The sequence below is a fragment of the Viridibacillus sp. NPDC096237 genome (genome assembly GCF_050278625.1).
In the GTDB taxonomy this organism is placed as follows: domain Bacteria; phylum Bacillota; class Bacilli; order Bacillales_A; family Planococcaceae; genus Viridibacillus.
Genome location: NZ_JBNNTI010000003.1, coordinates 36,145 through 151,487, shown reverse-complemented (window position 1 = coordinate 151,487; position 115,343 = coordinate 36,145). Strand labels below are relative to the sequence as shown.

At 36.2% G+C, this 115,343-nt stretch carries 108 protein-coding genes, 5 pseudogenes and 1 other annotated feature; of the genes and pseudogenes, 36 read left to right on the top strand and 77 right to left on the bottom strand.

What is annotated here, in order from left to right:
- Positions 1 to 91: 91 nt before the first annotated feature.
- The 8 genes from sigB to acpS form a co-directional block, all read right to left on the bottom strand.
- Entirely contained in the window at positions 92 to 886 is a 795-nt protein-coding gene (gene sigB / locus ACQKMD_RS04535; protein WP_427749861.1) for an RNA polymerase sigma factor SigB, read from the bottom strand.
- Positions 864 to 1,334, bottom strand: a complete 471-nt coding sequence (rsbW, locus tag ACQKMD_RS04530; protein ID WP_427749859.1) for an anti-sigma B factor RsbW — start codon at positions 1,332 to 1,334, stop codon at positions 864 to 866. Before rsbW ends, sigB begins: the two co-directional genes overlap by 23 nt.
- A complete protein-coding gene (locus tag ACQKMD_RS04525; protein ID WP_427749858.1) occupies positions 1,321 to 1,662 on the bottom strand; it encodes an STAS domain-containing protein in 342 nt (113 codons plus the stop codon). Before ACQKMD_RS04525 ends, rsbW begins: the two co-directional genes overlap by 14 nt.
- 247 nt (positions 1,663 to 1,909) lie before the next feature.
- Positions 1,910 to 2,260: a type II toxin-antitoxin system PemK/MazF family toxin gene (locus ACQKMD_RS04520; protein WP_038185900.1), complete on the bottom strand. Its 351-nt coding sequence runs from the start codon at positions 2,258 to 2,260 to the stop codon at positions 1,910 to 1,912.
- Between the two features lie 4 nt (positions 2,261 to 2,264).
- Positions 2,265 to 2,546 (bottom strand): transcriptional regulator, encoded by a 282-nt coding sequence (locus ACQKMD_RS04515; protein WP_427749857.1) that lies wholly within the window; start codon positions 2,544 to 2,546, stop codon positions 2,265 to 2,267.
- A 178-nt stretch (positions 2,547 to 2,724) separates the two neighbouring features.
- Positions 2,725 to 3,843, bottom strand: coding sequence for an alanine racemase (gene alr / locus ACQKMD_RS04510; RefSeq protein ID WP_427749855.1), 1,119 nt, complete (start codon positions 3,841 to 3,843; stop codon positions 2,725 to 2,727).
- A gap of 70 nt (positions 3,844 to 3,913) precedes the next feature.
- Entirely contained in the window at positions 3,914 to 5,080 is a 1,167-nt protein-coding gene (locus ACQKMD_RS04505) for a LolA family protein (RefSeq protein WP_427749853.1), read from the bottom strand.
- 57 nt (positions 5,081 to 5,137) lie between these two features.
- Entirely contained in the window at positions 5,138 to 5,491 is a 354-nt protein-coding gene (acpS, locus tag ACQKMD_RS04500) for a holo-ACP synthase (RefSeq protein WP_427749851.1), read from the bottom strand.
- A 67-nt stretch (positions 5,492 to 5,558) separates the two neighbouring features.
- Here acpS and ACQKMD_RS04495 point away from each other — a divergent pair, with 67 nt between their 5' ends.
- Positions 5,559 to 6,173 carry a rhomboid family intramembrane serine protease gene (locus ACQKMD_RS04495; RefSeq protein WP_427749849.1) on the top strand — a complete coding sequence of 205 codons (615 nt, stop codon included), beginning with the start codon at positions 5,559 to 5,561 and terminating at the stop codon, positions 6,171 to 6,173.
- A gap of 36 nt (positions 6,174 to 6,209) precedes the next feature.
- On the opposite strand, the gene ACQKMD_RS04490 is transcribed toward ACQKMD_RS04495, so the two are convergent.
- From ACQKMD_RS04490 to ACQKMD_RS04460, 7 genes are all read right to left on the bottom strand, one after another.
- Complete coding sequence (locus ACQKMD_RS04490; RefSeq protein WP_427749848.1) at positions 6,210 to 7,781, bottom strand: PH domain-containing protein; 1,572 nt, start codon at positions 7,779 to 7,781, stop codon at positions 6,210 to 6,212.
- Complete coding sequence (locus ACQKMD_RS04485; RefSeq protein ID WP_427749846.1) at positions 7,774 to 8,253, bottom strand: PH domain-containing protein; 480 nt, start codon at positions 8,251 to 8,253, stop codon at positions 7,774 to 7,776. Before ACQKMD_RS04485 ends, ACQKMD_RS04490 begins: the two co-directional genes overlap by 8 nt.
- 199 nt (positions 8,254 to 8,452) lie before the next feature.
- Positions 8,453 to 10,009 (bottom strand): DEAD/DEAH box helicase, encoded by a 1,557-nt coding sequence (locus ACQKMD_RS04480; RefSeq protein WP_427749844.1) that lies wholly within the window; start codon positions 10,007 to 10,009, stop codon positions 8,453 to 8,455.
- 346 nt (positions 10,010 to 10,355) lie between these two features.
- Positions 10,356 to 11,045 carry an alpha/beta hydrolase gene (locus tag ACQKMD_RS04475; RefSeq protein WP_427749875.1) on the bottom strand — a complete coding sequence of 230 codons (690 nt, stop codon included), beginning with the start codon at positions 11,043 to 11,045 and terminating at the stop codon, positions 10,356 to 10,358.
- Between the two features lie 94 nt (positions 11,046 to 11,139).
- A complete protein-coding gene (locus ACQKMD_RS04470; RefSeq protein ID WP_427749843.1) occupies positions 11,140 to 12,507 on the bottom strand; it encodes a UDP-N-acetylmuramoyl-tripeptide--D-alanyl-D-alanine ligase in 1,368 nt (455 codons plus the stop codon).
- A gap of 20 nt (positions 12,508 to 12,527) precedes the next feature.
- The gene (locus ACQKMD_RS04465) at positions 12,528 to 13,598 is read right to left on the bottom strand and encodes a D-alanine--D-alanine ligase (RefSeq protein ID WP_427749842.1); all 1,071 of its coding nucleotides are present in this window, start codon (positions 13,596 to 13,598) and stop codon (positions 12,528 to 12,530) included.
- A gap of 211 nt (positions 13,599 to 13,809) precedes the next feature.
- On the bottom strand, positions 13,810 to 14,568 hold the full coding sequence (locus ACQKMD_RS04460) for a hypothetical protein (protein WP_427749840.1): 759 nt from the start codon (positions 14,566 to 14,568) through the stop codon (positions 13,810 to 13,812).
- 153 nt (positions 14,569 to 14,721) lie between these two features.
- Here ACQKMD_RS04460 and ACQKMD_RS04455 point away from each other — a divergent pair, with 153 nt between their 5' ends.
- Entirely contained in the window at positions 14,722 to 15,921 is a 1,200-nt protein-coding gene (locus ACQKMD_RS04455; protein ID WP_427749838.1) for an FtsW/RodA/SpoVE family cell cycle protein, read from the top strand.
- Positions 15,922 to 16,016: 95 nt separating this feature from the next.
- On the opposite strand, the gene ACQKMD_RS04450 is transcribed toward ACQKMD_RS04455, so the two are convergent.
- On the bottom strand, positions 16,017 to 16,154 hold the full coding sequence (locus ACQKMD_RS04450) for an Lmo0850 family protein (protein WP_164491933.1): 138 nt from the start codon (positions 16,152 to 16,154) through the stop codon (positions 16,017 to 16,019).
- Between the two features lie 332 nt (positions 16,155 to 16,486).
- Here ACQKMD_RS04450 and ACQKMD_RS04445 point away from each other — a divergent pair, with 332 nt between their 5' ends.
- From ACQKMD_RS04445 to ACQKMD_RS04435, 3 genes and pseudogenes are all read left to right on the top strand, one after another.
- Positions 16,487 to 16,795 (top strand): metal-sensing transcriptional repressor, encoded by a 309-nt coding sequence (locus ACQKMD_RS04445; RefSeq protein ID WP_427749837.1) that lies wholly within the window; start codon positions 16,487 to 16,489, stop codon positions 16,793 to 16,795.
- A 70-nt stretch (positions 16,796 to 16,865) separates the two neighbouring features.
- Positions 16,866 to 17,036 (top strand): annotated as a pseudogene (locus ACQKMD_RS04440) (heavy-metal-associated domain-containing protein); the annotation flags it as partial.
- A gap of 414 nt (positions 17,037 to 17,450) precedes the next feature.
- Entirely contained in the window at positions 17,451 to 18,614 is a 1,164-nt protein-coding gene (locus ACQKMD_RS04435; protein ID WP_427749835.1) for an MFS transporter, read from the top strand.
- 20 nt (positions 18,615 to 18,634) lie between these two features.
- Here the strand turns inward: ACQKMD_RS04435 and ACQKMD_RS04430 are convergent, their stop codons facing one another.
- Entirely contained in the window at positions 18,635 to 19,939 is a 1,305-nt protein-coding gene (locus tag ACQKMD_RS04430; protein WP_427749833.1) for an MFS transporter, read from the bottom strand.
- A 132-nt stretch (positions 19,940 to 20,071) separates the two neighbouring features.
- On the opposite strand from ACQKMD_RS04430, the gene ACQKMD_RS04425 reads away from it, so the two are divergent.
- The gene (locus tag ACQKMD_RS04425; protein ID WP_427749831.1) at positions 20,072 to 21,325 is read left to right on the top strand and encodes a helix-turn-helix domain-containing protein; all 1,254 of its coding nucleotides are present in this window, start codon (positions 20,072 to 20,074) and stop codon (positions 21,323 to 21,325) included.
- Between the two features lie 48 nt (positions 21,326 to 21,373).
- On the opposite strand, the gene ACQKMD_RS04420 is transcribed toward ACQKMD_RS04425, so the two are convergent.
- The 3 genes from ACQKMD_RS04420 to ACQKMD_RS04410 all read right to left on the bottom strand — a co-directional run bounded on the left by ACQKMD_RS04420 (position 21,374) and on the right by ACQKMD_RS04410 (position 26,466).
- Positions 21,374 to 22,945: a GNAT family N-acetyltransferase gene (locus ACQKMD_RS04420; protein WP_427749829.1), complete on the bottom strand. Its 1,572-nt coding sequence runs from the start codon at positions 22,943 to 22,945 to the stop codon at positions 21,374 to 21,376.
- Between the two features lie 154 nt (positions 22,946 to 23,099).
- A complete protein-coding gene (locus ACQKMD_RS04415) occupies positions 23,100 to 24,095 on the bottom strand; it encodes a DUF4097 family beta strand repeat-containing protein (protein ID WP_427749827.1) in 996 nt (331 codons plus the stop codon).
- A gap of 979 nt (positions 24,096 to 25,074) precedes the next feature.
- A complete protein-coding gene (locus ACQKMD_RS04410; RefSeq protein ID WP_427749825.1) occupies positions 25,075 to 26,466 on the bottom strand; it encodes an L-cystine transporter in 1,392 nt (463 codons plus the stop codon).
- A gap of 176 nt (positions 26,467 to 26,642) precedes the next feature.
- Here ACQKMD_RS04410 and cls point away from each other — a divergent pair, with 176 nt between their 5' ends.
- A complete protein-coding gene (cls, locus tag ACQKMD_RS04405; RefSeq protein WP_427749824.1) occupies positions 26,643 to 28,097 on the top strand; it encodes a cardiolipin synthase in 1,455 nt (484 codons plus the stop codon).
- 54 nt (positions 28,098 to 28,151) lie between these two features.
- Here cls and ACQKMD_RS04400 read toward each other — a convergent pair whose 3' ends face one another.
- The 4 genes from ACQKMD_RS04400 to ACQKMD_RS04385 all read right to left on the bottom strand — a co-directional run bounded on the left by ACQKMD_RS04400 (position 28,152) and on the right by ACQKMD_RS04385 (position 31,020).
- Positions 28,152 to 28,910, bottom strand: a complete 759-nt coding sequence (locus ACQKMD_RS04400) for a M15 family metallopeptidase (protein ID WP_427749822.1) — start codon at positions 28,908 to 28,910, stop codon at positions 28,152 to 28,154.
- Between the two features lie 169 nt (positions 28,911 to 29,079).
- The gene (locus tag ACQKMD_RS04395; protein WP_427749821.1) at positions 29,080 to 29,325 is read right to left on the bottom strand and encodes a hypothetical protein; all 246 of its coding nucleotides are present in this window, start codon (positions 29,323 to 29,325) and stop codon (positions 29,080 to 29,082) included.
- Between the two features lie 52 nt (positions 29,326 to 29,377).
- Positions 29,378 to 30,142 carry a membrane protein insertase YidC gene (gene yidC / locus ACQKMD_RS04390; protein WP_427749819.1) on the bottom strand — a complete coding sequence of 255 codons (765 nt, stop codon included), beginning with the start codon at positions 30,140 to 30,142 and terminating at the stop codon, positions 29,378 to 29,380.
- Positions 30,143 to 30,234: 92 nt separating this feature from the next.
- Positions 30,235 to 31,020, bottom strand: coding sequence for a helix-turn-helix transcriptional regulator (locus tag ACQKMD_RS04385; protein ID WP_427749817.1), 786 nt, complete (start codon positions 31,018 to 31,020; stop codon positions 30,235 to 30,237).
- Between the two features lie 425 nt (positions 31,021 to 31,445).
- Between ACQKMD_RS04385 and ACQKMD_RS04380 the strand changes: the two genes are divergently transcribed.
- Positions 31,446 to 32,096 (top strand): LytTR family DNA-binding domain-containing protein, encoded by a 651-nt coding sequence (locus ACQKMD_RS04380; RefSeq protein ID WP_427749816.1) that lies wholly within the window; start codon positions 31,446 to 31,448, stop codon positions 32,094 to 32,096.
- A 227-nt stretch (positions 32,097 to 32,323) separates the two neighbouring features.
- Positions 32,324 to 33,844, top strand: coding sequence for an acetyl-CoA hydrolase/transferase family protein (locus ACQKMD_RS04375; protein ID WP_427749815.1), 1,521 nt, complete (start codon positions 32,324 to 32,326; stop codon positions 33,842 to 33,844).
- Between the two features lie 142 nt (positions 33,845 to 33,986).
- On the opposite strand, the gene ACQKMD_RS04370 is transcribed toward ACQKMD_RS04375, so the two are convergent.
- Positions 33,987 to 34,307, bottom strand: coding sequence for a hypothetical protein (locus ACQKMD_RS04370; protein ID WP_427749813.1), 321 nt, complete (start codon positions 34,305 to 34,307; stop codon positions 33,987 to 33,989).
- A gap of 99 nt (positions 34,308 to 34,406) precedes the next feature.
- Positions 34,407 to 34,856 (bottom strand): GNAT family N-acetyltransferase, encoded by a 450-nt coding sequence (locus ACQKMD_RS04365; RefSeq protein WP_427749811.1) that lies wholly within the window; start codon positions 34,854 to 34,856, stop codon positions 34,407 to 34,409.
- Positions 34,857 to 35,372: 516 nt separating this feature from the next.
- Here ACQKMD_RS04365 and ACQKMD_RS04360 point away from each other — a divergent pair.
- A pseudogene (locus tag ACQKMD_RS04360) lies at positions 35,373 to 35,708 on the top strand (transposase); the annotation flags it as partial.
- A gap of 137 nt (positions 35,709 to 35,845) precedes the next feature.
- Here ACQKMD_RS04360 and ACQKMD_RS04355 read toward each other — a convergent pair.
- From ACQKMD_RS04355 to ACQKMD_RS04325, 7 genes are all read right to left on the bottom strand, one after another.
- On the bottom strand, positions 35,846 to 36,304 hold the full coding sequence (locus ACQKMD_RS04355; RefSeq protein ID WP_427749809.1) for a DUF4064 domain-containing protein: 459 nt from the start codon (positions 36,302 to 36,304) through the stop codon (positions 35,846 to 35,848).
- Positions 36,305 to 36,439: 135 nt separating this feature from the next.
- Positions 36,440 to 36,721 carry a GNAT family N-acetyltransferase gene (locus tag ACQKMD_RS04350; protein ID WP_427749808.1) on the bottom strand — a complete coding sequence of 94 codons (282 nt, stop codon included), beginning with the start codon at positions 36,719 to 36,721 and terminating at the stop codon, positions 36,440 to 36,442.
- A gap of 35 nt (positions 36,722 to 36,756) precedes the next feature.
- Positions 36,757 to 37,731, bottom strand: a complete 975-nt coding sequence (locus ACQKMD_RS04345) for a ring-cleaving dioxygenase (protein ID WP_427749806.1) — start codon at positions 37,729 to 37,731, stop codon at positions 36,757 to 36,759.
- A gap of 187 nt (positions 37,732 to 37,918) precedes the next feature.
- Positions 37,919 to 38,851 carry a DUF1002 domain-containing protein gene (locus tag ACQKMD_RS04340; protein ID WP_427749804.1) on the bottom strand — a complete coding sequence of 311 codons (933 nt, stop codon included), beginning with the start codon at positions 38,849 to 38,851 and terminating at the stop codon, positions 37,919 to 37,921.
- A 273-nt stretch (positions 38,852 to 39,124) separates the two neighbouring features.
- Positions 39,125 to 39,985, bottom strand: a complete 861-nt coding sequence (locus tag ACQKMD_RS04335) for a CvfB family protein (RefSeq protein ID WP_427749802.1) — start codon at positions 39,983 to 39,985, stop codon at positions 39,125 to 39,127.
- Between the two features lie 26 nt (positions 39,986 to 40,011).
- Positions 40,012 to 40,431 (bottom strand): transcriptional regulator MntR, encoded by a 420-nt coding sequence (mntR, locus tag ACQKMD_RS04330; protein ID WP_427749800.1) that lies wholly within the window; start codon positions 40,429 to 40,431, stop codon positions 40,012 to 40,014.
- A 106-nt stretch (positions 40,432 to 40,537) separates the two neighbouring features.
- On the bottom strand, positions 40,538 to 40,846 hold the full coding sequence (locus ACQKMD_RS04325; RefSeq protein WP_427749798.1) for a late competence development ComFB family protein: 309 nt from the start codon (positions 40,844 to 40,846) through the stop codon (positions 40,538 to 40,540).
- Between the two features lie 96 nt (positions 40,847 to 40,942).
- Here ACQKMD_RS04325 and ACQKMD_RS04320 point away from each other — a divergent pair, with 96 nt between their 5' ends.
- On the top strand, positions 40,943 to 41,098 hold the full coding sequence (locus tag ACQKMD_RS04320; protein ID WP_427749796.1) for a lmo0937 family membrane protein: 156 nt from the start codon (positions 40,943 to 40,945) through the stop codon (positions 41,096 to 41,098).
- Between the two features lie 42 nt (positions 41,099 to 41,140).
- Here ACQKMD_RS04320 and ACQKMD_RS04315 read toward each other — a convergent pair whose 3' ends face one another.
- Genes ACQKMD_RS04315 through ACQKMD_RS04305 form a run of 3 tightly spaced genes read right to left on the bottom strand, consistent with a single transcriptional unit; the run spans position 41,141 to position 44,740 of the window.
- On the bottom strand, positions 41,141 to 42,250 hold the full coding sequence (locus tag ACQKMD_RS04315) for a GNAT family N-acetyltransferase (protein ID WP_427749795.1): 1,110 nt from the start codon (positions 42,248 to 42,250) through the stop codon (positions 41,141 to 41,143).
- A 29-nt stretch (positions 42,251 to 42,279) separates the two neighbouring features.
- Positions 42,280 to 44,388, bottom strand: coding sequence for a heavy metal translocating P-type ATPase (locus tag ACQKMD_RS04310; RefSeq protein ID WP_427749793.1), 2,109 nt, complete (start codon positions 44,386 to 44,388; stop codon positions 42,280 to 42,282).
- Positions 44,375 to 44,740, bottom strand: coding sequence for an ArsR/SmtB family transcription factor (locus ACQKMD_RS04305; RefSeq protein WP_427749791.1), 366 nt, complete (start codon positions 44,738 to 44,740; stop codon positions 44,375 to 44,377). The genes ACQKMD_RS04310 and ACQKMD_RS04305 overlap by 14 nt, the downstream gene beginning before the upstream one ends.
- Positions 44,741 to 44,905: 165 nt before the next feature.
- Between ACQKMD_RS04305 and ACQKMD_RS04300 the strand changes: the two genes are divergently transcribed.
- Complete coding sequence (locus ACQKMD_RS04300; protein WP_427749789.1) at positions 44,906 to 45,886, top strand: P1 family peptidase; 981 nt, start codon at positions 44,906 to 44,908, stop codon at positions 45,884 to 45,886.
- A 43-nt stretch (positions 45,887 to 45,929) separates the two neighbouring features.
- Here ACQKMD_RS04300 and crcB read toward each other — a convergent pair whose 3' ends face one another.
- The 6 genes from crcB to ACQKMD_RS04270 all read right to left on the bottom strand — a co-directional run bounded on the left by crcB (position 45,930) and on the right by ACQKMD_RS04270 (position 51,309).
- Complete coding sequence (gene crcB / locus ACQKMD_RS04295; RefSeq protein ID WP_427749787.1) at positions 45,930 to 46,280, bottom strand: fluoride efflux transporter CrcB; 351 nt, start codon at positions 46,278 to 46,280, stop codon at positions 45,930 to 45,932.
- On the bottom strand, positions 46,277 to 46,648 hold the full coding sequence (locus tag ACQKMD_RS04290) for a fluoride efflux transporter FluC (RefSeq protein ID WP_427749785.1): 372 nt from the start codon (positions 46,646 to 46,648) through the stop codon (positions 46,277 to 46,279). The genes crcB and ACQKMD_RS04290 overlap by 4 nt, the downstream gene beginning before the upstream one ends.
- A gap of 20 nt (positions 46,649 to 46,668) precedes the next feature.
- Complete coding sequence (locus ACQKMD_RS04285; protein WP_427749783.1) at positions 46,669 to 49,044, bottom strand: penicillin acylase family protein; 2,376 nt, start codon at positions 49,042 to 49,044, stop codon at positions 46,669 to 46,671.
- Positions 49,045 to 49,159: 115 nt separating this feature from the next.
- On the bottom strand, positions 49,160 to 49,912 hold the full coding sequence (locus ACQKMD_RS04280; RefSeq protein ID WP_427749781.1) for an exodeoxyribonuclease III: 753 nt from the start codon (positions 49,910 to 49,912) through the stop codon (positions 49,160 to 49,162).
- Positions 49,913 to 50,002: 90 nt separating this feature from the next.
- Positions 50,003 to 50,926 (bottom strand): UDP-N-acetylmuramate dehydrogenase, encoded by a 924-nt coding sequence (gene murB, locus ACQKMD_RS04275; protein ID WP_427749873.1) that lies wholly within the window; start codon positions 50,924 to 50,926, stop codon positions 50,003 to 50,005.
- 77 nt (positions 50,927 to 51,003) lie between these two features.
- Complete coding sequence (locus ACQKMD_RS04270) at positions 51,004 to 51,309, bottom strand: winged helix-turn-helix transcriptional regulator (RefSeq protein WP_427749779.1); 306 nt, start codon at positions 51,307 to 51,309, stop codon at positions 51,004 to 51,006.
- A 148-nt stretch (positions 51,310 to 51,457) separates the two neighbouring features.
- On the opposite strand from ACQKMD_RS04270, the gene ACQKMD_RS04265 reads away from it, so the two are divergent.
- The 3 genes from ACQKMD_RS04265 to ACQKMD_RS04255 all read left to right on the top strand — a co-directional run bounded on the left by ACQKMD_RS04265 (position 51,458) and on the right by ACQKMD_RS04255 (position 53,622).
- Entirely contained in the window at positions 51,458 to 52,321 is an 864-nt protein-coding gene (locus ACQKMD_RS04265; RefSeq protein WP_427749777.1) for a VOC family protein, read from the top strand.
- 115 nt (positions 52,322 to 52,436) lie between these two features.
- Positions 52,437 to 52,961 (top strand): YceI family protein, encoded by a 525-nt coding sequence (locus tag ACQKMD_RS04260; protein WP_427749775.1) that lies wholly within the window; start codon positions 52,437 to 52,439, stop codon positions 52,959 to 52,961.
- A gap of 247 nt (positions 52,962 to 53,208) precedes the next feature.
- Positions 53,209 to 53,622, top strand: coding sequence for a DUF2500 domain-containing protein (locus ACQKMD_RS04255; protein WP_427749773.1), 414 nt, complete (start codon positions 53,209 to 53,211; stop codon positions 53,620 to 53,622).
- 38 nt (positions 53,623 to 53,660) lie between these two features.
- Here the strand turns inward: ACQKMD_RS04255 and ACQKMD_RS04250 are convergent, their stop codons facing one another.
- Positions 53,661 to 54,302, bottom strand: coding sequence for an FMN-dependent NADH-azoreductase (locus tag ACQKMD_RS04250; protein WP_427749772.1), 642 nt, complete (start codon positions 54,300 to 54,302; stop codon positions 53,661 to 53,663).
- Positions 54,303 to 54,427: 125 nt separating this feature from the next.
- Positions 54,428 to 55,135 (bottom strand): DsbA family oxidoreductase, encoded by a 708-nt coding sequence (locus ACQKMD_RS04245; protein ID WP_427749770.1) that lies wholly within the window; start codon positions 55,133 to 55,135, stop codon positions 54,428 to 54,430.
- Between the two features lie 118 nt (positions 55,136 to 55,253).
- On the opposite strand from ACQKMD_RS04245, the gene ACQKMD_RS04240 reads away from it, so the two are divergent.
- Positions 55,254 to 56,633, top strand: a complete 1,380-nt coding sequence (locus tag ACQKMD_RS04240) for an FAD-dependent oxidoreductase (protein WP_427749768.1) — start codon at positions 55,254 to 55,256, stop codon at positions 56,631 to 56,633.
- 99 nt (positions 56,634 to 56,732) lie between these two features.
- Here the strand turns inward: ACQKMD_RS04240 and ACQKMD_RS04235 are convergent, their stop codons facing one another.
- Positions 56,733 to 57,659 carry a manganese-dependent inorganic pyrophosphatase gene (locus ACQKMD_RS04235; protein WP_427749767.1) on the bottom strand — a complete coding sequence of 309 codons (927 nt, stop codon included), beginning with the start codon at positions 57,657 to 57,659 and terminating at the stop codon, positions 56,733 to 56,735.
- A gap of 313 nt (positions 57,660 to 57,972) precedes the next feature.
- On the opposite strand from ACQKMD_RS04235, the gene ACQKMD_RS04230 reads away from it, so the two are divergent.
- Positions 57,973 to 58,779: an N-acetyltransferase family protein gene (locus ACQKMD_RS04230; RefSeq protein ID WP_427749765.1), complete on the top strand. Its 807-nt coding sequence runs from the start codon at positions 57,973 to 57,975 to the stop codon at positions 58,777 to 58,779.
- A 41-nt stretch (positions 58,780 to 58,820) separates the two neighbouring features.
- Here ACQKMD_RS04230 and menC read toward each other — a convergent pair whose 3' ends face one another.
- From menC to ACQKMD_RS04185, 9 genes are all read right to left on the bottom strand, one after another.
- Positions 58,821 to 59,927 carry an o-succinylbenzoate synthase gene (gene menC, locus ACQKMD_RS04225; protein ID WP_427749763.1) on the bottom strand — a complete coding sequence of 369 codons (1,107 nt, stop codon included), beginning with the start codon at positions 59,925 to 59,927 and terminating at the stop codon, positions 58,821 to 58,823.
- A gap of 67 nt (positions 59,928 to 59,994) precedes the next feature.
- Positions 59,995 to 61,140, bottom strand: a complete 1,146-nt coding sequence (locus ACQKMD_RS04220; RefSeq protein WP_427749871.1) for a M20 peptidase aminoacylase family protein — start codon at positions 61,138 to 61,140, stop codon at positions 59,995 to 59,997.
- A 683-nt stretch (positions 61,141 to 61,823) separates the two neighbouring features.
- On the bottom strand, positions 61,824 to 63,119 hold the full coding sequence (locus tag ACQKMD_RS04215; protein WP_427749761.1) for an acetyl-CoA hydrolase/transferase family protein: 1,296 nt from the start codon (positions 63,117 to 63,119) through the stop codon (positions 61,824 to 61,826).
- A gap of 358 nt (positions 63,120 to 63,477) precedes the next feature.
- The gene (gene glpK, locus ACQKMD_RS04210) at positions 63,478 to 64,971 is read right to left on the bottom strand and encodes a glycerol kinase GlpK (protein ID WP_427749759.1); all 1,494 of its coding nucleotides are present in this window, start codon (positions 64,969 to 64,971) and stop codon (positions 63,478 to 63,480) included.
- Between the two features lie 22 nt (positions 64,972 to 64,993).
- Complete coding sequence (locus ACQKMD_RS04205) at positions 64,994 to 65,791, bottom strand: MIP/aquaporin family protein (protein ID WP_427749757.1); 798 nt, start codon at positions 65,789 to 65,791, stop codon at positions 64,994 to 64,996.
- Positions 65,792 to 66,074: 283 nt separating this feature from the next.
- Entirely contained in the window at positions 66,075 to 66,614 is a 540-nt protein-coding gene (locus ACQKMD_RS04200; protein ID WP_427749755.1) for an adenylate kinase, read from the bottom strand.
- Between the two features lie 20 nt (positions 66,615 to 66,634).
- The gene (locus ACQKMD_RS04195) at positions 66,635 to 66,841 is read right to left on the bottom strand and encodes a DUF6054 family protein (protein WP_427749754.1); all 207 of its coding nucleotides are present in this window, start codon (positions 66,839 to 66,841) and stop codon (positions 66,635 to 66,637) included.
- 11 nt (positions 66,842 to 66,852) lie between these two features.
- The gene (locus tag ACQKMD_RS04190) at positions 66,853 to 66,981 is read right to left on the bottom strand and encodes a hypothetical protein (protein WP_427749752.1); all 129 of its coding nucleotides are present in this window, start codon (positions 66,979 to 66,981) and stop codon (positions 66,853 to 66,855) included.
- 339 nt (positions 66,982 to 67,320) lie between these two features.
- Entirely contained in the window at positions 67,321 to 68,538 is a 1,218-nt protein-coding gene (locus ACQKMD_RS04185; RefSeq protein WP_427749750.1) for an MFS transporter, read from the bottom strand.
- 210 nt (positions 68,539 to 68,748) lie between these two features.
- On the opposite strand from ACQKMD_RS04185, the gene thrC reads away from it, so the two are divergent.
- The 4 genes from thrC (at position 68,749) to ACQKMD_RS04165 (ending at position 72,057) form a co-directional block, all read left to right on the top strand.
- Positions 68,749 to 69,801: a threonine synthase gene (gene thrC, locus ACQKMD_RS04180; protein WP_427749748.1), complete on the top strand. Its 1,053-nt coding sequence runs from the start codon at positions 68,749 to 68,751 to the stop codon at positions 69,799 to 69,801.
- Positions 69,798 to 70,697 (top strand): homoserine kinase, encoded by a 900-nt coding sequence (thrB, locus tag ACQKMD_RS04175; protein WP_427749747.1) that lies wholly within the window; start codon positions 69,798 to 69,800, stop codon positions 70,695 to 70,697. The genes thrC and thrB overlap by 4 nt, the downstream gene beginning before the upstream one ends.
- A gap of 241 nt (positions 70,698 to 70,938) precedes the next feature.
- The gene (locus tag ACQKMD_RS04170; RefSeq protein ID WP_427749745.1) at positions 70,939 to 71,352 is read left to right on the top strand and encodes an Rrf2 family transcriptional regulator; all 414 of its coding nucleotides are present in this window, start codon (positions 70,939 to 70,941) and stop codon (positions 71,350 to 71,352) included.
- Positions 71,353 to 71,421: 69 nt separating this feature from the next.
- A complete protein-coding gene (locus tag ACQKMD_RS04165; protein WP_427749743.1) occupies positions 71,422 to 72,057 on the top strand; it encodes an NAD(P)-dependent oxidoreductase in 636 nt (211 codons plus the stop codon).
- A gap of 300 nt (positions 72,058 to 72,357) precedes the next feature.
- Here ACQKMD_RS04165 and zupT read toward each other — a convergent pair whose 3' ends face one another.
- Positions 72,358 to 73,167 (bottom strand): zinc transporter ZupT, encoded by an 810-nt coding sequence (gene zupT, locus ACQKMD_RS04160; RefSeq protein WP_427749741.1) that lies wholly within the window; start codon positions 73,165 to 73,167, stop codon positions 72,358 to 72,360.
- 269 nt (positions 73,168 to 73,436) lie between these two features.
- Here zupT and ACQKMD_RS04155 point away from each other — a divergent pair.
- A pseudogene (locus ACQKMD_RS04155) lies at positions 73,437 to 74,625 on the top strand (MFS transporter).
- A 232-nt stretch (positions 74,626 to 74,857) separates the two neighbouring features.
- A complete protein-coding gene (locus ACQKMD_RS04150; RefSeq protein WP_427749739.1) occupies positions 74,858 to 75,343 on the top strand; it encodes a hypothetical protein in 486 nt (161 codons plus the stop codon).
- Between the two features lie 141 nt (positions 75,344 to 75,484).
- Here the strand turns inward: ACQKMD_RS04150 and ACQKMD_RS04145 are convergent, their stop codons facing one another.
- The 7 genes from ACQKMD_RS04145 to ACQKMD_RS04115 form a co-directional block, all read right to left on the bottom strand.
- Positions 75,485 to 76,111 carry a phosphatase PAP2 family protein gene (locus ACQKMD_RS04145; protein WP_427749738.1) on the bottom strand — a complete coding sequence of 209 codons (627 nt, stop codon included), beginning with the start codon at positions 76,109 to 76,111 and terminating at the stop codon, positions 75,485 to 75,487.
- Between the two features lie 145 nt (positions 76,112 to 76,256).
- A complete protein-coding gene (locus tag ACQKMD_RS04140; protein ID WP_427749736.1) occupies positions 76,257 to 76,565 on the bottom strand; it encodes an antibiotic biosynthesis monooxygenase family protein in 309 nt (102 codons plus the stop codon).
- A 1-nt stretch (position 76,566) separates the two neighbouring features.
- Entirely contained in the window at positions 76,567 to 77,547 is a 981-nt protein-coding gene (locus ACQKMD_RS04135; RefSeq protein WP_427749734.1) for a siderophore ABC transporter substrate-binding protein, read from the bottom strand.
- 19 nt (positions 77,548 to 77,566) lie between these two features.
- On the bottom strand, positions 77,567 to 78,328 hold the full coding sequence (locus tag ACQKMD_RS04130; protein WP_427749732.1) for an ABC transporter ATP-binding protein: 762 nt from the start codon (positions 78,326 to 78,328) through the stop codon (positions 77,567 to 77,569).
- Positions 78,325 to 79,275, bottom strand: coding sequence for an iron chelate uptake ABC transporter family permease subunit (locus tag ACQKMD_RS04125; protein WP_427749729.1), 951 nt, complete (start codon positions 79,273 to 79,275; stop codon positions 78,325 to 78,327). The genes ACQKMD_RS04130 and ACQKMD_RS04125 overlap by 4 nt, the downstream gene beginning before the upstream one ends.
- A complete protein-coding gene (locus ACQKMD_RS04120) occupies positions 79,268 to 80,218 on the bottom strand; it encodes an ABC transporter permease (RefSeq protein ID WP_427749727.1) in 951 nt (316 codons plus the stop codon). The genes ACQKMD_RS04125 and ACQKMD_RS04120 overlap by 8 nt, the downstream gene beginning before the upstream one ends.
- Positions 80,219 to 80,588: 370 nt before the next feature.
- Positions 80,589 to 82,076 (bottom strand): peptide MFS transporter, encoded by a 1,488-nt coding sequence (locus tag ACQKMD_RS04115; protein WP_427749725.1) that lies wholly within the window; start codon positions 82,074 to 82,076, stop codon positions 80,589 to 80,591.
- 227 nt (positions 82,077 to 82,303) lie between these two features.
- On the opposite strand from ACQKMD_RS04115, the gene ACQKMD_RS04110 reads away from it, so the two are divergent.
- Positions 82,304 to 84,022 (top strand): ABC transporter ATP-binding protein, encoded by a 1,719-nt coding sequence (locus ACQKMD_RS04110; RefSeq protein WP_427749723.1) that lies wholly within the window; start codon positions 82,304 to 82,306, stop codon positions 84,020 to 84,022.
- A 43-nt stretch (positions 84,023 to 84,065) separates the two neighbouring features.
- Here ACQKMD_RS04110 and hflX read toward each other — a convergent pair whose 3' ends face one another.
- From hflX to ACQKMD_RS04090, 4 genes are all read right to left on the bottom strand, one after another.
- Positions 84,066 to 85,331, bottom strand: coding sequence for a GTPase HflX (gene hflX, locus ACQKMD_RS04105; RefSeq protein ID WP_427749721.1), 1,266 nt, complete (start codon positions 85,329 to 85,331; stop codon positions 84,066 to 84,068).
- 241 nt (positions 85,332 to 85,572) lie between these two features.
- Entirely contained in the window at positions 85,573 to 86,265 is a 693-nt protein-coding gene (locus ACQKMD_RS04100; RefSeq protein ID WP_427749719.1) for a VOC family protein, read from the bottom strand.
- Between the two features lie 77 nt (positions 86,266 to 86,342).
- Positions 86,343 to 87,830 (bottom strand): sodium/proline symporter PutP, encoded by a 1,488-nt coding sequence (gene putP / locus ACQKMD_RS04095; RefSeq protein WP_427749718.1) that lies wholly within the window; start codon positions 87,828 to 87,830, stop codon positions 86,343 to 86,345.
- A gap of 166 nt (positions 87,831 to 87,996) precedes the next feature.
- Entirely contained in the window at positions 87,997 to 89,628 is a 1,632-nt protein-coding gene (locus ACQKMD_RS04090) for an AMP-binding protein (RefSeq protein WP_427749716.1), read from the bottom strand.
- A 635-nt stretch (positions 89,629 to 90,263) separates the two neighbouring features.
- On the opposite strand from ACQKMD_RS04090, the gene nhaC reads away from it, so the two are divergent.
- The 3 genes from nhaC to ACQKMD_RS04075 all read left to right on the top strand — a co-directional run bounded on the left by nhaC (position 90,264) and on the right by ACQKMD_RS04075 (position 93,746).
- Positions 90,264 to 91,649 carry a Na+/H+ antiporter NhaC gene (nhaC, locus tag ACQKMD_RS04085; protein ID WP_427749714.1) on the top strand — a complete coding sequence of 462 codons (1,386 nt, stop codon included), beginning with the start codon at positions 90,264 to 90,266 and terminating at the stop codon, positions 91,647 to 91,649.
- An 84-nt stretch (positions 91,650 to 91,733) separates the two neighbouring features.
- Positions 91,734 to 92,894, top strand: coding sequence for a class I SAM-dependent methyltransferase (locus ACQKMD_RS04080; RefSeq protein ID WP_427749712.1), 1,161 nt, complete (start codon positions 91,734 to 91,736; stop codon positions 92,892 to 92,894).
- Positions 92,895 to 93,395: 501 nt separating this feature from the next.
- Complete coding sequence (locus ACQKMD_RS04075) at positions 93,396 to 93,746, top strand: hypothetical protein (protein ID WP_427749711.1); 351 nt, start codon at positions 93,396 to 93,398, stop codon at positions 93,744 to 93,746.
- Positions 93,747 to 93,805: 59 nt separating this feature from the next.
- On the opposite strand, the pseudogene ACQKMD_RS04070 reads toward ACQKMD_RS04075, so the two are convergent.
- Both ACQKMD_RS04070 and ACQKMD_RS04065 read right to left on the bottom strand, forming a co-directional pair.
- A pseudogene (locus ACQKMD_RS04070) lies at positions 93,806 to 93,915 on the bottom strand (IS3 family transposase); the annotation flags it as partial.
- 34 nt (positions 93,916 to 93,949) lie between these two features.
- Positions 93,950 to 94,092: pseudogene (locus ACQKMD_RS04065) on the bottom strand (IS3 family transposase); the annotation flags it as partial.
- 269 nt (positions 94,093 to 94,361) lie between these two features.
- Here ACQKMD_RS04065 and efeO point away from each other — a divergent pair.
- The 3 genes from efeO to ACQKMD_RS04050 are packed head-to-tail and all read left to right on the top strand — an operon-like array spanning position 94,362 to position 98,224.
- Positions 94,362 to 95,228 (top strand): iron uptake system protein EfeO, encoded by an 867-nt coding sequence (gene efeO, locus ACQKMD_RS04060; RefSeq protein ID WP_427749709.1) that lies wholly within the window; start codon positions 94,362 to 94,364, stop codon positions 95,226 to 95,228.
- A gap of 7 nt (positions 95,229 to 95,235) precedes the next feature.
- Positions 95,236 to 96,513 (top strand): iron uptake transporter deferrochelatase/peroxidase subunit, encoded by a 1,278-nt coding sequence (efeB, locus tag ACQKMD_RS04055; protein ID WP_427749707.1) that lies wholly within the window; start codon positions 95,236 to 95,238, stop codon positions 96,511 to 96,513.
- Positions 96,488 to 98,224, top strand: a complete 1,737-nt coding sequence (locus ACQKMD_RS04050; protein WP_427749706.1) for an FTR1 family iron permease — start codon at positions 96,488 to 96,490, stop codon at positions 98,222 to 98,224. Before efeB ends, ACQKMD_RS04050 begins: the two co-directional genes overlap by 26 nt.
- Before the next feature lie 49 nt (positions 98,225 to 98,273).
- On the opposite strand, the gene ACQKMD_RS04045 is transcribed toward ACQKMD_RS04050, so the two are convergent.
- Positions 98,274 to 99,611 carry an ABC transporter permease gene (locus ACQKMD_RS04045; RefSeq protein ID WP_427749704.1) on the bottom strand — a complete coding sequence of 446 codons (1,338 nt, stop codon included), beginning with the start codon at positions 99,609 to 99,611 and terminating at the stop codon, positions 98,274 to 98,276.
- A 1-nt stretch (position 99,612) separates the two neighbouring features.
- Complete coding sequence (locus tag ACQKMD_RS04040) at positions 99,613 to 100,299, bottom strand: ABC transporter ATP-binding protein (RefSeq protein ID WP_427749703.1); 687 nt, start codon at positions 100,297 to 100,299, stop codon at positions 99,613 to 99,615.
- A 220-nt stretch (positions 100,300 to 100,519) separates the two neighbouring features.
- On the opposite strand from ACQKMD_RS04040, the gene ACQKMD_RS04035 reads away from it, so the two are divergent.
- Positions 100,520 to 101,017, top strand: a complete 498-nt coding sequence (locus ACQKMD_RS04035) for a sigma-70 family RNA polymerase sigma factor (RefSeq protein ID WP_427749701.1) — start codon at positions 100,520 to 100,522, stop codon at positions 101,015 to 101,017.
- Positions 101,014 to 101,904 (top strand): DUF3298 domain-containing protein, encoded by an 891-nt coding sequence (locus ACQKMD_RS04030; protein ID WP_427749699.1) that lies wholly within the window; start codon positions 101,014 to 101,016, stop codon positions 101,902 to 101,904. The genes ACQKMD_RS04035 and ACQKMD_RS04030 overlap by 4 nt, the downstream gene beginning before the upstream one ends.
- 64 nt (positions 101,905 to 101,968) lie before the next feature.
- On the opposite strand, the gene fumC is transcribed toward ACQKMD_RS04030, so the two are convergent.
- The 4 genes from fumC to ACQKMD_RS04010 form a co-directional block, all read right to left on the bottom strand.
- Positions 101,969 to 103,351 carry a class II fumarate hydratase gene (gene fumC / locus ACQKMD_RS04025; RefSeq protein WP_427749698.1) on the bottom strand — a complete coding sequence of 461 codons (1,383 nt, stop codon included), beginning with the start codon at positions 103,349 to 103,351 and terminating at the stop codon, positions 101,969 to 101,971.
- A 144-nt stretch (positions 103,352 to 103,495) separates the two neighbouring features.
- A complete protein-coding gene (locus tag ACQKMD_RS04020) occupies positions 103,496 to 104,014 on the bottom strand; it encodes a PCYCGC motif-containing (lipo)protein (protein ID WP_427749697.1) in 519 nt (172 codons plus the stop codon).
- A 172-nt stretch (positions 104,015 to 104,186) separates the two neighbouring features.
- Positions 104,187 to 105,743, bottom strand: a complete 1,557-nt coding sequence (locus ACQKMD_RS04015; RefSeq protein WP_427749695.1) for an SPFH domain-containing protein — start codon at positions 105,741 to 105,743, stop codon at positions 104,187 to 104,189.
- Positions 105,744 to 105,761: 18 nt separating this feature from the next.
- On the bottom strand, positions 105,762 to 106,295 hold the full coding sequence (locus ACQKMD_RS04010) for a hypothetical protein (RefSeq protein WP_427749869.1): 534 nt from the start codon (positions 106,293 to 106,295) through the stop codon (positions 105,762 to 105,764).
- A 240-nt stretch (positions 106,296 to 106,535) separates the two neighbouring features.
- On the opposite strand from ACQKMD_RS04010, the gene ACQKMD_RS04005 reads away from it, so the two are divergent.
- The 3 genes from ACQKMD_RS04005 to ACQKMD_RS03995 all read left to right on the top strand — a co-directional run bounded on the left by ACQKMD_RS04005 (position 106,536) and on the right by ACQKMD_RS03995 (position 110,428).
- Positions 106,536 to 107,156: a DUF47 domain-containing protein gene (locus ACQKMD_RS04005; RefSeq protein ID WP_427749693.1), complete on the top strand. Its 621-nt coding sequence runs from the start codon at positions 106,536 to 106,538 to the stop codon at positions 107,154 to 107,156.
- A 14-nt stretch (positions 107,157 to 107,170) separates the two neighbouring features.
- Positions 107,171 to 108,169 carry an inorganic phosphate transporter gene (locus ACQKMD_RS04000; protein WP_427749691.1) on the top strand — a complete coding sequence of 333 codons (999 nt, stop codon included), beginning with the start codon at positions 107,171 to 107,173 and terminating at the stop codon, positions 108,167 to 108,169.
- 141 nt (positions 108,170 to 108,310) lie between these two features.
- The gene (locus ACQKMD_RS03995; RefSeq protein ID WP_427749689.1) at positions 108,311 to 110,428 is read left to right on the top strand and encodes an MMPL family transporter; all 2,118 of its coding nucleotides are present in this window, start codon (positions 108,311 to 108,313) and stop codon (positions 110,426 to 110,428) included.
- A 446-nt stretch (positions 110,429 to 110,874) separates the two neighbouring features.
- On the opposite strand, the gene ACQKMD_RS03990 is transcribed toward ACQKMD_RS03995, so the two are convergent.
- From ACQKMD_RS03990 to ACQKMD_RS03980, 3 genes are all read right to left on the bottom strand, one after another.
- Positions 110,875 to 111,480: an alpha/beta hydrolase gene (locus ACQKMD_RS03990; protein WP_427749687.1), complete on the bottom strand. Its 606-nt coding sequence runs from the start codon at positions 111,478 to 111,480 to the stop codon at positions 110,875 to 110,877.
- Positions 111,481 to 112,125: 645 nt separating this feature from the next.
- Positions 112,126 to 112,593 carry a hypothetical protein gene (locus tag ACQKMD_RS03985; RefSeq protein WP_427749685.1) on the bottom strand — a complete coding sequence of 156 codons (468 nt, stop codon included), beginning with the start codon at positions 112,591 to 112,593 and terminating at the stop codon, positions 112,126 to 112,128.
- Between the two features lie 46 nt (positions 112,594 to 112,639).
- Complete coding sequence (locus tag ACQKMD_RS03980; protein WP_427749683.1) at positions 112,640 to 113,179, bottom strand: histidine phosphatase family protein; 540 nt, start codon at positions 113,177 to 113,179, stop codon at positions 112,640 to 112,642.
- An 81-nt stretch (positions 113,180 to 113,260) separates the two neighbouring features.
- Positions 113,261 to 113,460 (top strand) — a binding site (T-box leader).
- Between the two features lie 40 nt (positions 113,461 to 113,500).
- Between ACQKMD_RS03980 and proS the strand changes: the two genes are divergently transcribed.
- On the top strand, positions 113,501 to 114,931 hold the full coding sequence (gene proS, locus ACQKMD_RS03975) for a proline--tRNA ligase (protein WP_427749681.1): 1,431 nt from the start codon (positions 113,501 to 113,503) through the stop codon (positions 114,929 to 114,931).
- Positions 114,932 to 115,343 lie beyond the last annotated feature (412 nt).

Below are 115,343 nucleotides of genomic sequence, written 5' to 3'. Positions count from 1 at the left end.
CGCTTTAATAAGGTGTCCATTCTTCCAGCTGTAATTTATTTTTACTTCTAGTAAGTCATAGATATAAATTCTTAACCTACTTATAAAACCATTATTCTATTTTAATACGAATACCACTGGCGGCACCAATTGCCTCTTGTAGTTTTTTAATCGCTTTCCTCTGCAATCTAGAAACATGCATTTGAGAAATACCGAGACTTTCTCCTGCTTCTTTCTGACTTAATTGTTCCATATATGTAAGCTGGATAATGCGTTTTTCTTTTTCTGTTAAAGCTGTCATAGCTTCAGCAACAATCATGCGGCGGTTTGTTTTTTCATAACCTTCATCTTCATTTCCAACAATATCGAAAAGCGTCATAGAACTACCATCTGAATCGGACTCCATTGTATAATCCATCGATAAGGCTTGGTAACTTTGCCCCATTTCCATTGCTTCTAACACTTCTTCTTCCTCAACTCCAATGTACTCTGCAATTTCATTTACATGCGGGGAACGTTGGAATTCTGTCGTCAGTTGCTCTACTACAGACTTGATACGCGGCCCAAGTTCTTTTATACGTCTTGGCACATGGACATCCCATGATTCATCACGTAAAAAGCGCTTAATCTCTCCGATTATTGTAGGAACTGCAAATGCTTCAAAATTACGACCAAAAGATACATCAAACCTCCTTATAGCACCAAGTAGTCCAAGCATACCTACTTGGACAATATCATCGTGATAGGAACCACCTTTTGAATACTTTCTTGCAAGTGACTCAACTAAATATTTATATTGTACAACTAAATTCGTTTGCGCTTCATCATCTTCGTATTTCTGGTAGTTATTAATCCATTCTAAAATTTGCTCTTTTGAAGTTGACTTAGTAGGTGATTTTTTCCACATGGTCCGTCACCTGCTCTCTGGCGACATATTTTGTCATTAAAACAGTAACGCCATTGTCGTTAAGCACTTTTACCTCATCCATTAGAGTTTCAATTAAATATAGACCCAAACCACCTTCTCGAATAAATCGAACATCTTCATCTTCTTGATATGGCCCAACTCTTCTTTTCACATCCTCAAAATCGAAGCTATAACCATAATCCGCGACCATAATTTCAATTTTATCTTTATATAACGCACACCCTACTATAACTTCGCCTTCCGCATCAACTTCATAAGCATGTTGAATAGCGTTAGTAATTGCTTCACTTGAAGCAATTTTCAAATCTTCAATATCATCATAAGAAAAGCCAATCCGATTTGCTAAACCTGAAATGGTTAATCTTATAACCCCTACATATTGAGGCTTTGCTGGTACTCTCATTTCAAAGTAATCAAATACCTTCATGGTTAGTAGTCTCCTTCCCCTCGTCTTCAATATTCATTATGTCACTTAGACCAGTTATATTAAATAAGCGACGTAAACGTGGCGACAGCCTTCTTAATTTCATATCTCCGCCGGCACTTATAACGTTTTTATAAAAAGCAACAATAACACCCAATCCTGTACTATCCATATACACTACATCACGAAAGTCTAATTCAATTTGGACACTTTCAGTTAATTTAATGTTAGTTAGTTGCTCACGAAGCTTAGGTGCAGTGAAAGCATCTATTTCTCCACTAACATAAGCAATACTTTTTTGTACATCTACAGTTTCTAGTTTGAAATCCATATAAAATCTCCTTCCATCTACTAATCTAGCTCGATTACTCATATATTACCCTATTATAATAGCTTTAAACCTTAGTGTTTATTTTTTGAAATACCAGACACTAAACGTCCTAAATAGTAATTTTATCATCATTATTTTTTTAATATATACAGTTACCTACGTTTTCAACAGAGTTATAATAACAAATCTCCAAATAAAAAAGCACCAAAGTGAATTTCACTTCAGTGCGTAACATTTATGTATACCTTTAAAATTTCAAAAGTCCCAAGCTAATTTCTAACGCTTCTTCTACTTTTTCCATTAAGGGATCATCAAGTTGTGTTATTTTATCAGTCAATCGTGATTTATCTATCGTACGCAATTGTTCAAGTAAGATAACTGAATCTCTTTCGAACCCATACTGCTTAGCATCAATTTCGACATGAGTTGGTAGTTTGGCCTTTTGAATTTGCGCAGTAATAGCTGCAATAATTACTGTTGGGCTAAAACGATTTCCTATGTCATTTTGAATTACCAGAACGGGTCTTGTACCACCTTGCTCAGACCCGATAACTGGTGATAAATCTGCAAAAAAAACGTCACCACGTTTTACGATCAAGTTTTCATCCTCCGCTTACGAGACGCTCCACCATATGTTCGGCTTCATACTCTAAATGTAGACATTCACTACATATGGATAAGTTAATTTGTGACATCTCTATATAACCTTTAACCATTGCTTCTCGTATTTGATTTTGTTTGTATTCTCTTTTGTATCTCTTTGTTGGTGTATAAACGAATTCATCGCATTCTGTCGTAATTTGTCTATAAGCTTGTTCAATATCCTCAGCTATCTTATGCTTAGGGAGCTCTAAGATAACTTCACTTATTCTCTTCTTATTCACGGCCAGCACCTCCGACAAAACATTCCATCTTTTTCAATTCAACTTTCAACTTATCCCTATCTTAACATTGAAATTAATTGTTGAATAGACAAGAAAGGTAAGAATTTGACATTGTGGGTGGAATTGTTTTTATTTGTCGGCTGCAATCATTGTTATTAAAGACTTAAAGTTGTTGAAATCATTTATAAATTCTTGGAATTCTTGATGTTAACATACACGGTATTTCATATACAATTGTCTGAAGTCTATCTGACCATTCTTTTATCTGAATTTCCTCTTGCTGTTGTTGACCAATTAAAACGACCTTTTCTCCAACCGGCATTTCATATGGTAGCTTGATCATACATTGATCCATACAGATACGTCCAATAATCGGAACGCGATTCCCTTGGATTAATACTTCTTGACCAGTAAGCCCTCTTAAAAGACCGTCCGCATAGCCAATCGGCATTGTACCAATCCACGCTTCTTCCGTTGCTACATATTTGCCACCATAACTCACTGTATCACCTTGTTCAATTTTTTTCACATGAACAAGTTCGCTTTCAAGTGACATAGCAGGTTTCAAAGAAAATGATAGATGCTTTTCCACATACGGTGATGGTGCTAGTCCATACATAGAAACACCAAATCTTACGGCATTGAATTGTGCATTTTCTTTATTTAATGTTGCAGCCGTATTGGCAGCATGTACAAGTCGTGGTTTCTCACGTAAACTCGTTACATATGAATTAAACTTTGCTAGTTGCTCGTTGTATTGCCTAGCATCTTCTTCATCTGCCGTTGCAAAATGAGTGAAAATACCATCGATTAAAAAGTGCTCATTTGCTTCTATGGCATTATAAAGTGCTGTTAACTCAGTCTGTTTTCTAACACCAATCCGCCCCATACCACTATCAACTTTAATATGTAGCTTCAAAGGTTTTTCAAAGTTCTTTGCTTGTTTCGCAACTTCATTTACCCAATCTAACGAAAATACCGTTAGAGATATATCGTATTGTGCTGCAAAACTTGCAAAACATACCGGTGTTGCTCCTAAAATTAAAATTGGGGCTTCCTTTATAAACTCTCGTAAATGAAGTGCTTCTTCAGGAGTTGCTACAGCTAGCATAGAAGCCCCCACTTGCAACGCTGCACTTGCTATTTGTAAATCACCATGACCGTATGCATTCGCTTTAACAACTGCAATAATTTCTGTCGTGGTATGTAAGTGTTTTCGCAGTTGTTTGATGTTATATTCAATGTTTTCTAATTTAATGACTGCCTTAGTAGGACGGAAATTTTGATGCTGATACATAGATGACCCCTCATTAAAAATGGATTTTTTTCTATTATCCGCCCTGAAAAAGGTTAGGTCAAATGTTTCATCATTTTACTTCGCCATTTACCATAGATGATGCAACTTCCACCATCTCTTCACGAGTTAAAGAATTTGTCGCTATAAAGAAAGATACCCCATTTTTCTCCCAGCTAATCGAATTATCTGTAATTGCTCCAATAGTAAATCCTAAATCAGCAGGATCTCCTGGTGCAAACACTGGAATAGAGAGTGGGTTTGTATCTGCAGACTGTTCAATCACAGTGAATGGCTTGTCACCCTCGTATGTCAAAATTCTTCTTTCACCATCTGCACTTGCAATTGTTGTATCATCCTTCAGTTTGACATCCCATTTAAGAACTGGATAATGCGTTTGGAATGTAGGATTTTCATTATCTGCCCCTGCTTGTGCATCGCCTGTTACACTTTTAGTTTCTTCTTTACCTTCTCCTGTTGCATTCTCAGATGTTTTTCCAGAATCATCTTTCGCATTTTCTTTTTCAGTTGTACTTCCTTCAGTTTTATCACCTGATGCATTTTCTTTTGATGCAGTTTCATCAGTTGCCCCTTTGTCTTTCGCGCCTTTTTTAGAGAAATCTTCTACTGCATAGTCTGTACCTTTTCTTGACGTCCCAAGCGAAATTTTCTTAAATGAAATAACAATTTGCTCTTCTTTCGCTTCATTTAATACCGAAACCTTAGTTGGAAGCAAAGTCTTTTTATCGATGAAAATTTGTTGAGTAGGCAACATTTTCGAATGATTGTTACGCGTCTTAACTTCAAAGACATAAGCCTTGTCTGATTCGGTCATTTTGGCATTCTCATCAGCTTTTAAATCTTCCGCAAGTGCACCAATTAAATAAGCCTGACTATTTTGTTTTGGCCAATCACTTTGGAATTTATACGTCTTTTTCATTGAAGGAGTGACAACAAATACACCATCCTCATTACGTATAATCATTTGTGAATCTTTTTCCCCTTGTTGTGCAACGGCTACACGATAAAAATCAGGTTTTGTATGCCATACATTAACATCATAAGTACGGGGTTCTGCACCTGATTTAATTTCCATTTGAGCAGTTAAATCATACCCTTTTGTTTCTGTCCATTTATTACTCGTTTTTTTCAAAACTGCTTCCTTCGAATTTGAACCACAAGCTCCCAAAACCAGCGCTACAATCATAAGTAAAGTAAACACTATAAAACGTTTTCGCAATTTCCCATCCCTTCTCAATTCTATCCGTTAAGATATCTTATGAAACAAGCCAAGTGTTTATGCTAGAAGGATAACTTGAGCTGCAGCATATTCTTTTGAGTGGGTTATACTTACATAACCATCTACAGTTTTTCCTTTAAAGTATAGTATTGGTTGACCCATCGAATTCGGCAAAACCTCGATGTCTAGAAAGCCACAACTCTTACCAATACCCGTTCCATTTGCTTTTGAGTAAGCCTCCTTAGCAGAAAATCTCCCAGCTAAGAACTCCATTTGGCGACGTGCTTTTAATGTATCAAAAATAGCGAGCTCCTTATTTGTTAAAATACGTTGTCTAAATTTTTCACTGAGATCATTGGATCGTTTTACACGTTTGATTTCGACGATATCTAATCCGATTCCTTTTATCATATAAGGTTCTCCTTTCATTCATTAGCTAAAACAATGTATAATAATTATACAAAATTGAGGTGAATAGATGTTTATTCGTAGAGAAAATTTTTCACAGTACATAAAATACTACCCCGTCGTTTCTTTATTAATTGCTCTGAATACGCTAATTTATGTGATGAGCATTTTCCCAATCATAGGTGATAACTTATTTATCTTAGGTACCGGTGCAAACTTTTTAATTGCCGACGGGGAATATTGGCGACTAGTGACACCAATCTTCCTCCATGCAGGTTTTCCACACTTACTATTTAATATGTTTTCGCTTTATTTATTTGGTCCTGAGCTTGAAAAGATTGCAGGGAAGATGAGATTCTTCACCATTTTTTTCATCGCTGGACTTTTAGGCAATGTTGCTACTTATTTATTACAACCACTAAACTATAACAGCGTTGGTGCTAGTGGCGCTATATTTGGTATTTTCGGTGCGTTTGCTGCCCTAGTCTATTATACGAGAAATACCCTACCACAATTAAAGCAAACAATTATGCCGATTATTATCATCAGTTTAATAATGACATTCCTACAATCAAACGTTAATGCAACTGCTCATATTGCCGGTCTGTTAACTGGTTTCGTTATCGGCCTAATAGACTTCCATCCACGCAGAATTTTAAATTGGCGGATTAAAAAGAAAAGATAAGAAAAGCTGTTGAGTTTCGTACTCAACAGCTTTTTCTTATAGTTCATTTACCTGCTTTTCATCATGAGTAGATTTCACATTCGGTTTGTACCACTCCATTAATCTGTCCATATCTGTTTTTTCAAAATGGGCAACTGTGGTTGCAAAACCCGCTGAACCCGATATAATAGTCGCACCAATTGATGCAATACCTTTTCTTTTTCTGAAATACGTTTGCTTTAAACTCATTTGCTGTATACGCTTTTTCTCCATAAAGACAGTTACTTTACTAAATGTACGGTAAACAATTGTAAATTGGTTTCCTTCTACCGCATAACCCGCAGTCTTATGTTGCCAAATACCATTCAAAATTGCTAACGGTACTATGAAGAATGACAATAAACCAAATGGGAAGAAGAAATAACTCACAAGCGCTACGATAAGCAAACTCCATAAGATTTCGATACGATAATAATACGGACGTGCCCTTTTAGGCGAATTCTTTAACGTTGGTTGCCAATTGATATCCGGAAATAATTGTTGTAAAGGCCCCATGGCATGAAGTTTCTTTACAAGCGGCATAAGGACAATTTTCCTCTCATCATCCTGTGTCGATCCCCCAGCACTCTCAACAACAACTGTCGCGTAGCCAAACATTTGACGTAATGGGTTTTCCACAATTTTAATACCTTGAATGCGATTAATAGGTATCGTAATTCGTTTTTTTTCTATCAATCCTCGAGTAATGATCAACTTGTCATTTTCACGTTCAACTATAAAATCATAATAATTGAACAATGTTAGAATGAGCGATAGCCCCCAGGCGATAAGTAATACAAGAAAGATTCCTAGTACTACAAGTAATATACCTATTTTTACAAACGCACGAAACTCATCATACAAATAATCGTAAGGAATAATGTTACCAAATTGCGATGCAAAGGCTGCTACCCCTGAAAATACGACACCGACACCACCTGATGTTGTTGCTAAGATAAGTAAATCTTTGATGGACATACGATGCACTATCTCTTTATGTACAACTTCTTCCTCAGGAAGCTGCTCGTACTGATTTAAAACAGGCACAACCTCTGACACATTTTCCTGATCAACTTCATATTGTGCCGCTACTTGTTTTCCTTGTCGCTTCTCTTTTTTAGCTCGTTTCATCTCAAGCTCAATCGTATCAGCTGCTTTTCGCGTAATGGCAGTTAACTCTGCTTCCGCTTTCCCATTATTGCTACCAGCTGTTTCTACGCTAACTTTGACAAGACCAAACGGTCGATGGAAAATTCCCTCTTTATAATTTAAACTTTGAATACGTTCAAAAGGAATGTAACGTTTCTTTTTAACGAAAAGTCCATACTCTACCCGCAGTTCACCTTCTTCAAACCAGTAAACAAAACGTCTCCATTTCACAATCCCACCAATTAGATTTAATATTAATAAGAATGCAACAATCGCTAATGGCACGAGATCTTCCCAGAATTCTTCATTATTAGGATTTAAATTAATCTTTAAACCATTACTAACGAAAATAAGAACAAACGGGAATATTAAATCTTTTAGTCCTTTAATGAAATTAATAATAGCTGAAATTGGGTGTAATCTAGATTTCGTATCAGACATCATCTTCCGCCACCCTTGCTAATTCAGATATGCGTGCTCGTAAATCATCTGCTTCAGCCATAACGAGGGCCGGAATCGTATGCGTAGTTGCTGCTGTTGAAATTTTCATTTCAGCTAATCCATAACGCTTTAATATCGGACCTTGCGAAGTATCAACATGCTGTACACGTACCATCGGCACTAATGTCCTAACAACAATAAACAATCCATGTTGCACTTCGATTTCTTGTTCACGTACTTCGTAACGCCAATGATCCCAACGTATTTTAGGAAATAAGAAAATAAATAAAAATGCAAAAACAAACGGCACTACTGCGCAAATTATGTATATCCACCAATACCATTCAAAAAACCACGTTAATACACCACCGCCCACCGCTACTAATGAAACAATTAGTGATTGAATAATACCGTAAACGCGCCAAACGGATAACCCTTTTCTCGATATTTGGTATTTCGGTTCTATACTCATTTTGTCCACCTCTTTTCTTTTATATCTCTTTTACGTTTGAATAATAGGAAATGTTTCATTTATTTTCAGTCTACAAAGAGACAGTTAAACCGTCCATTTGTTAAGTTCTAATCCTTTTTATCAGCAATATCTCTCTGCTAATATCAAAGTAAACAAAAAAGCTACCCCACCGAAATGGGATAGCTTTATTAGATAAATTTTAGTCTTCGCTACGTTTGCGTGGTGCACGAGAGCGACCACCTTGGCTAGCGCCGCCTTCACGACGACCGCCACCTTCACGACGACTACGATCTCCACCACGTTCTCCACGGCTTCCACCGCGTCCTCCGCGATCTCCACCTCGGTTGCTGCCGCCACCACTTGAGCGACCACCACGGTAACCGCCGCCACTTGAGCGACCACCACGACTACTACCGCCTGAACGTCCACCACGTTGTGGTAATGGGCGTTCTTCAGTGATTTTGATTGGCGTATCATCCGGCTCTTTAGTCATTGATTTAATAGCAGCTGCTACTAAATCAACAGCTTCGTGTTTAGCTAACAAATCTTCTGCCATTGAACGGTAATCACTTAAGTGATTTTTTTCAACTAGTTCAGTTAATTGTTCTACTGCAAGAGCTTGTTGGCCAACTAAAGCTTCATCCGCTGTTGGTGGACGAAGAGCAGTCATACGTTTCTTAGTTGTTTCTTCAACGATGCGTAAGTAACCCATTTCACGTGGCGTTACAAATGTAATTGCCATACCTGATTTACCAGCACGACCTGTACGTCCAATACGGTGAACGTAAGATTCTGGATCTTGTGGGATATCGAAGTTATAAACGTGAGTTACACCTGAAATATCAAGACCACGAGCTGCTACGTCAGTTGCAACTAATACATCAATTTTATTTTCTTTGAATTGACGTAATACTGAAATACGTTTTGCTTGGCTTAAATCACCATGAATACCTTCAGCAAGGTAACCGCGAATGCTTAAAGCGTGAGCTAATTCATCAACACGGCGTTTAGTACGACCAAATACGATCGCTAATTCTGGTTGGTGAACATTTAATAGACGAGAAAGGATATCGAATTTTTCGCGTTCTTGAGACTTAACGAAAAATTGCTCAATGTTTTCTACTGTCATTTCTTTAGATTTGATTTTAACCACTTCAGGGTCTTTCATGAATTTCTCAGCAATTTTACGAATTGGTCCAGGCATAGTAGCTGAGAACAGTAATGTTTGGCGTTCAGCTGGAACGCTTTCTAAAATTGTATTGATATCTTCAATGAATCCCATGTTTAACATTTCATCAGCTTCGTCTAACACAAGTGTTTGAACGTTATCTAATTTCAATGTACGACGGTTGATATGGTCAAGAATACGACCAGGAGTACCAACAATAATTTGTGGTTTATTTTTAAGAGCACGGATTTGGCGACCAATGTCCTGTCCACCGTATACTGATAAAATTCGTGCACGTGTGTCATAACCAATTTTATGAAGTTCTTCAGAAACTTGGATTGCTAATTCACGAGTTGGGGCAATAATTAAGCCTTGGATTGCAGGATTATTGATATCAATTTTCTCGATAAGCGGAATACCAAACGCTGCAGTTTTACCAGTACCAGTTTGTGCTTGGCCGATAATGTCGCGTCCTTCTTTCGCAAATGAAATTGTACCTTCTTGGATTGGGGTTGCTTCTTCAAAGCCCATACGTTGTAGGGATTTTTGGATAGAAGCGCTTACGTTTAATTCTGAAAAATTTGTCAAAGTTTCATTCTCCTTTTTGCTCATGCATTTGACAAATGGTTACATTTTCAGATGAAAATAGGGCAAATCGAGCCTTGTGAGAGGAACGTTTCCGTCTCTTAATATATCTCTGTTTTAGTTCCAGAGGAATTTTATATATATAAAGTAAAGCCCGGTCTTTGCCGAGCGGTTCAATTCTCGGGGAATTCTAACCCAAAAAAGAATAAACCGTAATGTTCAAAAAAAAGCACTCTCCATCATCTCGGAGAGTCTTCACACAAAATGTATCCATTGCTTTCAATAGTCTAACACGAGTAACCATACTATGCAATCAATATCCATCAGTCAAAATTATCAGTTTCTTTTTTCACTCTAACAAAAAGCTCAGTACAGATTGAAACCATCCATCCCTATCATCACTATAGCAAATATGATGTTTACCATTTGGTGAAAGTATTAATTGCTTTTTCGTCGATCCTAATCGGTCATATAAAAATTGAGCGGTTATCGCTGGCACTATTCCATCCACTTCTCCTTGAACTAAACAAATGGGTACTTTAATTTTCTCATAATAAGGTTCCACTTTTTTTACCAAACGAAGAAATTCTAACGTCGATGACATAGGTACATTACTAATTTTACTGTCATAGCGATGGAATAGCTCATTTTGCTCGAGTTCCCCATGAAACAAATCATTGGTCAATTCTTTTATATCTTTTAGCAATTGACGGACACTGATATATTTTGCTGCAGCGCTTAGTAATACCAATTTTTCCACTTCATAACGTAATGCTAGATAAAGGGCTATTAGTCCACCCATTGAAAATCCTACAACAATGACTGCATCTACTTCTTTAGCTAATTTTTTATAAGCAAGTTCAGCATCCATTAGCCAATGTTCAGCTTTATAATTATCTAAATGCAATTCTTCACCATGTCCTGAAAGAGTCGGCACTAGAACAATCCAATCTGTTTTCTGCTTTAAAAAATCCACAAACGGTTTTAATTCTTGTGGTCCACCTGTAAAACCATGAATACAAAGCACGCCTGTTGTCATCATGTCACCCTCCGCTCATAGTGTACCCATTATTTTATTGAAAAAAAGCATCAAAAAGGAACTCAACCTTTTTAGATGCTTTTTCAAAAAATTACTATTTAAATGCTTTTAATACATTTTCAAGCGCCATTCCACGTGAACCTTTTAATAAGATGATAGAATTTGCACCCGCATTCTCGCGAAGGTGTTGAATAATTGTTTCATATTCTTCTGCAGTCCATAATAGACGATCTGCCGGTAAAATTTTTTGCAACTTATTGTATAACCACTTCATACGTGGTCCAAATAAACATACTTGGTGGATGCTCTCTGCATCAATTACCTCTGCAATTTCCTCATGGAACTGTTGCTCTAGCTCACCTAGCTCTAACATGTCTCCAAGCACTACCCATTTGTCTAAACGCATATCTGTCGTTTGTAAAAATTGCAGCGCTGCCTTCACAGATGTTGGCGCTGCGTTGTAAGCATCATTAATAAATAAGATTTCTTGTGCTCCGTTTACTAATTGCATACGCATATTAGTTAATGAAACTTCTTTTAAGGCTTCGCGGATTTGTTTGGCTGATAGCCCTACTTCACGCGCAATCAAGATCGCTACCAATGTATTTTTCACTTGGTGACTTCCTAAAACCGAGATGAAGAAATCTTCATTCAACAAGCCCTCAACAATAAACGCACTACCGTTTTCAGTTGTCTTAATGTTTGTCGCAGTTATATCTGCTGAGCCCTCAAGTCCAAATGATATGGCTTGTAAATCTTTTTGTTCCGAAACAAGTGGCATAAGTAATGGCTCATCACCGTCATAGAACAACTTACCACCAGGTTGTAAACCTTCAACGATTTCAAATTTTGCTTTTGCAATCCCCGCTCTTGAACCGAGATCTTGCATATGCGCTTCTCCAATATTCGTAATGGCTGTAAAATGCGGTTTAGCTAGTTTAGTCAAAAATTCAATTTCGCCAAAGCCACTCATCCCCATCTCGAGAACAGCAAAATCTGTATCTTCATCAAGAGATAAAATTGTTAATGGTAAACCTAACTCATTATTAAAGTTTCCCTCTGTTTTTTGCACTTTGTAGTAAGGAGATAATACTCCCGCTACTAAGTCTTTTGTAGAAGTCTTCCCATTAGACCCCGTAATACCTATAAACGTAGCACTGTGTTCTTGTCGATAAGCTGATGCCATTTGTTGAAGCGCCTCTTCTGCATCATCTACAAAAAGTAATGGCAGACCTACAGGCGGATTAGGTTCATCCTTTAGCCAAAATGACGCGGCAGCACCGTTTTCAAATGCTTGCTCTACATAACGGTGACCATTTGTTTTTTCCCCACGGAAAGGTATAAAAAGATCTCCCGCTTGCAATGTACGTGTATTGATAGAGATTCCTGTGACTACAACGTTTTCAAATAATTGTTGATCGCTATTTAACCAGTTTGCAATTTGCTTTAATGTTTTTCTCATTATCTCATCACACTCGAGTCTTATTGATATTGAAGCTGTTGTTTTTCATCATGTCTTTCAATTGCCAAATCAATCAATTTTTCAATTAAATTTGAATAAGTAACACCTGTATTTTGCCATAAAATTGGATACATGCTGACAGGCGTAAATCCTGGCATCGTGTTTACTTCGTTAATAACAATGTCGTCTTCAGCTGTTACAAAGAAATCTGCTCGGACAAGACCTGAACAATCTAATACTTTAAATGCACGAATCGCCATATCTGTCATACGCTCTACAACATCTGTTGATACTGGAGCAGGAATAATTAGACCTGTATTATTATCCTTATATTTTGAATCGTAATCATAAAAATCTGTTACTGGTTTGATTTCACCAGGTACAGATACTTTTGGTGAATCATTTCCTAGTACACCCATTTCTACTTCACGTGCAACGATCCCAGTTTCAACAATAATTTTACGGTCATATTTTAACGCAAGATCGATTGCATTAATAAGTTCTTCACGGTTAGATGCTTTGCTAATCCCAACACTTGAACCCAAGTTTGCAGGTTTAACGAACATCGGCCAAGTTAACTCTTCTTCCATTTTAGCAATTAATGCATCTTGATTTTTGCTCCATTCTTTACGGATGAAGTATACATAAGAAACTTGTTTTAATCCAGCATGTTCGAACAGTTGCTTCATGACCACTTTATCCATACCTGCAGAAGAAGCCAATACGCCATTGCCGACATATGGTAAGTTCAATACTTCTAATAACCCTTGCACTGTGCCATCTTCTCCGTTTGTACCATGTAGTAATGGGAAAATTACATCAAATTCTTTTTCGTCTTTATCTAATAAGAAGCTTGATACATCATTTGGAATGCTGTCTTGTGTACCTTTGCCTAATTGTAATTGTTCAACTGACTCTGCTGGCTCTGTTAGCTGTTCTCCTTTTCTCCATTCGCCTTCGCGTGTAATGAAAATAGGGAATACATCAAATTTATCAAAGTTTAACGCTTGAGTGACTGCTCTTGCTGTTGATAAAGAAACATCATGCTCTGCGGATTTACCACCATATAATAAGCCTAATTTTTTTTTCATTTATAAATGTCCTCCAGTTTGTTGTACTTTTAGTTTATCATGAACCGAAAAGATTCATGAAATGATTTCATTATAAAGAGTCGAAGGTCCTTCATTTTTTTCTTACTTAAAATATCTTTACTTATAATAGCACTCTAGAAAATTTATGCATGCAAATATGAAAAAATTCTCCACAGAATTAGCCGTGGAGAACCTTATAAGCAGTTGGCACTCAATGAACTTCCATTATTTGCTCTGCTTTTTTCTTTAATATTGTATTTAACTCATCCCAAATTTCATCTGGGAAAGTTAAATCAGAAATATTGCGCAGTTCTAAGACATATGCAAGGTCCGGCTTTTCAATTCTGTACATTGAAAATAACACGCCATCCTTCACTTCTTCACGAAAGCCCTCAAACATTTCTTTCTTAAAGGTCGGAATACTGTCTTTCGCTTTTCTTCTCCAAAATGTCGCAGGCTTTTCTTTTTCTTGAATAATGGCATTAAACAAATTAGCTAATAATTCTTCGACATCTTGTAAATCCCTAAAGTAAATTTTAGACATCTTCTCATCTTCATTGGCCAAATATACGTATTTATTTTGTAATTGATGATAAAATGGCGTTCGGACAGGTTCCTTTTTATGACCAATATATAACAGCTCCGCCTGTTCTTGTGGCGACAAAAGATTTAATCGTTTTTCGTCAGAGAAATCAATCCAGCAAAGCTCTTTTTTTGAATCTGAGGCTTTCTTAATAAACTTGCGGATACTTCTTTCTTCTACGAATTCTAATTGTGTATGCATATTAAATGAACCGTCTTCGTATTCATTTTTCAAGAGTAAAATATTTTGAAGCGGACCGACTGAAGAAACGAATTCTTGAAACGTTAAACCACTAAAAATGACAAATTGATTAATCTCATTCATATGTACATATAAGTGATGCAAAAAATCATCAGCAGCTCGCATTTTTTTTGCCAAGTCGATCACCTCATTCCTATTTCCAATTCTCATTATAAGATGAATTATCATAATTTGAAACATTTGTGATTCGATTTCGTCACATCTTTATAATGAAGCGTGATACAATTATTTACGCTATAATGAAAAGAGAAATGAAACTAAATAATTTAGGTGACGTAAATGAATACAAATAAAAAATTTTCTGATCGTTTTGATTGGACGCTCGCTTTTATATTGCTCTTATTTTGCATTATCAGTGTAACAGCTATTGCTTCAGCTCAAACTTCTGGTCAATATGCAGCAAACTATGTAAATAAGCAATTATTTTGGTATTTTATCTGCACATGTATTATGAGTGCGATGATGTATTTTGAACCCGACCAGTACAAGAAAATGTCTTGGTATTTATATGGAGCTGGCATTCTCCTATTAGCTCTATTATTAATTGCCCCTGATGGAGTAGGTCAAATTGCCGAACGACGAAATAATGCAAAAAGTTGGTTCCATTTACCTATAGGTGATATTCAACCTTCCGAATTTATGAAAACTTTTTTCATACTCGCACTCGCCCGAATGATCAGTAAGCATCACGAAAAATACTCTATGAGATCTTTGAAAACAGATTTCATGTTATTAGGTAAAATTTTCGGCGTATTATTAATTCCATTAGCATTTATTATGCAACAGCCTGATTTAGGTTCAGCACTCGTTTTCTTTGCTATTACTGCAGCAATTGTAATCGTAGCAGGGATTTCTTGGAAAATCATTTTACCTATAGTAGGTAGCGCCGCAGCTTTAGGGGCTGGTTTATTGTGGATGGCCCTTTACATGCAAGACTTCCTACAGCACAAATTAGGTTTCAGCCCTTATCAATTTGCTCGAATCTATTCTTGGTTAGACCCTTATTCCTATGCATCTAGTGATGGCTATCACTTAATTTCAGCCTTAAATGCCATTGGCTCAGGTGAAATTTTCGGAAAAGGCTTCCAAGGTCGTGAAGTATATGTTCCTGACAACCATACAGACTTTGTCTTTAGTGTAATCGGTGAAGAGTACGGCTTTATAGGAGCAAGCGTCGTTATTTGTTTATTCTTTTTCCTAATCTTCCATCTGACAAAGTTAACTTTGCAAATGAAAGACCCATTCTTTACATATGTTTGTGCTGGGATTATCGCGATGATAACATTCCATGTCTTAGAAAACATCGGTATGACAATTCAATTACTACCTATAACAGGTATTCCATTACCATTCATCAGTTACGGTGGTAGCTCAATGATGGGAAATGCACTGGCATTAGGCCTAGTATTCAGTATGAAGTTCCATCACCGTACGTATATGTTCGGCAACCATGATGAAGATGACGATGACGAATTTTAATAATAATAGAAAAAGCCCAGAGAATAATTAATTTCTCTGGGCTTTCTCTTTACAAATAAAAAAACTTCGACATCTTATAGTCGAAGCGGAGCATTTTAGTTTTGTGTTTGTGGTGATTGTTTTGGTGGTGCTATTGCTTTAAGTAATTCCAAGCGCGATTTTGTAGTCGTTGCTTTAACGCCAAGCTTTGATAAGTTAGAAACAATTTTAGTCAAATCTACTTCTCTTCCCATACTTTCCACCTCTTCTTTTCTTTATATTTAAGACGTAGTGTCCTACAAAAGGTTTCAACTACATAATACCCAGTAGTTAAGTATTTCATGCTTATTATTATAACATTTTTTCACCATCTGATACGTTTCAATATTGTTACATATATTAAGCGGAAGTAAATCATACTACACGATAAGCCTTATTGACAATGGTGTTTTCAAAATATTTATGCTATTCATTACTCTTTAGTATCCTTTAACAGTAATGTTTAAACCAAATATTTTAAAACATTACTTTTGAATACCCCCCTATAGTATGGTAATATAAATTCATCAAACGTAGGAGGAACAAAATGACGAAAGAATGTCACGATAACTCTTGTCGTAAAAGTCACCACCCAGAGCAAGTAAAAAAAGATTTAATCACTCGATTAAATCGCGCCGAAGGTCAAATCCGCGGTATTAAAGGCATGGTCGAAAAAGATATTTACTGTGATGATGTCATCACACAACTATCCGCAACACAATCCGCTTTAAATAGCGTCGCAAAAGTTCTCCTAGACGGACACTTAAAAGGTTGTGTAAAGGACAGACTAGCTGAAGGCGATGACGAAGTATTAGACGAGCTAGTAACAACTATACAAAAACTAATGAGAAAATAAGGAGTGTTCGAAATGGCAGAAACAATTCAATTAAAAGTAGAAGGTATGTCTTGCGGTAAACTGTGTAAACGCTATAGAAACTGGCGTTAGTATACTTGCAGGTGTAGATACCGTATCAGTAAACCTCCAACAAAGCACAGTAGATGTAGCATATAACAATTCAAAATTGAATAAAACAGACATTTCGCAAGCAATTGAAGAAGCTGGATATACCGTAAAAGGTTTAGCCGATCCTTCATAACAGAAAACTTATATAACCCAAGTATATAAAATAACAAAAGACATTCAGGATATGAGCATACTGAATGCCTTTTATGTGTTTAAAAAGCATCAAGACAGTCTGAAACAACTGCAGCCTAGCAGTTGTTTTTTTATGTTCATGGAGAATTTTTTTATTGATACACCAACCAGTTGTCACAAATTCTTTAGTTCTAACACATTATGATAAAAAGGAAATCACAGCTGCCCAAAATCATCATCGTACAGAGGTTATCAGAATAAACTCTTTATACTTTCTCAAGAAAAACTGAGACTTAGTATAATGAGTATTCGATTTTATGCAATCAAACGCTCCTTTATTTTTCTCTGATAGTTGTGTCTATATTTATACAGCGTTAAAATGAACATACTTATGTTTATAGAAAGTAGGGATTATATGAAAAAATCCATCCTATTATTAATGTCCGTACAGTTCTTTGTTTATTTAGGATTTGGTTTAATCATTCCTATTTTGCCTGAAGTTGTTATTCAACAAGGCTTTAACAAAATGCATGTAGGTGGATTATTAACAGTCTATTCTTTAGCAAGCTTTTTTACAGCACCTCTTTGGGGTATGTTATCAGATAAAATGGGTCGAAAAAAATTAATTTTAGTTGGCCTTCTTGGCTTCTGCACAAGTTTCTTATTAATTTCACTCTTTATCGATTCTCTTACAATGCTCTATATTTCGCGCATTGTTGGTGGCCTATTCTCTGGAGCACTTTATACTGCTGTTACAGGTTTTATAGGTGATATGTCTACAGAGGAAAATCGCAATAAGTACATGGGCTTCATGGGGATGTCAATCGGTTTAGGCTTTATCTTTGGTCCAGCAATTGGCGGATTACTTAGTCATTATAGCTTAAGCCTGCCATTTACAGCTTCAGCCATTTTAATCTTCCTATTATTCATTTATGCAAGTATTGTGTTGGTAGAGCCTGAACGTCTTGGCGAAGCTAATAAACGTGCGATTGTTCCAAAAGGGGCTTCTACTCTTTTCAAATATCGCGTGCGGTACTTATTCCTATTTTCATTCGTTGTAACATTTTTACTTGCTGGAGTTGAGTCAACTCTACAATTATTCCAAATGGATAAAATCAACATTACTCCAGCACAACTTGGATCACTATTCTTATTCAGCGGATTCGTTGATTTCCTAGTCCAAGGCGGCCTTGTTCGTCGTATTAAAGATGGTTCTGAAGCTAAATGGTTAATGATCGCTCAAATCATCACAGCAGGTGGTTTACTACTGTTCCCATTCACAACAAGCCTTGCTTTCGCAGGTTTTGCGCTATGTGTCTTCACAGCAGGTAACGCTCTAGCGAGAACATTAACGGTCTCGTTAACTTCTAAAGAATCTGGCGGTAAATACGGGACAGCAGCTGGCTTAACATATTCATTGGATAATATGGGACGTATTATTGGCCCTCTATTCTTCACTTGGGTATTCACAATGCAAGCAAACTCAACATACTTTATTTCAGCTTCACTAGCGATAGTAAGTATTCTAATCATCCTACTATTCAAGTCAACTAAAAAAACATTACGTGTTTCAGAATAAAAGCGAAAATCCAGCAACCATTATGGTTGCTGGATTTTTTCTGTCAATTTCATAGACTTTGTTTCTTTTGCTAACTCCGGATATGCTTCTTTTAATACGGATGATCTTAGCATATAAAGCGTAATAACAATAAGAATACTACTTGAACCGAGTAAGATCCACTGTGCCGGGAATTTATCAAATAATAACCCAAACAGTAGCGTTCCAATTGGCATCATCGCCATCGCCATTGTTTCTAGAATACCGAACACTCTGCCACGGTATTCTTCCTCTACTTCCGTTTGCATCATGACTCCAATGGGTGTATTCGTAAACACTCCAAATACTGAAAAGCTTATAAAAATAGCTATATAGAAAATAACTATCAAAATATACGAAAATTCTATCCAAAGCGGAATGGTCATTAAACCTAATGATATGGCCATTAACAATACAAATCGTTTTGAAAATAATAAAGGATACTTTACTTGCTTTCTTGTCGCAAAATAAATAGAAGCTATAAGCATCCCAACTGCACCTGATGCCTCAATAATTCCGATATGTCGTGAATTCACATGTAATAATTCAACTAACACATAAGTTCCACCCACGTTCAAAGCCGAGAAGAAGAAGTTAATCCATAGCGCTACCCATATAATAATTGAGACGACACGTTTTGTTTTTAAATATCTAAATCCTTCTTTAAAACTTTGCAAAAAGCTCTCTTTATCTTCTTCACCTTTATCTTCTTTTTTTGTATACAATTTAAAATCCATTGTTGCTTCGAGTAAAAAAGCTGTAGCGTATGCAGCCATATGAATCATTAAGAATACTTCTATCGAAACAAAACCATACATCATCCCACCTAGTGCAGGACCACCAATTGCCGCTACAGACAATGAAGCTTGGTTAAATGAGGTAGCCTTTTGCAAACGTTCTCCATCGACTAAATTTGCAATAGAAGAAGAAAACGTAATGCCGGTAAATGTTGATGTAATTGAATAAATTGCTGTTGTAATATAGATTGCTGTTACTGACATCCCGAATATAGATGCATACGTAAGGAGTCCACCCATTGTTAATACGGTACATGCTTGAGCGATTAATATGATGTGTTTCTTCGAATATTTATCTGCCATCATACCTGCAACTGGTGCTAACAAAGTCCTTGGAATAATGGAACAAATCATATTCACCGCAAAAGAAGTCGCTGATCCCGTCATCGCCAAAATGTATAAACTAATACCAAACGCTAATACATTGGAACCCAATGTAGAAATCATTTTACTAATCGTAAAAGTCCATAAATGATAAGTCGCTTTCTTTAACTTTAAAGCTTCTTCCACTTGCCATCTCCACCTTTTGTTTAATTCAATTGAAATGTTTAATTTAATTAAACAAATAATAACATACACTTGACTTCCATTGCAAGCTGAAGTTTAATATAATTAAACAAACTAAAGTAGTGAGGTGTCTGTATGGAGACTCTTGGAACGCGTATACGCAAAATCCGCAAAGAGCGAAAGCTAACATTAGCAGAACTAGCAGGCGACCGCTTAACAAAAGGTATGCTTAGTCTAATTGAAAATGATAAAGCCAATCCTTCTATGGATAGCTTGGCATATATTGTAGAACAGCTCGGAATTGAAGTAAGTGAATTATTAGAGGAAGTGAGCGCATCAGAATTACGTGAGTTACTTGAGAAAGTTAAAAGCATTAAGGTCACTAAACTGTTAGAAACAATTGATCCACAACTGGAAAGATTACAAATGATAGAGCCTTATATAGACCGATTACCAGTTAGTTACGAAGCAGGACAACTCTTAGTGTTATACGCTGAAGCTAAATACGATGTAGAGAAGACACATTGGGAAGAACCATTAAATCGAGCTATTAACACCTTCAAAAAGATGAACTTAATGAACGATTGGCTACGCGCCTATATATTAAAATCATCTACTGAATTCATTAATCATAATTATGAAGAATCGTTAAATATTCTACTAGCAGCTAAAAAAGAAATGGAATTGAATCACTATGTAATAGATGAACTACCAAATCTTGATTTACTTTATATGATAGCTGTTGAATACTTTGCTATCGGGATGGATGAAGAAGGTTTTGGAGTCATGAACGAAGCAATCAAACTATCGAAGGAAGCACGTATCTTCTATCGCATCGATGATCTTTATCGATTAGCCGCGTTCAAAGAAATGATGAATGATAACGAACAAGACGTACAATATTATTTGAAAAAGCTCTCTCAATATGCTGACTTTACAGACGATGTCACAGCAAAGGGTTTTATCCTCTTCGCGAAAGCCCATTACTATAACAGTTTTTTAAAAGACTATGAAAAAGGTAATGAATTTGCTGAGCAATTCTACGAATTTGACGCAGGCGAAGCAACTAAAACAATGGCCTTTTACTATATTGAAAAAGGTAAATCATTATTCGGGATGAAGCGTTACACAGAAGCACTTGAAGCATTTGAAGCATTTGAACTAATCGATGGGTTTCCTAATTACTTTCATCACCCGTATGATCTATCTATTCAAAATGAATTATATGCTTATAAAGCTTTATGCTATGAGCAACAAGGTCAATTAGCAAAAGCTTTAGAAGAAGCAAAAATTGGCGTTGATTTAGTCGAGTATTTTATAGATACACCTTATAAACAATTTATTTATGACACATATGAAAAGCTAAAAAAGAAAGCAGATGGGCGTTAGCACCATCTGCTTTTTAGCGTTCTAGTTATAACAGCTCAACAAGCCCATTCAACATTTAATTTTTCTGTATTCCTTATATTTACTATACCATTTCTTAAAACGTTCCCACGCTTCATCAAAGTCCGGTTGGATAATTGAAATTTGTACCCATCCACGCTCTTTTAAATAAGCACTTTCATAGTGTAAATGGAAACCATTCATTGCTGCAGCGTCAGCCATATTTGTTAAAGATTCATCTGCCTTTAACGTGACGATCATTGGGTAGCCTTCAGTTGTTAAGAAAGTGAAGTCACCATCAGTAGCTGCCTGTTGTAATTTTTCATATCGTGCTTGCAATAAATCGTAGCGATTTCCTTCAGTATAAGCTAGTAGCGCGTTGTTAAAACTTTCCATCAACTGCGCTGGATAGGTAAATGGAATATGATGATTAGAATAATTGCCTAAATCAATATACGATGGAAGTTGCTCACTTTTTGCAATAACATGATTTGAAAATACTACGGCTATACCACTCATAGTGCCAACTGCCTTACCACTAACCGCTGTTGCTAAAAATACCTTCTCCATTGAAAAACGATATGTTCCAAAAGAACTTACACAATCCATACAAAGTTTCACATTATATGTCTCGCATAAATTTTGTACCATCTCTAGATTATTTAACATTCCAGTAGATGTTTCACCATGAGCGATTAACAGCCACTCAAAATCAGACTGTTTTAAAATAAGTTCTAATTCTGTTTCGTTAAAAGATTGGCCCCAATCATAACGTAACCAATCATGGTCTAATTGCCATCGCTCTGCTTGCTGTTGCAAGCGCTCACCAAAGGCACCATTCGTGACAATTAACCCTCTTCCTGGGAGTTTGGTAAGCTGAGCAATCATTGCTTCATTCGCCAATGTACCGCTTCCTAACAGCAAATGAGCATAACTTGCTCCACTTAATACTTCTAGTTTACTACGTACCTGTTCGATTGTTCTAGAAAAGGAATAGGAACGATGGGATACTGGCGTCTTTAGTAAAGGCGCTTGAATATCCTCTGTTAGTTGAACTGGTCCTGGATAAAAGGAGTAACGTCGTTGCTTAAAACGACCTGCTAACGATTTTTCATAGCGCTCCGTCGTTAACACCATCGGAATGAATTTTGCATCATCTGCCCCAACCGGCTCTGAAAATGCCTCAAACCCCATTTGCATATACAATTTTTCTTCGCGTACAGTTCCGGAGATTACTGCAGCGCCATAGCCATTTTCGTAAGCATAATCAATTAACGCTCGAGTTAGCATAAAAAATACACGACCGTTACGATGCTCCTTTTTAACAGCTAATAATCGCACCTCACAAAGCCTACCTAATAACGCATCTGCAGGTAATAACTTCTCCACCTTACCAATCTTTTTATCCAAAGAGAAAGGTCGATGATCACGAAAAGCAACCATACCAACGAGCTCTTCATCCTTCAACACAACTAAGTACATATTTTCGTGATGAAAAGCATCAACTCGTCGCCCACTAGGGTCTGGCTCATGCTGAGGAATTTCTTCTACAAATGTTTCGTAGTTAAGCTTGGCGATTTCATCAAATTCATGTTCTGTTTGCGCAATTTTACACCAATACATAGAAAAGCCCCTTTAACGTTTTACTATAATAACGAAATGTTTAAATAGAAGTTTCCATATTAATACTATTAGTAACAAAACAGGAATATTTTCTACTACTTTCATTTTATAGCTAAATGGCTACGAAAAAAAGGAGGTAAATTCCCTTTTTGTATTATTGTGCGATTAATTCAAAATCTCCTGAGTTTGTTCGAGATTTAACAACCGGATTTCCGTTACCGATTTCGCCCACAATTCGATGATCTTTTTTCTCTTTAAAAGTCACATCAGAATGTATAACTGTTCCATCACCTGAATCACTTATAAAATCTATCCCTAAATTATCTGCCTTGTTTTTCAATATTACCGCTGTATCTCCACTTTTGGTATTAAGGGTTATATTGTCTTTCACTGAATCTAATAACAATTCTATATCACCTGAACTAGTTTTCGCTGTAATTTCTCCAGCTATATAATCCGCTGCTATATCACCTGATGTTGCATCCATTACTATGTTCTTTGCTTTAAAATGCTGAGAGGAGATATCTCCACTTGAAGTTAATCTTGCTTCACCATCTACAGTAATGCTTTGACTGGTAACATCCCCAGAAGCTGCATCCATAACAATGTTCTTCATTTGCATATCTCGGATACTTATATCTCCACTTGAAGTAGTTAATTCTACGTCACCATCTACAACAATATTTTTCCCAGCTATATCACCTGAAGATGATCGAATAGCTAACTCTTTCGTAGAAACATCTACATACGCTACATCACCAGACGAAGTATTCACAGTTATTTTCTCATACATAGCTTTCGGTAATGCTACTTTCAAGCTAACTGAACCTCTGTAAAAATTAATAAATGAGATTGATTTTTTAAATTTTGCTTCAGCTACGATAGAGCGATCACTTTTCTTTACATCTAAAGATATTTTCCTCGCTAAACTAGGTTTTGCCTTTCCCGATATAGTGAAAACTGCCTTATCCCCTTTGCCTTCAACGACTTCAATATCAATCGATGAACTTAACACCTTAATTGCATCTATATCCGTTACCTCTATCTCCTTCTCAATAGACGCACCTTTCATCTTCATTCCAGTAAAATAATAAAAGCCACAAACTATAATTATTGCTACTAAAAATATACCAACCAATACTTTTCTCACTTCAGCACCTCTTTCCTTATATTTACTATACCAAAATGTAAGATATGCCATATCAGACCAGAGACGTATTTAAAAAAGACGCTAGATGTAAAAAAATCTGCTCTAAGTTATACTAGAGCAAGCCAGATTGAAGATAAAAAGCAGTTGTTTAAGCTATTCCAACTGCCTTTAAAATTTTCCTCAATAAATCTTTAGTATTATCAAGAGTAGTACACTACGAGTACCCATTTTTTCACTTTAAAGGATTGGATTTATTTTGGAGATATCCTTCTTTCATTGTAGTTGTGTATTTTAAAATCTCTTCTTCCCGACAGATATACCAATCATAAAAGTTGTCATAAACATATTCGTATTTTGAAAATATCCCTCTTTCGTTTTCGGACATGTAAAAGGAAGGCAATCTCAGCATCCAATTCTAAATGTTCTTGTGGATCAAGTTATTCAATTGTAATTATCTTTAATTGGCCGCGTTCATGATTTTGGTTTCTCCTCATCGTTTTCCATCACCTCAAGATTATTCTTACTTTAATTATTAAAATGAATGAGTTATAGAAAAGTAGAAGGTAGCATTTTATTGTTTGGAGAAGCGTCGCTCGACTCCTGCGGGAATAGCGAGACAGACGAGACCCTGCAGGAGCGTAGCGACGAAGCGGCTCGACTCTCGCCCGCGGTAAGCTTCGGAAAACCTGTTCTATCCTGTATCAAAACGAATGAGTCAATAGAAAAGTAGAAGGTAGCATTTTATTGTTTGGAGAAGCGTCTGCTCGACTCCTGCGGGAATAGCGAGACAGACGAGACCCTGCAGGAGCGTAGCGACGAAGCGGCTCGGCGCTCGCCCGCGGAAAGCGAGCGGTAAGCTTCGGAAAACCTGTTCTATCCTATATATAAATAAAAAGACTGTAGAAAACTCGTTTTTTCAGAGTTTGTCTACAGTCTGACCTGCTCTAAGTTAGACTAGAGCAGATTTTCAATAAGCACATTAAATTTCAGTTAATTCTTGTGGTGCTTCAGTGTCATAGATATCATTATCTAATTCACCTGTCACACGTGCAGTTACGACACCTGCAGTCATTGAACCATTTACATTTAACGCTGTACGTCCCATGTCAATTAAAGGTTCAACAGAAATTAAAACACCTGCAAGAGCTACCGGTAAATTCATCGCTGATAATACAAGGATTGCCGCGAATGTTGCTCCACCGCCAACACCTGCCACACCGAAAGAGCTAATTGCTACTACAGCAATCAACGTGAAAATAAATGATGGTTCTAATGGGTTAATTCCAACACTTGGCGCAATCATAACAGCAAGCATAGCTGGATATATACCTGCACACCCATTTTGACCAATTGATAAACCAAATGAACCAGAGAAATTTGCTACTCCTTCTGAAACACCTAAACGATTTGTTTGTGTTTGAATATTAAGTGGTAATGCACCTGCACTAGAACGTGAAGTGAAGGCAAATAATAAAGTTGGTGCCACTTTTTTCAAATAAGTGATTGGGTTCAAACCTGATGCAGTCACAATTAATAAGTGAACGATGAACATGAAGATTAATGCTACATATGAGGCAACAACGAATTTACCCATATTGTAGATTGCACTAAAATCTGATGTTGCAACTGTTGACGCCATAATTGCCAAAATACCGAATGGTGTTAAACGTAAAATGATTTTCACAACACCCATAACTAAAGCATAGATTGCATCAATTCCTACTTTTATTGTATCAGCTGTCTTTTCGTCTTTACGTTTAACTGCTAAATAAGCAAACCCTAGGAATGCTGCGAAAATAACAACTGCAATTGTTGAAGTAGAACGAGCACCTGTTAAATCTAAAAATGGATTAGCTGGGAGCAAATCAATAATTTGTTGTGGTAATGTTTTTTCACCAATATCTGCTGATTTTGCAGCAATATCTTCACCACGTTGCATCTCTGCTTCACCTTGGACGATTTGTGATGCATCCAATTGAAAGCCTACAGCAGAAGCAATACCCACCGCAGCGGCGACTGCCGTTGTACCAACTAAGATAAATAAAATAAGTGTAGCCATCTTCCCAAAGTTTTTACCGATAATGACTTTCGTAAACGCTGAAAGTATAGAGATAAATACTAATGGCATTACAACCATTTGAAGTAATTTTACATATCCCGATCCAATGATGCTAAACCATCCAACTGAATCTACTAATACTTGTGCATCAACGCCATACGCAAAGTGCAAGATTAACCCGTATATAATTCCTAAACCTAGACCAGCAAATACCCTTTTTGAAAAAGATATATGTTTGCGGTGCATAACAATTAATAAACCAATGAGCAGTAAAAGTACTACAACATTAAGTGATGTCAATAAAATACTCATAGTAAATCCTCCTAGTAAAGAAAAGCATAAATGATAATTATATAGAATACCATAAACCATTAATCCCTATTGGTCAAGTAGGCTTTAAGGAAACTTTAGAAAATCACTACCTTCTTCTTTCTTATAGACATATACGATATACTAAAGGAAAGAAATAATGGAAGAAGGTGTAACGTTTGATTGTAACTTTTTTTTCATTTATAGTGCCCCTCACCTTATCGTTGAACATCTTATTAGCAATCCCCATTATATTTTTAGAACGACGTGAACCTTCCTCGACATGGGCTTGGATATTAGTCCTATTCTTCTTCCCAGTTGGCGGATTCATATTATATTTATTATTAGGTCGTAAATTACGTAAAAAGCATCTTTTCCGATGGGAAGGTCGCAAGAAAATTGGGATTGAAAAACTAATTGATTATCAGATGGAAGCTATTGAAGATGGGACATTCGAATATCGTTTAGATGATGCAGCACACTATAAAGACCTCATCTATATGCATCTAAGTACAAATCACGCTGTTTTAACACAAGATAACGCAGTGAAAATCTATTCTGATGGTGCTGAGAAATTCAAATCTCTACTAAAGGATATTGAAGCAGCGAAAGACCATATCCATATTCAATACTATATTTTCAAGATGGATAACTTGGGAACTCATATCTTAAATGGGTTGATTAAAAAAGCGAAGCAAGGGATACAAGTAAGGGTATTGTATGATGAAATGGGTTCAAGGGGTGTTCACAAGAGACACTTCAAGCAATTAATAGAGGCTGGCGGTGAGGTAGAGGTATTTTTCCCTTCAATTTTGCCCCTCATTAATCCTCGTTTGAATTATCGAAACCACCGCAAACTTGTTATCGTAGACGGTCGAACAGGATATATTGGTGGATTCAATGTTGGCGACGAATATCTTGGGTTAAACAAAAAATTTGGCTACTGGCGTGACACACATTTACGTATTGAAGGAAGCTCTGTACATCCACTTCAAACTCGCTTCATTTTAGACTGGAATCAAGCATCTGATAACCAGGATATTGAATACTCTGATCGATACTTCCCTACTTTTTCTCGTAAAGGTGAAGTTGGTTTGCAAATAGTTTCTAGTGGCCCTGATTCAGAATGGGAACAAATTAAAATCGGTTATTTAAAATTAATAGGAATGGCAACAAAATACGTTTATATTCAAACACCTTATTTTATTCCAGATGATAGTTTTATGGATGCGGTGAGAATTGCATGCTTATCTGGGATTGATGTACGTATTATGATACCTAACAAACCTGATCATATGTTTGTTTACTGGGCAACTTATTCTTATATTGGTCAGCTAATTAAAGCAGGAGCTAAAATCTTTATATATGAAAATGGTTTCTTGCATACGAAGATGATTGTCATTGATGATGAAGCTTCTACAGTTGGCACTGCTAATATCGATTTCCGTAGCTTCAAATTGAATTTCGAAGTAAATGCATTTATATATGATCGGGAAACTTCCCATCAATTAGCAGAGCTTTTTGAGCAAGATATGCAGTTATGCACAGAATTGACTCCTGAAAAATATGCTAACCGTTCTCGTATTATTAAAATGAAAGAATCAATATCTCGTTTACTATCACCTATTTTATAAACACAAAAGCCTTCTGAATGGATGTTCAGAAGGCTTTCCTATTTATATAGCAATTTACTTTCCTATTTCTAAGTATTCTTCTAATGTACTTTTATTGCTATAGATATCTTTAGCAATATCTATTCCTACGTAACGGAAATGCCATGCTTCATGCATATAACCTGTAACATTTTCTTTTCCTTCCGGATAGCGCATTATAAATCCAAACTTATGGGCATTTTTTGCAAGCCATTTCCCTGCTTCAGTTGCACCAAAACCTTCGTCTGCAAAAAGTTGTTCATTTCCTACTTCACCAATATCAAAAGCTAATCCTGTTTGATGTTCAGAATAACCAGGACGGGCACTATACCTATCGGCTGCTTCTTTGCCACCTTTTCTATTTACATAATTAGCATATAACTCAACTTGACGGTCATAAGAACGATAAGTACTAAATGCATTAAAAGTATAGCCCTCTAGTAAAGCTGCAGCATATAATTTTTCATAAGCTGCACGTGCTTCAGGATCTTCACCTGGAGCAAAGTCGGCAGGTAATGGATACTTTTTACTCGCAATTAATATATCATTTATATAAGTTGCTTTTTTAGGGAGCTCTTGACCTACAATATAGCCTCCAGCGTCACGTACTTCTTCTTGTTCATTCTTTTTTGAATCTTGCGTTTCTATATCTTCATGAAATGTTTCAGTTGTTTTTGATGATTGTTCCTCTTTATTTTCAGTATCTTTATTCCCACATCCTGACATTATTAACGCAAAAACCGCAAATGAAGCCATCATCTTAAATGGAAATTCGATATGATTTTTTTTACTCATGTTTATTTGATACCTGTCCTTCTTTTATGTATTTTATACCATCTTAACTTGAACCTTTAGAATCATCAACTTCCAAATAGCTTTTATATAGACGTTCTCTATATGGAAATGTTTCATCTAACAATAAAAACGATATCTAGCAACCGCAAGATATCGTTTCATAATAAGGTTACATGAAGTTAACTACTAATATCGCTAAAGTAGCAATCCCGAAGAAAATAGACATTCCTCGCATCCATTTAGCCTCTTTTTCAAAACCTTTTTCTTTAAAATCTTTTGCTCTAAAAGCATTCGTTACCGTGAACATTAATGTGATGAATAGTATAGCTACATTAAAGTTCTGTTTAATGATGAAATATAGCGCCAGTAAACTCGTAATAACAACTAATACACCCGTAATATTTTTTATTTTCAAAGTATTTTCCTCCAAAAAAATCGGGACACTATCTGCCCCGATCATTGTATTACTATTTTGCTGCCTTTTCCGGATGTTCTGAATAGAACTTACGACCAAGATATGTTTGGAATATTAAAATCGCACCGCTGACAGACCAGTAAAGTGGTAATGCTGCCATACTAGAGAATGAGATGAACATGATCATAATCGGCGAAATATACATCATCAATTTCATTTGTGATTTTTGCTGCTCTGGTACAGTCCATAACGATACTTGTGCTTGAACGAAGTAAATCGCACCAGCAACCAATGTCATAATAATATCTGGTTTACCTAGGCTAAACCATAAGAATTGATGAGCTTGAACCTCAGTTGAGTAAAGGATTGCATAATAAAGACCCATGATAATTGGCATTTGTATCACAACTGGTAAACAACCCATATTCAATGGATTGACTCCATGTTTACGATATAGACCCATCATTTCTTGTTGCAATGCCATTTGTTCTTCTTTTGTTTTTGCTGCTTTTAATTTCTTTTGGATATCATCCATTTCAGGTTTTAGCTTATCCATTTTCGTCTTCATACCTTGTTGATGCTTATAGTTTTTAAGCATAAACGGCATTAAGACAAGGCGAATAAGAACCGTAATTAAGATAATCGCTAATCCGTAACTATCTGTAAATAACGTATTTCCAAAGAAATTTAAAACAAATTCCATTGGCTTTACGAACAAACTATAAAAAAAGCCTTCTTGGTTTTTCACTGAATCACAACCAGCTAGCACAAACGGCACTAAACCAAGCATTGAGAGTAACCCAATTTTCTTCTTCAATTTTCTCACCTACAATTTCTCAAACTATAGTGAAGTATACCTTAAATATATAGTACATTTCAAATTAAAGAAGAAGTAAACTATCAATATTTTCAAATGTTTCGGTCTGGTAGTTGGAAACGAAAGTACTCATGATTTGGTTGGTCTCTAAAATGCTTAGGTGTCAACCCTACATACTTTTTGAAAATACGTGTATAGTAACTCTGGTTACAGAAGTGGAATTGCTCTGAAATATCTGAAATACTTTTATTTGTATGCCTTAAATAATACTGCGATTCCTCTACACGCCTCACGTTCAAATACTCTACTAATGTAATTCCCACATGCTCCTTGAAGATACGTGACAGATGACTTGTACTGATCGTAAAGTACTGTGCAATATCTTCTACAGATAAGTCTGTCTCTACCTCATCATCAATAAACATAATGACTTTATTGACGGTTTGATGCTTGTAAGAAGGCTGCTTTCTTTCAGAAATCACATAAATATAGAATTCTATTAAATCATCCGCAAACTGTAAAAATTCTGCGTCATTCATACGTTGATCAATCATCTCAACGCAAGCGGCGTTAAAGGCAAATGCCTTTTTAGATGGTGCCTGGTTCTCAATAAGTTTTCTCGTAACAACTGATGAAAGTACAACAAAATAATGCCTGATTGCCCTAAAAAAATGCTTCCCAGAACGCTCAGATAAAATATCAATTAGAAGACGCAAAGATTCCTTTGAAGCTTCAGCCTCTAATTGATAAATCTCTCTTAACAGTTGGGATTCAATTTCAAAAAATTTTTCAATACCTTCATAGCGGTTCATCGTTTCAATCTCTTGGAAATACCTCTTTGAAATAGCTTCTGAAATAGAATATTGGTGTTGTAGCATATACTCCCCATCTTTCTACAATATGCGCATGTTTTATATTAGACTTTAACTAACTATATAACGAAATTGGTAATATGAAAATAGTTTTATACCTTTCTAAGCAAAATTTGTAAAAAAATATATTATAGGACGTTATTCTCACTAATTTTACAGGTGATATATATATATTATACAATATTTATCCATTAATATTAATTAAAGGGGCTGGAATTTATTTTTATTGCAAAGCATGCTACAATTCCTTACAAAACTCTTTTGGCAAAACTATAGTATGAAAGAAGCAACGCATGTATCTTTTGCTTCATCCTGATTCCACTAAATAATTTTTTATTATTCCAATGATTCTCTTTACTTAAATTCGTCTTTAAACTATAGTAAAATGTTAGAAAAGTACTTAAGAATGGAAAGAAACGAGGTAAGGATTTATGGATCCACGATCTATCGAGGAATTGATACAAATTATTAAGGAATTTTTCCCTGATAACACTTCAATCGTTATTTCAGATACTGAAGAATACTTATATTATCAGCCAAGTAAAAAAGTTGATTTAAAAATCAAACCGGGTGATCTAATCCCTGAAGGCTCAGCAACACACCAAGCTCTTCGTTACGGACAAAAAATCAATTCATTTATCGAACCTGAAGTATTCGGTGTTCCTTACTATGGAATGAGTATTCCGTTAATGGAAGAAGGGGAAACCAAAGGGGCTATCACAGCTATTTTCCCACAAAAGCCATCTCCTTTCCTTACAAACTACATTACAATTAAAATCGATGACTGTTGGTACCCTGTCAAACATAAAGAAGTTATCTATTTAGAAACTCAACTTCGCAAAACTTTTGTGAAAACAATGTATAAAGAAGGCTATCATCGTTTGAATTTAAGTGATTTAGAGCTTTTCTTATCTCCGGACTCTTTCATCCGTTGCCATCGTTCATACATTGTTAATATCGATTTTATTGAAGAAATCCAACCGGATTCTCATTCAACCTTCTTATTGATTATGAAGGATGGAACAAGAATTCCTGTCAGTCAACGTTACGCAAGCTATTTCCGTCGTTCACTGGGATTCTAAGTAAACATAAGAAAAAGCTGTCTTTTAAGACAGCTTTTTTCTCGTTTACACGTTTTTTTTCTCTTTTGAGCTATTTTTAAGCCTTTTCATGCTTTTTTCGAGCAAATGTGACAATTCGATGATAATATAAAAAATAGGTATAATCTTCATACAGGCTAATTTAAAAGAATAGTAATTTTTTGTAATAATGATAGAAAAGTATTCATTAAGCAGAGAGGATGATAGTAATGACAGTAAAAATCGAAGATAGACTTCGTCATGCAGAACTTTCGAAAAAGGTAATTACAGCTGAGGAGGCTGCATCTTTAATTCAAGATGGTATGGCACTTGGTCTAAGTGGCTTTACACGCTCAGGGGATGCGAAAGCAGTACCAATGGCTTTAGTAGAGCGTTCTAAAAACGAAAAGTTCAAAGTTGATGTATATACAGGTGCATCTCTAGGCTCTGATATCGATACGATCATGTCTGATGCAGGCATTATTGGCAAACGTGTACCTTTCCAATCTGATAGCGCTATGCGTGGTCACATTAACAATGGCGACATGTACTATATTGACCAACATTTATCTATTACTGCTGAATACTTACGCCAAGGAGCTATGAAAGGCGTAGACGTAGCTATTATCGAAGCAGTAGCCATCACTGAAGACGGCATGTTAATTCCAACAACTTCTGTTGGTAACTCACCAATCTTCATCAAAACTGCCGATAAAGTTATTATCGAGTTAAACCTTTCTTCTTATCCAGCTCTTGAAGGTATGCACGATATCTATATTCCAGATAACCAAGGTGAACGTGGTCCAATTCCATTGTTAAACGCTTCTGATCGTATTGGTACTATCGGTATTCCTTTAGATTTAGATAAAGTTGCTGGTATTGTCATTACAAATCAAGAAGACTCTGAATCTGCAATCGTTCCACCAGATGCTGAAACAGATCAAATTGCTTCTCATTTACTTGGTTTCTTACGTAACGAGATCAAAGAGGGTCGTTTAACTGAAGAACTTGCTCCAATGCAATCTGGTGTTGGCTCAGTTGCAAACGCTGTACTTCACGGTATGTTAGATTCTGAATTCAAAGATTTAGAAGTTTACTCTGAAGTTTTACAAGATGCTGTATTCGACTTAATCGATGCTGGTAAAGTTAAGTTTGCTAGTGGTTGCTCTACAACACTTTCTCAAGAGAAAATGGAATCTGTTTATCACAATTTAGAAAAATACAAAGAAAAAGTATTGTTACGCCCACAGGAAATCTCTAACCATCCAGAACTAATCCGTCGTATGGGATTAATCGCGATTAATACTGCTCTTGAGCTTGATATCTATGGAAACGTAAACTCTACTCACGTAAGCGGTACTAAAATGATGAATGGTATTGGTGGATCAGGAGACTTTACACGTAATTCTCGTGTATCTATCTTCGTTACTAAATCATACGCTAAAGGCGGCAAAATCTCTTCAGTAGTACCATTTGTATCTCACGTTGATCATACAGAGCATGACGTAGATGTGATAGTAACTGAACAAGGTTATGCTGATTTACGTGGACTTGCTCCTCGTGAACGTGCTGCACTTATTATCGAAAACTGTGCTCACCCTAAATTCAAGGATGCTTTAAATGCATATGTAGAAGAAGCTAATGCACGTGGTGGACAAACTCCACACGTATTAGAAAAGGCTTTTGAGTTCCATACAAACCTTGCTAAATACGGTCAAATGCTAACTCCAGAACCTGAAGAAGTAAAATAATTCAGTTCTAAAATAGCTTAATTATAAGAGGTTGTTCAAATTTTTGATATTTCAAAGGTTTGAACTCCTCTTTTTTGTATTCGTTAATACTAAAAAAATTGAGCCAACCGTAAATTTATTACAGTTGGCTTTTATTTTATTATTATTTCTTATCTTCTGCAGGCTGTTCTGGGTCATCAAATGAATTATCTTGTCCATCATCCTGAATTTCAGCGTTGTAATATCGAACACTTGTTAGCGCACCTTCATCTACCATTCTAGAATCACCCTCATCATAAGGGTTTGGGTGTCCTGCTTCAGTTAAATCAGAATAATTGTGTTTTTGCGCTTCAATAAATGAATTAACTTTAACCTTCGTATTATTAAATGCAACTACAGCTTTATCACGGTTTTCTTTTTTGCGGAAATATGCATATGCACCTGCTGCGATACCAGCGATTACTAAAGATTTACCTTTTGCCATTGAACATCATTCCTTCCAATATTTTGTTCCATCATACTATGTTATTTACCTTATATCCAAATAACTAAACATGACATTTTATTTCACTTTGTAAAAATACTATTTTTTTCGCTTGCACACCATATCAATATGAGGTAAACATTCCATAATATATTCCTCAGAAACAGCTTCAAATCCAAATGCACCATAGAATTTTTGCAAATAGGCTTGAGCTTCTATAAAAATGTCTGCTTCAGGCCAATTACGTTCTAAAATTACCATTACTCTTTTAATAAGTTCCTGTGCTAGTCCTGTTCCTCTGGCTTCTGGTAAAACGATTACTCGACCAAATGAAGCCATTTCGAATTTTTCACCTGGAGGGACAACACGTGCATAAGCAATTAGTTTTCCATCCTGCTCATACGTTACATGTACACAATTTTGATCATGGTTATCCAGATCTGCATAATAAGCCTTCTGCTCAACTACAAATACATTTATACGTAATTGTAGTATGTGATAAAGATCTGTCGTTGTTAACTCTTCAAATGTCTGTTCTTCCCATGCCATTATCTATCACTCCTTAGTATTCATTATTTCACATTTTCTATACCTTTTCGACTCAATTACTGCTAAGTAAATAAATAAATAGGACAATTTTGAAATATATTCAAGAAAAGTACACATAGAAGCTTTTCGCCTTAGGGTTATCATTTATTTTGTTTTTTTGATAATTGCCATTGTTAAGTAGATTGTACATTTCATTTGCGAAAACGGAGTGCACTGAAAAAATCCATAAAATGAATTTTAGCCATGGCTTTTTCTTCGATGCCGTTAATTTCCGTTCCGGCGGACGCTTTCCTGGGGACGACCTTGAGCCTCCTCGTCGCTAACGCTCCTGCGGGGTCTCAAGATGTTACTATCCATGATTTCCAAACACTCTAAGCCCTTATATCGTTACTATTGAGGAAAAGATAATTTACAGTATGCACAAACAGAAGAGATTCAACTGCTATCAAAATTAAATCTTGTGATAACAAATGGAATCGATTCGAAAAGCGCGAACGAATAAAAAAGACGTAGGTAAAAAATCAAACACAAATTTATTACTTTGACACAGAGAAATGTAAGGTTTGTCCATTACAAGATGGCTGTAATAAAGACGGTACCAAAAGCAAAACATATTCAGTTTCCATAAAATCAACAGAACATGAAGAGCAAGCAGCTTTTCAAGCAACGGAAAAATTCAAAGACCTAGCGAAAAAGCGCTATAAAATTAAAGCGAAGAATAGTGAGTTAAAAAATTAGCATGGCTACAATACTGCAAAATCGGCGGGTTTATTTAACCTGGAAGTCCAAGGAGCTACAACAATATTTGCGGTGAATTTGAAACGTATTTTGAAGCTATTAAATGAAGAATAAGGGAAATATCAAAAAAACACCGGCACTTTCTATTCAAAATCGAACAAAAAGTGCCGGTGTTTACTATTGAAGAACATTACATTTTAAAATGGAAGTTTTTTCAGTGCCCTCAGTTTTTTACTAAGAGCTCTTTTGTTTTATTCGTTTACATAAAAAGTGTCTATTTCCTCAACTTTTGGTTTCCTTACAAAACTCATAATCGCTGCAATATAAAATAGAATTGCAGTTAATGAGACAATTCCAGCGAATACCCCTGCTAATATAAAGAAAGTACCAGCTATATTTTGTTTATCACTTTTTCTAATAAATACAACACCTAAAATGCCAAATACAAGTGATGCTACTAATAAAACAACAACTAACCATCCAAATGCATTTATGTAAGTTGGCAAATTTTCTATGAAAGGCGTTACCGATTCTATCTCTTCCGCAGTTAAATTTGAATCATTCTGAATTTGTGACAACATCTCATCTTGGAATGTTGTCTCATTCGCAAATGTTGAGACACCGAATATCATTACTGCAAGTATAATAATTACAAGTACGTTAATAACAGAACCTATAATACCTAAAGCCATTTCTCCCGTTCTCTTCATCTAATCACCTCTCATTTATCATTTCTATTTACTATACGTACAACCTTTAATTTGGTTTCACTTTTATTAAAAACAACCCACTAAATATTCAGTGAGCTGCCTCTCTAAACCTGCTGTTTAATTGTATAAAAGAAATTATACTTTAATGTCATCATATGCATTTGATTTTTCAAAAGCGGCTACTACATACGTGCAAACAGCTTCAATCTTGAAATCTTTTTCTCTAGCATAATCAGCTGCACGATCTAATAGTTTTTTTGCAACACCTTGTCCACGTAATTTTTCGGATACAAATGTATGGTCAACAACCATAATATCCCCTAATTTTGTCCAACTAATTTCCGCTAATAATTCATTTTTTTCTTTGTACTCAAAAGCGAATTCTTCGTTGCCACGATTATTTAATTGAAATTCCATATACACACCCCTTTTTTAATTTAGTGTAGCACAATTTATTCTGACAGTGTTAATGGTCGCAATTTCGCTTCAATTTTGTCACGTTGAGGCTCTAAGAATGGTGGTAATGCTAATTGTTCTCCTAAAGTTTCAAGTGGTTCATCTGATGTAAAACCCGGTTCATCTGTCGCTAGTTCGAATAATATACCGTTTGGTTCACGGAAATAAATCGACCGGAAATAAAAGCGATCTACTTTTCCTGAAGTATAGAAGCCATGTTGACGCAAATGCTCTTCCCAAAGATTATATTCCTCAAAAGAATTTACTCGGAATGCGACATGATGTACGCTTCCTCTGCCTGGGCGTTCTCTAGGAAGATCTGGACGTTCTTCAATGTGCACTTCAGCACCAGCACCACCTTCACCTGTTGTATAAACAATGATATCTGGCATATTGGGTATTACTGAAGGATATGTCCCCGCTTTTTCAAATCCCAAAACTTTCGATAATACAGTTTCAGTAGGCTTTGCTAAATGGACGGTTAATGTTACAGGACCTAATCCAACTATCGCATACTCTGTTGGTATATCTGTTTCTGTCCATTCTTCTCCGTAAGGTACCCCTTCTCCATCATCTACAACAAGCATTAAGCGTGAGCCTTCAAAATCACGAAATGTTAGTGTTTGGCGTCCGAAGCGCTCCATAACCTCATCATGCTCTATTTCTAATTCTTTAAAGCGATTTCCCCAATATTGTAGTGCTTCATTAGATTTTATTCGGAAAGCTGTGTTGTTAATACTTGAAACTCCCGGGTAGGTGCGACCAGCTATGGGAATATCGAAAAACGTCATATCTGATCCTGGTGTACCAACTGCATCCGCGTAAAATAGATGATATGAAGATGTATCGTCTTGATTCACAGTTTTTTTCACAAGACGCATTCCTAAAATTTTTGTAAAGAAATGATAGTTTTTTTCCGCATTAGCAGTAATTGCCGAAACATGATGGATTCCTGCCAAATGTAATGACATATTAAACGCCTCCTAATATATAAAAAACCGCTTTGAATATATCTCGAATTCAAGATAATTTGTTAAACACATAATATCACTCTAATATTTCTATTGCAATTACAATGCTCAACCGATTTTTCACAATAAAAAAGACTACTCCATACCTATAGTGTGGAGTAGTCTCTTGAAATGGTATTTTAAGCTATTAGCTAAAAAGGCCACTAATACCGTCTATTATTTTTTGGAAAAAGTTTTTAACACTTGCCCAAAAGCCCGAATCGCTTTTAATATCTTCTGAAATGCTACCTAGTTTATCTTTTAACGTACTACTTAAGTCTTCTAATTGACTGCCCCATTTACTAAAATCGATATCTAATTTACTGATTTTATTCATTAAATTAATTAGCAGTTGGCGGTCTTTATCGCTCAAATTAATCTCTAATTTGCTAAGTTGTTCGTTTACAATTTTTTCAACATCTTCTTTTGTTGCGGGTTTTTGTTCTGCAATTTGCTTTTTGATTTCAGTTAATAGTTGGCTTACTTTTTCATCGTCAACGCCTGCTTTTTGTGCTAAATCTGTTGCGACAGAAAGTTCTTCATTCGCTACATCAGTACGTTCTGTGTCTAGCTTTTCACCAGTTGTTACTTCATATGCTTTATAAATACCTACAAGTGCAGAGTGTCCTGTAACTGCTTTAGGAGCTGCTACTTCTACTACAGCGTCCTCAATACCAGCTGTTAACATAGCATTTGCATACATATCTGATGTTACTTGTGTAATATTTTGTGGTGTTACAATATTAATGACTAATCCGACTCCAGCATCTTTACGCGTAATCTTCGCTGAAGAATACATACGAGAACGTGCATCACCATCTGAAATATACTTTACTAAATCAGCACCTGTTACTGTAATCTCTTCTACTTCTGCTTCACTTGCTACATTTAGACTTTTCTTCACGCTTTCTTTTTCTGTATCTGATAAATTGCCACCGTAAACAACGATTGGCACACCTAATTTTTCATTAATAGCTTTTGTTGCTGAAGTATCAGTTGTGCTTGCAAAGCTAATCGGGGGTGCTACAACTGAAGTTGTTAAAAACATTGCCGTTAAGATGGCTAAAAATTTCTTTTTCATTTCTATTTCCTCCTTCATTTAAAAGTGTTTCATATACGTTTGTAGAGTAGACTATTTCATACAGATGCGTTCTTAAGCAACGAATAGTATGACTTCTATCAAACTGATTGTATTAAGAAAAACTAACTAAATAACTGAATCAAAAAAATTTGTTGATAGCAATTGCTACATACTATGATTTTACTTATTTTCTCACCACTATGTATTATTACGAAAAAAAGGAGCAAAAAGTTTCTGAAAGTATGGAAACTTTCTACTTTTGCTCCATCAATTTTATTCTTTAATTTCAGTCCAACCATCTACTTGTGTAATTCGTCCGGCTTTCATTAATGTTCCTAAAGCGCGTTTAAACGAAGCTTTACTCATATGGAACATCTCTTTGATTTCCTCAGGAGACGATTTATCTCCAAAAGGCATTTTGCCGCCAATTTCTTGTAAGTAAGCAAAGATTTTCTCAGCGTCATCCGATAGACGTTCGTATTTACGTGGTAACATTGAAGCGTTAATAGTACCGTCTTCCTTCACTTCAATTACACGTACTGAGATATCTGCACCAAGGCGAGGCTCTGCATTACGTTCTGATTCGTGTACAAAAATACGATAAGGTGTATCTACACCAATAAGGAATGTTCCAACTGGTAGTAAACGGTATGGACGAGCGATGATATTTTGGTTGAAAAGTTCAGGTTCTGCATCTTCATACATTTCCAATACTTTTTCCTCTGTAGCAAGGCGTCCGAATAAACCTCCATCACGGTCTGTACGCAACGTGATAAATAAATGATTGCCCGGCTCTGGCCATAGTGGCTTAAGCTTTGGTAAATCCTCCGCTGGTACTAATACCTCTCTAGAAGTACCGATATCAACATAAGCACCGTCACGATCTTTCACATGTAATACGCGTGCCCAGCCGTATTCATCTTTATTAATATGAGGTATAGCTGTTGTAGCGGATAGATTTCCTCTACGGTCAGCAAATAAAAATACCTCAATTTTACTATTTAGTTCTAAAGGCTCCGTTACTTCCGAAATATTAAGTGGAATATCAACAAAATCATTGGTTAGAATATACTTTGATTCTTGTTTTTCTTTCACAAATAATTTAACGATATCGCCTGATTGTAATTCTGCCATACATCTAGCTCCCTTCATATGACATATCATTCACTTTGTTGAGTTTTTAACTCCTCAAGCTTTTGAATAAATGTAGGATTTTCTTCCATCACTTGTATAAGATCTGCTATGCGGTCTATAGAATTCCAACTTAAATGATGCTCAATTCCTTCAACATCATTGTAAATTCGTTCTTCATCTACACCAATTAGTCTTAAAAAATTCTCTAGTAGATCATGTCGTTCTACTAAACGCTTGCCTAGTTTGGAGCCTTTAGGGGTCAACATGAGGCCTCTATAACGTTCGTACACTAAGTAACCATCTTTATCAAGCTTCTGAACCATTTTGGTAACAGAGGAAGGAAGAACTGACAATGCTTCAGCGATATCCGATACGCGCGCATAACCCTTTTGATCAATTAATAAGTATATTTGTTCGATGTGGTCTTCCATACTCGGTGTCGGCATCTCATGTCCCTCTCTTTCCATATCCTACTGTATAGTTTACTACAAGCACTAATAAAACGTAACCTAAAACGGTAAATGAGCGTACCTATTACAGGGAATTGTTCTTTTAATGTGTCGATTTCTGACTAACAATGTGAATCGCATGTATGATTTGTTTATTAATTTTCTCGATGCTCTCGGGTGTCTTTAAAATAGTGTAGGCTCTTTCACGAGCTTCTTTTGTTGTCACAAAATGATTATCTAAATGATTTAACGTAATAGCACAAATATCTAATTCACATTTTTGGCAGCGACAAAATGTTGGATAGTCAGGACCATGAATAGTGAAAGTCACAAGTCCTCGCACGATTTCCTCTGTTACGTTCAACAATTTCACTTCTTCAGTAACTATCGAGGTTTTCATTTGTTCCGTCATATTCTCTCTCCTTCAAGTACTTCCGACAATTCCCTTATGTTTAATTTTTTCGAAAAAGGGAATTATTTATACATAACAACAAAAGGGGTGTTCCTAATGGGGAAACTGCTATGGTGGATTATCTGTATTTTAATCGCATTCTGGTTACTTGGCTTACTTTTTAAAATTGGTGGCGGTCTCATCCACATTATTTTAGTCATTGCGGGTATTATGTTCTTCGTTCAGCTACTGGCAGGAAAGAAATCATTATAACATTCGAATGCCAATGCGTAAACGCATTGGCATTCGATTTTTTTATTGTGTTTTGGCATATATACAAGTATCTCTCAATACTTTTCCGTTAGCAGAAAGTGAATCATTTTTAAAGATTCCCTCTAATTCGTATTGTGCTCGTTCAGCAACAGCTCTACTACGAATATTCTCAACATCGCAACGAATTTCTATACGCGCAGCATGTAACTCTTCAAAAGCAAATTGTGTAATACGTTCAACTGCCTCTGTCATATAGCCTTGACCTTCATGACGTGCATCTAACCAATAGCCAATTTCAAACTTTGGAATATCCCAATCGATTTTGTGTAAACCAGAGCTACCTATAAATTCTCCTGTCGCCTTTAAAAATATATGCAATCTCAAGTCTTTTCTCGCCAAAAAATCTGCAATAGCTTGTCGAATATTCTCTCTTGTCTCTTCAGATTTAGGTAATGTCTGAGCCCAAGGCATGTATTGTTTCAATGACGTTGCTGATTCAATAATCGAATCCCAAACTGCTTCAGCATCTTCCATAAGCGGCATACGTATAATCAATCTTTCAGAATTAAACGTATTAGGGAAATCCCAGTTTTTTTCAAAACGAACTTCCTCTTTTACTTTTTCATCGTCCCAACTAACAGGCGTTGTTTTGCCTTCTAAAAAATCTTCACGGGTGATGCCATATGTGACAGCATCATAGTATGCATACTCTTTTGGTACAAACCAAGCTTGTCTTAAATGTGCCTCCTTTAAGAAACCAGCACGCTCAAAGGTTTTGCGCATTGGGAAGTTATCCTGTCGTGTATGCCCTTCAAGACGAATCTTCTTCTCATGCAAACTGAATACATAATTTGAGACCAGCCTTAATGCAGCAGTACCATGCCCTAACCCACGCCATTTTTCCGCAATACGTAGATCAAAAAGAGGTATTTCATCTTGCAGATCATAAATCTTCACCAAACCTACCTTTTCGCCTTCATCGCTTTCTAACCAGAACGTCTTCACCTCTTCTGACTCGTAGCCACCCTCATCAATCGCCTTTTCAACTAGTTCACGACCTGGATGAGAATTGACGTGATATGGCCACGTATTCATCGTCATAAAATGTATTAACTGTTCCTGTTCTTCCATTGTCCACTCTATTAGTTTCACATTACTCGACCTCCGATTACGCGATACAGTTATTTCTGCATGCGCATTAAACGTAACGAATTTAATACTACTAGTAGGGTTGCACCCATATCTGCAAAGATAGCAATCCAGAGTGTCAACCATCCTGGAATAATTAGAAGTAATGCTATCAATTTTAGCCCTAATGCAAACATAATATTTTCTTTAACAATTCGCAACGTTTTTCGACTAAGTCTTATCGTATATGGTAATTTTTCTAGGTCATCTGCCATTAATGCCACATCCGCTGTCTCTAATGCTGTATCCGTACCAGCACCTCCCATCGCAATGCCAACTGTTGCATTCGCTAAAGCAGGTGCATCGTTAATACCATCTCCAACCATAGCAACCGAACCATACTGAGACTGTAGTTCTTTCATAGCCTGTAGTTTGTCTTCTGGTAATAACCCAGCACGTATATCAGTTAACTGAAGTTCCTGCGCTATAGCTCGAGCTGTTGGCTCAGCATCACCAGTTAGCATAACAGTATGTGCAATACCATTGTCACGAAGTTTTTGAATGACACTTACACTATTACTTCGAACTTTATCTGCAATTGCTATAGAACCAAGGAAAGTTTCTCCTGACATTACGGCAATAACAGATTTCCCTTCTTTTTGAAAGTTGCTAATAGTAGATTGCATAGCTTTAGGAATACTTACTATTTCTTGAATCCATGTTAAACTCCCTACAGAAATACGAGCACCATCTATTTCAGCATATGCACCCTTACCTGTCACCGATTGAAATTGTTCAGCAATAGCTGGTAGTACCTTATGTTTTTTTGCATATTGTAAAATTGCACGAGCTAATGGATGCTGAGATGACTGTTCCACTGCAGCTACTAAACGAATCAAAGTTTCTTCCGTAATATGATCCGCTACTAATACATTTGTTACTTCAGGTACGCCATTTGTTAATGTACCTGTTTTATCAAATGCAATTGCTTTTATACGCCCAAGTTGTTCTAGATGAACTCCACCTTTAATGAGAACTCCTTGTCTTGCTGCGTTTCCAATTGCTGTGACAATTGCCACTGGGGTTGAAATAACAAGTGCACATGGGCAGCCGACTACTAATACAGCTAATCCTTGATATATCCAGTGATTCCAATCGCCCAAAAATAGTGGTGTTATAAATGCCACTAATAAAGCGATTAAAATAATTAGTGGTGTGTAATATTTTGCAAACTGATCTACAAACTTTTGGGCAGGAGCTTTTTCTGCCTGGGCTTCTTCTACTAAATGAATGATTTTCGCAATCGTTGTATCTTTTACATGTTTCGTAACTAAGATTTCCAACGCGCCCTCTTCATTTAATGTTCCCGCAAATACTTCGTCGCCTATTTCTTTCCTTACTGGAATTGATTCACCCGTAATTGGAGCTTGATTTACACTTGAAATACCACTTTGCACTTTACCGTCCATTGCAATCTTTTGCCCCGGTTTTACAATTAATATATCACCAATTAGAATATCCTCTGTTGCAAGTTCTACTAATTGATCTCCTCTACGTACCATCGCAGTTGCTGGTGCAATATCCATCAAACTACTGATTGACTGTCTTGCCTTATTCATCGAATATGCTTCTAACGCTTCGCTAACAGCAAATAAAAAGACAACAACTGCCCCTTCTTGCCATTCGCCTATTATTGCTGCTCCAATAATGGCAATCGTCATTAACGTTTTCATATCAAATTCTAATCGAAGTAAATTTTTAAATCCTGTTTTGAAAATATCATATCCGCCAATGACTATGGCTAATAAAAACAAAGTTATCGCTGGTAAATAATCATCACCTTTAAACGATGCCACTAAATAACCTGCTAAAACGAATATTAAAGAAATACCCGCTAAGATATTTTCTTTCTTCTTAAAAAATGGAGTATTTTTTTCAATCCTTCTATCATCTGCATGATTAACTTTTATGCCATCAAAGGCACCTGCTTCTTCAAGTTGTTCAATTGATGCTTCTCCTATAACTGTGAGCTTTGCTGCTCCAAAATTTAATTGCACTCCATCTACTGTAGAGATATTTTGAATGTTCTTTTCAAATTTCTTTGCACAACTCGCACAAGATAAATTCTGCAATCTATACTCTTGCTGCTCAGTTTTTTTCAATGCAATCCCCTTCTTTCAAATGTTCATAGGCAATTTTCACAAGTAGTTCAACATGATTATCTGCAAGTTCATAATAAATGAGTTTCCCCTTACGATGCGATTTTGCTAAAGCATTATCGCGTAAATACCTTAAATGATGCGATGCTGTTGCCGTTGAGGAACCTATAATCGCTGCTACATCACAGACACACAATGCTTTTTCAATTGTTAATGCATATAAAATCTTTAAGCGCGTTTCATCTGAAAATGCTTTAAAGAATTGAGCTAACTTTTGCAATTCGGGAATTTGACTTTGTACTCGCTCTACCGCTTCATCATGTACTTTAGTTACTTCACACATATCTTTTTGCATTCTGCACCTCCTCATTCAAACATCCATTTGATTGTTGATATCAGTATACATTTTTTATATATTTTATTCAAATGGTCGTTTGATTGTTCAGGACAATTTTCTCCATTGTTTATATTTTGAATTTTCAATATAATTAATTAAAAAGATAATTAGGAGAGATTAGTTATGAATAAAGGGAGATGGAATGCTATAACAGACGTCCCAAATGTACGAGTTGGGCATGTAACATTACACAAAAAGTTAGATGAGGAAGACACAATTTGTACGGGTGTAACAGCGATCTTATCCCATAACCAAAATCCATTTGAACAAAAAGTACCTGCTGCAAGCTTTGTATTGAATGGCTTTGGTAAAACAGCCGGTCTTATACAAATAGAAGAATTAGGGGTACTAGAATCGCCTATTATGCTAACAAACACATTTAGTGTCGGAGCAGTTTTAGAAGGTACTTTGCAGTATATGTTGCAAGAAAATCCGTCAATTGGAGATTCTACTAGCTCACTTAATATTGTTGTTGGTGAATGTAACGATAGTCATTTAAATAGCATGCGTTTAATGGCCGTTAGACCCGAGCATGCACAAAATGCAATCCAAAATGCTGAGGGTGGACCTGTTCAACAAGGAGCAGTGGGTGCTGGTAAAGGTATGATTTGTTACAACGTCAAAGGAGGAATTGGTTCCTCTTCTAGAATTGTGGATAACGAAGATCGAGCTTATACAGTTGGAGTATTATCTTTAACAAACTTTGGCAATGCCCATGAATGCAAATTTGCGAACTGGCAACAAAAACAAATCGACAAGCCAGATGGTTCAGTCATTATCGTTGTCGCTACCGATGCACCAGTTGATGCACGTCAACTAAAGCGTTTGGCTAAACGCGCTTCCATTGGCTTAGGTAGAACAGGAACACATATCCATAATGGTAGTGGTGATATTATTATCGGCTTTTCAAATGCCTATACAATCCCACACACTTCAAATTCCTTAACTGCAGAACATTCAATATTACGTGATGATACAGACGTAATGAATAACCTTTTCCAAGCGGTTATTGAAGCGACTGAAGAATCTATATACCAGTCTATACTACATGCTGAAACGACAACTGGACGGAAAGGTCGCATGATTAGCAAAGGGCAATTATAAAAAAAAAAGAAGCCTGGCATTATTGCCAAGCTTCCTTTTCGTATTAAGCTAATATTTGCCAACCGAGCGTTACTAAAACAATACCTACAAATAATGTGAGGACTGGATACAATAACACCGCACGATAATCACGTTCTTCTATTAATTTTATAACATCAAAAGCAAATGTAGAAAATGTAGTGAATGCTCCTAAAAAGCCAATTGTGAAGAATGAGGTAAGCGTCGCTTGCTCCGACCCTAAATGTAAAGCCATCCCTATCAATAGTGAACCAACACTATTTACAAGAAATGTAGAGATAAAAAAGGGTTGTTCCTTTCGCTTCATCCACTCAATCACACCATAACGAGCTACGGCACCGAGGCCACCACCTATAGCAACTAAAAACCAGGTCATAATCGTTCACCTGCTTTTACTTTCGGTACTGTGCATAAGTAGCCAAAAGAAGCTAACGCTACGCAGACGCCTGTCATCATAATTGCGTATACTATGGCTAATAACGTACTAGTCTGCATAAGTGCAAGCCAACTAGCAGAAAAAGTGGAGAATGTCGTAAATGCCCCTAACATACCTGTTGTTAAAAAAAGTCGTAATGAATTGGCTGGTTTATAACGAACAAATAGCCCGTTTAATACTCCTAATATAGCACTCCCTATTCCATTAACAACCCACAACACCCATTCTGACGGTACTGTTATTGTCACACCATAGCGAAGCATTACTCCTATCATACCGCCAATAGCGACTGATATTATTTCTACCATTTACAAAACACCTTCTATAGTTATTGAGCCTTTAATAATAATTTCTTACCATTAGGCACATCACTTGTAATAATGGTTTCATGATACTTACCATTCGCCCAATCGTCAACTTGATCGTTATACCACTCAGACTTCATATGTCCACTTTGTCCAGGTCCAACAATATGGTATCCCTTCGATAAGTCACTTAAATCTGCAACAAAGCGCCAAGATGCACCATGATATACATTACCTTTCCCATCATTTGCCGCTGCTTGTACGGTAAACTTAGAGCCACCGGTAGGTACTGGCTTTGGATTTAGTAATTTCGCCAGAATTGGTGAAGCAGCTGATAACGGATGGTTAAATGTTAACTGATGATAATCTCCCCATTGCCACTTCTCGGCATTTTTTCCGTATTTATCTTCAATATCTTTTATAGTCTTTTTAAAAGAATTGTACATAAGCTGGTCAATGCCACCTGCTTTAGTCACCCATGCACCTTGTTTTCCTGCAAAGGCTTGGCGCATAATTTCATCCGTAATATTATATTTTCCAGGCATCATTGCATACACATCTTCTGGTAAATTATCTTCAAACAATTCCTTCTGAACTTTAACTATCCACAAGTTGAAAACTAGCGGAGCACCAGATTCTTTTGAATCGACTTGATTCCAGTCCTCCATCATTTTCAAAATGTCCTTATATTCATTTCTACTATCCGATCGTTTTACTGAGCCTAACATATCTTTCAAAAACTCACCTGCATATAAGTCCTTCTGATCCATTTGCAAGTTTTGCATATCTTTTACTGTCAGCTTGTTATTGCTCTCTAGTACTTCATATATTCGTTCATAACGATATGGCTGTGCCCAGAAATCAGTAATATGATATGGATATTCTTCACCGACTACTTCGTTATTTGCTGTCGCAATAAAGCCTTCCTCAGGATTTACGACTTTTGGCAATTTATCGTAATCGATATAGCCCTTCCAGTCATACTCTTTTGAATCCCCGGGCACTGGTAGCTGACCGTCACCTTTTTTACGAATTGGAATACGACCATTTGCTTTATAAGCTATCGTTCCGTCCTCTGAAGCAAAAACAAAGTTTTGCGCAGGTGCTTGGAAATCTTCTAAAGCTGTTTCAAACTGCTCCCAATTTTCTGCACGGTTAATATTTAGTATCGCTTGTAATTCCAATGTTGGTTCTAAAGCAGTCCATTGCATAGAAAATACCGAAGTCGGCTTTTCTTTATTAAATGCTAAATCTGAAATAATCGGACCATGTCTCGTTTCTACCACTTCAAAGTCTACAGTTTTTCCACCTTTGATTTTAATAGGTTCACCTCGTACTGTAGCCTTCTCCCACTTACCTTCATATTTATATTCAGTTGCATTACTTGGATTTGGTGTTTCGATATATAAATCCTGTACATCAGGGCTTACATTCGTTACACCCCAAGCTACTTTTTCGTTATGCCCTAAAATAATCCCAGGTATTCCTGCAAAAATAACTCCGCTCACATTCTGAGTAGGGCTCACCAAATGCATTTGATACCAAATAGATGGCGTACTTAAACCTAAATGTGGATCATCCGCTAGTAAAGGCTTGCCTGACTCTGTTTTACTGCCCGATACAACCCAGTTATTACTGCCATTAAATTCATGCGGCAATAGCGACGCATCGAATTGTCCTGCAACTTTTACAGGCGTTTTTTTATTTGCTGCAATAATCGATTTCGCATTGTCTGGATACTTAATGAATAACTCTTTTGCCTCTTCATCTGGTAAATTGTTTAATGCCCAGTGTCTAAACGCTAACATATCCCAATTTCCACCTAAATCATAGGCCATGTATTTACCAATCGTTAATGAATCAACGGGTGTCCAAGGCTCAGGTTCATAGCCAAGCAAACGAAATTCATACGATAAAGTACCCTCTTTCTTTGCTTGTTCCATAAATGCGTTTACACCTTCAGCATACCAAGCTAAAACTTGCTTAGCCTCTTGTGAATAGCCCGCTTCAGACTTTTCAGCAGCTGAGTGCAAACTAAATGTACGGAAGAATTTATCCGTATCTACTGCAGATTTACCAACGACCTCTGCCAGTCTACCGCTTGCCTGTCTTCTCGCTAAATCCATTTGAAATAGTCGATCCTGAGCTTGAATAAAACCTTGCGCTCGATATAAATCTGCATCTGTTTTAGCTGTGAGATGGGGAACACCTTTGTCATCACGTACAACTTTCACATTTTCATCCAATACTGCTACTTGCATTTCACCATCTATTTTCGGTTTAGATTTACCTATGTAACCATTAACAAAAATAAGTGCTCCACATGCAATAAGTATTAAAACCCCTATAGTCCAGCTCAGCCATTTCCATAATCGACCCCGCTTTTTCTCATTGGTCATAATTTCGCCCCCCTTACCCCTACTATATTCAGCTCCCGAAGTAATTTTTCCTCTTATATAAAATAAAAAAACCATGCTTTTTCGACAAAAAGCGTGGTTCTTCTATTAAAACAAATCATATTAATGTTAATACTATTGGACAATGGTCACTTCCTAGAATACTAGCATGTACTTCTGCACCTTCAATTCTATCTTGTAAACGATCTGAAACAATGAAGTAATCGATCCGCCATCCAATATTCCGTTCTCTTACTTTATTCATATAAGACCACCATGTATAAGTATCGGTTTGTATTGGAAATAAATAACGATAAGTGTCTGTAAATCCAGAACCTAACAACCTTGTCATTCTGCCACGCTCTTCTGCTGTAAAACCTGAATTACCGATATTCGACTTAGCATTTTTTATATCTATTTCTTCATGTGCAACATTCAAATCACCGCAGTAAATAACAGGCTTTACTTCGTCTAAGGATAATAAGTACGCTCTCAACTCATCCTCCCATTCAATTCGATAATCAAGACGGGCTAAGTCACGTTTTGAGTTTGGTGTATACACATTTACTAAATAAAAATTTTCATATTCTAATGTAATGATACGGCCTTCTTCTTGCGTCGATTGGTCACCTATACCATATTTAACGGACAATGGGGTATGTTTTGTAAATATAGCTGTTCCAGAATAACCTTTGCGCTCTGCGTAATTCCAATATTGTTCATAGCCTGGTAAATCTAATTCAACTTGTCCAGCTTGGCATTTTGATTCTTGAATACTGAAAAAATCTGCATCTATTTCATTAAAATATTCTAAAAAACCCTTTTTCAAGCATGCTCGAATTCCATTAACATTCCAAGATATAAATTTCATAGTATACACCCTTTTAAATATAAATACGCCTTCCGCATGAATTACGAAAGGCGTTCTCTGTAGTTTTTAGTTTCATAAAGTTTGTACTAATTAGTTTTTAGAAGGTTCTTCTCCAACAATTTTCACTTCTAATTCTAACTCAATATCAAATTTTTCTTTAACAGTAGCTTGCACCATTTTAATTGTGTTGATGTAATCGGTAGCTGTAGCGCCACCTTTATTTACGATAAAGCCAGCATGTTTTGTGGAAACCTCTGCACCACCTACACCTTTACCTTGCAGCTCGCTGTCTTGAATCAATTTACCAGCAAAGTAACCTGGAGGGCGTTTGAAAACACTTCCTGCTGAAGGGTATTCAAGCGGTTGTTTCGATTCACGTAAAAATGTTAACTCAGCAATTTTCGCATCAATTTCTTGTTGATTACCTTGTTTTAATTCAAACTCAGAAGATAATACGTAGTAGCCTTTTTTAGAGATAATACTTTTACGGTAGCTTAGATCAAGTTGTTCTTTGTTTAGAACTAATTTTTCGCCAGTTGGTGTTAGTACAGTTGAATGTAAAATAACATCATTTATCTCCCCGCCGTATGCACCTGCATTCATAGCCATTGCGCCACCAATAGATCCTGGAATACCACATGAGAATTCTAGACCTGTTAAAGTTGCCTCTGCCGCTGCTATTGATACGTCTTTAATCAAAGCACCCGCTTGTGCATAAACAGTTGTACCTTTAATACGGATTTCGTCCAATCTCGAAAAATTCAGGACAATTCCTCTAACTCCTCCATCACGTACAACCATATTCGAGCCATTCCCTAATAGCAAAATCGGGATATTGTTGTTATTTGCATATTTCACAATTGCTATTACTTCTTCTTCAGTAGAAGGCATGACAAAAACATCAGCTCTACCGCCTAGCTTTGTCATCGTGTATTGATCTAGTGGTTCATCTATTTTAACGTTTTCAGGATTTACTATAGTAGATAATTTTGCTGCCCATTGTTGTTTCATTATTAAAAGACCTTTCCTTTCTAAACTTCTATTCCTTCATAGTATGAATAGACAACGGCATTTTTACAAGTGATATTCACTTAAAGCCATTTTTTAGACCAATTTTCGATCTCACTGATTGCCGCTTTTAAACCTTGGCCTTTTTCTGTCAAAGTATATTCTACGCGAACGGGCACTTCAGTATACACATGGCGCTCAACAAGACCTTCTTTTTCAAGCTCTTTTAAACGCTCAGATAACAGTCGACCGCTTATTGGCATCGATGATTCAATTTCATTAAAGCGCTGCGGTCCATCTAATAATTGATATAAGATCAAGCCCATCCAGCGTTTACCTATCAAATCCATAGATTTTGCTAAACGAGGGCATAATGCTGATTCTTTCATTTTTTTCACCTCTATATATGTTATTGTAACGGGATTATTTTAAAAAGTAAACTTAGGGTAACTTATTTACTTGATGTAACTAAATTATTATTTTATAGTTATTTACGAAAAGTAAGTGTATAAAAATTAATTGCGAGGAGGAACTTCTTTGACTTTCAAATTAGATCCCAAAATGACATTAGGATATGTACATTTACGTGTACAATCTCTCGAAAAACAAAAAGCATTTTATCAAATGTTAGGGTTCCACATTATTCAGGAAACAGCGACTGAAGTTATATTTGGTGCTGGTAGTACTGAACCAATTCTTATATTAACTACATCTCAGGATGTTGTTCCTAGACCATCACGTACTACAGGTCTTTTTCACTTCGCTATATTAGTACCGACCAGAGAGGATCTAGCTCATATGATAGGAAATTTATTAGAAGTTGGTGCCCCAATTTCTGGAGCAGGTGACCATCTATACTCTGAAGCATTCTATCTAAGTGATCCAGAAGGCAACGGTATTGAAATATACCGCGATTTACCTAGAAGTGAGTGGGCCATTGAACCAAACGGTCAAGTGAACACAGCTACAGAACCAATTGATTTCCAAGGAATTATGGCTTTGTACAATCCAGAGCGTGCATGGACGGGATTCCCTAAAGGTACAATTTTAGGCCATATGCATATAAATGTTACTAGCTTAAATGATTCAACAAGCCACTTCTATTTAAAAGCTCTAGGCTTAGACTTAATGACCAACTTTATGGATTCAGCATTCTTTATGTCCGCTGGTGGTTATCATCACCACATAGCGACAAATATATGGCAAGGTATAGGCGCTCCACTTCCACCACAAAATGCTACTGGATTAATGGGCTACTCACTTAAGTTGTCTTCAAAAGATGAATTAAAAAAATTGAAAGAAAGCTTGCAAACTTACAATGTTTCATTCTCTGAAATTGAGGGGAAAATAATTATAAAAGATTTAAATAATAGTGACATGATTTTCTATACACAAACATAAAATTCATGTGTAACACAAATGCAAATTATCTTTAATTCAAAACTCTTTATTTCGAGATAATATTATATTATGATAAATATACTAAATAACAAACACTTTTTAGGAGGATTTTAAAATGACAAAATATAATGTAGACCAAGCTCACTCTAATTTAGGCTTCCAAGTAAAACACATGATGATTTCAAAAGTTAAAGGTAACTTCGGTTCTTTCACTGCAGATATTGATGCTAATCCAGAAGATTTAACTGGTGCATCAATTAAATTTGAAATTGATGTAGCGAGTATAAATTCAAACAATGCAGATCGTGATACCCACTTAAAGTCATCTGAGTTCTTTGATGTTGAACAATTCCCTAAAATGACTTTCGTAGCAACAAACATTAAATCTACTAGTAATGGCGAATACGAAATTACTGGAGATTTCACTATTAAAGGTGTAACAAAATCTGTAACTTTTGAAGCTGAATACGGAGGTAAAGGTACAAACCCATGGGGTCAAGAAGTTGTAGGTTTTGAAGCTGAAACAAAAATTAACCGCAAAGACTTCGGTTTAACTTGGAATGCAGCACTTGAAACTGGTGGCGTACTAGTTGGCGATGATATCAATATTAATATCGAACTTGAAGCTAACCCTGCCTAAGTCAGTAAAAAACTTGTATTTAGCCTAACCATCCTAACCAGTCACACTTCTGTGACTGTTTTTTTTGTTATATAATCACTCAAAACATATGTAGGAACATTTCTATTGGAACAACCCTATAATTTTCCCAACCAGATTCCCTTTAAGTTGCTCATCCAACTTTTAAAATCACTTAAACTGTAAATTTGAAACTATTTTAATCACATTTCCGTAAATGGTAATATATATAATATAGGGGGTGCTTTTTATGGAAACTGGAGTATATGAAGGAGACTCATTTTTTTCTACAGGTGGCTTTTTTGTTGGGGCTGGATTTGGCGGTATATTTATTTCGATTATTTTTATTATAGTTTTTTTGGGTATCATTTTTACAATTGTTAAAGGTATATCTCAGTGGTCTAAAAATAATGCTTCTCCTATTTTAACTGTGCCCGCAGAGGTTGTTACAAAGCGTTCGAAAACGTCTGGTGGCAGTGGAGATACTTCCCCTAGCACTAGGTATTATACGACCTTCGAGGTACAAAGTGGCGACCGAATTGAGTTGCCTGTAAGCGGAAGTGAATACGGTATGCTCGTTGAAGGAGACTTTGGTTTACTAACATTTCAAGGGACTCGATATAAAGGTTTTGAACGTAATGGAAAAGAGGGAAGCACCATTTAATGGGCCTCCCTCTTTCTTTATGAATAGCCCAACTAAAATTAAGCGTGAACAACTGTTAATGATTTTGCTGCTACTTTAACGCGCTCCATACCTTCAGCAATAATTGCTTCTGCTTTGTCTGGCATTGCATTATGACCTTCGATAATAACTTCTTCTACTGACATACCGAATACGCCACCGAAAACGTTACGCATATAGTTTACAGCCATTTCCATTGGTGCTGTTTCTGGAGTTGAATAAATACCACCACGAGCGCTTAAAAGAATAGCTTTTTTCTCTGGCATTAAGTTAATCATGTTACCTTCTGCATCATATTTGAAAGCAAAACCTGCTTGGTATACGTAATCAACGAAAGTTTGTAATTTTGCTGGGATTGTTAAGTTCCATAATGGGAATGCAAATACTACTACGTCAGCAGCAGTTAAAGCGTCCATTGCTTTTTGTTTTGCAGCTAAAAGACGGCCTTCTAAATCTGTAAGCTCTTCACCGTTTTGTACTTTACCAAACGCATTAAATAAATCTTGACCGAAGTATGGTAGATCCTCAGCAAATACATCAAATGTAGTCACGTTTAGATCTTGGGCTCCTTTTACCTCTTCCATAAATACTTCATACATTTTACTAGAAACGCCTTCAGTAGAAGGACGGTTATTTGCTTTAACAACTAATACATTTGTCAATTTAATCTCTCACTCTCTTAATTAAAATTATTACCCTACAAAATATCTCAAATTCGAGATAATTTTATTTTATAAAAAGACAGATACACTGTCAATGCATCTGCTCTCAGACTTTTGACTGAAGATTAAAGTTCGCACTGGCCATCTTCACAAATGCCTGTACCTTTAGCTCCAACCACTTTAAGCGTAGGTTGAATCCCTTCTTCAACTGCAACTTTACGAATAGTTTCTTCGAATAATTCTTGTGGTTGCGCACCTGAAATCGCATATTTACGATTTAATACAAAGAATGGGACACCTCTAACACCTAATTGAGAAGCCTCTTGAATATCTGCCAATACCTCTGAAGCATACTCATCTGAATTTACTACATCTAGTACTCTCTCACGATTTAAACCAACTTCTACTGCCAACCCTACTAATACTTCAGTTGAGCCAATTTGTTTTCCTTCAATAAAGTGTGCAAGTAGCAAACGCTCAGTCATTTCAGCAGCCTTACCTTCTGCTTCGGCATATTTTGCTAAACGATGTGATTTAAAAGTATTTGCAGGTTTCATATGATCGAAATCATAATCTAATCCCACTTCTTTTGCACGGCTAGCAACACTAACTGTTTGGGCTTTTGCCGCTTCAATTGAAGAACCGAATTTTTTTGCTAAAGCTTCATACATTGATTCATCCGAAATAGCCGGGGTATTTGGATCTAATTGATAGCTTTTAAATATTATTTCTGTTTGTTCACTGAATCCTGTATCTTGCAAAGCTTTTTCTAATTGTCTTTTACCAATATAACAAAATGGACATACATAGTCTGACCAAATTTCAATTTTCATCAATGCTCACCTCTTGGAGACATTGTATATGTGAACATCTGAAACAGCAATTTATCTGCTTATACATAATTTCTCAATTACTCCACATGCTAAAAAAAACTGTACTTGGAGGCATTTTATGGAATCTTCAATTTGGCTAGATAAACAAACACCTTTTGCAAGACCTTCACTTGAACAATCAATTGAAACTGATATCTGTATTATTGGTGGTGGTATTTCTGGCATACTTGCAGCTTACTTACTCTCAAAGGTTGGAAGGAAGGTTACTTTATTAGAAGGCAATACTTTATTTTCAGGTGCTACCGGTCATTCCACTGGTAAGGTAACTGCACAACAAGGTCTATTATATAGCCAACTCATTACTAAGTTTGGTGTTGAAGCGGCACAGCAATATTATGAGCTTAGCCAACAAGCTGTGGAATTATCATTCAATTTAGCAGAATCCGATTGTGTCCACCATGCCGATTCCTTCTTATATACAGAAAAAGCTGAAGGTAGAAAGGACTTAGAAAATGAATGGGAGGCTTATCAGACACTTGGTATTCCAGGAGAATGGAATGCCGATTGCGAAATTCCGTATGACATTGTCGCCTCCCTAAAGATGCCAAAACAAGCGCAAATTGATCCTGTACGCTTTGGACGATCTATCGCAGAAAAAGCATTGCAAGCCGGAGCTGAGATTTATGAACAGTCTCGCGTACAAAAGGTTAATATATTAAAACCATGTGTAGAGTTAAAAAATGGCCATACAGTTTGTTATAAAGAGCTAATTTTATGCTCCCATTATCCTCTAGAGGCTATTATTGGTATGCAAATTTTCAAACTTGAAGTAACTCGTTCTTATATCGTGACTTTTGAAGCAAGCGAATTGTATAAAGGGCAGTATTTATCAATTGATAAACCTGGTCGCTCTATTCGAACAACTTTGATTGATGACAAACCTTTTATATTATTAGCTGGCGATAGTCACCCTGCAGGTACTATTTCCAATACATCTATGTATTATGAAGCGTTAAAACAGGAGGCAAAAGATAAATTCGCAGCCCAGAACTGCAACTACCACTGGTCAGCTCAGGATCCTGAAACAGTAGATTTAATTCCTTATGTAGGTCAAATTAGTTCACGTTTACCGAATATTTGGATGGCTTCTGGTTTCAGAAAATGGGGGTTAGCTAATTCAATCGTAGCTGCTCAACTTCTTCGTGATGGGATTGTTGGTAAACCGAACGCAGGAATATCTCTTTATTCTCCTAAACATACAAAATTTGGTGATGCAGTTTTCCAAGCGTTGAAACTAGGGGGAAAAGTAACAAAAGATTTTGTCGGCGGTCATGTCACACGTCGTGCTATGCCACGCTGTACGCATTTAGGTTGTAAGACTAGATGGAACGAAGCAGATGAAACATGGGATTGCCCTTGTCATGGCTCACGTTTTTCGAAGGATGGTGCAGTACTTGAGGGACCTGCCGTATATCCACTTGACCTAAGTGGATTATAAAGTTGGTCGTAAATAGGATTTTCAGATAACCCGAACGTTTCCTGCAATAAAAAAACCGCCTATTCCAATTGAAATAGGCAGTTCCTCCTCAAATGAGGATTATTTTAATGCATCAGTTAGTGATGGGACAATTTGTTTTTTACGAGAAACTACGCCTTTTAATAGCGCGCTATTATTATCAGCGACAACGTTAAATGCTGCATAAGCTTTTTCAGCTTGTGCTCCTATTGCAACAGCAACAGAATAATTGTTTATGATATCCGTTACAACGAAGAAGAATAGATCTAGACCCTTTTCTGTTACAGTATTGTTCAATAAAACTTCTAAATCCGCTTGACGATTTAAAACGTCATTTACATCAACAGCATTTACTTGAGCGATGACAACTCTGTGGTCACCCATGCTGAATTCTTTTGCATCAAGAGAAAGTAAATCTTCTAATGATTTATCACTTAAATCAGCACCTGCTTTTAACATTGCAAGACCATACTCAGCAGCGTCAACATCTGCAATTGCAGCTAACTCATTAGCTGCTTTTACATCTTGCTCTGTGCATGTTGGTGATTTGAATAATAATGTATCAGAGATGATAGCAGACAACATAAGACCAGCATAGTTAGTTGGAATCTCAACATCATTTTCTTTAAAAATTTTATTTAGGATTGTTGCTGTACAGCCAACAGGTTCCGCACGGTAGTACAATGGGTCAGCTGTTTCAAAGTTAGCAATACGGTGATGATCAATAACTTCAGTCACTTGAACTTCAGCGATATCATCAGCACTTTGTTGGCGTTCGTTATGATCAACTAAGATTACTTGAACAGCTTCTCCTGCAACTTTTTCCACTAAGCGTGGTGCTTCAAATCCGAATTTTTCTAAAGCGTAAGCTGTTTCGTTATTCAGTTCGCCAAGGCGAACAGCCTCAGCATCAACGCCTAGTTGTTTTTTTAAATATGCATATACTAACGCAGATGTGATTGTATCAGTATCTGGGTTTTTGTGTCCGAATACAAGTACTTTACTCATTTAAATTTTGCCTCCTAGATTTCTCTAATTTCCGAATATATTTTATCACACATATCAATGAAAAAGAATGCCAGCGCATTTGATGGTGATTGTTAAACCTTATTATGGTCTTTTTTAAAAGCATAAATATTCCTGTATTCTATTTTATTAATTTAAGAATAAAAAACATCTTAATTAGTTCTAGAACCCCTTAGATTAATATAGTCTTTTTTATCCACAAAATTAATCAATAACCATAAAAATCATGTAATTAGACTTAATACTATGTTACTATTTCTAATATAGTATATGCATATAATAAAGAGGGGTAATAATGGAAAATAAGATCGAAAAGAAATACATACCACTAGCTGAATATTTCAGCTCCGCAAAAGGCGATAAAATTCAACTTTCGTTCACAGAAATCGAAACGATTATGGGACATTCATTACCTAATTCCTCCTATTTAAATAAGAGTTGGTGGAAAAAAACAAAACCTCCTCTGAAACACTATCTTGCTTGGGTGGAACAAGGTTATTATGTTACAACTATACAACCTGGTTATCATGTGACATTTGAAAAACCTTCTAGTAGCGATAACTCCGATATGGACAGCTCTGATAAGACCATGAGCACTTATATCATCCGTTCAATTGAGACAGATGATGCACGTGATTTAATCAAGTTATTTTCTACATTAGACGCTGAGACAGATTTTATGCTCTATGGTGAAAACGAACGTGATCCATCTGTACAAAGCTTACGTAAAAAGATTACTAGTTTACGTAAAAACAATTCTAGTTCTATTTTGGTAGCTATTGTTGAGGGGCAAATTGGAGGAATGCTCTCTATTTCAGGTAATACAGCCCCGCGTGCTAAACACCGTGCATCCATTTATCTTGGTGTTATGCAAAAATTCACTAACCAAGGTATCGGCACAGCCCTTTTAAAAGAAGCTGAAAAATGGGCTTTGTCAAATACCATTCAAAGACTTGAGCTAAGTGTTTGTAAATCCAATACAATCGCAATCAATATGTACAATAAAATGGGCTTTGAAATAGATGGAGAGCGTCAACGATCTTTAAAAATAAATGATCAATATGAAGATGAATTTTATATGAGTAAACTATTAGATATATGATCACTAAAAAAGCTATGCAATTTTTGCATAGCTTTTCTAGTTTATCTATAAACCTTTTGACTTATAGTAAGTTGATCCATTAATTCCATATTTGGTTCATATCCAATTCCATAACCTTCTGGCACTGAAATATACCCATCTTCTACAAATACTTCAGGTGAAATAATATCTTGTTCCCAATAATGACTAGAGCCTGCAGTATCTCCTGGTAACACAAAATTCCCCAGCGTTGTTAGTGCTACATTATGCGCTCTACCAATGCCGGATTCTAACATGCCGCCACACCAAACTTTAATGCCATTTTGCTGGCATAGATCATGAATTCGTTTTGCTTCAGTTAAGCCACCTACTCGACCGAACTTGATGTTTATGACTCCACAGCTGCCAAGCTCAATCGCCGTACGTGCATCTTCATAAGAACAAATACTCTCATCTAAACAAATTGGCGTTTTCAAATGCTTTTGTAGCTTTGCATGGTTGATAATATCATCCGATGCAAGCGGTTGCTCTATCATCATTAAATTGTATTCATCTAGTTTTTTTAACAACTCGATGTCATCTAAAGTATAAGCTGAGTTGGCATCAGCCATTAACGGAACTTGTGGAAACTTTTCTCGGATTGCTTGAATAACTTCGATGTCCTTGCCAGGCTTAATCTTCACCTTCATACGTTTATAGCCAGCAGCAATATAATTTTCAATGTACTGCAATAGCTGCTCAATTGTCGGTTGAATACCTATACTTATACCAACTTCAATTTTCTTTTTCGTTCCACCTAATGCATGCGCAAGTGACTGTTTAGTACACTTCGCGTATAAATCCCATACCGCGCATTCAAGAGTCGCCTTTGCCATTTTATTTTGGCGAATTGCTTTGAATATATCACTTATCTCACCTGGATGCTGAATGACTTTATTAAGTACTAATGGAATAAGGAAATCCTCAAGCATATGCCAACTCGTTTTAACTGTCTCCTCTGTATACCAAGGGATTTCAAAAGCAACCCCTTCTCCCCAACCAGATAGTCCATTATCATCTTTAGCTTCTAATATTAAAAATTGCTTATCTTGCAATGTACCAAAACTTGTTGAAAATGGGGATTTCATTCGCATACTTAGTTGCCGAATTTTAATTTCTGTTATCTTCACACTACCGCACCCTTCACTATCCAATCTAGATTAACGCTTTAATAAAACATACGCTAATCTAAGATTTTCAGCAAGAGAGGGCTTCTTTTTCTGCTTGTGCAAATGCTCCTAAAACAGTTCGTGCTAAAATTTCTACTCCGACGATTAGTTGGGCTTTATTAAATGTCATTTTTGGATGGTGCAGTCCCGGAGTTAATCCGCAACCGAGTCCTAACATTGCTGCCTTTACATTCGCCCTTTTAACCGTATAAAAGTGAAAATCCTCTCCTCCTGGCGTAATAATGGGGGGACGTAAATACTCTTCACCTACTGATTCGATAATTGCTTGCTCGATTATTTCTTTTGCCTCATCATCCACTTCAGCCGCAGCAACTCGAACTTGTTCTTGTAGATCAATTGACACTTCATAAAGCGATTCAATTGCCCGTATTGTGCGTTCGATACCTTCATGTAGCTGCTCAATTCCTTCATTTGTTTGAGCACGTACATCGATTGAGAAATAGGCTTTCGCTGGGATTATATTCCCGGATTCTCCACCTGCTTGAAATTTCGTAACTTTTACCGAGAATGGGATCATAGTATCTATATGAATCGTTTTTAGTGCTTCAATTAAGCTTGCACCAATTTCGATTGCATTTTTACCTAAATGTGGTCTTGCCGCATGTGATTCAACACCGTTAATTTGGCCACATAATAACCTAGATGCACCGTGATATAGTGCTGGGCAAAAAGTGCCGTCACTTAGCTCCTGTATCGGACGGACGTGCACGCCAAATAAATAATCCATATCGTCGACCAATCCACGATCAACAAAGGACAATGCTCCCTGCCCTTTTTCTTCAGCTGGTTGAAATAATACCCTAATGGTACCTCTCGATGTTCTTTTCAAACGTTTTAATAACAACAAAACTCCAATTACCATTGTCATATGCGCATCATGTCCACAAGAATGATGTGCTTGAAATTCTCCATCAACCTCTTGCCACAAGGCATCGATATCAGTTCGTAGCCCTACTACTGGTCTACCCTTACCAATTTCAACATATAAGCCCGTACTATCTGCGAATGTATGCACCTCGTATCCTTCTTGTTCTAATATTCCTTTTATATATTCAGTCGTCCGCCTCTCTTTCCAGCTAATTTCAGGATTCTCATGCAAATATTTAAAAATACTCTGTAATTGTGGTTCAAGTAATGTTAACTGCTCCTTCATCATAAGCGTCTCCTATCTATTTATTTTTGATATATATTATCTCTTTTTCCTTATTATATTTACACAATTTTTCTCTCTTATAGGTATATATATGTAACATTCAGTTTGGTTATCGTGAATAATGTTTATTATTCATCAAAAAAACTCGTTTTTCAAAAAACGGGTTTTAGTTCGTAGACAAACTCGTAGAAATCCGAGTTTATCTACGGTCTTTTTGATTTTTTAAAATAGATAGATAATACCGTCGATTTCCGCTACGGTGGACGCTTTCCGCGGGTGGGCGCCACCTCCACTCCAATCAACTACACATGTAATAAAAACAATTTTTTGAGGTGATAGAAAATAATGATAGTAAAAAATCCTAAAAGAGATCAAATCGAAATGATTGCTTTGGATCCACGAGCACCTCAAGAACATCTTAAGAGAAAATTGAGAGTTCGGTGACCAACCTTAAAAGGTCTTAAAATAGTGTCCATGCAGGGATGCTTACTTTTGCTGCTGTGTAATTAAAGAAACTCGCCAATTGTGCTTGGCAAAGTTCAAAAATGGAAGACAAGTTAACACTCAAAGAGTATTTTACCTATAATAGAGAATTTTAAATAACAAAAGGCATTCAGGATCATTCTGAATGCCTTTTGTTGATATACTGAACCCATTTTTCGAAAAATGAGTTTTAGTATTTCTTACATCAAATTTAGTTTTTTCGCTTCAAATATTAGTTCTTCTTTAAATTTAGGATGCGCAATCTCGATTAATGCCTTTGCCCTAGCTGATATCGATTTTCCTTTTAGCTCTGCTACACCATACTCGGTTACTACTTTATCTACTTCATTTTTTGATGTAGTAACAACAGAGCCATTTGTTAATAATACTTTTATTCTCGAAATGGTATCGTTTTTAGTCGTCGAATGCATGCATATAAACCCTCGACCATTTTCCGCAAAGTTTGCTCCACGCGCAAAATCAAATTGCCCACCAGTGGAAGAATAATACTTGCCTGCAACTGTTTCAGAAGCACATTGACCATATATGTCCACTTCCGTCGTGGCATTGATTGAAACAATATTATCCTCTTTCGCAATTAAACGTGGATCGTTCGTTACATCAACCGTTTGGAATTCCACAATTGGGTTATTATGTAGGAACTTATATAACTTGTCCGTCCCTAAAGCAAACGTTCCAACTATTTTTCCTTTATTGGTTTTCTTCTGCGAACCATCTACTACACCTTTCTCTACTAATCCTACTACTCCGTCCGTTATCAGTTCTGTATGAATACCTAAATGGCGATGATCATTTAGTAAACTAATAACCGCATTTGGAATCGAACCTATCCCAGCTTGCAATGTGTCACCATTTTTAATATATTCTGCAACGTATTCTGCAATCCGTATATCCTTTTCTTCGATTACTGGATCTGGATTTTTCACAAGTGGAGTATGATGCTCTATAAAGCCCTCGATTTGACTAATATGTATTAAATTTTGACCAAACGTTCTTGGCATATGCTCATTGACTTCCAAGAAAAAGGGCGCATTACCAATAAAACAAGCAGCATAATCTGCTTGAGTTCCAAGCGTAAAATATCCATGCTCATCCATTGGAGATGCAACGGCCATTATAAGAGATGCTTTCGTATAATTCTTCATAATACGAGGTACCTCATGAAAATAGTTTGGCATCAATTCACAGTGCCCATTATGATACGCTTTACGTGTTGCACCACTCAAAAAGTATGAGACATGTGATAAGTGCCCTTTAAAAGCTCCATCTATATATTTACGTGGATGCATCGTTAACATTTGATGAATCCGCACATTATTTAAGCGTTCCGCGTTCTCTTCTAAAATATCCAGTAGCTTCACTGGTTCTCCATTCGAAATCGGTAAAATAATATCTGCTCCGTCCTCTATATATGAGAGAACATCTTCTGGTTTTTTTAACTTCGCCTTGTACTGTCCATGAAAAACATCTACCATTCAAAATCCTTCTCCATTTCTGCATTACACATGAATTTCACTTAAAAATATCACCTTTCTCTTAGAATAACACAACACCCTATTTCCAAGATATTTTCATACAAAAAGAAAGGGAATTCGTATGATACCCTTTCTTAGAAAAAGTATTCTCACTAAAACTATTAACAATATCCTTAGAGATATCCACATTCTTTTAAAAAATACTGAAAAATCCTATTAGTTATCCATAAATCACTACATTAATTTAAATAAAGCTAATTTTTTATCCACTATTCACATTTTTATCCCCACTATACACAAAATACTACAGAAAAAAGCAGTTCACCTTTAAAAGGGAACTGCTACATGTGTATAACTATTATTTAAACGCTTGGGCTGCATGTATAGCCTTTTTCCAGCCTTTGTATAAGTTTTCGCGTCTATCTTCTTCCATATTCGGACTGAATTGCGTGTCTAAATTCCAGTACTTCGAAATCTCATCTTGATCCTTCCAAAATCCAACTGCTAAGCCAGCTAAGTACGCTGCACCTAGCGCTGTTGTTTCATTAATTGATGGTCGTTCTACTGGCACATCCAGTAAATCTGCTTGGAATTGCATTAACAGATTGTTCATGACAGCTCCTCCATCAACACGTAATGTTTTTAACGATATACCGGAATCTGCTTCCATTGCACCTAGCACATCTTTTGTTTGATATGCTAATGATTCAAGTGTCGCGCGTATGAAATGTTCTTTTTCTGTACCTCGTGTTAACCCAAATACAGCTCCACGTACATCACTATCCCAATATGGTGTACCTAATCCAACAAATGCAGGGACAACATACACACCCTCAGTTGAGTCAACCTTTTCTGCATAGCGCTCACTATCTTTTGAATCATGGAACATCCGCAAACCATCTCGTAACCATTGAATAGCTGAGCCGGCTACGAAAATGCTACCCTCTAGTGCATATTCCACTTTCCCATCAATTCCCCATGCAATCGTTGTTAACAAACCATTATCTGATTTTACAGCCTTTTCACCTGTGTTCATAAGCATAAAGCAACCTGTACCGTAAGTGTTTTTCACCATGCCACTTTCAAAACACGCTTGACCGAATAACGCTGCTTGTTGGTCACCTGCAATACCGGCAATAGGTACTTCTTGACCAAAGAAGTGATTTCCATCCGTTAAACCATAAACTTCAGACGAAGGACGAACTTCCGGTAGCATAGATGATGGAACACCTAAAATCTCTAGTAGCTCTTCATCCCATTTCAAGTCGTAAATATTATACATTAAGGTTCTAGAAGCATTCGAATAGTCGGTTACATGTACTTTCCCATCGGTTAGTTTCCAAATCAGCCATGTATCAATAGTACCGAATAATAGATCACCATTCTCCGCTTTTTCTCTTGCTCCTTCAACATTATCTAATATCCACTTCACTTTTGTGCCTGAGAAGTATGCATCAATGAGTAATCCTGTTTTATCTCTAAATAAATCATTATAACCTTTCTCTTTCAGCTCTTCACAAATGCCCGCTGTTTGGCGTGATTGCCATACAATAGCATTATGAACTGGTTTTCCCGTATTTTTATCCCATACAACTGTTGTTTCACGTTGATTGGTGATACCAATCCCTTGAACTTGATCTGCATGGACGTTTTTCTCTGAAAGGACACCCGCTATGACAGATGAAATTGAGCTCCAAATTTGTTCTGCATTATGCTCTACCCAACCTGATTGTGGGAAGTATTGTGGAAATTCCTGTTGAGCACTATTAAAAATATTGCCTTCTTCGTCAAATAAAATTGCACGTGAGCTTGTAGTACCTTGATCTAATGCTAGAATATACTTTTTTGTCATATGATGACCTCCAGATATTAATTTATTTTACAACTTTATTCACTGTAGCTTGTGCTCCTATGAAAATTGCTATCACGATTAATCCAACTATCCAAAATGTAATACTATTTTCACCTTCAAATACTTGCTTATAGAACAACGCTCCAAATAGCCCTCCAATAATTGGACCAACTACTGGTACCCATGAATAACTCCAGTTAGAATCTCTTTTCCCTGGAATCGGTAGAAAGAAATGTGCTATACGAGGTCCTAAATCACGCGCAGGATTAATAGCATATCCTGTTGGGCCACCAAGTGCCATACCAATTACGATAATCAAAGCACCCACGATTAATGGATTTAAACCGGCTGTAATATTATTAGTGCCTATAGCTAAAATACCAAGAACTAAGATGAATGTGCCAATCATCTCCGTAGTTAAATTCGATAACGGATGATTATATGCTGGACCTGTACAAAATACACCTAGTTTCGCATCTGGATCTTCAGTCGGTTTCCAATGCGCTAAATAAGTTAAATAAACTAATATCGCTCCGATGATCGCTCCAATCATTTGAGCAAGTATGAACATTGGAACATCTGACCATTCGAATTTTCCAATCGTTGCTAATGCAATTGTCAGTGCAGGATTTAAATGTGCGCCACTTATCCCCCCAACTGCAAACGCGGCCATTGCTACTGCAAGACCCCAGGCAACAGTAATAACGATCCAACCACCATCTTTTCCTTTAGAACCTTTCAAAGAAACAGCCGCAACAACGCCGCCCCCGAACAATATCAAAATCATTGTCCCTACCACTTCTGCCATAAAAGTTGACATACTGAACTCCTCCTTCTTAATAACGATATTATGAAAGCGTAAACAATAAAATATATTCCTATAGAAATCAAGTTATGCTCACTTAATATTAATAATAATATGGCTAAAGGTAAAGTATGTAAAAAAATAATTTACAGAAAAGCCCCCCAGATAATCCGGTTATCTGAAGGGTCTAGCGGTACAATCTATTCACTAATTGTAGTCTTTAATATTTGTTTACGCTCAAGTTATTATTAAATTAAAAAATTCCGGTGTTTACACTCATAAAAATAAAAAAGCAGCCTCATTTGAGACTACTTTTCCCTTTTTTACAATTTCTCAACCATTTTTTTAGTTGTGACGGCGAAGAAAAAATAATACTGTTCACATTAGATTTCACCATAACACTCATAACCCCTGGTCTAACATCAGTAGGGAAGCGCCAAACCCATCGCAAAAACTCTTTATCGACTTTTTCAAGACACCCCTCCCCCATATCAGGTCTTGTCCTCCCGCGATATTGAATAGTACGTTTTAATACTCGATAAGTGCAAATCTTATTAGAAAAATCAAGAAAGATAATAAGATCTGCATATTTCACGCGCATTTCTAGCGACGAATCAAAATTTCCATCAATAATCCAAGCAGGCTTTTCCAACTCTAATTGAAGTCTTTCTATAAAATCTGCTTTATTAGATTTCTGCCAACCAGTTTTCCAATACATAGCATCTAAATGTACGAGAGGTAATTCCCACAATTCACTTAATGTACGAGACAATGTGGATTTTCCCGCTCCTCCAGATCCAATAATTAAAACCCTTTGATGCTTTGCTGGGTACTTCACTTAATATCCCCCTAGCCTTTTTACTCTTTTATAATATATTTATCTAATGTTTTTGCTACGCTATTAATAAAGCTATTTCCCGCTCCCCAATCAAAACGGAAAAAAGGACCTTCTCCACTACCAGAAGCGACTGCGCGGACTTTCGTTTTACCGTCTAGATTATCAACTATTACTGTTAAACTTGCACGATTATTAGTACGCATATAATATTTTTTTAATTGATACAAACTACTACTTGTTAATTCCCTACAATACGTTCATATTGATCAATTAGCTTCCCTGAAAAACTATCATCCACAATATTCGTTTTAATACACTCTAATACACGTTGAGGTTCAATTGTTACGTAAAATTCTGTTACGGTCATAGCTCTCACTCCTTTATGTATAACTCTATTACGTTAGGAGTCTACCATAGGTTTCAAATTACAAGAAAATTCAATTAATATACATTTTAATCTTGATCCATAATTAGTTAAAACATTTGTATTGTTAAACTTATTCACATTATGTTGGTCTAATTTTAAATTCGTAATAATGACCATTTTGTTCAAGTAGAGTTATCCCAATCATGACATCCTTTTCAATTTTGTACTGTCTGCTGCAATATAAAGGTCCTAATAAAAAAACGATCTTCTCTCTGCCAAATAGTGAGAAAAGATCGTTTTTATTAAAACTTCAAAAAGAGTATTACCTCTTATATATTTCTAATCTAATTCAGTTTGTTTGGTTTCTGTACCTAGTGCAACAATTGCAACTACACCTATTATTATAGAAATACAGAAGATACCGAAAATCAAATTTAATTCATAACCTTTTGCAACAAGTGAACCTACAAGCAACGGTCCAAAGATTCCACCTAATCGTCCAACAGAAGCAGCCATACCTGCACCTGTACCACGGATAACCGTTGGATACTGCTCTGGCGTATAAGCATACAAAGCACCCCAAGCACCTAGATTAAAGAATGATAAAAACATCCCCGCTACAAGTAAAAGACCGGTTGTTTCAGCATTACCAAAAACAAACGCACTTACTGCAGTTCCTACTAAATAGGTAGCTAAGACAAATTTCCTACCTGCTCTTTCAATCAACCAAGCAGCTGTAAAGTAACCTGGTAATTGTGCTAATGTCATAATAAGCACATATTTAAAACTTGCTATTAAACTAAAACCCTTCATAACCATTACACTAGGTAACCATAAAAACATGCCATAATAAGAAAAGACAATTGTAAACCAAACGGTCCATAGCATTAATGTACGACGAGCATATTCTTTTGACCAAACATCTTTAATATTTTGACTGATACTACGAACAACATCTTTTTTAGCTGTAAACTGCGGTGAATCTGGTAAATGTAAACGCAAGTATATAGCATAAACTGCCGGAATAGCTGTTAATAATAATGCAATGCGCCAGCCGTAGTTTGGAATAACAAAATAAGAAATAAGTGCTGCTAATAACCAACCGCCAGCCCAAAAACTTTCTAATAGAACAACAATACGTCCACGTTCATGTGATTCAACACTTTCAGAAACAAGAGTTGAAGCTACTGGCAATTCCCCACCAAGGCCCATACCAATAAAAAATCTTAAAACCATAAATGCTGCTAAAGTCGTCACCAATGCTGATAAACCACTAGCGACCGAGAAAATTACAAGTGTCCATATAAATACTGATTTACGGCCAATACGATCCGCTAATATACCAAATACAAAAGCTCCGACTGCCATACCAATTGAGTTAATACTACCAATCCAACCCATTTCACTTGGTGATAGCATCCATTCTTTTGCTAGAGCTGCTATTACAAAAGATAAAATACCAACGTCTAATGCATCAAACATCCACCCAATCCCAGCAATACCTAAAAGCTTATTACGAGATATTAACTTAGTACCTGCTTGTTGATTCATCGTCATCATTATTCCTCCACATGTCTTTACACTTGAATACACATTTGATTACCATAACTATACACACCTTTATATTTTGTGACAAGATGCAAAAGAAATTCAAATTGTTCGAAAATTTAACAATTACCTATTGAAACATATACCCAAAATGCGTTAAAATGTCTTTTATAGAAAAACAAATGTTTTTTCAGGATGAACAAAAAGGAGAATGTTTATATGTGGAAAGGTCTTATCGATCACTATAAAGAATATTTACCTGTCACAAAAAATACACCTGCACTTACTTTGCATGAGGGTAATACACCTCTCATTCATTTAAATACGCTATCAAAAGAACTAGAAATCGATCTTTTCGTTAAATATGAAGGTTTAAATCCAACAGGTTCATTCAAGGACCGAGGCATGGTCATGGCTGTAGCAAAAGCTGTTGAGGCTGGAAGTAAATTTGTTATTTGTGCTTCAACAGGAAATACATCAGCTGCAGCTGCAGCATACGCAGCACGCGCTGGCATCCAAGCTATTATCGTTATACCAAAAGGTAAAGTGGCTGCTGGTAAACTAGCACAAGCTTACATGTATGGTGCAAAAATTATCGAAATTGATGGTAACTTTGATGAAGCTCTTCAAATTGTTCGCGACATTAGTGAAAACACTTCAGTAACATTAGTAAACTCAGTTAATCCATACAGATTAGAAGGCCAAAAAACAGCTGCTTTTGAAATCTGCGACGGTCTAGGCAGTGCACCGGATATTCTTGCAATCCCTGTAGGAAACGCAGGTAACATCAGCGCTTATTGGAAAGGCTTCAAAGAATACAATGCCAAAAAGCATACAGGTCTACCTAAAATGTTTGGTTTCGAAGCAGAAGGTGCTGCTGCAATCGTACGTGGAGAGATAATTCCACATCCTGAAACTGTTGCTACTGCTATTCGTATTGGGAACCCGGCAAGTTGGAAACTCGCTGAAGCTGCTCGTGATGAATCAGGCGGTAAAATCGCTGCAGTTACAGATGAAGAGATTTTAAAAGCATACCGTTTAATTGCTTCTAAGGAGGGCGTCTTTGCAGAACCGGGATCAGCCGCTTCTATAGCTGGTGTACTTCAATCCGTTGCAAATGGCTCTATTCCTAAAGGAAGTCGTGTAGTAGCTGTATTAACAGGCAATGGATTAAAGGACCCTGATACAGCTGTAAAAGCTTCTAAGGTTGATATGGCATCTTTAGCAAATGACGAAAATGAAATTCGCACTTATATAGAGGGATTACTATGACAACAAAATGGTCCATATCTGTTCCAGGAAGCACCGCAAATCTTGGTCCAGGATTCGACTCTATTGGACTAGCATTAGGTCTCTATTTAACATTAGAAGTAACTTTACAAGAACATTGGGAATTCGATCATCGCTCAGAACATCTTCCTGTAAACGTTGCAATTAATGACCATCTCGTCTATAAAGTAGCTAAAGAAGTAGCTGAGCGGCATAATACTAAACTCCCTGCTTGTAAAGTTGTGATGCACAGTGAACTACCACTTGCACGTGGACTTGGAAGTAGTGCATCTGCTATTGTGGCAGGTATTGAAATTGCAAATCAAGTATGTGAATTACAACTCTCTATCGAAGAGCGTTGTAAACTTGCATCTAAAATTGAAGGACATCCTGACAATGCAGCAGCATCTGTATACGGTGGCCTAACAATTGCTTCAACATTACCTAACGGTCGCTTAGAATTGATAAATGATCGTGATGTAGACGCTGCATTTGCTGTTTTCATTCCAAGTGTCGAATTAAAAACAGAGGAAGCTCGTAAAGTATTGCCAGGGAACTATGACAAAGCATACGCTGTTCACGCAAGTGCCAATGCCAACATGCTAACTGCTTCTTTACTAATTAAAGATTATGAACGTGCTGGAAAATTCATGGAGAATGACTTATTTCATGAACCATTCCGTGCAAATTTAATACCTAATTATCATGAAATTCGTCAAACAGCGAAGGATGCAGGTGCATATGGTACAGCAATTAGCGGTGCAGGTCCAACCGTCATCTCATTAATTTCAAAAGATCGCGTAAATGCTTTCGTAGAAAAAATGAAGCCACTATTCCCGTCTTATGATATTAAGGCAGTTCCTGTAGATACAAAAGGTGTTCAAGTTACAAAGGAATAATAGAAATGAAAAATGCCAAGATTATGTGTCCCTTGGCATTTTTTTTTGGCAAAAACATCGGTGTGTTAAAGTTATCACATGCTTTTTCTTATAAACCGTTATAAACAAAAAGCGTTAACTATAAAAATGGAAAGAAAAACAACAGCTTCCCACTTTGATACATTAGTCTCCTATTCAATCAAATTAATTGACATTTCTACACCCTGTAACTATAATGATTACATGTTAGGCGGTGACCGATATGGTGAACAGTCGTGTTTCTGTCGCTATACACATTCTTTCTTTAATCGCTAGAACAAATGATTCTAACCTACTTACATCTGATTGGATTGCTGGCAGTGTGAACACTAACCCTGTCGTTATACGTCGTATTAGTAGCCAGTTAAAAAAGGCAAACTTAATTGTCTCCAATGCAGGAGTTGCAGGATATCAATTAGTCAAAGAACCGAAAGACATTACGCTACTAGATATATACAGGGCTGTACAAGCACCTGAAGAGTTATTTGCAATTCACGATAACCCGAACCCAGAATGTGCTGTCGGACAAAAAATTCAATCCACGTTAGATAACGTATTTCAATCTGTTCAGCGAGCAATGGAAGATAAATTGACAGAAGAAACGCTACAAGATGTATTAGATCAACTCTTTCACTAAGAGGCGATCTTTTTTTAAAAACAACTTGTAACTATATTTGTTACAACATATTTTAAGGAGGCAAACATTATGAAAATTGGTATTATTGGTGCAACAGGTAAAGCAGGTAACTTCATTTTAAAAGAAGCAGTATTACGTGGACACGAAGTAACTGCAATCGTTCGTAGTGCCGCAAAACTAGCGGACAAAGGTGTAACTATTATGGAAAAAGATATTTTTTCATTAACTACTGAAGATATACAAGGATTTGACGCTGTTGTTAATGCATTTGGGACTCCAGCAGGTGAAGAACACTTACATGTAGAAGCTGGACGTAAGCTTATCAATATTTTACAAGATGCACCTAATACTAAACTATTCGTAGTTGGCGGAGCAGGTAGCCTATTTGTTGATCCAGAAAAAACATTGAAAGTGATGTCTACACCAGATTTCCCTGCAATCTATTTACCAACAGCTGAAAATCAAGGCATAAATTTAGAGGACTTAAAAGCATCATCTATCACTTGGACATTCTTAAGTCCATCTGCTTTCTTCGATCCAGAAGGTTCACGCACTGGTAAATATATTGTAGGCATAGACCATCTATTAGTTAATACAAAAGGTGAAAGCTACGTTAGCTACGCTGACTATGCAATTGCAGTATTAGATGAATTAGAAAATCCAAAATACGTAAATGAAAGATTCACTGTAGCATCTGAAAACTAAATTCATATTACTAAAAAAACAGGTCCCATTATAAAAGGGCACTGAAAAAGTCCATAAAATGAATTTTAGCCATGGCGGAAACGATTAATCGTTTCTGCCATGGCTTTTTCTTCGATGCCGTTAATTTCCGTTCCGGCGGATGCTTTTCCAGGGGACGAACCTTGAGCCTCCTCGTCTAACGCTCCTGCGGGGTCTCAAGATGTTCACGTTCCCCAAGGAGTCTCCGCATGCACTCCAATCAACTAGTTTTATCGTTTTTCTGAGTTTTTCAGTGCCCTCCCATTATAGGACCTGTTTTTTTCAAACTAATAATACTAAACTAATAGCCATTACCGCCATGCCAACAATAACACCATATATCGAAGTATGTGCCTCGTCATATCTCTTTGCTGCTGGCAGTAATTCATCTAACGATATGAATACCATAATACCGGCAACACCAGCAAAAAGCATTCCGAACACAATATCATTTAAGAACGGCATTAAAATCAAATACGCTACAAATGCTCCGACTGGCTCTGCTAAACCTGATAGAAATGAGAGATTAAATGCTTTTTTACGGTCTCCTGTCGCAAAGAAAATTGGGACAGAGACAGCAATTCCCTCTGGAATATTATGAATAGCAACCGCAATTGCAATCGCAATACCGAGATTCGGATCTTGCAATGCAGATGCAAATGTCGCAATTCCCTCTGGAAAGTTATGAATCCCAATTGCAAGTGCAGTGAATATACCCATCTTCATTAACTTAGCATATTCATCATCTGATGGCCCAGCCTGCATATCTTCAACTTTTTTTACTTCATGTGGATTTTCATGTTTAGGGATCATTTTATCAATAAGTGCGATTAACAACATACCAGCAAAAAAACCAATTACCGTAAATGTATATCCTTGCTTCTCCCCTAATTCACCAACGAGCGAATCTTTAGCTTTCACAAATATTTCAACAAGTGAAACATAAATCATAACACCTGCAGAAAAACCTAAAGAAAAAGATAGGAACTTCGTATTCGTCCTAGATGTGAAAAATGCTATTAAACTACCTACTCCTGTCGCTAAACCAGCGAAGAGTGTTAATGCTAAAGCGAAAACAACATTTCCATCCATAAGCTCAACTACTTTCTCTATTAAAATGTTAATCTCATTGTATGCAAAATGTTCCCTTTACGCAATTTTATTTAGACAAGGAAAATAAAGTGAGTTCAAGGAAATTCCAGATAATAAGAACACTTTTACAGGCGTACACAACTTCCACGAGTACTCCATTTAATTTTTATCTACTAATCTAATTAATTGTTATGATGATTTGTACATCCTTATAATAAGTAATATAGATAACCTATTTTTAAAATGTCTCAATTTTGGAGTGACCTCTAATGAACTATATAAAACGCGGTACTGTAAACTTCCGGAACGCGAATTTGGCATATTCGCCGGAGCTTTTAGTGCGTTTGCTAATCTATACAGGACACAACCATTACTCCCGACTTTCACAAAAGCATTTTACATTTCACCTACAATAGCTAGTTTGTCATTGTCAGTAACTACTTTAACATTAGCCTTCAGCATGATAATCATTGGCTCATTATCTGAAGCCTGGGGTAGAAAGAAGATTATGACTTTCTCCATGTTTGCAGGTGCAATTTTAACTCTGTTAATTGCTTTAGCGCCTAGTTATTCAACTTTACTTACATTAAGAGTTATACAAGGAATTGTATTTGCCGGTCTCCCCGCCATTGCTATGGCCTATTTAGGAGAAGAAATGGACCCTAAAAGTTTAGGGATTGCTATGGGATTATATATTAGTGGAAATACAATTGGTGGATTAGGTGGACGAATTATCGTTGGGACGATGACTGATTTATTTAGTTGGCGGATTGGAATGATTTCGATTGGGGTGATTAGTTTTGTAGTGAGCTTCGCCTTTTACTTTGCTGCCTGCCTCTAAACACTTTGAAGCAAAGAAACTTAATGAAAAAGCACTGTTCCACTCATTGATTCAGCATTTGAAAGATCCCGCATTACTTAGTCTATTCGGATTAGGTTTTTTGTTAATGGGGAGCTTCGTTACGCTTTACAATTATATCGGCTTCCAATTAGTGGAGCCGCCCTTTTCATTAAGTCAAACGATTGTAGTGGATATTCATCATCTACCTTGTTGGGACATTTAGTTCTGCATGGTTCGGATGTCTTTCTGATCGTTTCGGAAGATATAAAATGTTAGTCATTGCAATAGTCATTATGTTTATTGGTGGCATTGTTACGTTAGAAAATCACTTACTTTTAAAGATAGCTGGAATCGCCATTTTCACTTTCGGGTTCTTTGGTGGACATTCTATTGCTAGTGGCTGGGTTGGACGACGTGCTACACATGATAAAGCACAAGCATCTTCACTATACCTATTCTTTTACTATGTAGGATCAAGTGTTGGTGGAACAGTAGGTTGAATCTTCTGGACAGTATACGGCTGGCATGGGGTTATTGGTATGATAATAAGTTTTCTATTTGCCTCTTTCATATTAGCATTTCACTTGCGTAAAACTCTGCATGAACAAGCTCTATAGGTCAGAAAAATATTTAGCTAACTAACAAAGGTAGTTCCAATTGAATAATTATTCTACTGTTGATAAATATGAGTACTATTATATTAACAGATTAATATTTCACCAGAATATACAAATCATCACAAATTATATTGATTGTTGGTATAATTAGATATGATACATGACTAGGTTTTAAGAATTTTCAGTTGGAGAATCTTATAGTCGAATCTACTTCTATATTAGGAGAAGAGAGATGAATTTTAAGAAAAGATTAGTTATCGCATTGTTATTAACATCCTTTATTTTTACTTCAGAAGGTGTACCTGGGGCAACTGCCGGAGAACGTTTAGAATTTAGTAATAATGACATCAAGTTGAACCCTGAAAAATCGACTGACTTGTCACCAGTTAAAGAAGGAGATGCAATTGCCTCATCCTCAACTATAGCTAACCAGCAAATCAACTTTCGAGGTGAAGGGTTTGCTGGTTTTACATATAGAGGCGGAAAGTCATTTGAAGTCTCTATAGCAAATGACGGAAATGATTCTTTTAAATGGGTTATCATTGCCCCTGATAATTCACGATTCCATTCAGGGACACTACAAGCAGGAGAAAAAATGAAGTGGATTTATCCTGATTTTGATGCTCCTAATGGATCTTATGGGCTCTACATTTATAGCTCCCTAGGGATCAAGAATCCTGGCCTTGCAAAACTATTTGTTAAAAATATTGAATTGTAGAAAGTCTCTTAACCCTAATAAGGGTCTTTCTTATGATTTTTGATGGTCTCAAAACAAAACAACCAGTCGTCTATAGATATTGACGACTGGTTGTTTTATTTAATTTCGATAAATTTCAACTAACATTATATTAATATTTGTTTATTCATCTGCTTTTTTCTGTGCTAACTCTTTAAATATTCGTTTTCTACGTTCATACCATATTACTGCAATGATAAACCAAGTGTATCCCATCGACCAACCTGCTAACACGTCTGAAGCGAAGTGACGGCTCTCAGCAACACGTGACATACCAATAAGTACTGTCATCACAACGGCTCCTACCCAAGTGAATATCTTCACCTTTTTAGAATATTGATATTCCGTTGCTAAATAAGCCAATGTAAACAAATATAATATCCCCGTCATGGAATGTCCTGAAGGAAAGCTAAAACTTTTAAGCTGATCTGGTATATCAGGACGTGGTCTCTGCACCCACATTTTCAATAATTGATTTAGTACATTACCAGCTGCTATTGTTACAAGAACAAAAAGCATTCCTCGGTAATTATGGTCTTTTATCCATAACACTAATAATAAAATAATGGCGATGACAACAACGAATGCTGGCTCACCAAAGTAATGGAAAAACCCTAAGAATTCATTACCTTTCAACAAATCAGATACTTGCTGATCTAGATTGATTATCCAATTACTTTTTATATTAAAAAAAAGCACGATATATACGACGGCGGTAACTATCGCAAGTGGATAAAATAACTTTTTCATACTAATCCTCCTTAAGCTTGCGATTATCATTTCTTTTACTATAGCCCTTTTTAACTCGATCTAATAGCAAAACGAGTGAAAATAATAAAAAAATGCTCTAGCATCGTGCTAGAGCATTTTCAGTAATAAGCTAGGGGAGCTTATATTATTTTGTTGCTTTTACTTCATAGACGTCTTGGCTTGATTCGATAATATATGGTGGTTTTGGTTTTCCGATATTCGCTTTATGACCAGCGATGTGCTCCGGACTCTTCTCCCAATTTTTCCAATCTTCTTCACTTTGCCATTGAACGAGTATCATTACTTCCTCGTCTCCACGTCTAACTTTCTTCACAAGTACTTTCAAATCAATGAAACCAGGTTGTTTAGCTAATGGTGTATCGCCACTAAAACGCTCTACAACTTGTCCAGAAAAACCTTCCTGTACAATAATTCGTTTCGCTTGATAGAACATATTATAATGCTTTCTCTACTTCATCAATCATTAATGATACTGATTGTAGTCCGCCACCTGATAGGTACCAAACTTCCGGGTTCAAGTAGAACATTTTTCCATCTTTATAAGCTTTTGTTTTCTTCACTAAAGCATTTTCAATTGAGTCTTTAGCAGATGCACCTTCAGTTACGATTGCATCGCGGTCAACTACAAAGATAATATCTGGGTTTTTCTCTAAAACGTATTCAAATGATACGTTTTGTCCGTGAGTTGAAACTTCAATACCTTTGTCAGCTGCTTTAAAACCAAATACATCATGAATTATGCCAAAACGAGATGCTGGACCGTAAGCACTGATTTTACCTTCTGAACCAAGGATGATTAATGCTTTTTTATCTAAAGCAGATGCTTTTTCATGGATTGTAGCAATTTTATCATCAACTTTTGTTAGTTCTTCTTTTACTTGATCTTCTTTACCGAAAATTTTACCCGCTAATTCTGAGTTAGCTTTGAATGATTCCATGTATTTTGAAGTATCTAATCCTACATATACAGTTGGAGCGATTTCTTTAAATTGTTCGTAAAGACTAGCTTGACGACCAGAGATGAAGATTACATCTGGTTTTAATGCAGCGATTGCTTCAAAATCAGGCTCTTTTAACGAACCAGCGTTTGTATAATCAGAACTTTTATATTGTTTCAGGTAACTTGGAACTGAATCTTGTGGTAATCCAGCAACTTTAACACCTAGAGTGTCAAGAGTATCTAAGAATCCCATATCAAATACAACAACTTTTTCAGCGTTTTTCTTAACTTTTACTTCGTCTTTCACGTTATCAGAAGTACCGTCATCTTTTGAAATACCAAAGTCATTTGTAATTGTAATTTCTTCTGCTTTTGAACCTGAAGTTGATTCTTCTTTTTTATCGTCTTTAGAGCCACAAGCTGCTAATACTAACAGCATCGCACAAACTAGCGTAAGTAATTTCCAGTTTTTCATTGGGTAAAGTCTCCTTTTATTATGAATTAAAATATACACAAATACGGCAACTATTCATTTCTTGAATAGGGATATCCATATCGTAAATTTCTTTTAATGATTCTGAGTTGATGATGTCATTTGTTGGACCGTCTTTTACAATACGACCATCCTTTAAAGCAACAATTCGATCTGAATAAACAGAAGCGAAGTTGATATCATGTAAAACAATGACTACTGTTTTCCCTAAATCATCCACAAGTTTTCTTAGGATTTTCATAATCTGCACTGAGTGCTTCATATCTAAGTTGTTAAGTGGTTCATCAAGTAATATATATTCAGTATCTTGAGCAATGACCATCGCGATGAAAGCACGTTGACGTTGTCCACCAGACAATTCGTCCAAAAAGTCATTTTGTATTTCTCCCAAGTTCATATACTCAATCGCTTGGTCGATCATTTTCACATCTTCCTCATTTAAGCGACCTCGAGAATATGGAAAACGGCCAAAAGATACAAGCTCACGAATAGTTAAACGCACATTCATATAGTTCGATTGCTTTAATATTGATACCCTTGTAGCAAAATCGTTTGAATTCAACTTTTTCACATCCGAGCTGTCTAGAAATACTTCGCCGGTGTCTGCATCAAGTAAACGACTTACCATAGAAAGAAGCGTAGATTTACCTGCACCATTTGGGCCGATAAAAGACGTGATTTTGCCGCGTTGAATGTCGACACTTACCTTATCAACTACAACTTTCTTGCCGAAAAGTTTAGATATTTCTTTTACTTGGATCATGCAGATCGACTCTCCCTTAATAATAGATAGATGAAGTAGATACCACCGACAAAGTTGACGATAACACTTAATGTTGTTGAGAATGTGAACACACGCTCAACAATCCATTGCCCACCAATTAACGCCACTAGACTTATAATACTTGCACCAGTGATTAATACTGTGTGCTTGTACGTTTTAAAGAATTGATAAGACAAGTTTGCTACGATTAAACCGAAGAATGTTATCGGTCCTACTAGGGCAGTTGACGATGCAATTAAAATCGCTGAAATAACAAGCATTCGTTTCACGACTTTATCATAAGGAACACCTAAATTGACGGCATTATCTCTTCCTAGTGACAGTACATCCAAGTCACGAACCATTCGCCACCCGTATATCATCGTCACTAATACGATGACTAATGCAAACCATACTAAGTCGCCACTTACGTTGTTAAAACTCGCAAACATTTTATCCTGCACGCGCATAAATTCGTTTGGATCAATTAACACTTGCATGAATGTTGTTAAACTACCTAACAAAGTACCAAGAATAATACCTACGAGTAGTAGGAAGTAGATTGGTTGTTTCCCTGTACGGAACAGGAATTTGTATAGTAGAAGTGCAAACCCTATCATGACTAATAACGATAGAACGAAGTTTACTTTCACATTTATAATTGCTACATGCCCAGAGCCTAAGAAGAAAATAATCACTGTTTGCAATAGCAAGTAAAGTGAATCTAGCCCCATAATACTTGGAGTCAGAATGCGGTTATGTGTAATTGTTTGGAAAACAACGGTTGAATACGCGATTGCAACACCTGTTATGGCCATTGCTAGAACTTTAATCCCTCGACGTGGCAAGGCATAGTCATAACTTCCATTTAAACCTTGAAATAAATATAAACTACAGAATAGTGCAGCAAATGCTGCTAATAGTATCATTTTCGTACTGTTACGCATACGCCTTCCCCCTAAATAACAAGTATAAGAAGACGCCACTACCAATTACCCCAACCATTAAGCTAATTGAAATCTCATAAGGATAAATCAATATCCTACCTAGAATATCGCAGGCTAATAAGAAAATTGCACCTAATAAAGCGGTATGCGGAAGTGTTTTTTGTAAATGATCTCCCTTAAAGATCGATACAATGTTCGGAATGATTAAACCAAGGAAAGGTATCATCCCAACCGTTAGCACAACGGTTGTTGTAACGAGTGCCACGAGGATTAAACCAAAGTTAACGATTCTTCTATAAGCAAGACCGAGATTTTTTGAGAAATCTTCACCCATACCCGCAACCGTAAATCGGTTCGCATATAAATATGCGATAATTAATATAGGTACGCTTATGTATAAAAGTTCATAACGCCCCTTCATAATCATAGAGAAATCACCTTGTAACCAAGAGGATATATTTTGAATAACATCCGCTTTATAAGCGAAAAACGTCGTGATAGACGATAAAATATTTCCGAACATTAAACCAACAAGTGGAATAAAAATGGCATCCTTGAATTTAATGCGATTTAAAATTTGCATAAATAACAGCGTGCCGGCTAGCGCAAATACAAATGAAACCGCCATTTTTTCAAGCAAAGATGCATTCGCAAACAGTAACATTGATACTAGTATGCCTAGCTTAGTGGCATCTAATGTACCTGCTGTTGTGGGCGAAACAAATTTATTTCTACTAAGACTTTGCATGATTAAACCTGCAATACTCATTCCCATACCAGCCAAAAGGATGGCAATTAGTCTTGGCACGCGACTAATTAGGAAAATTTGAGTTTCTTCAGATTCAAAATCTAACAAATCTGTTGGTGAAATTCGACTCACTCCTACAAAAAGCGATAGAAGTGATAACAAGATGAGTGCTATAAATAGGTATCGTTTCTTCATTGTAATCCCCGTTGTATTCATTTTATGAGTGTATAATCTCGTTATTGAAAATGATTATCATTTACTCACAATTCCCATTATAACATGACGACTTTTTCCGTCAACCCTTTTATGAGAATGATTATCATACCACAATGACAGTTTAATGAACTCAAAAAATTACTATTTGCTTTAATACCCTGGTATAGAGCCATTTATTAGTAAAACGCTTTCGATACTTTGCATTTTATTATCTTTATTATCTTCATTTTCTTCTTACTAATTTTGTGATTAATACGTAAAATCATAGGCCTTTTATACGTTAATTTCATATTTTTTATAAAAAAAAAGCTCAGAGATTCGGAAAATCTCTGAGCCTTTTTATTGTCTATTAACGGATACCTTGCATCGCTTTAGAAATAATTGGTGAAATCATTAACATTACGATACCTAGAAGAACTGAAGCTGTACCTAATGTACCAAAGTACGCAACTTCACTAATTTTATCAAATACTTTTACTAACTGTGCATTAATTGCTTGTGCAGCTGCACTCGTTAGGAACCATAAACTCATGGTTTGCGCACTAAATGCCTTTGGTGCTAATTTAGTTGTAACAGATAATCCTACAGGGGATATCAATAATTCACCTATAACAACAAGGAAGAAACTTAATACTAACCACCATGGACTTACTAAAGCTGTACCTTCTGAAAGAAACGCTGGAATTACCATAATAATGAATGAGAACCCCGAGAAAAATAACGCCAATGCAAATTTAACTGGTGTAGATGGTTGTCTGGTTCCTAATTTCATCCAAATCCATGCAAATAAAGGTGCCATTGTAATAATGAATAAAGGATTTAATGATTGGAACCAAGAAGATTCCAATTTAAATGACCCCATTGTTAAGTCAGTACGTGAGTCTGCATACGTCCCAAGAATATTTGCCCCTTGTTCTTGTATTGCCCAGAACATGACAGCAGCTATGAACATTGGTATATATGCCAATACACGAGATTTTTCTTCTACATTAGTTTTTGGACTTCTATACATCACCACAAAAAATGCTGTAGGGATTACAATCCCTAAAATAGAAATGAATAATATAACATTGTTAATTGTTAATTGATCGTTTATATATGCAATCACCGCTAGTACTGCAACAACTAAAACGCCAATGATTGTTTTTATTGCTAATTTAGAAAATTCTTCTTTTGGTAGCGGGTTATTAATTTGTGTACCTGCTAACCCTAGATGTTTCTTTGAAGTAATTACATACATAATTAAGCCTAGGAACATACCAATTGCCGCAATTCCAAAACCTAAATGGAAGCTGTACTTTTGTCCAATAGTTCCGACAATTAAAGGTGCAGTGAATGAACCAAGATTAATACCCATATAGAAAATACTGAAACCTGAGTCTCTGCGGTCATCAGTTTCAGCATAGATGTCTCCAACAAGACTTGAAACATTAGGTTTTAATAAACCTGTACCCATCACAATAAATACCATGGAAATTAATAGCATTGTCAATCCACCCGGGAATGACAAACAAATATGCCCCATCATTATTAAAATACCACCGTAAAACACAGTTCTTCTAGTACCTAATATACGGTCAGCAATCCAGCCACCAATAATACCTGACATATATACAAGTGATCCATATATAGCGAAAATTGAGTTAGCTGTCGTTCGATCTAATCCTAGCCCACCATCATTTAAACTATAGTACATAAAGAAAAGTAAAATTGCACGCATACCATAGTATGAAAAACGTTCCCAAAACTCAGTAAAGAATAATGTCATTAATCCTTTAGGATGCCCTACAAAACCTTTTTGAGGAACCGACTTAACGATATCTTCCTTCGTTGTCATTTAATTTCCTTCTTTCCAATGAGTAAATAAAATATATATTTTCAGAAAAAACAGTAAGTCTACTATAAATAGGTAGTTGTACTTATGTCAAAGAATTGAAGTTTGCAAAATATTGATTATTTTAACATTAATTTGAATAGTAAGATATTTCAAGGGTGTATAGTTAATTACATTTATCTAATTTTCCGTTATAATACAAAGAATTGAATTTACAGAGGAGCAAATACATGCTAAAACAGTTTTTTTCCTATTACAAACCGCATAAGCGATTATTTATCATTGATTTTACAAGTGCTGTCATCGTCGCAATTTTAGAACTAGCCTTTCCAATTGCCGTACAATGGTTTATTGATAAACTTTTACCAAGTGGCGAATGGGGCTCAATTGTGACAGTGAGCGTACTACTTTTAATCATTTACCTTGTTAGCACCTTGTTGCAATATATCGTCAGTTACTTAGGCCATAAACTTGGCACTAATATTGAAACTGATATGCGACAAGAACTCTTTAATCATGTACAGAAACAATCTTTCCGCTTTTTTGATAATACAAAAACAGGCCATATAATGAGCCGTGTTACAAATGATTTATTTGATATTGGCGAGCTTGCTCACCATGGTCCAGAAGATCTCTTTATTGCAGTTATGACGTTTTTCGGAGCTTTTGCAATTATGTTCAGTATCAATCCTCAACTAGCCTTAATTGCTATAATCATGGTACCCTTTTTATTTTGGTTAGTAACATATTGCAATGTCAAAATGAATGAAGCTTGGAAATCGATGTACGGAAGTATTGCAGACGTCAATGCTCGCGTAGAAGATAGTGTGTCTGGCGTACGTGTTGTACAAGCATTCACAAACGAACAATTTGAAATGGATCGTTTTAAAGTTAATAACGATCGTTTTCGTCTCGCTAAGCTTTCTGCATATAAAATTATGGCTGGTACACATTCCAGTATTTATATGATTACCCGCCTTGTTACACTAATCATCTTAGTTGTTGGAGCATGGCTGAGCTTCAACAAACTGCTAACTTACGGTGAACTTGTTAGCTTCGTTCTCTATTCCAATGTTCTAATTAAACCAGTCGATAAAATTAGCGCACTACTAGAGATGTATCCAAAGGGAATGGCTGGCTTCAAGAGATTCCTTGAACTAATTGACCAAGAACCTGACATCCAAAATAAGAGGAATGCAATCGATAATCATGCATTATCTGGAAATGTTCAATTCAACAATGTACATTTCGGGTACGAGTCCTATAAAGAGATTTTGTCCAATATTAATTTATCGATTCATGAAGGACAGACAATTGCGTTCGTTGGTCCTTCAGGTGCTGGTAAAACAACAATTTGTTCATTAATACCCAGATTTTATGATGTCACTGGAGGTTCGATTTCCATTGATGGCATCGATGTACGTGATATGACGTTACACTCTTTACGCTCACAAATTGGCATCGTACAACAAGACGTCTTCTTATTTACCGGAACAGTGCGAGATAATATTGCTTATGGTAAACTTGAGGCTACGTTTGAAGAAATTCAAGAGGCTGCAAAAAAAGCCCATTTAGTGGAATTTATCGAAGGTCTTCAAGATGGTTATGATACACAAATTGGTGAAAGAGGATTGAAGTTATCTGGTGGTCAAAAACAACGACTAGCAATTGCACGTATGTTCCTTAAGAATCCTCCAATTCTAATTCTAGATGAAGCTACATCTGCACTAGATACGGAAACAGAGAAGATCATTCAACGTGCTTTAAATGACCTTGCAAAAAATCGCACGACCCTCGTAATCGCTCACCGTCTAGCTACAATACGAGACGCCGATCGTGTAATCGTCGTTACTGAAGACGGAATTGCTGAAGACGGTAAGTACGATGAGCTTGTCGCAGCAAACGGAATTTTCACAAAGCTACACAACATACAATTTAATCAAAACTAAAAGAGTAGGGGTCGATTTCACATCGACCCTCTACTCTTTCCTATTACAAGATAAATTCAGCGAAACGATTTGCGTCCGCTTCTTTCATTTCAACTTTCAATACAGTACCTTCTTCTTCATATGCTGTTTCCTGAATATTGCTATACTCATTCAAATACGAAACAATATCCCCTCGATCGTGCGGTATACATATGCGACATGTAACATAATCCGAGAAAATGTGACGACGAACAACTTGTAAAAGCTCATCCAACCCTACGCCTTCTTTTGCAGACATCCAAACTGTATCTCCACTTACATGTGGATATTCTGCATTAGCAAGATCTGCCTTATTGTACACATACACTGTTGGAACGTCTTCAACACCGACAGCATGTAATGTATCATTCGTTACTTCCATCATATACTGATATTCTTCGTTTGAAGAGTCCACAACATGTAAAAGTAAATCTGCATCTCGTGCTTCTTCTAAAGTAGAACGAAACGCCTTTACTAAATGGTGAGGTAATTTGCTAACAAAGCCCACGGTATCAGTTAATAGGAAGCTTTTATGATCAGGTAATTCAATTTGTCGAACCGATGTTTCAAGAGTAGCAAAAAGCATATCTTTTTCGAATACTTGTTTATGTTCTTCATGCTCAGTTTTACGTAACAACTGATTCATAATCGTCGATTTCCCGGCATTCGTATAACCTACAATGGATACGACTGGGATTTCATTTTTGCGTCGTTGCTTACGCTGCGTTTCGCGTTGTTCTTTGACCACTTCTAAATCACGGCGTAATTTTGCAATTTGATCCTCTATTTTACGACGGTCCAATTCAAGTTTCGTTTCACCTGCACCACGGTTTTTGAAGCCGCCACCTGTTCCCCCACCTTGTCGACTAAGAGATGCATGCAAGCCGACTAATCTTGGTAACATATATTGTAACTGTGCTAATTCTACTTGCATTTGTGCTTCCTTCGATTTTGCACGTCTAGCGAAAATATCTAAAATCAGCATTGTACGATCGATAACTTTACATTCTAAATCAGCCTCAAGATTTCGTATTTGAGATGGTGATAACTCATCATCGAAAATGACTAAATTTGCGTCAGATTCATCATAGAAATTTTTAATTTCTTCTATTTTACCAGTTCCAACAAAATGAGATGGATTTACACGTTCTAAATTTTGCGTAACCGTGCCCACTACTTCTACCTCTAGCGCTTCGGCTAAATTTTGGAGCTCTTCAAGCGAATATTCAAAATGAACATCCCCTCGTAAATTAACACCGACTAATACGGCTTTTTCAATTAATTCATCCAACAAATTTCCTCCTCTTACTACACAAAGCAAAGTGTCTGAATATATTCTTAACTTCCAATTGAAAATAAATAATAGAATAGACCGATTTGTCTACTCTTCTCTTAATATTCCCTTATAAAATCCTCTAATAAACAATGCTTTTTAATCCTCTGTAAAATATTCAAACAGTACCATTCGAATGTCATTTAGAAACCCTCTGTTAAAAAGGTTAATTTATCCTAACACACTCAATTCTTAACTCTCAACCTTTTACAATTTCGATTGTATGCAATCGTTCCTTACTATTACTCTTTTTCTCAAAAACAAAAGTCGTATTCCCCAGCTTCAATGTATTCTCCCTTGTCGGTAACGATAATAATCTTGACCAATGAATAAGCTTCTCTTCTACATTTTTCACATGGAAGATACAACGCTTAATCGTTAATTTTTCATTTTCTGGTTTGACTGTACCATCTTCTCTTAGTGACGAGTAGCGTTCTTCGTCTGACTGCTCCCACTGTATAAAAAATGGATAAGGTAATGTATGGTCTATTTTATGATCGATGAAAAGCATCTTCCATTTGCGCAAATCGCCATTGGATGTTCTTCTCTCGGCAGGGATAATACCTGATGTGCGATAGCCCATTTTTTTAAAATAGCGATTTTTCTTTTCTAAATCGTTTGAGCGTAAGCATAATGATGCAAACCCTTCTCCATCGACAATATCATATAAAAGTTGTTTCACTAAAGGCTGAGTTGATTGTTTTGCTATATTTTCATGTTCAATAGCAAGCCACTCGATATAACTATTCTTTGTATAAAATAGTGCATTATACGTTCCCCAATCCAAATGCTGCCCGCCTTCAACAGGATGCAAACCTTCAATTTGTTCCTGTTCGACAACCTGCTGTGGATTTTTGGTTGTGAAATATACGACATGATCTAATTCAAACATCCTATCACCCCCTATGTATATAGAAAAGTCCGTAGCTGTATGTATGCAAGCATAGCCAACTACGGACACAAGAATGATTAGCCCTCTTGTTCTTCTTTCAATAACTCTATTGTTCTATCAAACTCTTCTTCAATTTCTTTATTAGGTTTGTATGTTAATAAACTAACAACAACCGCAACTAGTAGACAGATGATAAATCCTGGTACAATTTCGTACATAGCCGCATGGAGCTTATCATTAGAACCCCAAACGTAAGCTGTTACTGCGCCAGTTACCATACCTGCTAAAGCACCCCAGTTTGTAATTTTCTTCCAATACAATGTCAATAAAATAATAGGACCAAACGCAGCACCAAAACCCGCCCAAGCGAAGGATACTAAGTCTAAAATTTTGTTATCCTGTTTCCAAGCTAGCGTCATAGCCAAAATAGATACTAAAAGTACGGCCATACGTCCTAAGAAAACATATTGTTTATCTGTAGCATTTGATTTAAATACCGCTTTATAAATGTCTTCCACTAATGCAGATGATGTTACGATTAATTGAGATGAAATCGTACTCATAACTGCTGCTAAAATTGCCGCAAGCATAATCCCAGCAATAAATGGGTGGAATAGAATTTGACCTAAAACAATGAATACTGTTTCGGGATTTTTTAATACCTCGGCATTTTGTTGATAATAAGCAACCCCTACAAGTGCTGTCGCAATCGCTCCAAATAAACTTAGTAACATCCAGCTTATTCCGATTCTACGAGCTTGCTTTGTTTCTTTAACGCTCTTGATCGCCATAAAGCGAACAATAATATGTGGCTGGCCAAAATAACCTAGACCCCATGCTACTGTAGAAATAATTCCTGTAATCGTTGTACCTGCAAATAAGCTTAATAAGTTAGGATCAACTTCTTTAATAGAATCTACAGTCTCTCCTATTCCACCTGTTAGGAATAAACCGAATATCGGAACAATTATAAGTGCTAAAAACATGACCAACCCTTGAATGAAGTCTGTATAACTAACAGCTAAAAATCCACCGAACAGTGTATAGGCAATTACAACACCAGAAGAAATTAATAGCCCTGTATGATAATTATAACCAAACGAACTTTCGAAAAATACTCCCCCCGCAACCATTCCTGAAGATACGTAGAAAGTAAAGAATACAAGGATAATTAAACCTGAAGCAATGCGAAGTAACTTTGTATTGTCTCTTAAGCGGTTATCTAAATAACTTGGAATCGTAATTGAATTATTTGATACTTGTGTGTACATACGTAAACGTGGTGCAACAAATACCCAGTTTAAATACGCCCCTACTGTTAAACCAATCGCAATCCATGCTTCTATTAATCCACTTGCATAAATTGCACCAGGTAGCCCCATTAATAACCAACCTGACATATCTGCTGCCCCAGCACTTAATGCTGTAACTGCAGGTCCTAATGAACGCCCCCCAAGCATGTAATCTGTCAAATTAGATGTACGCCTAAATGCATACCACCCAATTGCTAACATTGCAATCATATATATAACAATTGCAATAAGTTGATACATATTATCAGACATGCTAAATCCCCCTTAAACTATGTAATATAACTATTTTATCATGATTATTCTAGCTTAAGTAAATAGAATATTATATTTATTCAGATTGCGTTAACATTTATCTTCAAATTTACCTAAGAGAACAGATTATACGCCACTTCAACGTATGATCTGTTCTCATGACAACTCACTTAACTAGGTAATCTTGTGATAATTCTCTTAGTCTAAACTTCTGAATTTTACCTGAAGCTGTCATTGGATATTCATCTATAAACTGAATATATTTCGGTATTTTATGATAAGAAATCTTCCCTTTACAATATGCTCTGAGCTCCTCTTCCGTGACAAATGCCCCTTCTTTTAATATAACCCAAGCCATTAGTTCTTCCCCATATTTTTCATCCGGTACTCCGACAACCTGAACATCTTGTATTTGTGGATGCTCATATAAGAACTCCTCCACCTCACGTGGATAAATATTTTCACCCCCACGAATAACCATATCTTTAATCCTCCCCGTAATATCGATATATCCATCCTCATCCATAACCGCGATATCGCCTGTATGAAGCCAACTTTCGTCATCGATTGCTGCATGTGTAGCTTCCGGGTTATTATAGTAACCCTTCATTATTAAATAACCACGCGTACACAATTCACCCGGTGTACCGACTTCTACTTCATCTCCAGTCACTGGGTCAATAATCTTCACTTCTACATTCGGATGAGGCTTACCTACTGTAGATACACGCTTTTCAACCGAATCGTCCGTCCTTGTTTGTGTAATAACTGGTGAAGCTTCTGTTTGACCATAGCAAATAGTAATTTCACGAGCACCCATATCATTAATGACCTTTTTCATTACTTCTATTGGACAAATCGACCCTGCCATAATTCCTGTACGGAGTGAAGATAAATCAAACTTCCCGAAGTCAGGATGATTTAACTCTGCGATGAACATTGTTGGCACTCCTTGTAGTGCCGTACACTTTTCATTTTGAACAGTCTGTAAAACTAAACGTGGTTCAAACTGTTCCACCACTACCATTGTGGCACCACGTAATACAGAAGCTAATGTACTCATCACACAACCAAAGCAGTGGAAAAATGGCACAGGTATGCACAAACGGTCGTGCTCTGTTAAGTGAATATATTCTCCAACTAGCTGACCATTATTAATCACATTATTATGTGTCAACATAACTCCCTTTGGAAAACCCGTTGTACCTGATGTGTATTGAATATTAATAACATCATCTGGATCAAGAGAATGGAGACGTTCTTCTAATTCCCCATCTGTCACTTGCTCCGCAAATTCTACAAATTCACTCCATTTATAAATACCAAGATAATCATTTTCACTCATAACAATTACACGCTTAAATCGAGGTAATTTATCTGACTGAATATAACCTTTTTTAGAAGTTGCTAATTCCGGGCATATTGTTTGAATTATATTAATATAGGAAGTACCTTTAAATTCTTCTCCTAATATCAATGTCGTCGAGTCCGATTGCTGGAGTAAATATTCCAGTTCTTTTTCTTGATAATTCGTATTTACTGTTACAAGGACGGCCCCCATTTTCCCTGAGGCAAACTGACTAAGTAACCATTCCCTCTTATTATCTGACCAAATGGCTATATGCTCCCCTTTTGCAATACCTATACCGATAAATGCCTTAGCTAATTCATCTGTTTCATGATCAAATTCCGCATAAGTTCTTCTCACATTATTTTCCGGATACACATATGCCTCATTATTTGGAAACGCTTCCACTGTATGGCGTAAAACTTCCCCAACAGTTTTATGTAATAACATAAAAAATGCCCCCCTTTGCTCGCAGTATTATATTCGTTATTTTATCATAAAATTCAGATTAATTAACTTATAAATTGGTAGAGTTTATTAATTATTCTTATTTTTTCCCAATAAAATAGAGTAATCTTTAATTTTCTACATTATTATAATGGAGACTTAACAGAGGAACATGTTCAAATTGCTAGTATGTTTGTGAAACATATAAAGTGGCAAACTTAATAAAAGTATAATCTATTACTTTCTTAGCGATTGGCATCATTTCGCCAATAGCCCCTTTTATTTGCCTGAACTAAGATATAAAAACACCGTTTTAAAAATTATATTTACGTCAAATCTATTGACTAGAAACTAAAACATGGTATTATTTTAAATAACTTCAATACGTTGAAGCGACAAAGTATATATTCCGAGTGATGGACATAGTAGGTATTTTACAGACAGCAATTAGAGACTAAGTAGTTGGTGCAAACTTAGGTCTGTTCTATAGATGAATTACACCATTAGATACTCGTTTTAATTAAGTGGTTGGATACAATTATTCAACAATTAGGGTGGTACCGCGGAGTTCTCCTTCGTCCCTGTTTATAGGGATAGAGGGATTTTTTTATGCCATTTTATAATTTAGGAGGATTTCCATGTTTCGTATTCAAGCTAAAATAACACCATCTTTTTTTGAAGCTTTACTTCTTGTAGGCATCATTATTACAACAATGGGGATTAGTATTGCCAAGTTCGATGCAGTACCTCATATGCCAATTATTATAAGCATTTTATTGTTACTCACATACGGCCTAATCAAAAAGGTTTCTTATAGACAACTGGAAGAAGGCCTAGTTGAAGGCTCCAAAGCAGGTTTAAGTGCCATTTTCATCTTCTTCTTTATCGGTATTCTAATTAGTAGTTGGATGATGGGTGGTACCATTCCAACAATGATTTACTTAGGTTTCCAAACAATTACTCCACATTTCTTCTTTGCGGTAGTCTTCCTTGTTACATGTATTGTTGGTGTTGCGATTGGTAGTTCACTTACCACTACCGCAACAGTCGGTGTAGCATTTATCGGTATGGCAAGCGCAATGGATATTTCTTTAGCTATTACTGCAGGCGCTATCGTTTCAGGTGCTTTTTTTGGCGATAAAATGTCACCTCTATCTGATACGACAAATCTCTCATCTGCCATTGTTGGTGTAGATTTATTTGAACATATTAAAAATATGGGATGGACAACAATCCCGGCATTTTTTATCTCATTAGTTGTTTATGGTGCAATTTCGCCGAATAAAGAATTACAACACGCAGACAAAATTGATGCATTTCAAAACGGTCTGTTACAAACAGGTATGGTGCATTGGTATACGCTAATCCCTTTAGCTATTCTTATCATTCTAACTTTGAAAAAAACACCCGCTATTTTAACATTAGCAGTTAGTTCTATCTCAGCTATAATCGTTGCATACTTCCATACGCAATTTGGGATTAGTGAAGTAATGGACATTTTATTTAATGGTTTCAAATCTACTACAGGTATAGAAGACATTGATTCCCTACTTTCACGCGGCGGTATTAATAGCATGATGTTCACAATCGGACTTGTCCTTTTAGCACTTAGCATGGGTGGCTTATTATTCACGCTTGGTATCGTGCAAGCTCTTTTATCAAAAGTAGAAAGCTTCTTTAAAAGTACTGGCTCTGTGATAACAGGTGCAGCAGTTACAGCAATTGGAATTAACACATTAATCGGTGAGCAATACCTATCTATTCTATTAACAGGTGAAGCATTCCAAGCACAGTTCAAAAAGGTTGGCTTGAAAAGTAAAAACCTTGCACGTGTTATGGAGGATGCAGGTACAGTTGTAAACCCACTTGTTCCTTGGAGTGTATGTGGTATTTTCATCACAAAAGTATTAGGCGTTTCAACTTTGGATTACTTGCCATTTGCCTTATTCTGTTTGTTATCACCAATCTTAACAATTCTATTTGGATGGACAGGCAAAACACTTTCATATATTGACAAAAAATAATTACTCAACTTCTTTTATTCTTTGATGGCGGTGAATTATGGTACACTAATGCCAACTATTAAACAATAAAGAAGGCGAGTAACAATGGAATATCAAGAAATGATACAAGCGTTATTACAACGATTGTTAAATAAAGAATTAGTAGCTGCTACAATTAGCCAGCCACGTACAAAGTCAAATGAAATCAAACGTATTAAATTGAAGCCAATTGAACTAAAGGGTATTTATCATATTCAACTTGAATATCAATATGAACGTATTTTAAAGCATGAAAATGTACCTTTATCTTCTATTGAAATGACAGTTAATGAGCTATTTGAGCAGTTCCGTCAATTTCATGGGGAATTCACTAGTGAAAATATACAAATCCAACTTTCCAAGAAAAACAAAGTATTTTGGAAAGTTGAGCAAACGGCAAATAAAACGGTCAACCTTTCACATAATCGCAAAAAGAATTACCTGTTAGATCCTGAAACAGTTTATCCATTCCTTATCCGTTTAGGGGTGCAATCTGCTGATGGTAAAGTAAAAAAACAAAAATATGATAAGTTCAAACAGATAAATCGTTTTATCGAATTTATCCATGATTCACTCGACTATTTACCGAAAGACCGTACCATTCGTATAATCGATTTTGGTTCAGGTAAATCCTATTTAACTTTTGCACTTTATCATTATTTAAAAATTGAGCAAGGCTTGGATATTCGTGTAACAGGCTTAGATTTAAAGAAGGAAGTCATTGAGCACTGTGCTCAAATCGCCAAAGATTTAGAATATGATCAACTTGAATTTTTGGTAGGTGATATTAATGACTATAATAATGAAACAACTGTCGATATGGTCGTTACTTTACATGCATGTGATGTTGCTACAGATATGGCATTAGCTCGTGCAGTAAAATGGGGAGCGAAAGTAATTTTAAGTGTTCCTTGTTGCCAACACGAATTAAATACTCAAATTCAATCTTCACCACTCGATATTATGCTTCAACACGGTTTAGTAAAAGAGCGATTTGCAGCTCTAGCTACAGACTCTATCCGCGCGGAAATTTTATCGCTCGTTGGTTATGAAACGCAGCTGCTAGAATTTATCGATATGGAGAATACACCGAAGAATATTTTAATTCGAGCTTACTTTACAGGTAAAAAACCAACAGATATTCAAAAAGAACGTTATGATGCATTGACTAATTTTTTATCCGCAAAGCCTTTTTTAGAAAAAGAATTAAAGGAATATATTCAGTAATAAAGACTCCTATACCGACAATTGGTGTAGGAGTTTTCATTTAATTTCCTCCTTGTTTATGCACGCTCTTCATTGAAAAAATTATATTCATCATGTTTGTTACTTTATACAACACTATCGGAAATTTAATTTTCCATTCACTTCATTTTTCTATATATAAGCTATCAATTTATTAACTTATAGTGATTAAATAAAAGCAAAGTGGATATCAATGAAGAAAAATCATTTTTAGTAGGCAGGTTTCAGATTGAAATATAAAAGGGTATTAACATTTTTGTGTATTAATGTAAAATGAGAGAACTACCAATGTGATATGATTTAAATGACTAGTAAAAATTCATAATGTGTTGTGAAATGAAATACACAGGATTGTATCTAAAGACAATGATTTAGGATACAGGTTTTATAAAAAAATTAAGAAATGAATTTGGGTAAACTATAAGATGTTAATCTGGTTCTTGTTGATACTGAAGTAGATTAATCAAAGGAGTATATGTATAAATGAAAAAGTCTGTGTTTTTAATTTGCCTCATTATTATATTGGGTGGGACGGGCTATTATGGGGTTTCAAAATATGAAGAAGTGAAATTAAAAGATGAAGAAAAACTTAGAGAAGAAGTTGTTGATTATTTAAAAAATAAAGGGTTTAATATGGATGATTATTCTTCTCCTAAGTACGTGAAAGATAAAAGTTTGAAAGGTTCCAAATCCAATAGTATAGAAATTATTTTTAATAATGAAAAAAAATATACATACTACTTTATCAAGGAGAATGGCAAAGTTAAAGTTTTTTACGCTAGAAATAACGATACCTCTGAAGCAGATTATAATAAAAAAGAGCCCCGAAAATGAAGTAAACCCAGAAAGTTAGACAAAATAATTTAATTATATCTATAGAAGTGTGTCCGGTATTATACCGAGCTCATTCCTTTTAATTTTGCCTTAATACATTTGTGATTGTAATAGTGAATGTATTTTCTAATTCGATTTTGAAATGTTCCATACTTTCAAATTCTTGTAGTTAAAGTAATTCAGATTTTGATGACTTTTAATCCATGCTTTAATTCATAGGTCACTTGTGCTTTTTGTAAATCTTCAATTTTCTCTACTCTTGAACTAAGGCATGCAACTTTTTTAAATACACATTCTCTATTCATACCCGTTCGTTTTCAGCGATTATAGCTTCATAAGAACTTTCTGCTTTTAGATAAAGAATTAAAGGTATATCTCAACTAATAATTTCTCCAATACCAATATTTGATGTAGGAGATATTTATCTACTCAGATATATTGTAAGAAGTACAGTGAAGAAAAATCATATCCCCCCTTATAAATGGTATACTCTTATCCAAAAAGGAAACCAATCCCATTCCCTTGAATTTTTTGTCTTGTAAAGCATTGACTTTTCACTGATAATGATTATCATTATTGTAGATATAAAATCGAATCAAAGAAAGTAGGATATCAATGAAATCAAAATCATTATTAGCCATTTTATTAGCAGGAAGCGTTATCGTAACAGGATGCAATAGCTCAGATGAGGAATCTACTGTTAAGAAATCATCAACTGAAGCAACAACTAAAGATACAGAAGCAATTGACTTACAAGCTGAAGTGGATGCATATAAAGAATTCGCTCTTGATCAAATGGACCAATTCACAACTGAAACAGAAAAATTCGTTGCTGCTGTAAAAGCTGGCAATATTGAAAAAGCAAAAGCCATCTACCCAAATGCTCGTATGTTTTTTGAACGTTCTGAACCAATCGCTGAAAGCTTCGGTGATCTTGACCCTCGTATTGATGCTCGTTTAGCTGATTTAAAAGAAGAAGGTCAAGGAAAAGAAGATTGGAGTGGCTACCACAAAATTGAATTTGGATTATGGGAAGAAAATACAACAAAAGGCTATGAAAAAACAGCTAATCAATTACTTAAAGATGCAAAAGAATTACGTGCGCGAGTAGAAACAGTTGAAGTAACTCCTGATTTAATGATGACCGGAGCTATAGACTTATTGAACGAAGTTTCTACATCTAAAATTTCAGGTGAAGAAGAAATCTTTTCTCATACTGACTTATATGACTTCAAAGCTAATGTCGAAGGTGCCGAAAAAATCTTTACTATTTTAGAAAATAAAATCGAAGCAAAAGACCCTGAATTGGCTAAAAACCTAAATGAAAAATTCAAAGGAGTTAATGATTTGCTAGCTAAATACGAAACTAAAGATGGTTACGTTTCTTACACGGAGCTTACAAAAGACGATACAAAAGCTCTAGCTGAAGCAGTAAACCATCTTGGAGAACCACTAAGTCAAATGGGAACTATATTGGAGTGAGATTACAATGACTGAAACAAAAGACGAAAAAATCTTAGATAAAAAAATTTCACGTAGAAAGATGTTGAAATTAACTGGTCTTGGTGCTGCTGGTGTAGCAATTGGCGCAACAGGTCTTGGAGGTGTCATCAAAACCTTTGGTATGGATTTCTTAGATGACGATTCAACAGCTACCAATAAGATAAGTTTCTACGGCAAGCATCAATCTGGAATCGCAACAGATGTGCAAACAAATATCTATTTCGCCTCTTTAAACGTTTTAGTTACTTCTAAACAAGAATTGCAAGATTTGTTCAAAATGTGGACACCTCTTGCTGTACGTTTGATGAACGGTGAAATGATTGGCGATTCAACAGCTAATGGCATGGTTCCTCCAAAAGATACTGGGGAAGCCAAAGGACTTGATGCAGCTAACTTAAGTATTACCTTTGGAGTTGGACCATCTCTTTTTGAGAGAAAGGAATTCGGACTAGCTTCTAAAAAACCAAACGAATTAAAAGACTTACCTCACTTTCCAAAAGACCAGTTAGATGCTGCCTATACAGGTGGGGATATTTGCATTCAAGCATGTGCTGACGATCCACAAGTTGCGTTCCATGCTGTGCGTAATCTAGTACGTGCGGCTTCTGGTAAAGTTTCTTTGAAATGGTCACAAGCTGGTTTTAATGCATTTCCTATTTCAAAAGGAAAAAAACAAACTCCGCGTAATCTATTTGCATTTAAGGATGGCACAGAAAATCCGATCACTTCTAGTAATAAAGATATGGATAAAGTGGTTTGGGTACAGTCTGGTGAATCTAAAGGTTGGATGACTGGCGGTTCTTATTTAGTTGCCCGTCGTATTCAGTTACATTTAGAAACTTGGGACCGAACTTCTTTAAAAGAACAAGAGAATACATTTGGACGACACCGTGATAGTGGAGCTCCAATCGGCAAAAAAGATGAGTTTGAAGCGATGGATATCGATCGAAAAGATGACAAAGGAAATTATATTGTCCCTGAAACTTCACATGTCTTTCTTGCGAAATCTGTCGATGCACGCATACTACGCCGTTCGTATTCATACTCGTCTGGCGTGATGGATGCTACAGGCTCATATGATGCAGGATTACTATTTGTTTCATTCCAAAAAAATCCTGAGCAATTCATTAAAATTCAAAATAGTCTAGGCCGACTAGACAAAATGAACGAATATATTACCCATCGAGGCAGTGCCTTATTCGCTTGCTTCCCTGGTATACAAAAAGGGAGTTATATCGGTGAAGCACTTTTTAAAACGCTGTAGTCAAATTGCCGTTATTCTTGGATTAATCATCTTAACATCGTTACATTCTGTAAATGCCGCTCCATCTTATAGTCATTTATATATTTCTATTAGTGATGCCATTATGAACTCTAAGCAGGATCAAGATAAAGAAGCGATCGATGCTATTAAAACATTCCAGTCTGATTGGAAAAAAGCTGATGTTAAAACATCTGACGAAACAAAAGCAATAGAATCCTCTTTAGCTGATGCTTTAAATGCCTCCTCTAAGGAAGACCGTCTTACTGCACTTACAAAGCTATCAAAAGCATTAACAGCTCTAGAAAAAGCTGAAAATCCTGTAGATGAAATGGCAGAGCGTGCTGGATTTTTAAAAGCGATTACTCCTGCATTGAACTTACTAGGTCAAACCATTCAAACTGGTGACGTAGAAAAAATCGAAGTGCAGTACAAACAATTCAATACTTTTTGGAAAAGAACTGAACGCCCAGTACGTGAGCATGATATTGCAGCATATGGACAAATCGAAACACAAATGTCCTTTATGCGTATGACACTTGCTGATGACAAACCTAATGTCGATTCATTAACAGATCAATTCGACTCATTAAAACAAGCGATAGATAACTTTGCATCCGGGGAAAAAACAGCTACTCAATCTGGTACCTATTCCCTGCAAACATTATTAAATTTAATCGATGATGCAAAAGACCAAATTGCTGATGAAGAATACAATAAAGCATCTGCTACTATTAAAAAGTTCATCATTACATGGCCTAATGTTGAGGGTGATATTCGCACTAAAAACGCCAGCCTTTATACGAAAATCGAAAGTGATATGCCTATCATCGCCAGCAATTTAATGAAAGATTCTATTGATGTTAAGGACATCACTTCTCAGTTAAACAACTTTAAACAGCAAATCCAGCTTATCCAAGGCGATCAGAACTATAGCTTTTGGGATTCAGCATTAATCCTTTTACGTGAAGGTCTGGAAGCTTTATTAATCATTATTGCACTTGTAGCTTTCTTAAAAAAATCTGGACAAACACATATGGAAAGATGGATTTATATCGGTGCTGGTATCGGGATAGGTTTGAGTGCTGTGGCAGCAATTTTAATGTCCACATTATTCAACTCGACAACTATTAATACAAGCCGGGAAATGCTAGAAGGATATATTGGACTTGTAGCCGCTGCTATGATGATTGGTGTCGGTATGTGGATGCATAGTAAATCCAACATCAAATCATGGAACAATTACATTGCAAAACAAATGGATCATGCAATGTCTAAACAAAGTGTTTGGGCAATGACCTTCATCAGTTTCTTATCTGTTTTCCGTGAAGGTGCTGAAACGCTTGTATTCTATGCTGGTATTGCACCTAAAATGTCGACTTTTGACTTCACATTAGGGATTATCATTGCACTTGTTGTTTTAGCTGTCGTAGCTATTGTATTGCTCCGTGCAAGTGGCAAAATTCCAATTCACTACTTCTTTGCAGTGGCAACGGTATTAATCTATTTATTAACATTTAAAATTATCGGTGTAAGTATTCATACATTGCAATTAACGGATGTGCTACCGACATCCATTATTAGTAATCTGCCTGTATGGGCTTCAATCGGTTTCTACCCTACAGTTGAAACAATTATTGGACAAATAATTTTAATTGTTCTAGTAATTATTACTTTCTTCTACAAACGCCGTAACGAAAAAGCGACTGTATGAGACTATCAAAAAGAGCGATCAGCCTAATGGCTAATCGCTCTTTTTATAATTATAATTCTTGTCTTAAAGCTTGGATCACATCAATTTTTGTGGCCTTACGTGCCGGTCTCCAGCCAGAAAGTAATGCTACTCCAATACTAATAGCTGAAGCTACAAGTATTAGTTGCCAAGGAATATCTGAGAATACAATATCCGCTTCTTGGAATTGCTTTGAATCAGTAGCCATATCAATAATAATTGGCAATAGCCAGTTTGATAAGAAACTAATACCGTATGATATAACAATTGCAATCGCTGTTCCTAAAATACCAATCCAAGCACTTTCCATTAAGAATAATCGCTGGATCAATTTCGGACTTGCCCCAATCGCCTTCATGACCCCAATTTCACGAGTACGCTCAGTAACGGCCATTGTCATTGTATTGAAAATACCAATAGAAGCAATTAATACAGCAATCGTCCCTACAAAGATTAAACCTACTTTAAATGCTAAGAATATAACATTGATATCATCTAATTGCTCAGTAACTGAGTAAACACTTAAACCTTTATCCTTCAGTTTGGCTATTACACCTTTTACTGCTTCTAAATTCGTCGCATGTACTTTTATCTCCGGATAGAACATTTCTTTTTCAGCTTTTATGTTTTTCGAATCTTTTACAGATGCCTTATAAATATTATAAAACTCGCCTTTTAGTTCATGACTAAATAGTATCGTATTTTTAATATCCCAATCTTTTGCCGGTTTTTCTGATACACCAACCACTTTGAATGTTAACTCTTTATTAATTGCCTTATCATTATCATAATCTTGTAGTTTTACTGAAATTGTTTTACCTACTAGCGATTCCTTGTAACCAAGTTTCTTTGCTTGCTTAGTAGAAGTTGTGTCATTTTCTGCAGATTTCTCATATAACTTTTCCTGCTCTTTCAACTCTGCTTTCGATAATAAATTCTCTGCAAAATGATAACCGACTACAATTTCATCAGATTTTTGAGGTAGACGACCTTCAGATAATTTACTCCCGACCTTTTCTTCGTTATCAAATTCAGTCATGTTTACTGGTACGCTATTTGTACGTTCCTCAAATTTCACGTTAGCCGATAGTTGAGCATTTGTTTTTTCAACCACTGCTCTGACATTCTCCATTTTTCTAATGGCATCTACATCGATTTTCTTTTGAGGATCTCCGTGTACCTCAATTTCTGTCAATTTTTGATCTGTTAAGATTTCTCTTTCCATCGACCCTTGTAAACCAAAACCGATGGATGCTAATACAATTAAAAACGCACATCCCATAGTAGTTGCTAAAACAGTTGTAAACACACGTAGCCTATTTTTCTTTAAGTGTTGTCTAACAAAATCTACTTGATCCTTAAATAACATATTACAATACCTCCTTAACTAATTCGCCATCGTGCATTCTAAATTTGTGATGTGCTATATTAGCCACTTCTTCATCATGTGTAATAATGACAAACGTTAAATTCAACGCTTTATTAAGGCTTTGAATAAGGAGTAAAATATCTTGCTCTGTTTCTGAATCTAAACTTCCTGTAGGCTCGTCCGCTAATAATATGGGTGGATTAGTTACCAATGCACGGGCAATACTAACACGTTGTTGCTGTCCACCTGATAATTCATTTGGATAATGATCTGAAACGTTCTCAAGTCCAACTTGTTGTAATAGTTCTTTCACCTTAACTTTACGCTTTGCCGACGTGATACCTTTAATTTTCAGTGGTAATTCAATATTTTCAAATGCCGTTAAACCGGGCATCAATTGAAAATTTTGAAAGATAAAACCAAAATTTTCTAATCGAAACTGTGCATGGGTAACCTCACTCATAGATGCTGTTTCTTGACCGTTGATAACAATTGACCCATGCTCAGGTGTCATAAAACCAGCGATAGTATTTAGCAAGGTCGATTTACCAGATCCACTCTTACCAACAATAGAAACTATTTCTCCTTTTGCCACATCGAATGATAAATCCTTCAACACAGGTACTTTCTTTTCTTTTCCTTTTTTTCCTATAGCAAATGTATGACTCACATTTTTTATTTCTATCAATTTATTTATGCCCCTCTCCACTTACTTACTGAAATTAAGTATACACGTAGATTCTTAAGGAAATAGAAGGGTAAAGATGAAGAAATTCTTAAGATTAGATATAGTGGCGTTAAGATAATCATTTTTATTTTTATAGAAGCAAACTTTTTGAGGGACTTCCCAGTCAAAGTATTGTAGTGTTTTCGCGATACGCTATATTTTTGAAGGAGTTAAATAAGTCATGACTAAAGAAGAAAAATACAAGCTTGTAGAAGCATTTATAATAGAAAACCAACACTCTTATTACCGACTAGCCTTTACCTATGTCAAAAATAAAGAAGATGCGCTAGATATCGTACAGGAGAGCGTTGTTAAAGCACTCAAATCAATTGATTATATAGAACAAATTGAATATATTAAAACGTGGTTTTACCGTATTTTAATCAATACATCCCTAGATTATATAAAGAGAAACAAACGAACAATCGCCTCTCCAGATGAAATACTAGATTTTCATTTACCAAACCAAGAAAATGAATTACATGATTTAGATTTATATGACGCCATTGATTATTTACCCATAACATACAAAACCATTATTATCTTGCGCTTCTTCGAGGATATGAAAATCGATGATATTGCCGAAATGCTCGGGGAAAATAGCAACACAATTAAAACAAGGCTATATGCCGCATTGCGTAAGCTACGCATAGAAATGAAAAAGGATGTGGAATCATGAGTAAAATTAACGACACCAAAAAAAAATTCGACAATATTGAAATTCCTGATGAACTAAATTTTGTTGTCCAAAAAGCGATAAAGGAAGCTAACCCAATGAAAAACAATAAACGAAAAACAATAAACCCTATTAAAAACTTTGGTTTAGGGGCTGCAGCTGCTGCAGTATTATTCGCAGGTAGTGTAAACATCAGTCCAGCCTTTGCACAATCAATGACTAACATCCCTGTCTTGAACTCAATTGTCAAAGTTATCACAGTAAACGAATTAGCTGATGGTAATAACAATTCACAAACCAACATTTCAACTCCTCAAATTACAGGCCTTGAAAACGAAGAACTAGAACAAACATTAAATTCTAAATACGAACAAGAAAATGCTAAACTATATGCACAATTCAAAAAAAATATGGCTAAAATTGAGGAACAAGGCGGAGGACATTTGGGTGTAGATGCGGGCTACAAAGTATTAACAAATACAGAAGATTTACTTTCAATTAGTCGTTATACTGTCGAAACACAAGCTTCCAGCTATGAAACAATTCATAACGATACAATAGACAAAAAGAATGAATTACTCATTACTTTACCAAGTCTATTCAGAGATAATACTTATATCGATACTATCTCTACTTATATTAAAGATGAAATGCGCAAACAAATGGATGCAGATGTTGAAAAGAGCTATTTCATCGCAGGAGAATCAGAAGTGAACGATGGTTTTGATAAAATCAAAGCTGATCAAAACTTCTCTATTACAAAGAACAATGAACTTATTATCTACTTTGATCAATTTGAAGCTGCACCAGGCTACATGGGTGCTATAAAATTCAAAATCCCTACAAGTGTTATACAAGGAAATCTTGTGAGTAATCACTATATCAAATAGTAAAAAGCCTTGCACTCAGCAGTTGTTTCCTCTGCTGCCGTGCAAGGCTTTTTACTGTTGAATTTTAAAATTGAATCATCTTCACTGGATCTACGATTTCATCGAATTGTGCTTCAGTTAGTAACCCTGTTTCAAGCGCTGCTTCTTTTAGTGTCAGCCCGTTTTTATGTGCATGCTTTGCTATTTTAGCCGCATTTTCATAACCAATGTGTGGATTTAGCGCTGTCACTAGCATAAGCGAATTTTTTACAAAATGGTCTAGTTTTTCTTCATTTGCTTCTATACCTACTAAACAGTGTTCGTTGAAGCTGCGAATGACATCACTTAACAAATGCACGGACTGCATGAAGTTATAAAGAATAACTGGTTTAAATACATTGAGTTCGAAGTTCCCTTGACTTGCAGCAATACCAATTGTCACATCGTTGCCCATAACTTGCGTCGCAACCATCGTCACAGCCTCACATTGTGTCGGGTTCACTTTTCCTGGCATAATAGAACTACCTGGTTCGTTTTCAGGAATCGTTATTTCGCCAATCCCACTACGCGGTCCACTTGCAAGCCAGCGTACATCGTTGGCAATTTTCATCAAATCTGCTGCTAAACCTTTTAAAGTACCGTGTACGTGAACCATTTGATCATGGCTTGTGAGTGCATGAAATTTGTTTTCAGATGATACGAAAGGAAGTCCTGTTTCTTCATCTAAAGCTTTAGCTACTCGGTCACCGAATCCAGAAGGTGCGTTTATGCCAGTCCCTACTGCTGTACCACCAATTGCAAGCTCTAGCAAATGTGCTTTACTTTCTGTAATCATTTGCTCCGATTTCTCAATCATATGCAACCAACCGCTAATCTCTTGACCAAGGGTTAAAGGCGTAGCGTCTTGTAGATGAGTACGTCCGATTTTAATAGTCGTCTTAAATCGTTCAGCTTTCGCCTTTAGCGTTGTTTTTATTTCTTGTAATGCCGGCAATAAATCATTCGTAACAACAGTAACAGCTGCAATATGCATAGCTGTCGGAAACGAATCGTTAGAGCTTTGGGATTTGTTAACATCATCGTTTGGATGAAGTATTTCTTCACTACCCTGGTTTTGCAAATATGAATTTCCAAGGTGAGCGATAACTTCATTTACATTCATATTCGTTTGTGTACCGCTACCTGTTTGCCATACGACAAGTGGGAATTCTTCATCCCATTTCCCCACTATAATTTCATCAGCTGCATGGGCAATGGCATTCGCTTTATTTTGAGATAAATTACCAAGTTCAGTACTGACAGTAGCTGCTGCTTTTTTCAGAAGCGCATACGCATAAATAAATTCAATTGGCATCTGTTCTGTACCAATTTTAAAATTTTCCTTACTACGCTGTGTTTGAGCTCCCCATTTATGTGCTGATGGTACTTTTATTTCTCCCATAGAATCATGTTCAATACGATAATCCAAAATCATCCATCTCCCTTGCTTTTCTACGAAATTTATTACCTTTCTATTATTTATGATAACGCTTTCTTTTCGAAATGTCTTATGTGCTGTTTGTGGTAAAGAAAAACCTTGTATAAAAAAATACATATACAAGGTTGATTGCTACTATCCAGCTGGCATTGGTGTTGGCGTTGGTTTGGCATAACCTTCTTTATAAGCTTCATCGATTACTTTACGAATCTCTTTTAGTGACTTACCCTCTTGCGCCATTTTAATTGATTGGATGGCAATTTCTACGCAAGCTACACATCGTGTTCCATGGTCGTCCCAAACAATTGAGCCATCTTCTTTTACTTCTTTGACAAAGCAATTCATATTGCTTTTATGGCCAGCACTTTCTCCACAACCACAATAACAAGGAATCCATTTTAGAATCTCTGTAGCTTGTCCTGTTGCTTTATAAACAAGCTTCAAATCTTCAGATTGTTTATCTAAAAAGCTGGGTAGAACATCTGCTGAAGCTGTTGTCTCTTGTATATCACCATTGGTTGCAGTGTGTTGATGTCCTGACTCTTCATTGTGTTGTTCTTGTTTTACCGGCTCATCTGCCTTGTCTTCACCACTACTGCAAGCAGTCAATAACATAGAACTAGCTAATAATAACGTAAACCATTTAAATTTCATTACTAATAACTCCTTCGTATCTTTTCCCCTATTGTACCTTAATAAGTTTTAAAACTTGTATGACAAATAAACAACATTATTATTAGGTAGTAGACTATGTTATTTGATTAGTCAGTTCCTATTTAGTTTATACATAAAAAGCTGACTCATTTTCATGAGCCAGCCCTTTCATTTAAACTTCTTTTTTTGGCTCAACAACTGCAGTTGCAGTTGACTTACTTTGAATTTCATCTGCCAATCGTTCGATACTTGGACGAATAGTACCTTTACCTGAATAATTTTCTATTAGCTCTTTCATATCTATTCCTGATGTTTCTTTAAGAGATTCTTGTAAAGTAGACATTAAATTTGTTGCGTAAGCAGTAACTTTATTGGCACCGCCGCCACCTTCTCCACCGCCAGTATCAACGACTGTAATTTTGTCAATATTAGACAGCGGGCTAGCAACCTGTTTAGCGTATTCTGGCATCATATGGATAACCATATCAAGCACAGCTGCTTGGCCGTATTGCTCGAATGCTTCGGCAATCTTACGTTTTGCTTCCGCTTCTGCAAGACCTTTAAGACGGATAATATCTGCTTCTGCTTCACCTTGCGCACGCTCTGAATCTGCTTTTGCAAGACCATCTAAACGTACCTTTTCTGCATCGGCTTTCGCTCTTGCTTCAATGCTATATTTCTCTGCATCCGCCTGTGCTAATTGTTTCATTTTATCAGCTGCTGCGTTTTGCTCTATTGCATAACGATCAGCATCAGCTTTTTTCTTCACTTCAGAGTCGTATTGTTTCTCACGGCGAAGAATCTCTTTTTCTTCTAATTCAATTTGTTTTTGACGCTCAATGATTCGAACTTGCATTTCTTGTTCAGTTACTTCTTGTTTTGCACGTGCTGCTTCTAATTCGTAAGCTTGGTCTGCGCGAGCTTTAGCAATATCTTGCTCACGGCGGAATTCAGCCACTTTTAATTGGTTTTCTTTTTCTGCTTCTGCAATCTCAGTTGCACGTTCAAGTTCTGCTTTTTGAGCCTCTTTATCTGACTCAGCACGTTTAATACGTGTCTCTTTTTCGGCTTCCGCTGTTGCAATGTCAGCATCGCGTCTTACTTGTGCAATTCTTGGCTTACCTAATGAATCGAGGTAACCATTTTTATCACGTACATCCTTGATTGTAAATGATACGATGATTAAACCCATTTTCGCTAAATCTTGTGATGCAACACGTTGGACTTCTTGTGAGAATTTATCACGGTTTTTATAAATCTCTTCAACTGTCATAGAACCTAAAATTGAACGTAGATGCCCTTCTAAAACTTCCTTCGCCTCATTTTCACGTTCTTCTTTTGGTTTTCCTAAAAACTGTTCTGCTGCTGTCGCAATTTCAGAAATTGAACCACCAATTTTGATGATAGCAATACCATCCGCCATTACTGGAACACCTTGCTCTGTATATACTTCAGGTGTAGTGACTTCTAGTTTACTAGATAATAAGCTTAGTGGTTCTGCTTGTTGGAATACAGGGAGTACAAATGTACCGCCACCACGAATAATTTTAATTCGATTTCCTGATTCGTCTGTATGTACATTTTTTGACCCTAAATAACTACCTGTTACGATGAGTGCTTCATCTGGACCTGCTGTCCGATATTTTGTTACGTAAACACCGATAATTGCTAATAATATGAAAGCTACGATGCCAATTACGACTAATAACCCTATATTTCCGAAATCCATTTCATTTCCCCCTTTAATCTATTCTGAAAACATTGGTTCATATGCTCTGACATATACTGTGCCTTCTTTTACTTCTACTATAAGAACCTGTTGATTATACTCAACTTCTTCATTATCAAAACCTACAGCACGTTTTGAAATTAAACCATTAACCGTTTCAATAACAACCTCGCCGAACCCATCAATAGGAATAGGTACAATCACCTTCCCAATTTGTCCAGCCAATGACTCATCTGTATACGCCATTGATACTTCCGCTGATTTTAATGGCAATAAAATAAAGAAATAAAGAAGAACACTTAATACGGTAGAGATAATTGTTGCAATTAAGATGATCATGATACTAGAAAATGCCGTTAAACTTTCAAAGATGAAACCAATTGCTGCAAAGAATGTCAGAAAAGAAAGAATAACCGCTGGATTAAAAAACGGAATACTTTCTCCAACCCCATCAATCACATCTCCAAAAAATAAAAATAAGACCATGCATACTGCAAAAATTATTAGGGAATATAAATATACTTGTTGGATTGCTATACCAAACAGTTCTATTAGACTCACCTCTCATACTTATGTTATTTTCCTTACAATACGTTATACGGTTAAATAGCAGGAAAGTTTCATTTTTTTCAAATAATTAACACATTTTTTATATAAATATTACTAATATTACAGGAATGTAAATTTTAGTCGAAATCATGTAAATAATGTGGGGATTCCTATGGCATTTTGTTATGATTGTGTAGCGTCAAAAGAGATTGATAAGTTGATATTCAACCTAGGAGGATTCACATGTTTAGCTCAAAAAAACAAGACCCTTTTTTTGCGTCGCTGTTGAAAATTGCAGAAACAGTTAATGAAGCTGTACATTATGCAAATGACTTTAAAATTACAAGCATCGCAGATTTAAAAGAGCTTAGCGTATCATTAAAACAGTATGAGACCGATGGAGATAAATTAATTCATGAATTAATTTTCATGTTAAACAAATCATTTATGACACCGATCGAACGTGAAGATATATTGGAATTAGCTGTACGTATGGATGATGTTCTTGATGGTATTGAAGGCTGTATTGCCCACTTTGAAATGTTCTCATTAACAGAGGTAGACGACTATATGCGCGACTTCCTTAAATACATCGTGAAAAGTACAGATGAAATAGTCGCAGCTATGGGACATTTAACAAATAAAAAACTGATCGATATGCGTGATCATTCCATCCTTATTAAAGACTATGAACGCAAATGTGATGAAGTTCTTCGCACATCTATTAAACAACTATTTTTACACGAAAAAGATCCTATTCGCATAATTCAATTCAAAAATATTTATGAACAACTTGAAGAAGTAGCTGATTACTGCCAAGATGTTGCAAATACAATGGATACAATCATAATGCGTAACGCCTAGGAGATGTAGATATATTGGATACTGTTCTATTTTTAACCATTCTAGTTGTAGTTTTCGCATTATTATTCGACTTCATTAATGGTTTTCACGATACTGCAAATGCTATCGCAACAGCTGTTTCTACACGTGCATTACCCCCTCGTGTAGCTGTCTTAATGGCTGCAACTATGAACTTTATAGGTGCAATAACATTTACAGGCGTAGCAAAAGCACTTGCCAAAGATATCGTTGATCCTTTTGCAATTGATAATGGTGTTGTAATTATTTTAGCTGCTTTACTGTCCGCTATTATTTGGAACTTAGTAACTTGGTATTATGGTATTCCATCTAGTTCATCACACGCTTTAATCGGCTCTTTAGCTGGTGCAGCAATTGCTGCTGCAGGTTTTGCTGCATTGAACTATGAAGGTTTTATTAAAATCATTAAAGCATTAATCTATTCACCATTTATCGCCATCATTGCTGGTTTTATCATGATGTCCCTTTTCAAAGTGTTATTCAAAGACTTAAACTTGTACCGTACGAATAAGGGGTTCCGTAGACTACAGATTTTCACTGCAGCAATACAATCTTTTACCCACGGTACAAATGATGCACAAAAATCAATGGGTATTATTACAATGGCTTTAATCGCTGCTGGTTTACAAACTGGTGACGATATTCCAATGTGGGTACGTATCGCAGCTGCAACTGCAATGGGGCTAGGTACATCTATTGGTGGTTATAAAATTATCAAAACAGTTGGCGGTAAAATTATGAAAATCCGACCTGTTAACGGAGCAGCCGCTGATTTAGCTTCTGCAGCTGTTATTTTTGGTGCTACACAGCTTCACTTACCCGTAAGTACAACACATGTTATCTCTACTTCTATTATGGGGGTTGGTTCGGCTCAACGTGTGAAGGGTGTTAAATGGGGCGTAGCAAGAAAAATCGTTATTACGTGGATTATCACTTTACCAACATCAGCAATAATGGGAGCAGCTATCTTTTTTGTTCTCAACTTATTTTTCTAATATCTACCTTAAAAGATTTCCATCCGTTATCGGATGGAATCTTTTTTTATGCAGTAAAACTTTTGATTGATTAACGACAAAATACGACAGAATGTTTTACACTAATAATAGAGAGTTGTTTGAGAAAGGTGGTACATAAATTTGCAAAGCTTATCTCGGTTTATAACAAAATATTATAAATTAATCGCTACAGTTTGGTGTGCATTATTCATCATTTTCGCATACTTTGCTGTTCAATTACCCGGGCAATTGCAAGGAGATGGATTTAAGGTTAACGGGGACCATCAAGAGGTTATGGACGAATTGACAGAAGAATTTGGTTTGCCTGCTGAAACTATATTTGTCGTATTTGATAAAGTCAAAAACAAAGATATTAAAGCGACCTTACAGAAAATCGAAGAGGTAGAGGAAATCGATTCCATTCAATCTCCTTTAAACGTCGCTAATCTTCATAAAAAAAATATCTCCTATGCCATTTTAAATTTTGATAATACCGTAGAGGATATGTCAGTTGTCGTAACGAAAATAAGAGACAATATAAACGGTAAGAAAGGAGTTACTATTACAGGTGGATCGGTAATTTCATCGGATCTTAACACAGCCAGTCAAAAGGATTTAGCTAACGCCGAAGCAATCGGATTACCTATTGCTGTAATTGTGTTATTACTAGCATTCGGTAGTGTTGTCGCTTCCATTCTACCAATTGTAATTGGGATTATTACTGTCGTATCCGCATTTGGCATACTATCTATGTTGAGTGGACAATTCGATTTATCCATTTTCATCATGAATATTATTCCTATGCTCGGACTAGCTCTCAGTATAGATTTCGCATTGCTATTTATCAATCGCTATCGGGAAGAAAGATTGCAATCAACAATTGAACAAGCTGTGCAAACAACGATTCAAACAGCGGGTCGATCAATTATCTTCTCTGCATTCTGTGTCATGATTGGTCTCGGTGCAATGATTGTTATTCAAGTGGAAATCTTTCATAACATCGCACTTGGTGGCACAATCGCGGTTTTCCTAGCAGTTATTGCTTCATTAACGTTGTTACCTGCAAGCATATTGCTATTGGGTGATCGCTTAAATAAATGGACCATTATTCGGGTGAAACCGAACAGCGTATCACGTTGGCACAGTTTTGCTACAATGGTCATGAAACATCCAGTAATAGTTGCCATTATTTCCTTGATTATCTTAGGAATAGGCGTTATCCCTGTGAAGGATATGAAACTAACTATTCCACAAATGGATGCTTTGCCAACCTCATATGATGCACGCACTTCTTTTGAGAAGCTACAAAAAGAATTTGATTTAGGCAATAACTCCACAGTTTATCTATTAGCAGAACGTGAAGATGGCTGGGATTCTAAAGCCGGTTTAAATGAGATCTTAGAGTTACAACAAGTATTACAGAAGGATGCTTTAGTACTCGATGTAAAGACCATTTTTACGGAATCCAAAATCAATCGCGTAGATGTTTGGCAACAAAGCATGAAAAACCCTTCTGCTAGCGAACAACTAAAACCATTGCAAGAAACATTTATCCATGACAAACAGTTATTTATACCAATTACACTAGATGCTAAAGGAGCTTCTACAAAAGCACAAGATTGGGTACGGAAGTGGTCGGATAAAGATTTAAACATGAACTTTAAACTTGGTGGAGAAGCTAAATTTAATCAAGAAATTTTCGATGAAATTTCAAATAAACTCATCATAGCCTTATCCATTATCATAGTTTCAACATTCTTTATTCTAATGCTTGCATTTCGTTCTGTATTAATTCCGATAAAAGCTATTTTAATGAATATAATTGGATTATCATCAGCTTTTGGGATTCTCGTTTATATCTTCCAATATGGAAGTTTTGGAATAGAGGAAGGGACAATTGTATTAATCATACCTGTTATTACGTTCTGTCTTGTATTCGGCTTAAGTATGGACTATGAAGTATTCCTTATTTCAAGAATTCAAGAAGAGTATGAAAAAGGTGTGAGTAATACGCGCGCTACAATTGACGGACTTACTTCTACAAGTAAAATCATTACATCTGCTGCATTAATTATGATTGTTATTACTGGAGCTTTTGCCTTCACTGATGTAATGCCCGTGAAGCAAATTGGAGTCGGTATAGCTATAGCAATCGCTATAGATGCTACGATTATACGTTTAATGCTTGTACCAAGTCTGATGAAATTATTAGGTGACTGGAACTGGTGGATGCCGTTCCAAAAGAAAAATTATAAATAAAAAAGAGGAGACCTGTTAATAACCCGGTTTCATCAGACTGTAGATAAAATCGGAGAAATTCGAGTTTATCTACAGTTCTTTTTTATATTTTAATTTCTGCTACTGTAGACGCTTTCTGGGGCGGACGCCACCTCTGCTCCAATCAACTACATGTAATAAAAACAAATTTTTTGAGGTAATAGAAAGTGATGACAAAAATTAATTCTGAAAGAGATAAATTGAAATGATTGTTTGGTCTTAAAAAAATGTCCATGCAGGCGGTTCTTACTTTTGCTGCTATGAATTTAAAGAAACAACCAATTGGACTTAGCAAAGTCCCAAAATGGAATAAAAGAGGATCTACAATAACCAAAATAGATATAAAAAATGACATTCAGTATGTCGACAAAAGCATTCTGAATGCTTTTGTCGACATACTGAAGCAACCTATTAATAATCAGGTTGCCTTAAAAATGATTAGCATACCAAGTTTTTGCTGCTTTTAATTCATCATGTGTTAATTGATGACCGTAATCGCTCCAATATACTTCCACTCCTGCCCCAGCAGCTGTTAATAACCCTTCTAAATCTTTTGATTCTTGAGGAGGGCACATATAATCATTTTTACCAGCACCAATCCAAACTGGAAGCTGTGACAATGCCGGTACTTTAATGTCTCTTCTTGGAACCATTGGATGATGCAAAATAGCGCCTTTCACAATTGGCCCATTATGAAATAACAAACTACCTGCAATGTTTGCACCATTTGAATAACCGATTGCTACTACATTATCGCGATTAAAGCTATATTGCGTTGCTGCATCATCGATAAACTCAGCCAATTCTTTTGTTCGTACCTCTAAATCAGCCATATCAAAAACGCCTTCTGCTAAACGTCTAAAAAAGCGTGGCATTCCATTCTCTACAACATTTCCTCGTACACCCAAAAGTGAAGCAGTTGGATCAATCTCTTTTGCTAAAGCAATTAAATCATGCTCATTACCACCAGTACCATGCAGTAATAACAACGTTGGTTTACTATCATCAGTACCTTTAATAAAAACATGTTGCATGGAGAATCCCCCTATCTATGTTCACAATTAACATCTTGAATTCGAGATAATTATAGATTGAACAGTATTAGGAGTCAATGAATATGCTTTGGAACCTTGTGTAGGGTGATTCTTATAAAATAATTGAATTGAGAGTACAATCAATATAGCTACAATTATCACGACACTTATTAATGCAATAACTGTTTTTTTGCCAGACATAAAATTCCCTACTTCCTTTAGCATTCCTTTGCGAGAACTATCCGATCTCGACATTGTATGCAGTTTCCAAAAATTTCTTCTTTACAATTCTTTGTAATATAATTATGTTCAATTTGGATCAAGCGGAATCCACATTTTTAATACAGCGCCAGTTGACCGATGCTATAGTTACCAATTGCAATTAGAATTGACGATGACCACTAGCTATCGATTCACTAATGGCGTTCTGGACAAGCGACTTACCGAAGATATGTCCTTGTCACTTTTTTTGCTATAGCAACGGTCATTCTCTCAATAGTTTCTGTATTATGAGGCAACAAAACGACCACCCACCATACTCGCGATATAACATTACCACCACGATTATATTGTGCAATCATGTGCTCAGACGGATCAAGTCTATTAGTGATCGTTCAGTTATTGCAAATAAACGCTATGTTAGCATCATTTTTTAGACGGTTTAAAGCCTTCAGAATATAAATAGTTTTCCGCATCATCTTGTGTTCCGAAACTTTCTTCTAAATTGAAGCCATGATAAACATTCCAGAAAGGATCTTCTTCTACTAATAGAAGTTGGTCGTCATTACGGTTACGCCAACTTTGTTCAATTCTTACTTCAGGAACTACTTCATCAACTTCAGATAGATACGTAAGGGAATCTTCAATAATTTCACGCAGCTCTTGCTCAGAGAAATCACGAATATTTACTAGACCACGGTCATCTGCTTTATAGCGTAGTAAATCTCCTACGTAAACAAAACCATTACCGTTTGGATGTAATTTTTCTATTACAATTTTTTTCTCATATTGGCTACCATCAAAGTGATAATTTAATCGTTTCATCGAAATTTCTTTACGTGTTAATTGAGGGAAACTTTCGATGATCGCTTGTTTTTGTTCAAATGTTAACATAATTAACTCCTTTTTCGTTTGCATTCATCTTTTAGTATAGCATTTTTTACTCATCAATTCGCTTTATAGCAACATCTTGTCCATCTTTAGTTAATAAAAATACATCTGGGTTTCTCATGGTTTTCCAACCTGTGAAACCAAAATCCGGATTGTATTTTGTGATGAGTAAGGATAAAATATTGCCATGTGAAATAATTGCGGAATCCTCAATAGATGACTCGAATAATTCTTCAATCAATTGTTCAATTCGTGTGACTGCTTCTTTGCTTGACTCTCCACCTATGTATTTCAAGTTTTCATCAAGAAAGGTTTGTTCCAACTTTTCAATCCAATCATCAAAATTTTGTGCACTTAATATGCGTTCAGTTAACCTTTCATCTTGTTCAATTTCTATTTGCACTTTCTTGGAAAATGGTTCTATTGTTTGGATTGCTCTTGTAAATGAACTAGAAATAATTCTTTTTATATCGTATTGCTGTAATCTCTCCGCTAACTTTTTAGCCTGTTCAATACCCTCAACTGTTAACGTTGCCTCTTCTTCTTGACCCATAGCCTTACAATGGCGAATAATATAAATTTTCTTCATTAACAATCCCCCACTCTTTTGAATAATATTATATAGCATTGACATACTATTCGGACAATATTATAATCACAAACAACAATAATTGAAACAAAGACAAGGATTAGTAGAGAATGGTCTGTTTTTAAAGAGAGAGGATTGATTGCTGGAAGATCCTTATTAACAGCTTCTTGAACCTACCTTTGAGTTCATCATTGAAAAATGATGCGGCGACAGTCGTTAACATGTTCGAGAGTAGAGCTTCGCTTTAAATAAGGGTGGTACCGCCGTAATGGGTCCCTTATTTAAGGCGAAGCTTTTTATTTTTTGGAAGAGGTGTTTATAATGGCAAAACAATTTGTAAAAGATGTAACAGCAATGGATGAAGATTTTGCACAATGGTATACAGACGTTGTGACAAAAGCTGATTTAATCGATTATTCAAGCGTTCGTGGTTCTATGATTATCCGTCCATATGGCTATGCATTATGGGACAATATCAAAAATGAGCTAGATGCAAAACTAAAAGAAACAGGTCATGAAAATGTCTATATGCCTCTATTCATACCTGAATCTCTTTTACAAAAAGAAAAAGACCACGTTGAGGGATTTGCACCCGAAGTAGCATGGGTTACGCATGGTGGAAATGAAAAATTACAAGAGCGCTTAGTTGTACGTCCAACTTCAGAGACGCTATTTTGCGAACACTACGCTAATATAATTCATTCTTATCGTGATTTACCAAAGCTTTATAACCAATGGGCTAATGTCGTACGTTGGGAAAAAACGACACGTCCCTTCTTACGTACACTTGAATTTTTATGGCAAGAGGGACACACTGCTCACGCTACTCAAGAAGAAGCTCAAGAAGAAACTTTACGTATGTTAAATGTATACGCTCAAATTTGTGAAGAGTACTTAGCAATTCCTGTATTAAAAGGTCAAAAAACAGAGAAAGAAAAATTTGCAGGTGCTAAATCAACCTACACAATCGAAACACTAATGCATGACGGGAAAGCACTACAATCTGGAACATCTCATAATTTTGGAGATGGTTTTGCACGTGCATTTGATATTAAATATCTTGATAAAGAAGGAAAACAACAATTTGTTCATCAGACATCTTGGGGTTTCACGACACGTATTATTGGTGCACTTATTATGGTTCATGGCGATGATCGTGGTCTAGTTGTTCCTCCACGTATTGCGCCAACACAAGTAATGATCGTACCAATTGCTCAACATAAAGAAGGCGTTCTAGACTTTTCTTATGATTTAAAAGAACGTCTAAGTAAAGTGGCACGAATTGGTATTGATGCCAGTGACAAAAAACCTGGTTGGAAATTCAATGAGTACGAAATGAAAGGTATTCCGTTACGTCTAGAAGTAGGACCAAAAGACATCGAAAATAATCAAGTGGTTTTAGCTTGTCGTGACTCCGGAGAAAAAATTATCGTGCCAGTTGATGAAATAGAATCAAAATTACCATCATTACTAGAAGAAATTCAAAATAATTTATACAATAAAGCGCTAGATCATCGTGAAGAAAATACATTTACAGTTCAAACATATGATGCATTCAAAGTTCAACTTGAGGAAAAACAAGGATTCATCAAAGCTATGTGGTGTGGTGATCAAGCTTGTGAAGATAAAATAAAGGAAGAAACAAGCGCAACTTCGCGTTGTATACCATTCGACCAACAACAAATCTCAGAAACATGTATCTGCTGCAACAAACCAGCAGAAAAAATGGTCGTATGGGCAAAGGCATATTAAATGCTGAAGGCGCTCGTCCAGCTGCGAGGTCGTTGGAAGGCGGAAGCCAAAGTCGCTCTTAGACTTTGAGCGCCCGGCTGAAACGACCCAAGCAGCTAGCGCCTGAAGCTGGATATCTCACTTAAGGCTGAACACGCCCGTATAGCTGCGACTGCCACTGGAGGGCTCGAATCAAAAGCATCACTCCAGCTTTTGTCCGAGAGACCGAAGTGACCAGAGCAGCTGGCGTGTGAAGCTGGATATCTCACTTAAGAAAGGCAACCTAAGATCGCGACGTCCTGTCGCAACGGTTGCATGACCAACATCCTGTTGGCCCAAGGCGCTCGTCCAGCTGCGAGGTCGTTGGAAGGCGGAAGCCAAAGTCGCTCTTAGACTTTGAGCGCCCGGCTGAAACGACCCAAGCAGCTAGCGC

Excerpts from the sequence above, each read along its gene's own strand:
- ACQKMD_RS04420 (WP_427749829.1), bottom strand. The coding sequence starts at position 22,945 with ATGTATTGGTGTAAAATTGCGCAAACAGAACATGAATTTGATGAAATC.
- ACQKMD_RS04260 (WP_427749775.1), top strand. The coding sequence starts at position 52,437 with ATGACAAAATATAATGTAGACCAAGCTCACTCTAATTTAGGCTTCCAA.
- ACQKMD_RS04305 (WP_427749791.1), bottom strand. The coding sequence starts at position 44,740 with ATGCAAAAAGATATGTGTGAAGTAACTAAAGTACATGATGAAGCGGTA.
- proS (WP_427749681.1), top strand. The coding sequence starts at position 113,501 with ATGGCAAAACAATTTGTAAAAGATGTAACAGCAATGGATGAAGATTTT.
- ACQKMD_RS04120 (WP_427749727.1), bottom strand. The coding sequence starts at position 80,218 with ATGAAGAAACGATACCTATTTATAGCACTCATCTTGTTATCACTTCTA.
- ACQKMD_RS04270 (WP_427749779.1), bottom strand. The coding sequence starts at position 51,309 with ATGAAAGAATCAGCATTATGCCCTCGTTTAGCAAAATCTATGGATTTG.
- ACQKMD_RS04080 (WP_427749712.1), top strand. The coding sequence starts at position 91,734 with ATGGAATATCAAGAAATGATACAAGCGTTATTACAACGATTGTTAAAT.
- ACQKMD_RS04320 (WP_427749796.1), top strand. The coding sequence starts at position 40,943 with ATGGGGAAACTGCTATGGTGGATTATCTGTATTTTAATCGCATTCTGG.
- efeB (WP_427749707.1), top strand. The coding sequence starts at position 95,236 with ATGACTGAAACAAAAGACGAAAAAATCTTAGATAAAAAAATTTCACGT.
- ACQKMD_RS04220 (WP_427749871.1), bottom strand. The coding sequence starts at position 61,140 with ATGAAGGAGCAGTTAACATTACTTGAACCACAATTACAGAGTATTTTT.
- ACQKMD_RS04135 (WP_427749734.1), bottom strand. The coding sequence starts at position 77,547 with ATGAAAAACTGGAAATTACTTACGCTAGTTTGTGCGATGCTGTTAGTA.
- ACQKMD_RS04255 (WP_427749773.1), top strand. The coding sequence starts at position 53,209 with ATGGAAACTGGAGTATATGAAGGAGACTCATTTTTTTCTACAGGTGGC.
- ACQKMD_RS04400 (WP_427749822.1), bottom strand. The coding sequence starts at position 28,910 with ATGAGTAAAAAAAATCATATCGAATTTCCATTTAAGATGATGGCTTCA.
- ACQKMD_RS04100 (WP_427749719.1), bottom strand. The coding sequence starts at position 86,265 with ATGTTTGAATTAGATCATGTCGTATATTTCACAACCAAAAATCCACAG.
- ACQKMD_RS04495 (WP_427749849.1), top strand. The coding sequence starts at position 5,559 with ATGTTTATTCGTAGAGAAAATTTTTCACAGTACATAAAATACTACCCC.
- zupT (WP_427749741.1), bottom strand. The coding sequence starts at position 73,167 with ATGGATGGAAATGTTGTTTTCGCTTTAGCATTAACACTCTTCGCTGGT.
- ACQKMD_RS04205 (WP_427749757.1), bottom strand. The coding sequence starts at position 65,791 with ATGTCAACTTTTATGGCAGAAGTGGTAGGGACAATGATTTTGATATTG.
- ACQKMD_RS04355 (WP_427749809.1), bottom strand. The coding sequence starts at position 36,304 with ATGAAGAGAACGGGAGAAATGGCTTTAGGTATTATAGGTTCTGTTATT.
- ACQKMD_RS04005 (WP_427749693.1), top strand. The coding sequence starts at position 106,536 with ATGTTTAGCTCAAAAAAACAAGACCCTTTTTTTGCGTCGCTGTTGAAA.
- ACQKMD_RS04015 (WP_427749695.1), bottom strand. The coding sequence starts at position 105,743 with ATGGATTTCGGAAATATAGGGTTATTAGTCGTAATTGGCATCGTAGCT.
- ACQKMD_RS04435 (WP_427749835.1), top strand. The coding sequence starts at position 17,451 with ATGAAAAAATCCATCCTATTATTAATGTCCGTACAGTTCTTTGTTTAT.
- ACQKMD_RS04425 (WP_427749831.1), top strand. The coding sequence starts at position 20,072 with ATGGAGACTCTTGGAACGCGTATACGCAAAATCCGCAAAGAGCGAAAG.
- ACQKMD_RS04450 (WP_164491933.1), bottom strand. The coding sequence starts at position 16,154 with ATGGGAAGAGAAGTAGATTTGACTAAAATTGTTTCTAACTTATCAAAG.
- ACQKMD_RS04485 (WP_427749846.1), bottom strand. The coding sequence starts at position 8,253 with ATGAGTATAGAACCGAAATACCAAATATCGAGAAAAGGGTTATCCGTT.
- ACQKMD_RS04165 (WP_427749743.1), top strand. The coding sequence starts at position 71,422 with ATGAAAATTGGTATTATTGGTGCAACAGGTAAAGCAGGTAACTTCATT.
- ACQKMD_RS04115 (WP_427749725.1), bottom strand. The coding sequence starts at position 82,076 with ATGACAACGAAGGAAGATATCGTTAAGTCGGTTCCTCAAAAAGGTTTT.
- ACQKMD_RS04020 (WP_427749697.1), bottom strand. The coding sequence starts at position 104,014 with ATGAAATTTAAATGGTTTACGTTATTATTAGCTAGTTCTATGTTATTG.
- ACQKMD_RS04240 (WP_427749768.1), top strand. The coding sequence starts at position 55,254 with ATGGAATCTTCAATTTGGCTAGATAAACAAACACCTTTTGCAAGACCT.
- mntR (WP_427749800.1), bottom strand. The coding sequence starts at position 40,431 with ATGCCGACACCGAGTATGGAAGACCACATCGAACAAATATACTTATTA.
- sigB (WP_427749861.1), bottom strand. The coding sequence starts at position 886 with ATGTGGAAAAAATCACCTACTAAGTCAACTTCAAAAGAGCAAATTTTA.
- ACQKMD_RS03985 (WP_427749685.1), bottom strand. The coding sequence starts at position 112,593 with ATGTTAACATTTGAACAAAAACAAGCGATCATCGAAAGTTTCCCTCAA.
- ACQKMD_RS04445 (WP_427749837.1), top strand. The coding sequence starts at position 16,487 with ATGACGAAAGAATGTCACGATAACTCTTGTCGTAAAAGTCACCACCCA.
- ACQKMD_RS04035 (WP_427749701.1), top strand. The coding sequence starts at position 100,520 with ATGACTAAAGAAGAAAAATACAAGCTTGTAGAAGCATTTATAATAGAA.
- alr (WP_427749855.1), bottom strand. The coding sequence starts at position 3,843 with ATGTATCAGCATCAAAATTTCCGTCCTACTAAGGCAGTCATTAAATTA.
- ACQKMD_RS04455 (WP_427749838.1), top strand. The coding sequence starts at position 14,722 with ATGAATACAAATAAAAAATTTTCTGATCGTTTTGATTGGACGCTCGCT.
- ACQKMD_RS04475 (WP_427749875.1), bottom strand. The coding sequence starts at position 11,045 with ATGACAACAGGCGTGCTTTGTATTCATGGTTTTACAGGTGGACCACAA.
- ACQKMD_RS04335 (WP_427749802.1), bottom strand. The coding sequence starts at position 39,985 with ATGGCAGAATTACAATCAGGCGATATCGTTAAATTATTTGTGAAAGAA.
- ACQKMD_RS04465 (WP_427749842.1), bottom strand. The coding sequence starts at position 13,598 with ATGAAAAAAAAATTAGGCTTATTATATGGTGGTAAATCCGCAGAGCAT.
- ACQKMD_RS04410 (WP_427749825.1), bottom strand. The coding sequence starts at position 26,466 with ATGAGTATTTTATTGACATCACTTAATGTTGTAGTACTTTTACTGCTC.
- ACQKMD_RS04470 (WP_427749843.1), bottom strand. The coding sequence starts at position 12,507 with ATGAGAAAAACATTAAAGCAAATTGCAAACTGGTTAAATAGCGATCAA.
- ACQKMD_RS03980 (WP_427749683.1), bottom strand. The coding sequence starts at position 113,179 with ATGAAGAAAATTTATATTATTCGCCATTGTAAGGCTATGGGTCAAGAA.
- efeO (WP_427749709.1), top strand. The coding sequence starts at position 94,362 with ATGAAATCAAAATCATTATTAGCCATTTTATTAGCAGGAAGCGTTATC.
- ACQKMD_RS04185 (WP_427749750.1), bottom strand. The coding sequence starts at position 68,538 with ATGACGATGAATCAACAAGCAGGTACTAAGTTAATATCTCGTAATAAG.
- thrB (WP_427749747.1), top strand. The coding sequence starts at position 69,798 with ATGACAACAAAATGGTCCATATCTGTTCCAGGAAGCACCGCAAATCTT.
- ACQKMD_RS04235 (WP_427749767.1), bottom strand. The coding sequence starts at position 57,659 with ATGAGTAAAGTACTTGTATTCGGACACAAAAACCCAGATACTGATACA.
- ACQKMD_RS04365 (WP_427749811.1), bottom strand. The coding sequence starts at position 34,856 with ATGGCATGGGAAGAACAGACATTTGAAGAGTTAACAACGACAGATCTT.
- ACQKMD_RS04280 (WP_427749781.1), bottom strand. The coding sequence starts at position 49,912 with ATGAAATTTATATCTTGGAATGTTAATGGAATTCGAGCATGCTTGAAA.
- ACQKMD_RS04170 (WP_427749745.1), top strand. The coding sequence starts at position 70,939 with ATGGTGAACAGTCGTGTTTCTGTCGCTATACACATTCTTTCTTTAATC.
- ACQKMD_RS04380 (WP_427749816.1), top strand. The coding sequence starts at position 31,446 with ATGGATCCACGATCTATCGAGGAATTGATACAAATTATTAAGGAATTT.
- ACQKMD_RS04075 (WP_427749711.1), top strand. The coding sequence starts at position 93,396 with ATGAAAAAGTCTGTGTTTTTAATTTGCCTCATTATTATATTGGGTGGG.
- ACQKMD_RS04140 (WP_427749736.1), bottom strand. The coding sequence starts at position 76,565 with ATGTTCTATCAAGCGAAACGAATTATTGTACAGGAAGGTTTTTCTGGA.
- putP (WP_427749718.1), bottom strand. The coding sequence starts at position 87,830 with ATGTCTGATAATATGTATCAACTTATTGCAATTGTTATATATATGATT.
- ACQKMD_RS04030 (WP_427749699.1), top strand. The coding sequence starts at position 101,014 with ATGAGTAAAATTAACGACACCAAAAAAAAATTCGACAATATTGAAATT.
- acpS (WP_427749851.1), bottom strand. The coding sequence starts at position 5,491 with ATGATAAAAGGAATCGGATTAGATATCGTCGAAATCAAACGTGTAAAA.
- ACQKMD_RS04300 (WP_427749789.1), top strand. The coding sequence starts at position 44,906 with ATGAATAAAGGGAGATGGAATGCTATAACAGACGTCCCAAATGTACGA.
- glpK (WP_427749759.1), bottom strand. The coding sequence starts at position 64,971 with ATGACAAAAAAGTATATTCTAGCATTAGATCAAGGTACTACAAGCTCA.
- ACQKMD_RS04245 (WP_427749770.1), bottom strand. The coding sequence starts at position 55,135 with ATGAAAATTGAAATTTGGTCAGACTATGTATGTCCATTTTGTTATATT.
- ACQKMD_RS04130 (WP_427749732.1), bottom strand. The coding sequence starts at position 78,328 with ATGATCCAAGTAAAAGAAATATCTAAACTTTTCGGCAAGAAAGTTGTA.
- ACQKMD_RS04215 (WP_427749761.1), bottom strand. The coding sequence starts at position 63,119 with ATGGTAGATGTTTTTCATGGACAGTACAAGGCGAAGTTAAAAAAACCA.
- ACQKMD_RS04190 (WP_427749752.1), bottom strand. The coding sequence starts at position 66,981 with ATGACCGTAACAGAATTTTACGTAACAATTGAACCTCAACGTGTATTA.
- ACQKMD_RS04145 (WP_427749738.1), bottom strand. The coding sequence starts at position 76,111 with ATGAAAAAGTTATTTTATCCACTTGCGATAGTTACCGCCGTCGTATAT.
- ACQKMD_RS04345 (WP_427749806.1), bottom strand. The coding sequence starts at position 37,731 with ATGTCATTACATTTGGCAGGAATCCATCATGTTTCGGCAATTACTGCT.
- ACQKMD_RS04150 (WP_427749739.1), top strand. The coding sequence starts at position 74,858 with ATGAATTTTAAGAAAAGATTAGTTATCGCATTGTTATTAACATCCTTT.
- ACQKMD_RS04230 (WP_427749765.1), top strand. The coding sequence starts at position 57,973 with ATGGAAAATAAGATCGAAAAGAAATACATACCACTAGCTGAATATTTC.
- ACQKMD_RS04090 (WP_427749716.1), bottom strand. The coding sequence starts at position 89,628 with ATGTTATTACATAAAACTGTTGGGGAAGTTTTACGCCATACAGTGGAA.
- ACQKMD_RS04385 (WP_427749817.1), bottom strand. The coding sequence starts at position 31,020 with ATGCTACAACACCAATATTCTATTTCAGAAGCTATTTCAAAGAGGTAT.
- ACQKMD_RS04490 (WP_427749848.1), bottom strand. The coding sequence starts at position 7,781 with ATGTCTGATACGAAATCTAGATTACACCCAATTTCAGCTATTATTAAT.
- ACQKMD_RS04285 (WP_427749783.1), bottom strand. The coding sequence starts at position 49,044 with ATGACCAATGAGAAAAAGCGGGGTCGATTATGGAAATGGCTGAGCTGG.
- rsbW (WP_427749859.1), bottom strand. The coding sequence starts at position 1,334 with ATGAAGGTATTTGATTACTTTGAAATGAGAGTACCAGCAAAGCCTCAA.
- nhaC (WP_427749714.1), top strand. The coding sequence starts at position 90,264 with ATGTTTCGTATTCAAGCTAAAATAACACCATCTTTTTTTGAAGCTTTA.
- ACQKMD_RS04290 (WP_427749785.1), bottom strand. The coding sequence starts at position 46,648 with ATGGTAGAAATAATATCAGTCGCTATTGGCGGTATGATAGGAGTAATG.
- ACQKMD_RS04525 (WP_427749858.1), bottom strand. The coding sequence starts at position 1,662 with ATGGATTTCAAACTAGAAACTGTAGATGTACAAAAAAGTATTGCTTAT.
- ACQKMD_RS04325 (WP_427749798.1), bottom strand. The coding sequence starts at position 40,846 with ATGACGGAACAAATGAAAACCTCGATAGTTACTGAAGAAGTGAAATTG.
- thrC (WP_427749748.1), top strand. The coding sequence starts at position 68,749 with ATGTGGAAAGGTCTTATCGATCACTATAAAGAATATTTACCTGTCACA.
- crcB (WP_427749787.1), bottom strand. The coding sequence starts at position 46,280 with ATGACCTGGTTTTTAGTTGCTATAGGTGGTGGCCTCGGTGCCGTAGCT.
- ACQKMD_RS04045 (WP_427749704.1), bottom strand. The coding sequence starts at position 99,611 with ATGTTATTTAAGGATCAAGTAGATTTTGTTAGACAACACTTAAAGAAA.
- ACQKMD_RS03990 (WP_427749687.1), bottom strand. The coding sequence starts at position 111,480 with ATGCAACATGTTTTTATTAAAGGTACTGATGATAGTAAACCAACGTTG.
- ACQKMD_RS04110 (WP_427749723.1), top strand. The coding sequence starts at position 82,304 with ATGCTAAAACAGTTTTTTTCCTATTACAAACCGCATAAGCGATTATTT.
- ACQKMD_RS04350 (WP_427749808.1), bottom strand. The coding sequence starts at position 36,721 with ATGGAATTTCAATTAAATAATCGTGGCAACGAAGAATTCGCTTTTGAG.
- ACQKMD_RS04125 (WP_427749729.1), bottom strand. The coding sequence starts at position 79,275 with ATGCGTAACAGTACGAAAATGATACTATTAGCAGCATTTGCTGCACTA.
- ACQKMD_RS04370 (WP_427749813.1), bottom strand. The coding sequence starts at position 34,307 with ATGGCAAAAGGTAAATCTTTAGTAATCGCTGGTATCGCAGCAGGTGCA.
- ACQKMD_RS04375 (WP_427749815.1), top strand. The coding sequence starts at position 32,324 with ATGACAGTAAAAATCGAAGATAGACTTCGTCATGCAGAACTTTCGAAA.
- ACQKMD_RS04340 (WP_427749804.1), bottom strand. The coding sequence starts at position 38,851 with ATGAAAAAGAAATTTTTAGCCATCTTAACGGCAATGTTTTTAACAACT.